Source organism: Sphingomonas fucosidasi (assembly GCF_036663855.1).
Classification (GTDB): Bacteria; Pseudomonadota; Alphaproteobacteria; order Sphingomonadales; family Sphingomonadaceae; genus Sphingomonas; species Sphingomonas faeni_B.
On record NZ_JAXOJR010000014.1, the window covers coordinates 1 to 99,156 of the forward strand.

The following is a 99,156-nucleotide window of genomic DNA, read 5'->3' on the forward strand; positions in this document are numbered from 1 at the left end:
GCCTCCTTCAGGATGCCGATGATCTGCTCTTCCGAAAACTGCTTCCGCTTCATCTGTCCGTCCCTTTCCGGGGTCGGACTCTAGCTCCAACTGGAGGAAAAAACGGGGGTCACGTCAAGATCAACCGGTCTCGGCCGTGTCAATTCGCCCCAGTTGCAGATGATCAGCAGCCCGTTCTTGCTTACCGAAATCGGACGTTCGTTCATCGTCTCAATCGGCGGCTTCTGAGTAGGCCCGGTCCAACCGTCAGTTCCCGAACTCGGTGTCAGCGATCAGCCGAAGCCAATGTCAGTGACTTCGATCTTGGCATTGGTCGCCACCCGTTGAGTGCGAGAACAAGATCACCGGTTAGACGCTGCATTCGGTCTGCGAGTAGCGGGACCAGAACAGGGTGCTGACGAACCTTCGCCATGAAAGCCGGATCGAACGAAGGTTGGACCAGAGCAGGCTGTAGTTCCAGTAACGCATCCCCTCCGAACGGCTCCCCTGCCAGAGCGTCAGCATAGGCCTGCGCGGCATCCGCGACATTTCCGGTACAGCGCGCCAATGTGGTGCGCAGCGTGATAGTAGGGTCGATCACGAAACGATTTTCTTGCGGTTCGACCGCGGCGTGCAGCGGCATCGCAGCGGCTGCAGCCTCTGCGGTGCGTCCAAGCTTGCTTAATGCGCAAGATTTGATCCAGGCGAACTGACGGTCGCTTCCTCGAACGCGGGCGTTCGTCGTGAATGGCCCATCCCCGCCTGGCGCGGCGAAGCTATCTTGTGCCGCTTCGATCGCAGACAGGGCTTCAGCCGCTCTACCGACCTCAAGAAGCATCGCTGCGCGATTTACTTCCAGATTTACCTTCGTCCGATCATTTCCCATTGGCGGAATGCTGGCCTCGATGATGCCGATAGCGGCATCGACGTGGCCTTGTACGTGCTGGGCTTTCGCCAGCCAGGTCGATGTCGCTGCCCATTCGATTGGTCCCCTCATGCCTTTTTTGGGGGCGGTCCCACGGGCGTTTTCCATCAGGCGCGTCGCTTCATCGATCCTGCCCGCGTTCAGAAGTGCGTCCGCCAACAGGAAGGTGCCACGAAGCTTGGGGCCGACAACGGAGCCAAGACTAGTATCGGCATCTTTCGTGCGCCCTTTTGCAAATAAGACCTGAGCTGCACCGATCGCGCTGTCGCGCAACTTCTCGAGTCCCATCCCGGCCCATTCCGTAACCTGCGGCCATATCGCTGCGAGGCGCTTGTCCGCCAACAGCGCCAAGGTGTCGTCAAGGCGCTTGATTTCGATGGCCTGTGGCGAACCTGCCGATCGGATAGTGAGCGTTGCCGTCGTTGCAGAAACCGGGCGAAACATGATGTCCGTAGATATATTGCCGGTAAGCGCGGGTGCTGAGGGTGGATTACCGGCTGATGCGTGGGCTGTGGCCAAAGCGAGTGCGACGAGCATCGAATATATCCCCCTGCTATCTTGGTTTGTCCTGTCATACGGTAAATTCAATGAAGACATTGCAGGAGCGTCGGGTGCTGCATCTCGGATATCATTGACGGCACTGCACGGCACCATGGCAACAGCTGGTTGCCGAAGGCGACGCAGGTCCGCTTCATTAACTGGGCGTCAAGAGGCGGACCAGTGTCATTCACCAATCCCGGCGGCTGGCCGAGTTTGTGCCCGGGATGTGAACATTCAAGATCGCGTCGCTACGCTCATGGACACCCTTGGCGGATGGGATTTTCTTCCTACCGCCTTCCATCATGGTGATCAGGACGGATTGCGTTCAGAACTTGGCCCGCACGCCGAAATTGACGCTGCGACCGAAGGTGTGGATTTCGGTCACGTCGTCGCGGGTTCCGGCATAGGAAACCTGCCGGGCGTTCAGGACATTGGTCGCCTGCACGAAGCCCTCCACGTTCGGCCGGATCTGGTAGCTGGCCCCCATGTCGACGATGCCGAACCCGTCCTGATAATTGCCCACCACGTCCTCGAGCGTAGGCAGCGACGTCACCACCGCCCCCGAATCGGTCAGGTACTTGCTGCGATAGGTGTAGCTGGCGTTGATCTCGAACGGTCCGCTTTCGAAGAACGGCGTGATCGAGTAACTGAGATCGGACACGCCCTGCATCCCGGCGTTCGCCGCGCCGACCCCGGCCAGGTTCAGTTCCAGCTTCGACGTGGCGAAGGTTGCCGTTGCCGTCACACCCAGGCCGACCGGCAGCTTGTTGGTGTAGCCGAATTCGAGACCGGAGATCTTCGCATCGCCGACATTGGTGGGGGTGGCGACTAACACGTCGACCGGCAATGTCGTCCCGTCGCGGACCGCAAAGGCGAGCGACCGGGTTTCGAAGTCCGATGCGATATAGTCGCTGATATCCTTGTAGAAGGCCGCCGCCGTGAACGCGCCGAACCTGGGGAAATACCATTCGAACGACGCATCGAGGTTCCACGACGTATAGGGCCGCAGATTGGGGTTGCCCGCCGCGGCGGTGAGGATGATCGACGGATCGCGCAGCGCAGCGGCCCCTTCGTTGAAGATGCTGGTCACGGTCGCGCTGTTGGTGTTGATCGAGTTGCGCAGTTCGGACAGCGACGGGCGCGTCATCGTGCGCGCGGCGGCAAGCCGGAACTGCACGCCGTCGGTGATCTTGAAGTTGGCGTTCGCGCTCGGCAACCACTCGGCATAGTTGCCCTTGGTGGTCAGCGGCGTGACCGCGGTGGTCACCTTGCCGTTCGCCCCCTGCACCGGCGACACCGTGGTGCCGTCGACGGACGTCGAGGTCCGCACATAGCGTAGGCCGAGATTGCCGGTCACCGGGATCGTGGCGACCGAGGAGGCAAAATCGACCCGGCCATAGCCCGCGACGATTTCCTCGCCGATGCGATAGGAATTCTGCAGATCAGCCGCGGTCGGGGTGAGGTCGCCGGCGCTCGGGTTCACCCCGTCAAACTCGCCGTTGAGCACATAGGCCCCATTGAACAGATTCCAGTCGACATTGGTCCAGCGCTGAAACTGCGCGATCGACTGGTCGAAGCCATTGGACGGTACCGGAAAGCCGAGGAATGCGCCCGTCTGCGTCATGCCGGGACGGAGCTGGGTCGTGCTGCGATCGCGGCGCTGATAATCGCGCGAGCGGTCCGAATACTGGCCACCATAAGCGATGCGGGTGAAGCGGAAGCCCTCCCCGCCCAGATCGACGTCGCGCGAGACGTTGAGCACCCCGGTCTTGTCCTGATCCTCCGAATTGATCGGCCGCACCGCGAAGCTTTCATAGCGCATCTTCGACGGATCGGTCAGGTCGAGTGTGGTCTGCAGCATCTTGATGCGCGCATCGTCGCGGACACCGCGGAAATCGAAGCTCAGGTCACCGCCGGCGCCGTCGGCGGTGCGATATTGCACGCGCTGGATCGGCGTATCGAGGTCGCTGCGCGCCCGCGCGTAGCTGATGCGCGGCTCGATTCGCCAGCCGTCGAGATCGAGCCGGATCGTGCCGTTCAGCTGCATGTTCTCGTGCGACTGGTCGAGATAATCGCTGTAGTTGCGGATCCGCGCCCCGCGGATCGTGCCCGCCACCAGCCGACCGTCCTCGACCACCGCCGTCGCAAGATCGAGGCGCGCGATCTGACCCGGGATGTAATAGGTCAGCCGCCGCTCATAGGTTTCGTTGTTGAATTTCGAATATAGCCCGTCGATGTCGAATTCGAGATTGGGGACGGGGCGCCACTGGACACCGATCACACCGCTGATCCGCTCGCGCTTTTCCTGCTCGAGATACGGCTGGAAATCGCCCGGCGCCTTGACCGTGCCCAGCCCCGGAATCGCGAGATCCTGCCAATAACCGCGGACGCGATCGAACTGCACTTCGCGCTTCGAATAGGAAACGCCGGCGAGAATGCCGAACGTCTTGTCGGCGTTGCGCCAGCTGGCCGACAGGCTGCCGTTCGGATTGACCGTGTCGGTCCGCTCCTCATACCCGCCAAAGGCGGTGGCGGCGACGAACGAGTCGCGGTTCAGCGGCTTGATCAGGCGGATGTCGACGGTCGAGCCGATGCCGTTCTCGACCAGGTCGGCGGTCGGCGACTTGGTGACGACGATGCTGTCGATCAGCGTTGCCGGCAGAACCTGCAGCCGGAACTGTCGCCCCGACTGGCCCGAATTGCGGATATTCTCGTTATAGGCCAGCGGCATGCCGTCGAACGTCACGGCCTGGAAATTGGGGCCCAGGCCGCGCACGCTGATGAACTGGCCCTCGCCGGCTTCGCGCACGATCGTGACGCCGGGCACACGCTGCAAGGCTTCGGCCACGTTGAAGGCGGGCAGCTTGCCGATATCCGCGGCGACGATCGAGTCGGAGATCGAATCGGCATTGCGCTTCAGGTCCAACGCGCGTTCGACCCCATTCGAAAACTTTGCGGTGACGACGATCTCTTCACCCGCGGGCGCGGTGTCGGCGAATGCCGTTGGCGTCTGACCGGCCGCCGCCGACCGAGGGCGAACGATCAGTGCACCCGCCGCATCGCGGGTGACGATCAGCGACGTGCCTTCGATCAGGCGACGCACGGCCGTTTCGGTGTCGAATTCGCCTGACAATGCGGGCGCGGTCAGTCCCGCCACGGCGGCCGACGTGAACAGGATGTCGGTGCCGCTCAGCCGGGCAATCTGCTCCAGCGCGCGGCCCATGGGCTGTGCGACGATATCGATCCGGGCGTGCCTCGCGCCGTTCTGCGCCGCGGCAACGGTCGATACCGACCACGCGGCCAGCACGAGCGCAAGCGCCGCCGACCGGTAAAGCTGCCGTTTCAGGTTCGTCATGAAAGGTCCCCGTTTCGCGCTCCCCGCGAGCGCCCCCCACCCCGACGACGGGCGAGCGGGTTTCCTCACCTGCGTGCTGAAAATAAATCAGGCGGTCGGGAAAATCCGTACGGCGTTGGCATCCGCCTGAACACGAACGGGCAGCAGGATGGCGATGGACCGGGCAAAGGCTTCCGGGTCGCCGACGCGGTACATGCCGCTCAACCGCAACCCGCCGACCCGCGGATCGGCAACGATCAGCGGGCGGTTCGTGTAGCGGTTCATCTCGGCGACGGCCTGCGACAGCCTCTCGTCGCGAAACGCCAGGCGGCCGTCCTGCCAGGCGATCACATCCCGCAGATCGGGCCGGTCCACCCGCTCGGCATGTCCGGCGGTCATCATCATCCGGTGACCGGGCTCCAGCGCAAGCGCCGTCCCGTCGCCCAAAATCCGAGGCGTGCCCTCGATCGCGGTGAAGGCGACGGATTCGCCATCGCGCCGTATGTCGACACGCCCCGCCGGCAACGATGCACGCTGCGCGCCCGCCTCGATCACGAAGGGGCGGGCATCCTTCGCGACGTTCAGATTGATGCGCCCGGCGCTGAGCGACAGGATGCGGGCGTCGGTCTCGGGGTGGAAGCGAAAGCGGGTCGCGGTGTCGAGCATCACCCGCGTGCCGTCTTCCAGTAAAAGACGACGCTGCTCGCCCACATCGGTCCGATAGACGCCGGCGATGGCCTCCTGCCAGCCAAACACCATGCCACCCGCCGCTACGACGGCGGCGGCACCAGCCAGCACAGCGCGACGCGACATCTGCGGGGGGCTGGTCGCCGGCAACGGGCCCAGCCCCCCCACCGATTCCCAGATTGTGGATGCCCGCTCGAATGCGTCGGCATGATGCGGATTCGCGTTCCGCCAGGCACGAAAGGCCGCCTCGTCATCCGGCGTGCGGTCATCGGCATGTAATCGCGCCAGCCATTCTGCCGCCTGCCGGTTTGTATTTTCCGGCATGCGGTCGAAGCTCACGTCACCAATCCTCCACCCAGTCGGTCAGATGCGCCATGGCCCGCGCGATATGCTTCTCGACGGCGCTCGGGCTGATGCCGAGTTCGGACGCGATCTCTCGATACTTACGACCGTCGAGCCTGTGCATCAAGAAAATCTCTCGGGTCCGAGGGCTTAGCTGTGCGACGCCGCCCCGCACCCGTTCTAGCCGATGCCGCGCTATCAGCGCTTCGTCCTGCAGCGGCGTGGCATCGGCGATCACGGCTTCGACGAGCGTCAGCGAAACCGACACCCCCCGCCGCCGCTCGCGACGATAGGCGTCGATGCCGCGATTGGCCGCTGCCCTGGCGAGCATCGCCGGGGCATTCTCCGCGACCGTCTTGCGCTCTGCCAGGCCGATCCAGGCATCGTGCAGCAGATCCTCGGCATCGTCGCGCCTGGTCATGCGGGCAATCTGCTCGCGCAGCCGCGACCAGCCCCCGCCCAGCCCTCCCACGCAACCTGCAACTTCCCGTGCGTTCATAGCGTGGCGGTTAGGGGCTCTAGGGTACGGTTTCGTGACAATCCCGTGCAATCCCGATGACGCTGCCCGTAAGTCGCGACTATAAATCGGGTTCGGACAGAACCACAGGTCCTGCCACGAGTCCTCCCCCGGCATAGCAATGACGGGTTCGCCGTCACTGATGCTGGCGCCGCGGCCGCGCAGATAGCCGGCCGCCTGCGAGGCGATCATGCCATGGGTGACGACATAATCATCTGCCTCGCGGCGGCATGTTGCGGAGCGGCTCGATCATCCGCGGCTTTGTATCGCGCGCCGGGTCGACCGGAAACGCCTCGCGCGTGCCAAAGCCGGCTTCGATGCCCGGCAATGAGTACGAGATCACCCAGCCGATCCAGATGCGCTTTAGCCGGCGTGCGCGGCGACGTTGCCGTCAAAGTGCTCGGCGACGACTTCGGGGGCATGAACGCCGCCGCCGACCACATTGCCAAGATCCTGCGCAAGACAAGCGGCGCCGTCGACGTTCGCGTCGAGCAGACGGAGGGCCTGCCGATGCTCGACATCCACCCGAACCGCATGGCGATGTCGCGGATCGGCGTCACAGCCGGCGACGTGCAGGACACGGTGGCCGCCGCGATCGGCGGGCGCGAAGCCGGTCTGATCTTCGAGGGCGACCGCCGCTTCCCCGTCGTGATCCGCCTGTCCGAAGCGTCGCGCTCCGACCTGACCCAAGTGGCGCAGGTACCCGTGCCGACGTCCGCCGGCGGCTTCGCGCCGCTATCGACGGTCGCCGATATCGCGGTAGTCGACGGCCCCAACCAGATCAGCCGCGAGAACGGCAAGCGGCGCGTTGTCGTCCAAGCCAACGTGCGCGACCAGGACGTCGCCAGTGTCGTCGCCGACGCGCGCGCCGCGATCGACGCGCAGGTGAAGATGCCGCCCGGCATTTATGTCGAATGGGGCGGGCAGTTCGAGACCCTGGCGTCCGCGCACGATCGGCTGTTCCTCGTCGTACCGGTCTGCTTCGCGGTCATCATGCTGCTGCTGTACGGCGCGCTCGGCTCGTTGCGCGACGCGATGATCGTCTTCACCGGCGTACCGCTCGCGCTGGTCGGCGGCGTACTCGCACTCGTGCTGCACGGCATGCCGTTCTCGGTCTCGGCCGCGGTCGGCTTCATCGCGCTATCGGGGGTCGCCGTGCTCAAATACTCCTCAGTCGTTCTTCCTCAGCGAGCGGCGGCATGCCTCCCTGCGGCGGTCAACGTCGCTCATAATCGTCGGCATGGGCGCTGAAGGGACATGGAGCACGCCCAAATCACTTGGGTATGAGCTGCACTATGGAGCGTAAGCCCAACCCTCGACCGTCAGACCAGCAGGCTGTAACGCCCCTGCATGATGCGCCAGCACCGATTTCGGGACAAACCGAACCTGGCCCCTTGGCCAAGGACGATCGCGAATTGTGCCGGATTGAACCTCAGTTCCATACCCAGGTTGATGATCACGACCCAAGTGTTCAATCCGTTGCCAAAGCAGGCTTCGATGAGGGCGCTGGCGCGATCGTTCTCGTTGGAAACGCATGTGCCGAGCAAGGCGAGCAGGCGAGCGTGAAGGACGGCCTGATGAAGCCGGTTCGCAATGATCGCGATGGTGAACTAGCGTCGTTATCCCTTGAAATTGGCCGGTAACTACTGGCGGGAAAATCAACAAAGTGAATAACTCCCATTTACCCACTGACCGAGGTCAGCAGGCAAACGGGGAAAGTTGATCGGGTCGGTTACGTCACCGTCGGTCACAGCCCGCAGGCTTATCTTCAACCGACGGCACCGGGACGATGTCGCCCCGGTGCCGGATTTCAAAGGCCTTAGCCGGTCGGCAGCAGCACCGTGTCAATCACGTGGATAACGCCGTTGGTGCAGGCGATGTCGGCAGTCACCACCTTGGCGCCGTTGACGGTCACGCCGTCAGTGCCATCGACGTGGACAGTGGCGCCGCCCGCGGTTGCCGGGTCGAGCACTTTGCCGGTCACGTCCGCCGCCATCACCGTACCTGGCAGTACGTGGAGGAGGAGGATCTTCGTAAGCTTGTCCTTGTTCTCAGGCTTGACCAGATCGTCGACAGTGCCGCCCGGAAGTGCTGCGAACGCGGCGTCGGACGGCGCGAAGACCGTGAATGGCCCCGCACCCTTCAGTGTGTCGACTAGCCCTGCCGCGCCGACCGCGGCAACGAACGTCGTGAACGAACCCGCAGCGACGGCGGTATCGACAATATCATGCTTTGTATCGGTCATCTTTTCGGTCCTAGATCAGAGCAAAAAATAGCGCGTTCGCCAAGTTCCGACCCGCGCGACGATCCGCCGCGGCTTCGGTTCGGAGCCTGGGATCGGAAGTCGCCGCGCCATGTCGTTGTCCGGCACGCCTCTCTTTCCACCCGGCAGACCGATGCGCGATATGACCTTTTGGTCGTATGGAAATCGACGTCCCCGACACCAGGTGCGAGCCGCGAACTGAAAGAGAGTTGCAGCTTTTCGATGATGCAGATCTAGGGGAATCGAGAATACGAAGGGAGATTCTGCCTTTATCACTCTCTTCCAAACCGGGCCGTTTGCGAGAGCGGGTTGTTGCCGTGGATCATGGCGCCTTGGCCGGACCATCCGGATTACGGCGTGCTTCCGCGACAGCCTTGCGCAAGGTCGCAAGGTCGAGCGCGCCGGGCGCGAGATAGGCGCCGATAATGAACGCCGGGGTGCCTTGCAGGCCGATTGCCGGGGCCTGCTCGTTGGTCCGCGCGAGCACGGCGTCGATTTCAGCCTTGTGTTTTACAAGATCGGCTTGCAGCCGGGGCCAACTCACCCCTGCCCGATTTGCGGCGGTCCTTATCGCGGAAAAATCCAGTTTCCCCGCCCCTGCATACAGTGCTGCGTTGAAGGCTTCGTGCTTGCCCTGCCACTGGCTGGCGATGGCGGCGCGCGCGGCTTCTACCGACACGGGCCCAAAAATCGGCCAGTCCCGATAGACCAGCCGGATCTTCGGATCGGAGGCGATCAAGGCCGCGACCACGGAATGCATGCGCCGGCAATAGCCGCAATTATAGTCCGCGAACTGAACGATCGTGATGTCATAGCCTTTAGGCGCGACTTTCGGGGCGACTGGATCTTCCAGGATTGCCGACTTGGTGATCGTTGCGGCGACCGCCGGGTTCATCGCGTCCGTGGACCACATGCCGACGCCGGATATCGCTAGCACTGCGAGCAGCGCCATCAAGGAGCGATCACGGGTCATTGATTGGTCTCCAGAATATCGTCGATACCGTCGTCGAGCGCAGCCCGCGAAATCTCTCTGGCATGGCTCTCGCGTATCATGCCGTCCGCAGCGACGAACAGGGTGGTCGGCAGGGCGCCCGAACCGACTGCCCGGCTGAAATCCTGACTACGGTCGACCAACAGATGCGGCGATGTCAGTCGCTTCGTGGCCAGGAAAGCCTTTACGACGTCCGGCGTCTCGCCTTGATCGATGAACAGGACCGGCACTGCGGTACGTGCCGCCGCGGCCCGCACCAGCATCGGCATCTCGCGCTGGCACGGTCCGCACCAGGTCGCCCACAGGTTGATGACGAACGGCTTTCCCCGAAAACTATCGATAGCAACCGGCTGTCCATCGATCGTGTAGGCGACAAGTCCCTTGGGCAGAGGGATGGCGGTATCCTCGACGAGGAGATGCGCAGCCGCTGCCCAGACCATGACGGCGATACCCAGGCTCGCCAGCGACCGATAGAGCGCGGCGGAACGGCGGAGCGTGGCGACGAGCACCAACGCCGCCCCGACGATGCCCGCAATCACGGAAAATCCGCCCTGCCAGATCGCGAGCGCCGACAGCGGATCATCGCTGTAGCTAGCAATGTGCATGGCGACATAGCCAATGCGTCCCATGACCAAGCCCGCCACGACCGCCGCCGTGACCGCGTTCGACGTCGGCCGGGGCGATTTTCGCGTCAGAAACGACACCAAGCCGATGAAGGCCGCGATCGCGAGCAGCGCGAGCAATCGGTCGGTCGACACCACCAGCGGACCCAGAGCGACGGTATTGCCGATCGTCATAACGCGGCCGCGCTCTTCCACAGCATATAGGCTGCAACGACGAAGATGAGGATCGCGAAGACGGTCGTGAGCGTCCCGCGGCCGGAAAGGCGCTTGGCAACGACCGTCCCGACCATGCCGCCGACGACACCACCAGCGATGAAGACGCCCGCGAGCGGCCAATCGACGAGACCGGATAGCGCATAGTTGGTGGCGGTCGCCAGCCCGAACGCCGCGACCGCGACCAGCGATGTTCCGACCGCGTTGATCATCGGCATCCTGGTCGATGCGATCAGTCCGGGCACGATCAGAAATCCGCCGCCGATGCCGAAAAATCCCGAGAAAATTCCTGTAGCAAGCCCGAAGCCTAGCACTTTCGGGGCGTTTGCGCGATTGCAGGCAGCGCCCTCGACGCCGAGGTTGCGACGACCACGCAGCATCAGGATGCCGACCGCGACCATGACGATGGCGAACAGGAAGAGGAGATGCTGGCCATCGACGGCCTTGCCCGCCGTCGATCCCGCAAAGGCCCCGAGCACGCCTGACCCGGCATACATCAGCCCGCAGCGCCACTTGACGGTGCCGGCCCGCGCATGGCTGAGCAGGCCCGTCGCCGCGTTCGCCGCGACCGCGAGCGCGCTCGTCCCGATCGCCACGTGCGGATTGGTGACGCCGACCAGATAAACCATCAGCGGCACGGCAAGGATCGAGCCGCCCCCGCCAACGAGGCCAAGCGTGAAGCCGACCAGGCCGCCGGACACTGCGCCCAGCAGGTATTGGATGGTATCGAGCATGAAGATGGACCTTGGACGGCGGAGCTGGCTCAGGCGGCTTGGCGATGCTCGGGATGCGCCATCCACTCGCGGCCCTTGAGCATGCCGTTCCAGTAAATCCATGGCAGGCCTTCGGACTTCAGCAGCCAGGACAGCCGCTGCGGCTTGGTGCCTTCGATGATCCACTTCGGAAAACTCGGCAGCAGCTTTCCGCCGTAACCGAACTCGGCGAGCAGGATCTTGCCGCGCTCGACCGTCAGCGGACATGAGCCATAGCCGTCATAGAGCGCCATCGGCGCCTTGCCGGCGAGCATCGACAGCAGATTTTCGGCAACGATCGGGGCCTGCTTGCGCGCGGCCGCCATAGTCTTGGCGTTGGGCGTCGATCCGCCATCACCCAGACCGAACACGTTGGCGTAGCGAATGTGCTGCAGGGTCGTCTGATCGACATCCACATACCCCGTGTCGTTGGTGAGCGGACTGTGCGCGATAAACGCCGGTGCCTTCTGGGGCGGCGTGACGTGAATCATGTCGAACGATTTGGTAATCTCTCCGCCCTTCTCCCGGAAGGTGGCGGTTCGATCAGATCCGTCGACCGCGACCAGGGTGGACTCGAACTGGAGGTCGATGCCGTAGCGTTCGACATAGGCCATCAGCGGCGGGACGAACTCCTTTACGCCGAACAAGACGCCCCCGGCGTTGTGAAACTGCACGTCGATGTCCTTGAGCACGCCCTGCCGCTGCCAATGATCGCACGACAGGTACATCGCCTTCTGGGGAGCGCCTGCGCACTTGATCGGCATCGGCGGCTGGGTGAACAGCGCAGTGCCGCCCCTCAGGGACCGAACCAGTTCCCACGTATAGGGTGCGGTTTCGTAACTATAGTTGGACGTGACGCCGTTGCGCCCGAGCGTCTCGACGAGCCCATCCACCCCGGCCCAGTCGAGTGCGATCCCCGGTGCGACGACGAGCGCGCGGTATCCGACGGTGGAGCCGTCTTCCAGTGTCACGGTATTGCGCTCGGGCTCGAAGCTGGCGACCGCGCCTTTGATCCAGCGCACGCCGGCGGGCATGACGCTCGCCTCGGGCCGCCGCGTATCCTTGGCATCGAACACGCCGCCGCCGACCATCGTCCAGCCCGGCTGATAGTCATGCTCGGTGCGCGGCTCGATGACGACGATGTCGAGCGAGCGGTTACGCTCGCGCAGCGATGCCGCCGTCGCCAGCCCTGCCGAGCCACCGCCGACGATGACGACATCGGCCCGCGACGGTCCCGCTCCTTCCGGAATTGCCACGGTTGTTTCAAGTCGGGGACGAAGCGCCGTCAGGTCATAGCCGGCGTCGCTCGCCGTCCTGAGGATCGTATCCGCAGGCAGCGCCCCGGCTTGCGAGAGCGCCCAAAGCGACGCCGAGCGCGTGCCGGTGCGGCAATAGGCGAGGACCGGAGCGTCGAGCCGCGACAGCGCATCGGCCATGCGCGCGACATCCTCATCGCCGATCTTTCCCGGCACGACCGGCACATGCGCAAACGCCATGCCGTGCGCCGCTGCAAGCCGTTCCATGGCGTCGGCGGATACTTGCCCCGGCTCCTCGCCATCCGGCCGGTTGTCGATGATGGCGCGAATCCCGTCCCGCGCTGCCTGGGCGATATCCGCCTCGGTCAGCTGGGGCGATACCGACAATGCGAGGGTAAGCGGCTTGATGGTCATGCGGATCGTCCTCGAGGGGGCGCTCCGGAACGCAACGCGCGCGCCGGAGACGAAGTCAGGCGGCGAGCGGGCGCTTCGAGAAATACCAGTCGGTGTACGCGAAGCCTTCGCCCTCGCGGCCGGCGGCTGCGGCGATCGTCTTGGGCGGCGGCACGATGGCGTCCTCGCCCGGCTGCCATCCGGCGGGCGTCGCGACGCCGTTGGCATCGCTTGCCTGCATCGCGGTAACAAGGCGGACGATCTCGGGGATCGAGCGACCGTTGCTCATCGGATAATAGAGCATCGCGCGCAGCACGCCTTCGGGGTCGATCACGAAGGTCGCGCGCACGGCCGACGTGTCGCTCGCGCCCTCGTGGATCATGCCATAGGCCCGCGCGACTTCCATTTTCAGGTCTTCGATGATCGGAAAGGGGATTTCGACGCCGAACTTCTCTGCGATGTTCCGGGTCCAGGCGATATGCGAATATATGCTGTCGATCGAGAGCCCGAGCAGCTCGCAATTCCTCGCCTTCAGCTCGGCCGCGACCCCGGCGAAACCGATGAACTCGGTGGTGCAGACGGGCGTGAAGTCCGACGGGTGCGAGAACAGTACGAGCCACTTGCCCTTGTAATCGGCGAGCGTGCGATCGCCGTGCGTCGTCTTGGCGGAGAAGCCCGGTGCGGGCGCATTGATGCGCGGCAGGCCGACCGTAAATGTATCAGACATGAGGCGTCTCCAGGTGAGGCTGCTTTGCCGGGGGGGCAAGCAGCAGGCGGTGCAGGATCATGCCGCCGAGCATTGCGGCGACGAAGATCGCTGCCGGAACGGGGGCGATGACGAGGTCGGCGATGGCGGGCCCGGGGCAAAGCCCGGCGATGCCCCAGCCGATGCCGAACAACACCGACCCGCCGATAAGGGAGCGCGTGATCCCGGTCGTGGCTGGCAGGACGAAGGATGTGTCGGCGATCGGCGCGTCGAGCCGCCGACGGATCCTCCACGCGACCGCCATCGGCAGGATGGCGCCGACCATTACGAAAGCCAGGGTCGGGTCCCACGCGCCGCCGAACAGGTCGAGGAACGCGCGGACCCGAGCGGGGTCGGACATGCCCGAATGCGCGAGGCCCGCACCGAACAGCACCCCGGCCAGCAGAGCGATCAGGACGCGGCGCATCACGACGTCACCCCCAACGCGCGCATCGCCGCCACCGTGGCAAACCCTGCGGCCATGAAGCTGGCGGTCGCCACGATCGACCGCGGCGAGAGGCGCGACAGGCCGCAGACACCGTGACCGCTGGTGCATCCGCTACCCATACGCGTGCCGAACCCCACGATCAGGCCGCCAAGCACGAGGGCCGTGACGGACGTCGGAAACCGGGTGGCTATCGGTCCGAAGGCAAATGCCACCAGCAAGGCTCCGAGTGGCAAACCGAGGATGAACGCACTGGCGATCGGCCATGGCGTCCCGCCGGATGCGATACCCGTCGCGCGCGCGACCATGCCGCTGACCCCGGCGATCCGGCCCAGTCCCAGCAGTATGATCGCGCCGGCAAGGCCGATCAGCAGGCCGCCGGTCAACCCGGCAAGCGGCATGGCGCCCGTCCAGTTCATCACAGGACGTTCAGCGGGATCTGGAGGTACCGCGTGCCGTTCGCCTCGGGCTCGGGCAAGTGGCCGCCGCGCATGTTGACCTGGATCGACGGCAGGATCAGCTTCGGCATCCCCAAGGTCGCGTCGCGAGCCGTCCGCATCGCGACGAACGCGTCCTCTTCGACACCGTCATGAACATGGACGTTGCCGATACGCTGCGCACCGACAGTGGTCTCCCAGACATAGCGGTCACGTCCAGGCGCTTTGTAGTCGTGGCACAGGAACAGTCGTGTTTCGGCAGGAAGGGTCAGCAGCCGCCGGATCGAGCGGTAGAGCTGCCGCGCATCGCCGCCCGGAAAATCGGCGCGTGCCGACCCATAGTCGGGCATGAACAGCGTATCGCCGGTGAACACCGCCTCGCCGATGACATAGGCCATGTCGGCCGGGGTGTGCCCAGGTACGTGGAGCGCGATCGCCGGTATCGAACCGATCGCGAATGCATCGCCGTCGTCGAACAGCCGGTCGAACTCCGAGCCGTCGCGGGCGAATTCGGTACCGGCGTTGAAGATCTTGCCGAACACGTCCTGCACCCGCAGGATGTCGCGGCCGATGGCGAGCGTGCCGCCCAGCGCCTTTTGCAGATAGGGTGCCGCCGAAAGATGGTCGGCATGGGCGTGTGTCTCGAGCAGCCAGTCGATCGTCAGCCCCTCCCCTCGCACATACGCGATGATGGCGTCGGCGGAGGCGGTATCCGTCCGGCCCGCGGCCGCATCGAAATCGAGCACGCTGTCGATGATCGCCGCACGCAGCGTCGTCGGATCGTGCGCGACGTAGCTCGCGGTGTTGGTGGGCTCGTCGAAGAAGCTGCGAACGACGAGTTTGGGCCCCGCCTGAGCGATGGACACTTGCGATGCGGCAGCGGCGAGAATCGGGTCGGTCATAACGCTCATATACAGTTATACTTTCAGACTTACAGTACATCGGTAATTACGTATGTACGTTGCGTGTGAAAGCGTGTCGAGGCAATCAGATGGCGATGATACAAAACGCAGAAGCAGCGCTTGCTGGCGCTACGGGACCGCGACCGCTGCGGATCGGCGACACCGCGCCGAACTTTCACGCCCGCACGACGCGTGGCGAGTTGAGCCTCGACCAGTATCGCGGTCGCTGGGTGGTGTTCTTCTCGCATCCGGCCGACTTCACGCCGGTCTGCACGAGCGAATTCATCGCGCTGGCCAAGGCGATGCCGCAGTTCGAGGCACTGGACGCTGTCCTGCTCGGGCTTTCGGTGGACAGCCTGTATTCGCACATCGCATGGCTGCGCGCGATCCGAGAGCTGTTCGGCGTCGAAATCCGCTTCCCGGTCATCGAGGACCCATCGATGGCGGTCGGTCGCGCTTATGGCATGATCGACGACGATGCCGCCGATGCGTCCGCGGTGCGCGCAACATACTTCATCGACCCCGAAGGCGTCATCCGCGGCGTCACCTGGTATCCGATGACAATCGGCCGCTCGATCGACGAGATGGTCCGCATGCTCGCCGCGCTGAAGCGCGCCGCCGACGGCAGCGTCCTCACCCCTGCCGGCTGGCAACCTGGCGACGATGTGCTGGTCCCCCCTGCCCAGACCGCGGAGACGGCGATCGGCGACGATGCTCCCGCGGACTGGTTTCATCGGACCCAGCCCGATCGATGACGGCGATCTATCAGTCCCGCGAGCGTGCCAATGCCGCGGCCGACCGCCTCAAAACCTATGCGCAGCCGCAGCGGCTCATGATCCTGTCCCGCCTGCTCGACGGCGAGGAGATCGTCGCCGAGCTCGAACGTTCGACGGGGATCGTCCAGCCGGCCCTCAGCCAGCAGCTTGCCGAATTGCGAAAGGCCGATCTCGTCGTGATGCGCCGCGCGGCGAAACAGGTTTTCTACCGACTGGCCGATAACGACGTGACGCTTTGCGTCCGCGCGATCGAGGCGATGTTCGGCAGTGGCGAGTCCGTGGCGACCGCCTTGGAACGCGTCACCGGGGCGACCGAGCCGTCACCGACACCTGCTCCCAAGCGCATTGTCGCGGCCGTGTTCGCGCGTGTCGGCTAAGCTGGCGCAATCGCCGTTCACCAACTTCGGGCAAGACCGTGCGGCCACTCGCGTCGGACTATGCCATGCCCATTGATCCAGATGGAGACCGATCATGCCGAGAACCGTATGTGCCTTGCTGCTGGCTGCGACGGCAATGATGACCGCCGGCCTAGCTGGAGCTTCCACCGCTCCCGTTTATCCGGTCATTCCGCGCTTCGGCGGGATCGTTCCCATGCCGGACGCGGCCGAGCGCCCTGATCCCAAACTGCGCTACCGGGTGTTGTTCAACATCACCAAGGCGGCCCCATCGCCGGACAAGCTCAACCCGAGCCTCGAGAAGGTCGCGCGGTTCGTCAATCTGCTAGGCGCCGACAAGGTGCGTCCTGTGCGGGGCGATATCGTCGCGATCATCCACGGCCCTGCGACCCCACTGATCCTTCAGAACGCCCCCTATGCCGCGCGGACCAAGGTCGCCGAGAATCCGAATATCGCGCTCATCGCCGCCCTGCAGACTGCGGGCGTTTCGGTCCAGGTCTGCAGCCAGGCGATGATCGGAAACAGCATAACCCCGGAGCAGATCGTCAAGGACGTCGTCGTCGATGATTCCGCGCTGACCACCTTGGCCACTCTGCAATTGCGCGGCTACGCGCTGATCCCGGACTGACGCACGGCGCGATACGGACAAGGATTCCCAGGCCAAGCCCCGTCAGAACGAGGACATCATCGAGGCATGGCGATGCACTCGGCGCGTCGCGGAAGAAGCGCCCCTTGAACAGTCGCGCAGAGCCGATGTCCAGCGCGACGACTGCGGGAAGAGGTCGTATTCGAGCTGGGCCTGCACCTGCTGCCCCGCACGGCGCCCGGCGCGACCGGCTTCGTCCTGAACGTCGCTGTTGCTGAACCGATCGAAGGCGCTTGCCAACCGGAACAGCCAATAGTCGCTCATCAGCGACAGCCGCTTGGTGGGCGATGCCTTCACGCCGACGCCTAGAGAGACAAGGTTCGAGCGATCCACCGCGCCGAACAGCTCGGTCGGACCGAGTTCGAAACGACGGGCACCGTACAGCGTATCGATCTTCAAGGGATCACAGCCCACCCGTTCGCTGACCGAACGTACCTCGCAGCAACTGGCCGCTTACCTTCTCATCGCCCAGCCCGGACGAGCGGACGAGCGCAATCGCACCCTCGCGATCATAGTCGGCAGCTCCATCGACATGCTCGACCTGCTAAACTCGACTGGATCCGCCGCTCGAACCGGACCGTCCTCCACTTCTCGTTCCCGGAGGAATACTCGCCGCTCCCAACCGTCGCGATGGTCGTCGTCGACGAGAACGACCGCGCGCTCATCGCAGAAAGCTGCTGGCTCTGGCTCCGACATCTGAACCAATTTCCTCGGAACGAGTCGATCGATCATCGCTTTGCCGGCAACAGCCCCTTGTCGATCCGGGCGGCGACACCGACGCTGCGCCCGGCAAGGTTGGGAACGCTATAGTGCATCGCCGTGCCAAGCACCTGCGCCGTTTGCGACAGCGTCAGGCCGTAGTCCTCCTGCAACCACTGGATCATACCGGTGCTGGCAAGCTTAAGTGCCTCGTCGAGAGAGCCGGCCTGTCCCAGCACCATGATCTGCGTCGGGGATTCGACGCGCGGCATCGGCACGGCGTGGCCCTTGATGACATCGACCGTGATGGTCACGTCCATCGATGTCTCAAGCGCGTATTGCGTGGTCTCGCCGTCGCCCTGAAGCGCATGCGCATCGCCGAAATAGAGCAATGCGCCCGGTTGCTGGACGGGCAGATAGACGGTGCTGCCCTCCACGACCTCGTTGAAATCCATATTGCCGCCGAACCGTCCGGTGTCGCCGGTCGAGATCGCCGGCATCCCGAACCCGGGAGCGACCGCCAGGCCACCAAGCATCGGCTTTACCGGCACCGAATAGCCGGCAAGTGCCCCCTCGGCCTCTACCGGGCGCGCACAACCGGCCTTGCGGTCGAGCAGCCATTTGACTGGCTTGCCGAGGTTGGTCGCTTCCGAAACCAGCGAACTGCCCAAGGCACGCCCGACCACCGTATCCAAACTGTCTGCCCAGTCGCGGTTAAGCTTCAACCGGCGGATATGTACGACCAGCGTGTCCCCCTGCTGCGCGCCCGCGATGAAAAACGGTCCAGTCTGTGGATTGCCGAACAGCGCGCGGGTCTTGCCATGCTCGTCCACGCCGCCGGAGTCGATCGTGGTCGTGTGGATCGTGTCGCCCGGCCGCACGACGAGGACCGGGCGACGATCGGCGTTCCAGGTGTTGGAATAGTCGGTCGGGATGAAATCGATCGTGCGCGGTCCACCGCTGCTATCCGGTACACGCCATCCCGTTACCGCATGCGACGCTCGGGCGGCGGGATCATTGGTGTCCGGCAGGTCGGCCGTGCCAGTAAGCTCGCTCCCCCGCAGTCGCACCGCATAGGTGGATGAGCGGCCCTGCCCGTCGATGGCGGTCATTGTCATCCCGTCGCGGGTCATGCCCCCCTCGATCCTGTCGCCGTCGATATCGCCGGCCACACCCTTGTCGCCGTGTTCCAGCATGAGTGTCGAAAAGGCGGGATTGCCCCACAGGTCGGTACGGACGATCCAGGTTTCGGCTGCCGCCACAGGCACGACCAGAATCGGAGCGCACGCAGATAGGATCAGGACAAGACGGCGGAATGAGGACATGGTGAAGGATACTCGCAAGGATGGGTGAGCGGCTCAAGCTACCGTCCGCGGCCCCTGCGGCGGAACCGTCAATCGGTGAACGCCGAGCCTGATCGGTGAACGACCGCCGCTTTCATGGTAGCCCGGCGGGATGACGGCGTTTCGTATCCTTTGCCTGCTTATGGCCATGTCTGTCGCGCTGCCAGCTTGGGCGATACCTGCCGTACGATGGGAGCAGTGCAATCCCGGCCGGCCCTCGCTCTGCCATCCAGTCGTGCCGGAGCATATGACGCCGACGATGCCGGTCACGACTCTGTCTACAGTCGTGTTTATCTCGCCTGATGAGGCCGATGCGCCGCTTGCCGTCGATATCGATGCGATGGCGAGCGCCGAAGTGCGCTGGAATGGAATATTGATCGGCCGCAACGGAGTACCCGGCGCAGATCGGGCATCGGAGGCACCGGGCCTTTACACCGTCAGCATACCTGTCCCCCCACGCCTCGTCCGTGCCGGTGACAACCGCGTGACGATCATCCTATCGGCGCATCACCTCTGGTTTCCGGTCGGCCAGCCGATCCACCGGCTGATGATTGGTCAGCCGCGTGATGCAGACGCTTACACGCTACGCCATTACCTACCCACGTTGACGACGCTCGTCGTGCCTGCGTGCGCGCTCCTACTATTGGGGGCGTTGCTGTTCCTAGGGCGGATCGGCAGGATGGTACTGCCGGCCATGACGATCCTAGCGCTGATCGTCGTGCAGGGACTGATCGAAGTCAGCAATATCGCGGTCCCCTACACCTACCCGTGGCATCTCGCACGCCTGACCGCCCTGACCGGCCTGACAGCGGGCGTGGGCCTGCTTCTTGTCATCCTGACCTGTCGCGCCTTCCTGCCGGCCCGGTCCCGGGCGATGAGCAGCGGCGCAGCGGTGGCGATGGCGGTCGCTTGTCTGATCTTACCTGGTCTCGATCGTCAGGCACTGGCTGTGTTCGTTGTCGCGCTGCTTGCCGCCGCGGCAGGAGCAGCACCGGCAACTATGCGACGCGATCGCAGGGCGGCGGCGCTATTCATTGCGGCCGTGTCGCTTGCCGTATGGGCCTATCGCGCCGGCCCTGACTTTCTCGATACCGTCTACTACGTTACGGCTGCCGGAGCCGCGATTGCGCTCAGTCTAGCAGCGGTACTGCGGCCGGCCGAGGCGAGCGACTCTCCTGTTCCTGCCAGTGAGCCAACCGTCACCCTGCGCGATGGCGCGCGCCACCACATCATACTTCCTTCGAAGATTACCTTCCTGAAGGCGGATGACGATTACTGCACCATCTATCTGACTGATGGACGGGAGATCATGGTGACCATGACGCTCAAGACCGCCTTGGCGCTTCTGCCCTCGGATTTCATCCGTATTCATCGCAGCCACGCCATCAATGTCCGGCATTTGTCCGGCACTCGGCCCGGACCGGGCGGTCGCGTGGCCAAACTCTCCGGAGGAACAACCCTGCCGGTCGGGCGCACCTACGCCGCCGATTTGCGCGCATTTACCATTGGGTAGCTCCCTCGGCTCAACTCCCAACCCTGGATTCATTTCAAGTAAGCCGCTGGTGTCAGACCGGTCGATCTTAATGCTGCTGGCCGTGCCACGGTCTTGCGCGGCACCCCAGGTGTCAGCGACCTGCGTCACGATGTGCGTTTACGGTATCGGCAACCATAGGTGCGAATGACCGCTATTGGCGCAGAACCGAAAGGCGATCCGTTTGCCTGGCGACGGCTGGTCTTGGAAAACGCGGTCGTTCCACGTCATTTGGGAATGCCTGATTTTGGTCGACTTCGCCGTAGCCGCAGCGGCGGCCAGACCCACAAGTGAACGCTCAACGTCGCTTGGACGCTTCCCGGAATCAGCCGATCGATCATCTGGATGTAGACTGCCCGAGCAGCCCAGCCAGCCGCTCGGAACGACTGGGGTTCGGACATTGCCGCCGTTGGCGTACGACATGTCTTCCCTCTCCCGATGGGAGAGGGAAAGGACGCTGAAAGCCGAGAAGCGTGAAGTTGACGGGTATGGCGCATCGCCGCTCAGTCAACGTCCCCGAAGCCATGGCCGACAGTGATCTTCACGCCGGTGTCCGTGCCGGCACCCGCGCCTTCCCACCAATAGGGTAACCGCTTGCGCGCGCCGGTGACGACCTCATTCAGCGTTGCCGCATCGTACAGCCGCCCGCCAAGCATCACTTGCGACACCTTGTCGCTGTTGCGGATATCGACGCTTGGATCGGCATCGAGAACGACTAGATCGGCGAGCTTGCCTACTTCAAGGGAGCCGACATCCTTGTTGTACCCCAGCGAGCGCGCCGATTCGATCGTGCCGGCACGGAGCGCCTCGAGCGGCGTGAAGCCGCCGCGCACGAAGCTCCATAGTTCCCAATGGGCGCCAAGCCCCGGCTGCTGCCCGTGCGCGCCGATCGCCACTGGCACGCCCTTGTCGGCAAGCTTCTTCGCTTCGCGTGCGGTCGCGCCGTCAACATAATCCTCCTCCGGCGCAATTTCGCGCCGTGCGTTCTGCGCGGCGAGCAAAGCTGGCGGCGCGTGGCGGCTGAGCAAGGGATGCCGCCAGACGTCACTATGCGCCCGCCAGTAGGGATCGCCCGCCGGCCCGCCATAGGCGACGACCAAGGTGGGCGTGTAGCCGACGGTCGACTGCGACCATAAACTCACTACATCCGCGTAGAAATGCTCCAGCGGCACGTTGTGCTCAACGGTGGAATTGCCGTCCTGCACCAGGCTCATGTCCAACGTGAACAGCGATCCGCCCTCGGGAACGACCTCCATATTCTCGGCCTGAGCGGCGGCGACGACCATCTGACGCTGTTCGCGGCGCGGCTGGTTGTAGTTCTTCACACTGTGCGCGCCTTGCGCCTTGAGGCGACGGACGACGGCGAGCGCATCCTCGTACGTTTCGATCTGCGCGTACACGTCGGGTGCCTTGGCACCGTAGATGATCTCCCCGGTCGAGAAGGTACGCGGCGCGAGCAGCATACCGGACTGCTGCATTTCCGCCGCCGGGAACACTTCGGCCGAGCGGGACGAGGGATCATGAATTGTCGTCGTGCCGAGTGCGAGATTGGCCATCGCCGACCAGTTCTGCTGCGGCACCAGTTCGTCTTCACCCTGCGGTCCATGCGCGTGCGCATCGACGAGCCCCGGGATGATCGTCTTGCCGGCGAGTTCAACGGTCTTGGCGCCTGCGGGCACCGCGACCGAGCCGCGAGGGCCGATCGCGGCGACGCGGTCGCCCCGGATCAGGATCGTAGCGTCGTCGATTATCCCGCCATCCTTTGAGGCCATCGTGATGACGCGCGCACCGGTAAGGGCGACCGTGCCCGTGGCCTTGGCAGCAGTCACCGGCATCGACAGCGATACGCCGGTGCGGGGTGCGGCGAACTTCGGCGCATCCTCGCCCGCCGGCGCATCGCGGAACAGGGCGCTGGTCTGCGCGGTGTATAGCGTCGGACCGGCGCTCCAGTGCATCGCCTTGCCGTCGTTCGACCAATTGATGAAGTCGGCGCCGTCGCCGCTGACGCGGGTGATCGGCAACGCCCCGGACTTGGCTGATCCGTCGGCCGTCACTGCCTGCTTGCCTGGCATCAGCGGCATCACGAACGCCTCGTAATTCTGTCGGAAGGCAATGTAGTCGCCCGCGGGCGACACTTGATAGTCGTTAATCAGTTCGCCCTCGGCATGGACGCGGCGATCCTGCCCGTCGAGCCCGGTACTGATCAGCTGTCGCTTGTCCTTTTCGTTGACGATCAGGAATACGCGGTCGCCGCTCGCGCCGAATTGCGGCGACGCGGCGTCCTTGGCGATGCGCACCGGCGCGCCGCCGGTCGTCGCGACGCGGTACGCCCCGATGCCGGGATTGCCGCGCGCGGACGTCAGTCGCCCGCCTTCGCCTTGTTCGAACACGATCGTCCGGCCGTCGGGCGAGAAACGCGGGATGCGGTAATGCCCGGCGGCCGTTGTGACGGTACGCGGCGCTCCGCCGCTGGCCGCGACGGTGCGGACCTGGCCGAGCCCCGCATCGGTCCAGCCGACGAACACGATCTGGCGCCCATCGCGCGACCAGCTCGGGAACACCTCCATTTCCTCCTGCCCGCGCGTCAGCCGGGTCGGCGTGCCGCCCGCTATCGGCCTGGTCCACAATTTACCGAGCGTTTCGAACACCACGGTGCGGCCGTCAGGCGAGACGCTGGCCCAACGTGGCATTTTGGTCGCGAAAGTATCGGGTGCGACCTCGATCTGCGGGTGCACCGCATCGACGATGACGCGCGTATCGTCGATGCGGAACGGGATCACCGCGCCGCTGCCGTCGTCGGGGTTCACGTGGCGCAATTTGCCGCCGGCCCAGAACACGATCTCCTTATCGCCGGACGTCCAGGCCATCTCGGGATATACGCCGGTCACCGCCCAGGTTTCCTGCACGTCGCGATCGAGCGGGCCGTACACGATACGCTCGACGCCGCTGGCCAGATCCTTGACCCACAATTTGGTGACGTTGTTATCGCGCCGTACGAATGCGATCCGTTTGCCGTCGCGGCTTGGCGTGGGGCGTACCGATCCGCCGACGCCGGAGACAACGCTGGTCACCTCGCCCGAATCCAGGTCGTAGCGCTCGATATCGAACAGATCGGTGCGCGAATTCTGCGCATATTCGAAGATCGGGCCGGGCGACACGTTGCGCGTGTAATAGATGCTCTTGCCGTCGCGGGCGTAGATCGGCTCCCCCAGCTCCTTTTGCAGCACCTCGCTGGCGCGCTTGACAAGCTGAACACCGCCGCCGCCCGACACGTGATACAACCAGATTTCGCCGGTGCCGAGCGACCGCCCGGTAGTGAAATGCTTCTTGGCGGCAATGAAGCGCCCGTCCGCACTCCAGCTTGGCTGATTAAGGAGACGGAAATCTTCCTTGGTCACCTGACGCTTGTCGCTGCCATCGGCGTTCATCACCCAGATATTGTCGCCGCCGCCGCGATCCGAGGTGAAGGCGATCCGCCGCCCGTCGGGCGAGAAGCGCGGCTGATGCTCGAACGCCAGGCCGTCGGCGATACGCTTCGGCGTGCCACCCGCGATCGGCATCGTATAGATGTCGCCAAGCAGATCGAAGGCGAGCATGCCGCCGTCGGGCGAGACGTCGACGTTCATCCAGCTGCCTTCGTCGACCCGGATCGGAACTTCGCGCGTCTTCAGGCCACGTGGATTGCTGACGTCCCAGACAGGCGGCTTCTTCGGCGTGGCGACCACGACGGGCGCGAGGGGCGCGACGGGCGGCGTCGTTGGCGGGGGCAACGTGCCGGTCTGCTCCGGGACCGGCGCGGTCGCCTTGTCCTCCGGCCCCTGCGTCTGCTCGACCGGCCTGTTCACTGGCGGCGGCACGCTCTGGGCCGAAAGCTGCGCGGCCAACAGGCATAAGGCAAGAGTGATATATGTGTGCTTCACGGTACGCGGATCTCCTGTTGCAAGCTAGCTTAGCCGATCCGCCGCCGCGGTCACCCGCAAAGATCGAGGCGGACGCGGCGGTCGCTAATGGCGGTGCTCGCCACGCGTTCTATGATGAGCCCTTCCTGTCGCCAGGCTGCTTCGGCTAGGAAAGTCGTAGCAGCGAGATGTCAGCGTGCCCAATATGCACGTCGGTGCGTTCTCCTATCGACGACGAATAGTAAGGATACACGATGACGACATACCCGTTAAGCGAACCGGCCACGATCTACTCGGTCGACGCCTCTGGTGAAGTGACCTCAGACGTTTTGGGACGAGGAACGCTCGAAGACTGCGCTGATATTGTCGCCGGTCTGTCCGCAGATAGCAGAAAAGCGATTTCGATTCGAATGGATAGCCTCGACTTGCAGTTTGGTTCGGAGGAAGTCGTCGAACTCTTGCGGTTCCTGCACGAGGAAGGCCCGGGACTTTCAAACGGCGAGATCACAGAAATCAAAAGCGCCTAACGGTGATTGCCCTGGTTTGGCACTATCGCTGAGCTGATCCATGCCGGTGAGCGGATCCTATGATTACCGATCGCACGACGCCCGCGTAGACCCATTTCCAGACATTCACAGGCCGTTTGGCGGTCCCCAGCTTCAGACCTTTATTCATGCCGCGTCGTCCGTGCGCCGACGCAGCCGGAACAGTTTCAGCTAAGCAGCAGGAGAAGTGGCAACGCTACTCCCGCTACAAGAACGATCATGGACCGTCGTCGCATCGTTCGGTTGGTGAGCGCGATGACAATCCCGAGGATTGCCGACGCCAGCAGCCCGAGCGACATCAAAGCAACGAAGATCTTCAGAGGCAGCGGCGAGATCAGCGTGAACGGTCGATCTTGCCCACTGCGGGGCACTTGAGCGACCAATGCAGATGGCTTGATCGCTTGCAGCGTGGTGTGGTTCTCGCGAGGAAGCGACTGGTCCTTATGGACGCTGGCCATCCAGACGATCCAGCCGGGCGGCGTACCGCCATAGCCCTTGGTCTCCTGCAACCGGAACGTCTGGAGCGCACCGCTCAGCGCGAACAGCAGGATCGCCGGCGCGAAGAACATGCCGAGGTAGAAGTGAGACTGGCGCACACGGCGCATCGTCTGGGCTTTCATCGCGGTCTCCGGTGGCTGGCCTCGGCATAGGGCATGACGCTCATACCGCGGTCCCGACGAGATGCCCGATCCCGGCGGTCGCCGCCATCGCCGCCGCGCCCCAGAGCAGCACGCGGATCGCTGGGCGCAGCGGCCGGGCGCCCCCTGCCCTCGCGCCCACCACGCCGAGGATCGCGAGACAGACCAGCGTCGCGCCGATCACTACGACCAGCCGGTGCGAGGTCGGTGCGAGTGCCACGACCGCGAGCGGCACGACCGCGCCGGTGACGAAGCTGACCGCCGACGCGAACGCCGCCTGGACCGGGCGGGCCATGACGATTTCGGAAATGCCCAGCTCGTCACGCGCGTGCGCCCCGATCGCGTCATGCGCCATCAACTGCTCGGCCACCTGATGCGCGAGCGTAGGATCTAGCCCGCGCGCGACGTAGATCTGTGCGAGTTCGTCATGCTCGTGCGCCCAGTCGCTGGCGAGTTCGGCGTGTTCGCGCGCCAAGTCGGCGGCTTCGCTGTCCGCCTGCGAGCTGACCGAGACATACTCGCCCGCCGCCATCGACATCGCGCCCGCGACCATCGCCGCCGACCCCGCGACCAGCACCGCGCCGGTCGTCGCGCCCGACGCCGCGACGCCCGCGATCAGGCTGGCGGTCGAGACGATGCCGTCGTTCGCGCCGAGCACCGCCGCGCGCAACCAGCCGGTCCGCGAGACGAGATGGCGTTCGCTATGGCTGCTCATGGCAGCTTCCTGATGGTTTCCTCGAGCGTCGCGACGATGACGCCCAGCTTGCGGACGATCAAATGGTTTTGCGCGACCTGCCCGTCGGCCGACAGCGTCAGCCACTGGTCGACGCGCTTGCCGCCCTTCATCGGAAAACCGAGGTGCAGCCGATTGCCCTCGACCTCCCCCGTCACCGGACCCGAGGCATCGGTCAGCGTACCCGCATAGCGCCCGTCGCGGAGCGAACGGATCTGCCACTGCCGGTCGCGTGCGGGCTTGCCCTGCTGTTCGATATGCTGGTCGAGCCGCAGTATCCCATCGGCGCCGACACGACCGACACTGGTCACGTGCGTCGTAGTCGCCGCGTGCAGCACGATCTTGAGTGTGCCGTCCCCGTCTAGGCGACCTGCGAAGAAGCGCTCGGCGACGAAGCGCGGCGCGACACCGGTAGTGTTGGCCACGGGTGGAGAGCCCGCACAGGCCGAGACGAGCAAGGCGAGTGCTACCGCTACGACTGGCCTCGAGGTCAAGAACGGTATCATCGGAAGGGCTTTCGGCAGGAACGCGAGGTCGTCGGATGGTCCAGCACGAACAGGCGCGATTGCAGCGCCCGATACTGTGCCCACTGCCCATATCTAAGCTATCGGCAATCCTTGCGCCATCGTCCGTTCCCTAAACTCAAGTTCATGGTACCGATCTACGCACGCAAAATTGATAATGAGTATCAATTGTTCGTCCAGCCTCTGTGAAAGGGACGACGAAATCGTCGATCGCCGGCGCTGTCCTCCATCAAGTCTGCAATAAATGATATTTTTTCGGCAGGCTGGACTGAGGACGTGACACGCGGGCGGCGTCCCACCTGCATCTGGGAGGATGCATATGCATGACGCCGCGCTGATCGCGCTGATCCATGACCGTTACGCTGCCGTGCACGGGGCCATCCCTGCAAGCGATTATCCGACCTATCTGACCGTCGGTGCGCCCGATTTGCCGCAGGCGGTCCTGGGCTACCGCCTGGCCGATGTCGGCGCGCTGTTCCTCGAGGGGTATCTCGACCTGCCGATCGAGGTGTTGTTGAGCGAACGGTTCGGGCGCCCTGTCCCCCGCGCGCGGATCGTCGAACTCGGCGACCATGCCTCGGAACGCCCCGGCGCGACGATGACCCTGTGGCACGAGGCGGCAGCGGCGCTCGCCGGTCAGGCGGATGTGGCGGTCGCGGTGCTGACCCGGCCGTTGCGATCGATGTTCGCCCGCCTGGGTCTGGAGTTGATCGAACTCGCCCCCGCGCGGATCGAGGCGCTCAGCGCGGCAGGCGCGACCTGGGGGCGCTATTACCAGACCGACCCGGTGGTGTGTGCGGGCGACATCGCCGCGTGCCGAGCGCGGCTGGACCGGGGTGCACGCGCATGACCCGGCTGCTCGACGCGATCCGCGGCCATGCCGAACGCCGGCCCGGTGCGATCGCCATCGACGGCGCGACGCCGATGACCTGGGCGACGCTCGCACGCGTCCTCCCGCTGCTGGCGGAGGACTTGGCGACGCGGTTCGGCGATGGCCGCCCGGTCGCGATCCAGCTCGATCAGGGCGTCGGCGAATCCGTCCTCGATCTCGCGCTGCTCGAAGCGGGCATAGCCACGATCCCGCTACCGCCGTTCTTCACGCCCGCGCAGACCAATCACGCACTCGATGCAGCGGGTGCGGAGATGCTGTTCTCGGGGCCGGCGATACTGTCGCTCGATGCCGAACCGAGCCTTGAAATGCGCGAGAACCACTCCGGCCGGCCCGATCGCAGCCTGCCCGAGGGCACTGCCCGCATTACCTTCACCTCGGGATCGACCGGTGATCCTAAGGGCATCTGCCTGTCGCGCGACCATCTCTTCGGGGTCGCGCAGGCGGTGGTCGGGACGCTCGGCGTGCATCATGCCGGGCGGCATTTGCCGATATTGCCGCCGGGCATCCTGCTCGAAACCGTTGCCGGCTTGCACGCGACGATGCTGGCGGGCGGCACCTATGTCGCGCTGCCGCAGTCCGCGGTCGGCATGGCCGATCCGTTCCGCCCGGACGTCATGGCGATCCTCGGCACGATCGATCGTGAGGCGATCACGTCGCTGATTCTCGTGCCCGAATATCTCGCCGGCCTCGTCGCGGCGATGCGCGCGACCGGCATCAGGTTGCCGCGCCTGACGTTAGTCGCCGTCGGCGGTGCGCGGATCGATCCGCTGCTGCTCAACGCCGCGGCGGACCTGGGACTGCCGGTACGCCAGGGCTACGGCCTCACTGAATGCGCCTCGGTCGTCGCCCTCGACGACGGCGATCCGGCATCGCGCGGCAGCGTCGGCCGGAGCATAGGCGCCAATACCCTCCAGCTGGCCGACGACGGCGAGATCCTGATCGACGGGCCGCTGTTCCTCGGCACGGTCGGCGCACCGCGCGCTCCCGGCCCGCTCGCGACCGGCGATCTTGGACGGATCGACGACGCCGGACGGCTCTGGATCGAGGGGCGCAAGTCGGCGCTGATCGTGATCAGCCACGGTCGCAACATCTCGCCCGAATGGGTCGAGGGGAGACTGACGCGCCAGCCCGCGATCCTTCAGGCGATGGTGCGCGGCGATGGGCGCGCGACGCTCGACGCCTTGCTCGTCCCGTCGGCGCCGGGCGCGGATGTCGCAGCCGCAGTCGCTGCCGCCAACCACGCGCTCCCTGCCTATGCGCGTATCGCGGACTGGCAGGTCGTCCCCCCGTTCACCCCCGCGACGGGACTTCTCACCGGCAACGGCCGCCTGCGCCGCGCCGCGATCGACACAGCCTATCCCGCCCAGGAGATTTCGATGGATCACGCTTCGTCCGAACAGCCCTTCTTCAACCGCCTCGTCGCCGAAACTCGCGAGGCCCAGGCGCGCTTTGCGATGACGCCGCAGCTCGTCGCCGGGATGACCGGCCGGATCACGCGCGCCGACTATATCGCCTACCTCACTGAGGCGTTCCACCACGTCCGCCACACCGTTCCGTTGATGGAAGAGGCACGCGCCCGACTGGCGCACCGCCCTATCCTCGTTGCCGCGCTCGACGAGTATATCGAGGAGGAGACCGGCCACGAATTCTGGATCCTCGAGGATATCGAGGCGGCTGGCGGCGACAGCCTCGCCGCCAGCCGCGCGCCCTCGCCGGCGACGCGCGCGATGGTCGAATACGCCTACGACACGGTCCGCAACGGCAAGCCGGCCGCGTTCTTCGGCATGGTCTATGTCCTTGAGGGCACCAGCATCGCGATGGCGAGCCATGGCGCAGGCGCGGTCCAGGCGGCGCTCGGCCTGCCCGACGACGCGTTCCATTACCTGACCTCGCACGGTGCGCTCGACCAAGAGCACATGGTCTTCTTCGAAAAGCTGATGAACCGGATCGACGATGCCGACGACCAGCGTGCGATCGTCGCGATGGCCAACGCGATGTTCGGCCTGTTCGGTGCGCTGTTCGCCGGAATCGAACTGGAGGCCACGTGTGTCACCGCTTGAGGGTCGCCGCATCGTTCTGACCGGCGCGGCGGGAGGGATTGGCGGCCTGCTCGCGGCACGGCTGCGCCTGTGCGGCGCACATGTCACGGGAGTAGACCGCGTCCCGTCCGATGCGTGCGACGATCATATCGTTGCGAACCTCGCCGATCCGGAAGCCCTTGCCGATCTCGCCACGCACCTCGGCGACCGTCACATCGACATCCTCGCCAACGTCGCAGGTCTGCAACATTTCGGCCCGTTCGAGCGGCAGGGTGCGACCGGTATCGCGCTCGGCTACGCCGTCAACCTTGTCGCGCCGGCGGTCCTCGCCAGCGCCGTCGTGCCGCAGATGGTCGCACGCGGCGACGGCCAGATCGTCAATATCGGCTCGGTAATGGGCGCGGTCCCCTACCCCTATTTCACCGCCTATTCGAGCGCGAAGGCCGGGCTGAAGGGGCTCAGCCAGGCGCTGCGCCGCGAACTCGGCGGACGCGGCATCGCGGTCACGCACGTTGCGCCGCGCGCGGTCAGGACCGGCTTCAACACCGCGACGATCGAGCGTTTCATGACGCTAACCAAGATGACCGCGGACGATCCCGCAACCGTCGTCGACCGCATCCTCCGCGCGATCGAGCGGCGCGAGCGCGACGTATCGATCGGCCTGCCCGAACGCGTCTTTACCCAGCTCAACGCGATGGTGCCGCGCCTCGTCGACCGCGGCCTAGCAGGCCAAGTGCTGACGGCGCGCGGCCTATTCCAGGACAATCCTTCAGGAGCCCTTTCATGACCGTCCGCTATTTTCTCGCTTTCGCCGCGCTGGCTCTCGCGGGCTCGGCCAGTGCCAGCAACAACCCGGCGATGGATGCCGCGGTGCGCCGGATCAACGATCAATGGGCACATATCCGCTACCAGGTCGCCGACCGGAACGAGCAATATCGCCAGCTGGACGTGCTCGCCGGCCAGGCCGCACAGGTCTCCGCACGCTATCCCGGCCATGCCGAACCGCTGCTGTGGCAGGGCATCGTGGTCAGCGAGGAGGCGGCCCGGGCGAGCGTTCTGCGACAGCTCGGCTTCGCCCGATCCGCCCGCGACATCCTCGAAAAGGCGCAGAGCATCGATCCGAACGTGGCCGATGGCAGCGTCAAGATGAGCCTCGGCGTCCTCTATTACCGTGTGCCCGGCTTCCCGATCGGGTTCGGCAATACCGCAAAGGCACGCGCACTGCTCGAGGCGGCGCTGAAGCAGGATCCGAACGGGCTCGACAACAACTTCTTCTACGCCGACTTCCTCAACGACGAGGGACATCCGGCGCAGGCGAAGCAATATGTCCTGCGCGGTCTCCAGGCACCCTTGAACAGCGCGCGGCCGGTCTGGGATGCGGGACGTCGCGCGGAAATGCGCGCGTTGCTGGGCAAGATCAACGCGAAGCTCAAGACGGCGTGACCGCGTTCGCCGCGGCGCTCGGGCGACAGCTCGCGAGTCCGAGCGGTTTGGGTGGCCGGATCGTCGGGCAGGCGATGCGCGTCGCGAACCGTCGCCCGACCCGGCTCGCGATCGACGCGCTCGGCGTCCGGAAGGGCGACGTCGCGCTCGATCTCGGCTGCGGCACCGGCGACGCGATCCGTGCGCTGTCGGCGGCTGCGGGCTGCGGCCACGTGTACGGCCTCGACCATTCGCCGGACATGCTCGACGCAGCCGGCCGGCGTCACCCGGCTGCGACCGTCTTCCGCGCATCGTTCACCGAAATCCCGCTTCCCGAGGCGAGCGTCGACCGGATCCTGGCCGCAAACGTCGCCTATTTCTGGCACGACGACCGCGCGGTGCTCGCCGAACTCATGCGGGTGTTGCGGCCCAGCGGACGGCTCGCGCTCTACGTCACGACCGCAGGCTCACTCCGTCGCATTGGGCTCGGCGACAGTGGCACCCACCGGCTGTTCGACGAGGCCGATCTCCGCGCGATGCTCGGACCCACCGCGATGATCGCGACCGTCGATGCGGGGTTCGGCGTTGCCGGCCTGGTCGCAACGCTGGAGAAACCACCGCTCATGAAGGACCGAACGGAATGAAGATCACGATTGCCCTAATGGCTGTCCTCGCCCCGGTAGCATGGGCATCCCCCGCGACGGCGGATCCGAAAGGCTGGGCCACTGCCAGCGATGTCGGTCGCGACCTTCTCGTCGGCGCGGCGCTGGGCGTGCCGGCGATCCAGGCCGACTGGCGCGGCGATCTCGAAGCGGGGGCCAGCATGCTCGTCGCGGGCGGTACGACGTTCGCGCTGAAGGAACTGATCCACGAGCGCCGCCCGGATCGCAGCGACGACAAGAGCTTTCCGTCGGGCCACACCTCGATCTCGTTCGCCGCGGCCGCCTCGCTCGAGAAGCGCTATGGCTGGGAGGCGGGACTGCCCGCTTTGCTGGTCGCGTCGTTCGTCGGCGTCGCGCGCATCCGCGCCGACAAGCATTATGTCCACGACGTCCTCGCCGGCGCGGTGATCGGCGGCGCGAGCGGGTTTCTGCTGACTTCGCGGCGCGACGACCGCGTCCGCCTCACGCCCTGGGCAGGATCGGGCGGTGGCGGCATCGACGTGGCGATGCAGTTCTGACGCTCAAAAGCCGATTGCCAGCCGCAGCGTCGCAGCTCTCGGCCGGATCGGCACGGTCTGGGTGGCGGCGGCTAGCGTGAACGGATTGCCGAACCCGAAGCTGTTGCCACGACTCTCTAGGATATTCGTAACGTCGATCGACCATCGTGCTGCACCGCGATCGATCGATGCGCCGGCATCTATCGTCGCGTAATTGCCCGCGGGACGGTCGAGGAAAGGATCGAAACTCAACCGCGTTCGGCCCGAATAGCGCGCGGTGGCGTAGAGGGTCGAGGGCAGCCGGAACGCGTTGAAATTTTTCGATGCCGTCAGACGCGCGGATATGTCGGGTACCACGGGCAGGCGGCGATCGTCTCGGTCCAGCCCTGTCGTCGAGGAGGACGACGTCAACCGCGCGCGCTGCAGCGTGGTCCCGAAGTCGAGCGATACCGAGGCCAGTGTCATACGGCCGCCGAGTTCGATGCCAAAATTGATCGCGTTGCCTGCATCGACGGTGCCGAGCAGCCCATCCTCGCCCACCGTGTCGCTGCGCAGATGCTCCCAGGTCGATCCAAACAGCGCGCCTTGCAGCTTAAGGCGGGTCCCAAGAAGACTGACGCGCCACCCGAGTTCCACGCTTTGCAGTTCGTCGCCGGGTATACGCCGATCGGTCCGTACCGCGGTCCTGCTGATCCCGGCGGGGCGGACCGCGCTGGCATAGCGCAACCAGATCAGGCCGAGATCGTCGCGATGCCAGCTCAGCGTGGCGCTCGGCGTGACGCCGATGCGATTGGCGTTTTCACGGTCGCTGTTCGAACCACGCTGTTCGAGATGGCTGACGGTCGAGAAGCCGCGCAGGCCGAGTTTGAAATCGAGCGCGTCGCTCAGTCGCTGCGTGCCCTCGGCGAATACCGCGATATCCGTCACGTCCTCCTCGTCGCGGCGCGCGGCGATCGTCGCGGTACCGCCGATGGGGATGAAACGGCCATCGAGGCGGCTTGTCGAATGCAGGATCGTCGCACCCAAGATCCAAGGGTGTCGCGCGGTCGGATCGCTGACCCGCACTTCCTGCGACACCAGGCTCGCCGACCGATCCTCGATATAGGCGAGCGGGGCGGACACGGCTAGCGATGGCGCCAGGATGCTGGCATCATAGCTGCTGCCGAATTCCTGGTCGACATAGGCGGTCGTCGCCTGCACCTCGAACTTCCCGACCGGACCCTTGATCGTCAGCGACCCTGACGTGAAGTCATTGTCCTGGGGTTCGGCGATCCGGGTCGCGCGCGACAGGCCGCTGGTTGCATATTGGCTGTCGCGCGCGTCGATCCGTTGCGCGACCCCGCTCAGCGTCGCCGACCAGCCGTCGCCGATCGCCCAGCGCATCGCGGCACGACCACCGATCCGACGCGTCCGGTTGACGTCGCGCCGATCGCGGCCGGTATCGTCGATCCAGCCCGGCATCGTCTCGACCCAAGCGGACGCGCGCAAGCCCAGCGTATCGGCGACGATCGGCACGTTGAGCGTGGCGTCGACGGCACCGCCCTGTGCGCCATTGGCGATCCCGGTCCCCTCGACCGCAGCGCTCGCGGCGAATGTCTCCAGATCGGGCGCGGTCGTGACGATCCGCACCACGCCCCCCAGCGCGCCGGTCCCGTAGAGCGTGCCCTGCGGCCCTCGCAGCACCTCGACCCGATCGACGTCGACGAGGCGCAGGTCGGGATCCGGCGAGGCGTAGCCGATCCGTGCGTCGTCGAGGTACAGGCTGACGAGCGACTGGCTTGTGCCGTTGAACGCACTGTCGGCGATCCCTCGCAGGAAAATGCGGTCCCGCCCGGGGCCGAGATTGGTCGAGAAGGCGCTGTCAGTGGTTGCCATGACGTCGACCAGCCCCCGGCTCCCCGCGAGCCGACCGAGTGCGGCATTGCCGGCGATGCTGATCGATGCCGGCAGATCGGACAGGCGTTCGTCGCGCTTGCTCGCGATGACGACGATATCGCCAGCGACAAGTTCGGGGACCGGCGAACCGGCGTGTTCGGGTGCGCGTGCGCGGACAGGAACCGGCGCCTGTTCGATGCGCCATGTTCTTGCATCAACGCGGACGGCGCGGAGGCGACTGCCCGCCAACATCCGGCGCAACGCTTCCGTGACGTCTCTCGCACGATCGACCCGCCGGACGCGGAGATCGGGCAGCGCGCCCGCCATGCCGATCGAGATCCCGGTCTGGCGCGCCAGTGCATCGAGCGAACTCCGCAAGCTGCCGGTCGGTATCGTTATCGTCTGGCCGGCGGATGCCGATCGATCAGCGTGCGCCGGTGCCGCCCAGATGCACGACGCCATCGACGCGGCGAACGCGTATCGGCAGTACCGCCCGAAGCTGATCGACGAGCCGCGATCCATCACCAATCGTCAATACCCCGGAAAAGCGCAGGTTCGCCGCGGACGGATCGACCACCAGCGGGTCATCGGCATACCGCGAGATATCGGCGGCAACCAGCGCCAACGGCGCACCATCATAATCCAGACGACCATCGGTCCAGTCGGCGACGCGGCCGGGATCGATATCACGGCGCTGGGCGATCTGCTTGTCGGGAACGATGTCCAGGCCCTGCCCCGCCTTCAGTACGGTCGCGTCGGCCACCGCGCCACCCGTCGGAACCACGCTGACCATGCCCTGCGCGACGGTGACCGCAATGCGTCCATGCGCGCTGACGACGTCGAAACGGGTACCGAGATCGCGTATTTCATATCCGCCCGCGCGCACCATCAGCACGCGTGCCGGATCGTGGCGCACGGCAAAGCTCGCGGCGCCCTGCGCGATCTCGATCACCGGTGCGCGCCCGCCCGACACCGACACGCGGGACCCGCGATCGATCTGCATCCGGCTGCCATCGGCAAGGGCGACCGCGCGGGTCTCGCCGCGGCCTGTGACATAGACCTGTGCAGCCCCTTCGCTGGACGGTGCGACGACCATCACCGCCAGCCCTGCCGCCAGCGCCCCGCCGATCCCCAGGCCGACCCAGCGCCACCGCGTATTCGAAGGCGGTCCAATAACGGTCAGGTCTTCGGCATGGTCGCCGTGCTGGTCATCATCATTGGCCGGAAGCAATTTCGCGATCGCCGGTCCGGTTTCGCCGATCTCGGCATCCAGCACCGCGATCGCGTCATACGCGTCACGGTGCGAAGGATCCGCGTCGAGCCAATCGCCGAACGCGTCCCACGCCATGTCGGGCGATTCGAGCTGTGCATGCCAGGCGGCAGCGGCATCGATCGTCGTGCGTGCGTACGTCATGATGCCCTCCCATCCGGCGGATGCCCCCCACCCGTTTGAAAGGCGCCCGTTTGAAAGGCGCCTGATTGATAGACGCCGCCGCCGATGGCGAACCGCAGTCCCGCTATGCGATCAATCATCGAGCGCCCTCCGAAGATGCTTCAGCGCCACCGCGATGTGTTTTTCGACCGCGCTGCGCGTGATCCCGAGCTCCGCGGCGATTTCCGCGTGCGACGCCCCGTCGATCCGGTGTCGTCGAAAGACACGCATGGCGCCTTCGGGTGGCCCCGCTAGAACGGCGGCGAAACGCGCCACCCGTTCCCGCCCGACGGCCGCATCGAACGCCGAGGGGGAATCGTCGATCGCCTCGGCACCCAGGACCGCGGTCGTGGTCTCGACATACCCGGCATCACGACGCTCGCGACGGCCGCGGGCGCGCACCCGGTCGAGCACGATGTTCATGCCGACTCGGTGCAGATAGGCGAGCGGGTTGGCGATCGGTCCAATGGTCAGCCCGGTGGCAGGCACCGTAGAAGAGTTCCCGTCGGGCTGGGCAATATGCAGCCAGATTTCCTGGACGACGTCTTCGGCTTCCGCAGCGCTACCTGTCCGCCCGGTGAAGAACCGGACGAGCTGCGCGCGGTTTGCCGCGAGGACCGCCGACAGGCCGGCGGGAGGGGTCGTGTCGGTGTCGGCTACGACAACTGCTCCGTGGTCGGGCGCCGCACGTCACGTGCGGCGGTCCCGTTCTAGTGCCTTACCGAGATCAGGTCGCGGGGGAAATGTCGCGCATCGATTCGCCTGATGGGTAAAGCGGCCAGACGAGCACGAGCACGACGATCGCGGCGACCAGCACGCCTGAGGCATGCGGGCGGCTAAAGGCGAAGCCGCCGCGATCGATCGGCTTGTCGAGCAGGTCGCCGACAGCCGCGCCGAGCGGTCGCGTCAGGATGAACGCGCTCCAGAACAGCAGCACGCGGTCGACGGACGTCCAGATATGCAGCGCCGCAATGACGGCCAGCACCGCGCCGAATATGATTGCCGCGCCGCCATAGCCCAGGCCGCCGGTATCGACGGTCCAGTCCCCCAACGCGGTGCCCAGCGTCTGCGAGAAAGTGATCGTGACCCAGTAGAACAGTTCCGCGCTAGGCTCATGGACGGTCGCGACCGACACTGATCCGAGCATCCGGTGCCAGAGCCACAATGACGCGGCGACGCACGCAAACAGGATCAGCGTACCGCCTGGATAACCGATCCCGAGCGAGCGGGTGGCGAAGTCCGCCAGCGTGGTCCCCGCCGTCGTCGAGGCGATGATCGTCGCCCAGTACAGGAAGGGACGGTATCGCTCGGCGGCGACCTGCAGCCAGACCAGCACGACTAGGATCGCCACGAATATCGCGGTACCGACGAGATAGCCGAGGTTCATCGACATGCTGACGGTATCGCCCGCCGTCTCGCCCAGTGTCGTCGCGAGGATCTTGATGATCCAGAACAGGAGTGTGACGGCCGGGACCTTCGCGAGCGCCTTGCGGTCGCCGACGGTCACGATATGCGCCCCGATCGTCTCGAAACCATGCGGAAACACTCGATGACGGCGACCGCGACGACCAGCACCGCGCAAGCCAGAATGGCGACATAAAAGCTAGGACAGGCCAGCGCAGATCGGTCCGCCGCGATACCATCGACGATACGCCCGTCGCCGCTGAAGTCGCAGCCACCACGGTCCACGGTTGGTTGCAACATCGGCGCGGCGGCGGCGCTCTGATCCGCAAAGTCGAGGCTGATCGCGGTCATCGACATGATCCTTCTCTGCTCGAGGGGGCACCCTGTTCGTAAAACGCCAGCAGATCGTCGAAATGATGATCCATCGTCCGGACCGGGCGCACCGCGCGCGGCGCGGAACGGGTCCGGGCAACGTTCAGGATCGCGTCGGCGGCAGCCTGCGCGTTGCCCGATCGGTACAATATCCCGTCGCCGGCTCGCGCGAGGTCTGCCGCGCCGCCGCGATCGGGCGCGATCAGGGGCAATCCGGACGCCAGCGCTTCGGCGGCGACGAAGCAGAAGGTCTCAGCTTCGCAGCCGTGGATCAGCGCGTCGGCGCTGGCCATCATCCGCGCCAGCGCGGGGCGATCGGTGGTCGGTTCGAGCAGGCGGACATGCGGATTGCCAGCGATCGCGTCGATCATCGGCCGCTGCCGCGATCCACCGCCGACGATCACCAGCCCGACCGGCGTGCGCGTACCCGCGATCGTTGCCGCCTGCGCGATCATCGGCCAGCGCTTCTCGGGCGCATGGCGTCCGACGCCGATAAGCAGCAGCGCATCTTCCGGCAATCCGCACAGAGCGAGCATCTCGCGGCGCACCGTCGCATCGCGCAGTGCGGGCGAAAACTGGCCCGGCTCGACCCCCATCGGATCGGTCAACACTTTCTGCAGTCCGCCGTCGCGCAACCGCCCGGTCAGGCTGTGGCTCGCGCTGACCACCATGTCGAAGCGTTGGTCCAGCCGGCGCAAATGCCGCCAATACCAGTCGAACGCGAGATCGATCGTCTGCGTAGTGGCGACCCCTTCGAACCAGCGATAGGCATAGGCCGAAAGCGGATCTGCATGCGCGATCAGCGACAGCCGCGCGCGGGCGCGTCGTCCGCTGCGCCAGTCGGCGACGATCGATGCGCTGCGCCACGGGGACGATACCTCGACGAGATCCGGATCCTCTTCGTCGAGCACCTGGTGCAGCGCGGCACGATCGGAGAAATACCGATAGGCGCGGTCGAGCGGGAATCGCGGCGACCGCACCCAGCGGATCGTCGCATTCAGCCCCCGCCGTTCGATGCCGTCGCGCTCGCCGGGTGCGACCACCACCATTTCGTGGCCACGTTCGGCGAAGGCGACGAGCTTGCGGTCGACATAGGTTCGCACGCCGCCACCGCTGGGCGTATAAAAGGCGCAGACATCGACGATCTTCATGACGACGCCCCCTGCTCCGGCCGCAAGTCGGAATAGCGCGCCACCGTGCGACGCGCCGACAGCGACCGAATCGTCCGATCGATACTGGTCATCAACGACTCCTTCGTGACGTCGCCGGGATGCACTGCGACCCTGAGGGTCGGCAGCCAATCCGGCAGCGCGCGCGCGGCTGCGGCGACCGCGAGCGAACTCGCGGTGCGTGCCGCCGACCGGCTCGCCCAGGTCACGACCGGTCCGCGCGCAACGATCTCACCCGTCGCCGGTCGCCAGACGCGGAAATGATCCTCTGCCAGCGCGAAGTCGCAGGATTTCAGCGCGGCCATCGCGCCCGGTCCGTAGAGCCATGCCGGGGCGATGAAGCCCGCAACTGGGCGGCCGATCGCGTCCTCGACCATGTCGCGACCGCGTCGCATGCGGTGCTCGGCCTCGTCCGCGCTCAACCCGAGGAACTCGCCTTCGCCTGCGGTCATGTAACGCGCCTTCAAACCGGCGGCGGCGGTCCGGTGATCGCTCGTGTCGCGGTGGACCCAGCCGTGCAGGAACATCTCGACGCCCGCATCCGCCCATGCGCGCAGCCGCCGGGCGAAGGCGGGCGCGCGGTCGAGCGGTGCAGCGCCCCAATGATCCGGGACGACCAGCATAGCAAAGCGCGGGCCGCCGAGAATGCCGCCGATCCTGTCGGCAAGACGCTCGACCGGGTCCGCGAACATTGGCGACACGTCGTGGATCGACACCACCAGGCGACGATCGGCGGGGCTGCGATCGCCTGCCAGAGGCCCGGATGCGGTCGTCGTCATAGTATTTCGGGAGCGTAGCTGCATGCCCCGGAGACGGCACCGACCCCGCCGAACCTCAGCCCCGTCCGATTTTTTCCGCGTGTTCCCGACCATTCTTTTGCGCGGTCCGTCGATCGAGGCTGCGGATGCTGTGATCTGGTGGCGTCCCAGAGGCATGAAAGACCTCGGCTCCCTCGCCGTCACGGCCTTGCCGTGCCCCGTCACCAGGATTTCGACCCCGAACGGGGCCGCGTGAGCGACGCTTTTCAGCGCGCGGCCCAGCACACGGTCTCGCCCGTCTCGACGCTGCAGCTCAAGCCGATCACAATGAGCAGGGGGTTCGCGTCGCGCGCCCTGACCCCATTGTTATCCGCGGCGATCCTTATCGCGGCCTTGTGGCAATTGCGTCATCTCGACGTGCGCGCGGTGATCGCCATGGTGCCGCGGGCGCCGCTGTTCTGGCTGTTGTTCGCGGCTGGCTATCTCGCGCTGCCGGCAAGCGAATGGGTGATCTATCGCCGCCTCTGGGCGCTGCCGCCGCGCGGTTTCCTCGCGTTGCTGCGCAAGCGGATCAGCAACGAGATCGTCGCGGGCTATTCGGGCGAGCTATATTTCTATGCCTGGGCGCGCAAGCATGCGTCGCTGGTGGGCAGCCCCTTCGGGACGATCAAGGATGTGTCGATCCTGTCCGCAGTCGTCGCCAACGCCTGTACGCTGGCGCTCGCGTTGGTCAGCTGGCCGTCGCTCGCGGCGCTGCATCTCGGCACGGATGCCAAGATGATCATCGTTTCGGCGGCCAGCATCGCGATCCCGTCGATCATCGCGCTGGTAATGCGCAAGCGGCTGTTCACGCTGCCGCGTCCGGAACTGAGCCGGATCGCGGTGATCCACCTGTTGCGCATCGTCACGACGACGGTCCTGTCGGCGGCGTTGTGGGCGGTCGCATTGCCGGCCGCGCCGCTCGCGTGGTGGCTGGTGCTCGCGACGTTGCGGCTGCTCGTGTCGCGGCTGCCGCTGTTGCCCAACAAGGACATCGTGTTCGCAGGGCTGGTCGCGTTCACGGTCGGCAGCGCGTTCCACATGGCCGCGCTGCTGACGATGATCGCCGCGCTCTGGCTGGTCACGCATCTCATGCTCGGCGCGGTGCTGACCGCCGTCGAACTGCTGAACCCGGAGCCCGTCCAGTGATCCTTCCGCTAGTGCTGTTCGCCGCCACGCTGCCCTCCACACCGGCGCTCGGGATCGAGGCGGCGCGATGCCGCCCGCACGAGCCGGGCCCCGCGATCCTCGTGACTGTCGTGGGCCTGAAGGATCGCACGGGAAACCTGCGCGCGGAAGTCTATCCGGCGGTCGAAGGGGACTTCCTTGCCGACGACAATGTGCTCGTGGCGCAGGGCAAGACGTTCCGCCGTACCGTAATCCCGGTCCCCCCGACCGGTCCGGCGCAGCTGTGTTTGCGGGTCCCTTCCGTTGGGGCCTACGCACTCAGCGTCGTCCACGCGCGCAGCGGCGGACATGGCTTCAGCCTGCTCCACGACGGCATCGGCTTTGGCAGCAATCCGCGGCTCGGTCATGCCAAGCCCGCCGCTGATCAGGCGCGGGTCGTCGCGCACGCCGGGATCACGCCGACGACGGTGGTGATGAACTATCGCAGCGGGCTGTTCTCGTTCGCGCCGCTCAAGCGCTGACGTCGGCACGCCACCAAAATATCCGCGATCCGCGAACGTGACATGCGGTTCCCCCGGCGCGGCAACGTCCTGTTTGGGACAACCCCGAAAGCAGGATGATCTCGATGTCGCAATCCATCGCCCACGCCTTGGCCTGCGTGGCGGCGCTGGTCGGATCCGCAGCATCGGTTCCCGGCGCGGCGGCCGTCGCGGGCCCGGCGGCCACCGTCTCGGTGCTGACCTACAACGTCCACGGGCTGCCCTGGCCGGTCGCCGAGGATCGTTCCGCTTCGCTGTCGGCGATCGCCGCGCAATTGCGCGCGATGCGGAGCGCTGGGCGTCAACCGGGCATCGTCGCGGTGCAGGAGGCCTTCGTACCCGATGCCAAGGCGATCGGCGCGGCGGCCGGCTATCGCTATGTCGCGTTCGGGGCGCCGGCCGACGCGGCGGCGTCGCCCGAAACGTCCGGCGATCGTAGATTCGTAGCGGCGGGCAGCATGCGGTACGGCGAAGGCGTCGGCAAACACGTCGGCAGCGGCCTCGCCATCTTCTCGGATTACCCGATCCTCGCCGTCCGCCGGATCAGCTACCCGGTCTGCGCGGGCTATGATTGCCTTGCCAACAAGGGCGCGATGGCGGCGCTGATCGCGATCCCCGGCGTTGCCGGCCCGGTCACGGTTGTCGACACACACCTGAACTCGAATGGGGCAACCGGCGTATCGGAGCCACGCGCCCTCTATGCCTATATGCGGCAGATCGACGTGCTGAGCGATTTCGTCGGGTCGTTGTCGCGCACCGGCGGGACAATGTTCGTCGCGGGCGATTTCAACGTCGGCAATGATATCCAGCGGCGCGCATATTTTGCGCAGCACATGTTTGGCGGAACACCGACATTGACGGCCGGCTCGCTGCAGTGCCGAACGTCGCCCACCTGTCGCGTGACGCAGCCAGCCGACATCGCGCTGTCGGCCCACCGGGCCAAGGATTGGCTGATGTACCGCCCCGCAAACGCGGTCATAGTCCGCCCCACCAGCCTGAGCGCGCCGTTCGGCCATTCCGGGCGAAATGCCATGCTGTCGGACCATGTCGGTATCATGATCGACTATCAATTGATCGGATCAGCGCACCGGCAAGCCCCGTCGGCGCTCTTGGCGAGCCGCTAGGAGCGCGAGGATACCACCAGCGAGACCGCGCTGCCGACATCGGCGAACCGCAGCGTGAAGCCGTGCAGGTCGGCGATCGCCTTGACCAGGCTGAGCCCGAGTCCGGCGCCGTCGCAATCCTGCCGGCCGCGGTAGAATCGCTGCGTGACCAGCGACCGCTCGGCGATCGGTACGCCTGGCCCGTCGTCGGCCACGGTCATGACCACGCGCTTGCCGTCCTGCCGCAACGACAGCAGGACACGACCGCCCGCGGGGCCGAACTTCATCGCGTTGTCGATCAAATTCGAGACCGCTTCCATCAACAGGCTCGCATCGCCCTCGACAGAGGCGGCCCCGGCGATGTCGCAGGTGAGGTCGATCCCGCGATCCTCCGCGGTCGGGCGGTGAAGCTCGCACGCATCCTCCGCCAACCGCGCGAGATCGACCGCGGCGAAGCGGCTGCGACGGGCTTGATCCTCCAGCTCGCGGATCCGCAGCAGCGCAGCGACGATCCCGAGCAGGGTGTCGACCTCCGCCAGCGCGGCATCCGCGACCGCCTCGAACTGCGTACGGGTATGCGCCTCGCGCAGGCCACGCTCGACGCGTGCGCGTAAACGGGTCAGTGGTGTGCGCAATTGGTGAGCGATGTCGTCGCCGACGCCGCGAACCTCGGTCACGAGCAGCTGGAGCCGGTCGAGCATTGCATTGATGTGCGCGCAGAGCAGCCCGAAGCTGTCGGGATCGGGCCCGACCGGCAGGCGCTCCGCCAGATCGCCCGCGACGATCCGTGCGGTGAGTTTGCGCACCGCATCGACCTGACGCGCCGCGCGCCGCCCGGCCGCGAGTCCGAAGCCAATCGCCAGCAGGATCGCGGGGATCAACGCGATCGCCAGCGACCGCTCGACCACTCGCAACGCCTCCACCGCATCGTCGAGATCGACACCGGTGACCAGCCGCGATCCGTCGGGCATCGCGCACACGACCAGCCGCGCGGTATCGCGGGTCTTGCCCGGCAGTTCGGTCGTCTCGACGGCGGCGATCACCGATCCTCGCGTGAACGCCGGCACGGGCAGGCGCGCGATATTGCCGTCGATCAACGTGCCATCGGCGGCAAACAGCGCGAGGAAGCGATCGCGGTGGATATCGCGGCCGAGCATCGCGCGCACTTCGGACCGTCGCGCGGGCGCGGCCATCGCGGCGAGACCGCGGCAATCGCGGACGAAGCCGCGTTCGGCCATGCGCCGGTGACTGCCGTTGGCGAGCGCCCAGAACAGCCCAGCGACGACCAGCGACTGGACGATCAGCAACGCCGCGATCGCCCCGCCCCACCGCCATGTCGCGCGCGCGCGCGGGTTAGAGCGGGACATCGAACACATACCCCTGCCCGCGGACGTTGCGGATCAGTTGCGGCTCGCCCTCGCCGTCGATCTTGCGCCGCAGCCGGCCCATATGGACGTCGACGACGTTGCTGTTGGGCTCGAAAGTATAGCCCCATACGTCGCGCAACAGCATCGACCGCGTGACGATCCGGTCGGGGCGGCGCACCAGATATTCGAGCAGCTTCAGTTCGCGCGGCAACAGGTCGAGTGCGCGCGCCGACCGCGTCGCGGTCCCCGCCAGCAGGTCGAGATCGAGCGGGCCAACGATCAACCGTGTGTCGCGCGTTTCGTTGGGCCGCCGCAGCAACGCCTCGACGCGCGCGATCAGTTCGACCAGCGCGAACGGCTTGGGGAGATAGTCGTCGCCGCCCGCGCGCAACCCCCGCACGCGGTCGTCGAGACTGCCGAGCGCGCTGAGCACGAGTGCGGGCGTCCGCCTGCCCTCGGCGCGCAGCCGCGCGATCAGGTCGAGCCCCTCGCCATCGGGAAGCTGGCGATCGACGATCAACAGGTCGACGCCGTCATCCTGCGCCGCGATGAAACCGTCCGCGAGCAGCGCGTGATGCGTCACCGCATAGCCGTTCGCCGCCAGCTCGAGCGTGATCTCGTGCGCGGTGCCGGCATCGTCCTCGATCAGCAAGATATGCGTCATGCGACCAGTTCGCAGTCCGGGGGACGCGCCGTCAATTGAATTGCAGTTCAGACTCTGAACGCGGATTTAATCGACGCGCCGCCGACAGCTCCGCTACCGATTTTCCAGGGATATGTCCTTGGAGAAGCACGTAATGCGGATTGTTGCCTTGGCCCTCATGGCTGGCGCCGTCATGCCGACCGCCGCGTCTGCGCAGACCCCGGCCGGCACCGCGATCTCGCTCGACCGGCTCGCGCAGGACGTCGTCGCCAACAATCCGGAACGGCAATTCTATCAGCGTCAGATCGAGACCGCGGGCGTCGAGCGCTCCGCCGCAGGACGCTGGGCCGACCCCGAGACAGTCGTCGAGTTCGGCCAGCGCCGCGCCGACGACCGCACCACCGGCATGCCCCTCGGCGACGGGCTGACCTATGCCGTCTCGGTGGTCCAGCCGATCGAGTTCGGCGGCCGCATCGCGCTGCGCCGGGCGATTGCGGAACGGCAGGTGGAGCTCGCCAAGATGGGTCTCCAGCAGTTCGACGCGACGCTGGCGGCGCGGGCGCGGACGTTGGGCTATGCGCTGTTTGCTGCCGACGAGAAGGCGGGTGTCGCGCGCGAAGTCGCGACGCGGATGCGGGCACTGGCGCGCGTGATCGTCTCGCGCGATCCCGCCGGCCCCGCGCCGCGCCTCGAAGCCGCCTCGCTCCAGGCCGGCGCGATCAGTGCGGAGCGGACCGCGGCGATAGCGGATGCCGAGGCGAACTCGGCGCTGTACGAACTCAACCAGTTGCGCGGCGCGCCGTTCGCCGCGCGGCTGCGGATCGTCCGCCCCGACATGTCGCTCCCCGATCTCCCCTCGGGCACGACCTTGGCCGCCAACGCCACCGCGAACAATTTCGAGCTGAAGGCCCTCCGCGCGCAATTCGAGCAGCAAGGCCTGCGCGTCGATCTCGCGCGGAAGGCGCGCATCCCGACCGTCGGCATCGGCCCCTATTACGACCGTGCGCGATCGGACATCCGCGAGACCAACTACGGCGTGCGCCTGTCGACGACGATACCGCTGTGGAACCGGCAGGCCGGCGAGGTCGCGGTCGAACAAGGTCGGCAGGCGCAGGCGAACGCGACGCTGGTCAACGCCGAACGCCGGATCGCGCGCGACGTGTTCGACCAGGCCGCGCAATATGAGGCGAAGCGATCCGCGCTCGGCAAATGGGATGGCACCACGCCGCGCAGCTTTGCCGATGCCGCCGACGAGGCCAACCGCAACTTTCAGCTCGGGGCGATCCCGCTCGCAATCTACATGCAGATGCAGCAATCCTATATCGAGGCGACCAACGCGGTGCTCGACACGCGGCGCGAGGTGCTCGAGGCGCTGCTCCAGTTGCGTGCGCTCAACGGCGGCAACGCGCTCGCCCGATGATCGCCGGTCTGCTCGATTTCGTCACGCGACGTCGGCTGGCGATCGCGGTGGTGACCGCGCTGATCGCGGCGGTCGGCCTGTGGTCGTTCGCCAATCTCCAGATCGACGCGATTCCCGACATCACCGGGGTGCAGGTGCAGGCCAATACGATGGTCCCCGCGCTGGCGCCCGAGGAGATCGAACGGCTCGCGACGCTGCCGATCGAACGCGCGATGGCGGGCCAGCCGGGGCTCGAGGAAACCCGGTCGCTGACCAAGACCGGGCTCAGCCAGGTGACGTTGCTCTACAAGGACGGCACCGACCAGATGCGCGCGCGCCAGCTCGTCACCGAGCGGCTGAACGCGGTCCGCGACCAGTTGCCGCCAGGCGCCTCGCCACAGCTCGCGCCGATCACGACGGGCTTAGGCGAGATCTATTACTATACGCTCGAATGGCAGCGGCCGCCTGTGGGCATGGATGCGCAGCGCCAGCTGATGGAGCTGTACGAGGCGCAGGAATATACCGTGCGCCCGATGCTGCGAGCGGTCACCGGCGTCGCCGACGTCAACACCAATGGCGGTCTCGAACAGCAGTTCGTCGTGGAACCTGATCCGCGCCGCCTCACGATGCACGGCGTGACCGCAGCCGAACTCGCGCAGGCGGTCGGCAAGAACGTCGAGAATGCGGGCGGCGGCATTATCGCGCGCGGCGCCGAGCGCTTCACCGTCCTCACCAACGGCCGTGTGACGAGCGCGACCGATATCGGCGCGATCCCGGTCAAGTTCGCGGGCGGAGTCCTGCCGCTCCAGGTCCGCGATCTCGCCAACGTCGTGATCGGCGCCGCCCCGCGCCAGGGCGCCGCGACGCAGAACGGCCGCGAGACCGTGCTCGGCACCGTCATGATGCTGGTCGGGCAGAACAGCCGCGAGGTCGCGCTGCGGGTGCAGGACGCGCTGCCCGATATCCAGTCGACGCTGCCCAAGGGCATGATCGTCCACCAGCAATATAGCCGCGCCGACCTGGTCGACCGGACGATCTCGACGGTCGAGCATAATCTCGGCGAAGGCGCGCTGCTGGTCGCGCTCGTGCTGCTGCTGGTGATGGGAAACTGGCGCGCGGCGCTGATCGTTACGATCGTCAGCCCGCTCGCCTTCCTCGTCACGGTGTCGGGGATGCATGCGATCGGCGTGTCGGGAAACCTGATGAGTCTCGGCGCGCTCGATTTCGGGCTGATCGTCGACGGCGCGATCGTGGTGGTCGAGAACAGTCTGAGGCTGCTCGGCGAACGCCGCCGCGCCAAGGGTGAAGACCTCACGCCCGACGAACGCCGCGAAACGGTGGCGGATGCCGCGCGGATGGTGGCGCGCCCGACGATGTTCGGGATCGCGATCATCGCGCTCGTCTATGTCCCCGTGCTCAGCCTCGGCGGAGTCGAGGGCAAGCTGTTCCAACCGATGGCACAGGCGGTGATGCTCGCGATCTTCGCCGGCCTCGTCTGGACGTTCACGGTCGTCCCCGCGCTGTCCGCCTGGCTGCTGCGCGCACCGGCGAGCGAGAAGGACGACAGCCGCCACAAGGGGCTGATCGGACTTGCCGAGCGCGGCTATGCACCGACGCTGGAGCGCGCGCTCGCCCATCCCAAACTGCTGGTGATCGGCGCGCTGGTCATGCTCGCGGTCACATTCGGCGTATTCAAGACGCTGGGTTCGCAGTTCACGCCGCAGCTCGACGAGGGATCGATCACCGCAATGGTCTATCGCCCGGTCGGCATGTCGCTCGAACGAAGCCTCAGCATCGAGCAGGAGACCGAACGCCGGATCCGCCGCCAATTCCCCCAGGTCACCCACACTTTCTCGCGGATCGGCACCAGCGAGGTCGCCACCGATCCGATGCCGCCCAACGAGAACGATCTCTACATCTTCTACGCGCCCGAGAAGGACTGGCCGACCGGCGACGGCAAGCCGAAGACCAAGGACGAACTGGTCGCGGGGATCGAGAAGATCGGGCGGCAGGTCTACAAGGGCCAGAGCTTCGAGTTCGCGCAGCCGATCGAGATGCGCTTCAACGAGATGCTCGAGGGGGTCCGCGCCGACGTGTCGGTCAAGATCTTCGGCGAGGATTACGACGTCCTCGAACGCGCCGCCAAGCAGGCGAAAGCGATCCTCGACAAGCAACCCGGCACCGAGCATGTCGAGTTCGAAACCGCCGGTCGCCCTAAAAGCATCGTCGTCGAACTCGATCACGCGGCACTGCTTCGGCTCGGCTTGGGCACCGCCGAGGTCAATAGGGCGATCACCGATGCGATCGCCGGCGCGGAAGTCGGCTTCATCCCCGAGGGCGAGGCGCGCCACATGATCGTCGTCCGCATGCCCGAAAACCTGCGCGCCGATCCTGCCGCGATCCTCGCGCTGCCGTTGCGCGTCGGCGAATACGGCATGGTGCCGCTGTCGCGCGTCGCCCGGCTGCGCGTGATGCCGAAGGTCGAGCCGATCCTGCACGACGGCGGCAAGCGCCGCGCCGCGCTAATGGTGACGCTCAACACCAGCGATCTCGCCGGCTACGTCGCGAAAGCGCGCGCCGCGGTCGACGGCCAGGTCAAGCTGCCGCCGGGCTACCGGATCGAGTTCGGCGGCCAGTTCCACCAATTGGAAGCCGCGCAGAAGCGCCTGTCGATCGTCGTACCCGCCGCGCTCGTGCTAATCTTCCTGCTGGTCTACGCCGCGCTCGGCAGCGTGAAGGAGGCGGCGATCGTCTATACCGGCATCCCGTTCGCGGTGACCGGCGGCGTGCTGGCGCTGTGGCTCCGCGGGATGCCGTTCTCGATCACCGCGGCGATCGGCTTCATCGCGCTGTCGGGGATCGCGATGCTTAACGGGCTGGTGCTGGTCGACCACATCAACTCCCTGCGTGACGGCCGCGACGGCGACCCGCGCACCGTCGACGATGCAGTCCGCGAAGGTGCACGCGACCGCCTCCGCCCGGTGCTGTCGACTGCATTGGTGGCTTCGATCGGCTTCGTCCCGATGGCGATCGCGAGCGGAGCCGGCGCCGAGGTACAGCGCCCGTTGGCGACCGTGGTGATCGGCGGGATCGTCACGTCGACGCTGCTGACGCTGTTGTTGCTCCCGAGCCTGTATCGTTGGTTGGTCCGGGAGCGCGCGCCCGACATGCAGGCCGAACGCGTAGACCCGGCCCTCTGATCATCGATGCAGACGGACGTGATCCCAGGCACCACCGCAACGCTTCCGGTGACATGGCCGCGAACGTCTTCGCTCGCGGGCTTCGGCGAGAAAGCGCGCCCGGCGCCAGCACTCGCCGCATGGGTCCGCGTGCACCTGACCTATTGGTGGCGGCACCGGCGGCGATTGTCGATCGACCGACCGCGACGGTTCACCGAGTTCGTCCAACGACGCAAATTGATCGACCGCGATCCTCGCATCCCGCAGATGATCGACAAAATAGCCGTAAAGCCGTTCGTCGCCGCCATGCTTGGTGCGGATTGGGTGACCCCCACCCTCTGGTCGGGCGAGGTGCTGCCTGACCGGATCCCCTTTCCCGCCCCGTTCGTCGTGAAATCGCGTCACGGCTGCAACCAGTGCCGCATCGTCCGCGATGCGTCGGATGACTGGAACGCCGTCCGCTCAGCGGCAGCGGCATGGATGCGACGGCCCTACGGCCTCTGGCTCGACGAATGGGGCTATCGTGATGTGCCGCGCGGCATATTGATCGAACCCTTTGTCGGCGAGGGACCAGCGCTGCCGATCGATTACAAGCTTTACGTGTTTCACGGCCGGGTCGAGGCGATCCAGGTTCACGTCGCTCGTGAGACATGCCACCGATGGGTGATCTTCGATCGGGATTGGCGCGGCATGTCGACCGATGCCGATCGTCTCGATGTCCGGCCGCCGATCAGCTTGCCACTCATGGTCGAGGGGGCAGAAGCCTTGGGACGCGGGTTCGAATTCGTCCGTGTCGACTTCTACGACGCAGGCATCATACCCCGATTTGGCGAAATGACATTTTACCCCGGCTCAGGCCTTGATCCGTTCGATCCGCCTCGATTGGACGAATTGCTCGGTGATCATTGGAATCAAATCGGCGTCGACTAGGTAACTGCCAACCGGCGTCTCGGCTGAGGCCCGGTTCAATCCTGAACGTGAAGGAGCCACGTCGGTCGATATGGTCGAAATTCCGCTAACAAGATTCTTGCTCTTAACGGCGACGGGATCAGGTCCGTAAAACAGTTATCTCCATACGCTGACCGGATAGCCGGAACGGCTGAACCATAGTCGGCCATTCGCACGCCCTCACGCGCTTCGCGACTTCAGACGCTCGTTCATCTTCGCGCCATGATGCTTTTGGCTGCTTCTCTCTCCGTCATTACTATCGTGACTGCGAGGATAGCGGCCAGTGCGGTCGTTTGAGGACGTGTCGCGGTAGCCCTCCCGCTTGGGCGGTAGATCCCAAGTGGCATTCGTTGACAGTGAAGTCATCATCGTTCGGAAATGATCAGAAACCATTGGACTATGGTAGCGCTATCGATATCTATGGAAAAAACGATAATAGTGGGAGAGCGGCTATGGGATTCGGCACCCGCATGAAAGCCGTCGGTCGATGGATTGGGCTCCCTTTTTCGTACCTCTCTACCTTGACGATTTGCACGATCTCGCCCGCGCCGGCGCAGGCGCATGTCATGGTTTCTATCGCCGCCCTGGCGCAGCCCGACCCGCTCGTCATTGGTACGGGTAGACTTCCCGGAGCAAGCGCGACCCAGGCTTCTACCCTGACCGCGCGTGCCGCAGTGGCCGCAACGGGTGAAGCCAAGTGAAACGGGCCGTGCTCATCGCACTTGCGCTGCTGGTAAGCGCGCCCCTGGGAGCGCAGGATCCCGCTCCCGAGCAACCGCCGCACTACTCTGTGATCAAGCTCTGGCCCAACGGCGCGCCGGGATCATCTGCGCACCGTGGCGAGGCCGAGATCGCGCGCGACTATTGGGTTCGCAACATCCACGATCCGTCGCTGATCGCCTTCCCCGCCGCACCTGCGCATCGCAACGGCGCGGCGGTGGTGATCATGCCGGGCGGCGGCCACAAATTGCTCGTGTGGACCAATGAAGGCACCAAGGTCGCGACCGCGCTAAATCGCATGGGAGTTACCGCGTTCGTGCTGAAATACCGGCTCGCGAACGAGCCTGGCTCGACATACTCGGTCGAGGGCGACGCTGCGGACGATGCGCGGCGTGCGCTGCGCTGGGTTCGCGCACATGCCTCTGACTATGGCATCGACCCGGCGCGCGTCGGTGCGATGGGCTTTTCAGCCGGCGGAGAACTCGTGTCGCTGATCGCGGACAATCCGGCGCCTTCGGAACGTACCGCCGTCGATGCCGTCGACAAACAATCCGCCCGCCCCGATTTCCAGGTGCTCGTCTTCCCCGGACCGCGTGGGATACCAGCCGCCGCGGTCAAGAACGCGCCGCCGGCCTTCCTGGTCGCCGGCAGTCGCGATCCCTGCTGTGCGGCACCCACGGTCGCGCTCTACGAACAGCTTCGGAAGAGCGGCGTGTCGGCAGAATTGCACATGTATGCAGATAGCGGCCATGCGTTCAACCTCGACGAGTCGGATCGAATCTCGATCCTGCATTGGCCGGATCGCCTGCAAGACTGGCTGGCCGACGGCGGCTGGCTTGCTCCCCGAACGGCGAAGTGAGGTGCAGATGGTACCGCTCGATCGGACCGAGCATCCCGGGCCGCGCCCTGCCGTCTCCACCACTGCACCGGCATTGCCGGACTTCGGCAACTCGCGTGAAATCCGCTGTCCATTCCAGTATCCAGTTCGGGTCATGATGTCCGCCGTCGACATGTTCGCGTGGTCGAAGACGACATCGTCCGCATCGTGTTTGCTTCCGCAGGAACAGGTGATGGCATCATGATGCGGATGATGATGTTCGGTGCTGCGGCGATCGCCGTTTTCGCGCCCGCAAGAGCCGATCCGACCCATGCAGCCGACGCGTTTTCCGTGGTCGTAGAGGTAGATGCCGGTCGCCCAGAACGGCCCGTCGAACCGGTGTGGCGGTTCTTCGGCGCAGACGAGCCGAACTATGCGACGATGAAGGACGGGCGAACGACGCTGGCGACGCTAGGCAAACTCGCGCCCGAACACGTATATTTCCGCGCCCATAACCTTTTCACCTCCGGCGATGGCACCCCTGCGTTGAAATGGGGGTCCACTGGTATCTATTCGGAAGATTCGCGCGGCCGCCCAGTCTACAACTGGACCGTGGTAGATCGGATTTTCGACACGTACCGCGCGCGTGGCGTCAAACCCTATGTCGAGCTCGGTTTCATGCCCGAGGCGATGTCGACCAAGCCGATCCCCTATCAGCATGATTGGCGGCCGGGCAGCGGCGCGTTGCGCACCGGCTGGGCCTATCCGCCGCGCGACTACGGACGGTGGGAGGAATTGATCTATCAGTGGGTGCGTCACTGCATCGACCGCTATGGCCGCGAAGACGTCGCGAGCTGGTATTTCCAGACCTGGAACGAAGCCAATCTGCCGCAATATTACTGGGGCGGTACGCGTGGGGAATTCTTCCGGCTTCACGATGCCGCGGTCCGCGGCGTCCGGCGGGCGATGCCGGAGGCGCGCGTCGGAGGACCGGACAATGCCGGCGCCGGCGACGATTTTCTTACGGCATTCATGGCACACGTACAGGCGTCGGGCACGCCCACCGACTTTCTGTCCTTCCATGCAAAGGGTCAGCCCCTACTCGTCGAGGATGGGACTGGCGGTCATGTCCGCATGGGCTTGAACACCCACCTCAAAGCCGCCGAGCACGAGTTCACGGCGATCAGCGCCAACCCGGCATTCAGAGACAAACCGATCGTCATCGGCGAATCCGATCCTGAAGGCTGCGCGGCGTGCCAGGGGCCGGCCAACGCTTACCGCAACGGAACCATGTATTCGAGCTACACCGCCGCATCGTTCCCGCGGCTGCTTGCGCTTGCCGAGCGCCGTCACCTCAAACTCGAAGGCATCCTGTCATGGGCCTTCGAGTTCGAGGATCAGGCACCGTTCGCAGGCTTTCGCCAATTGACTTCGAACGGCATCGACCTGCCGATCATGAACATGTTCAAGATGTTCGCGCGAATAAAAGGTCGGTACGTGCCGGCCGTGTCCGACCATCAGGTCGCGTTGGACACCGTGATGCGCGACGGCGTGCGCGGCATCGCGGATGTCGGCAGCATCGCCAGCCTCGACGGCGACGCGCTGTCGGTCCTCGTCTGGCACTATCACGACGATGATCTACCGGGGCCGAAAGCGGCGGTACAACTGCGGCTTCACCGATTGCCGGGCGTCTTTGCCAGGGGCGCGGTGATGACCCACTACCGGATCGACGCCAGCCATTCGAACAGTTTCGCCGTTTGGCAGGCCATGGGATCGCCGCTCGCCCCGACGAACGAACAGCGTGCCGCGCTGTTGAAGGCCGCCGAACTCGCGACCATGAACCCCAAACCCAAGCAGCTTATGGCTCGCAGTGGTGACGCCAAGCTGACGTTCGACCTGCCGCGCCAAGGCGTCTCGTTACTGGTCATTACCCCAGCCTCGCGTGAAACCGGACATCGGCGGATCGTGAGCAGCCGTCGATGAGACGCCGGGCGGTCGCGATCTGCGGGCCTCGATTGGACGGGCATCGAATTAAACCGCCACAATACGCCTTCGACGAATAATTGCGGGTCGCGGAAGTGCATGTGGCACAGACCCGCCCACCGAGAGAGGATCGCCTGTGCCTGACTATCGTAGAATATCCATGGCTCCGCTGGTGCTGCTGATCGGGTGTGGGCCGACGGCCCCCGCCTCGGCGCCAGCCGGCCCCGACACATCCGCGTTGCCGGTCAACTACGGGACGGCGACCCCCACCGCATCCAAGCCCTTTAAGATCAATCCCGTCGCCTCGTTTGATTCGCCTTGGGCGCTGGCCTTTCTGCCGGATCAGAGAATGCTGGTTACCGAAAAACCCGGCAGGTTGTGGCTGGTCACCGCGGCGGGCGTAAAAACGCCGATCACTGGCGTGCCGCGCGTACACTTTGAAGGACAGGGCGGATTGCTGTTCGTCGCCACTGCGCCGAACTTCGCGCAGAGCCGGCAAATCTATCTTACATATTCCGAACCTGGCGAAGGCGGCGATGGCTTGGCGCTTGCCCGGGCAACGCTCGATCTCGGCGCGGCTCGACCGACGCTCAAAGGCCTTCAATTCCTATGGCGGCAACTGCCCCGCGGCAATGGCGGGCAGTTCGGCGGCTACATCGCGTTCTCACCGGACGGGCGCTATCTTTTCCTTACCTCCGGCGAGAGGCAGCGGTTTACCCCGGCGCAGGACCCCGACCAGGCGCTTGGCAAGATTCTGCGACTGACGCTGGACGGCAAGCCTGCGCCCGGCAACCCCGGCGCGGGTAAGGTTGGCGCCACGACGATTGGCATCATCGATCCGCCGGCAAATACCGGTTCCGCCGCGACCGCGCCGGTACGCAAGGCCACGATACCAGGCCCGAACCTGACCCAGGCGGAGACATGGACGACCGGTCATCGAAACCCCTACGGGCTGGCGTTCGATGCGAAAGGTCGCCTTTGGTCGACCGAAATGGGTCCGCAGGGCGGTGACGAGTTGAACCTGATCGAACCGGGCAAGAACTATGGGTGGCCGGTCGTGTCGTACGGCAAAAACTACGACGATACGCCGATCGCCTCTCCTGTCGGCAAGGCGAAATTCCAGCAGCCGGCGCTGTATTGGACCCCGATCATCGCGCCGGCCGGGCTCACCTTCTATGACGGCACGATGTTTCCGCAGTGGCGCGGCTCCGCGTTCGTCGGTGGACTGGCATCGGAAGCGCTGATCCGCATCGCATTCGACGGCGCGGTCCCCAGCGAAGCGGAGCGGTGGACGATGGGCGCGCGGATCCGCGCGGTCATGGCCGGCCCGGACGGGGCGCTATGGCTGCTGGAAGACGGACCTGGCGGGCGACTGCTCCGCCTGTCATCCAATCGCGCAGGGTGAGCGTTCGACAGGGGTAGCAGCATCAAATCTGCCGAGGGGCGCTAGGTCCGACGCGTGGTTTATAGCTCGACTAACGACTTAAAGGCCACATGGACCCAGTTGCGGGAATTTGGGCGCCCTTACCCGCTTGCAAACTTGTAGTAAAAATTCGTGATCGCTTGTTGTCAACGATTCTACCAGTGTTAAGTGCCGTGCGTCGCTTGGATGGGATGCTCGCTTCTCTATCCGCTAGGCTGCCCGGCTGATTCTATTCTCGAGCAGCCCGGCTATACGGCAACTCTCAACTGGCCGGCTAAATAGGTAGCCCTGGATGTTACCGCAGCCCTCGCCGCGCAACAGGTCGAGCTGGTGGGTATCTTCGACCCCCTCTGCGGTCGTTTCCATGTGCAGCGCGGTCGCCAGGTCGACGATCGCGCGGACGATCGCCGCGGCGCTCGGATCGCTGGCGATGCTGGTGATGAACGAGCGGTCGATCTTGATCTTGTCGAACGGGAAGCTGCGCAAGTAGCTGAGCGACGAATAGCCGGTGCCGAAATCGTCGAGCGCGACGCGGATCCCCATCGCCCGCAGCTTGTGCAGCAACGCAATCACCGGCCCCTCGCCGTCGAGGAACACCGATTCCGTGATCTCGATCTCGAGCCGGTCGGGCGCCAGGCCACTATGGGCGAGCGCCTGAAGTATGATCGCCTGGAATCCGGTGTTGCGGAACTGCAGCGGCGACACGTTGACCGCGACACGCACATGCTCGGGCCAGTGCATCGCCTGACGACAGGCCTCTTGCATGACCCATTCGCCGATTGCGATGATCAGCCCGGTATCCTCGGCGATCGGGATGAATTCGACGGGAGGAACGATGCCGCGCTGCGGGTGATGCCAACGCACCAGTGCTTCGAACCCGCCGATCCGGTCCGCTTTCAGGTCGAACACTGGCTGGTAGTTGAGGACGAACTGGCCTTCCTTGATCGCCTCGCGAAGGTCGAGTTCGACTTGCCGACGCCAGCGCGCCGCGGCGTCGAGCGCGGGTTCGAAGAAGCGGAACACACCGCGACCGTCTTCCTTCGCAAAATACAGCGCGAGATCGGCATTCTTGAGCAGTTCATCTGCGTCCTTGCCGTCAACCGGACCGATCGCGATGCCGATGCTGACCGCCGTCGCGATCTGGTGGCCATCGGCTTCGACGGGCTGGCGCATCATGTCAAGAATGCTCTGCGCGAGCACGCGCGGCCGATCGGCATCAAATTGGCCCGACAGGATCACCGCATATTCGTCCCCGCCAAGCCGCGAGACCAGCCCGTCGGGCGCAACCTCGCTCAACATCGTGCCGATCGCTTTCAGCAACGCATCGCCGACTGGATGGCCGAGCGTGTCGTTCACGCCTTTGAAGCGATCGAGATCGAGACACAGCACCGCTATCCCTCCGCCGGTACGCCCGGCCTGAAGGATTGCCCGGTCGAGCGACTGGCGAAAATAGGTCCGGTTTGGCAGGCCGGTGAGGACATCGTGGAATGCGAGATGCGTGATCCGGTTCTCACGGTCGAGGATACCGACCGACATCCGATTAAAGCTGGCGGCGAGCCTGCCGATCTCGTCGCGACCCTTCACGACGATATTGGCTCGACTCCCCTCCTCCAGCGCGCGCGCTGCGGCGTCCAGCGCGGCGATCGGTCCGGCGATCCCCCTTGCCAGACGCCGGCTGCCGAGCACGACGAGGATCAGGCCGGCTAGCCCTGCAAGCGCGATGCCCGCCTGCAACGGCAGATACGGGGTCAGTGCGGCGTTGAGCGGATAGCGGATCAGGATCGCCGCCTGCGGTCGACGCGTCAGACCGGCCAGCGGCTTGGCGATAGCGAACGCGCGGCCGGTTGACAGGTTGAGCGTGGCAAGCGTTCGCGTCGATTGCGATGCATCAACCAAATTGTCGATCGCTGACGCCGATCCGATCGACCTGTCTGCCGCGTGCCAGCGCCCTGCACCATCGCTGCGCAAAATGGTCGCGATCAGCGGGATCGCGGACAGCCGTTCGAGCGCGTGCATCTCGGTGGCGTCGAGTCGCACCGCGAACACCACCCAGCCCACCTGCGTCGGTGCCATCACCGGTGACAGGATCAGTCGGTATACCTGCCCCGCCACGACCACCACCGCGTCGCGCCGTCCGTCCGGAACCGCGAAGGGAAACCGGGCGACCGTCGCCGCAAGTGCGCCTGAGGGGCCGGTAACCTGACCGTCCTGATCGACCACGAACGCGGCGGTAACCTCGGCCCGGTGGGAGATATTAACGAGCGCGGACGCGATCGTCGGCTGATCCCCGCTGGCAACCGCAGCGCGAAATCCGAAATCTCGTGATAACAGGTCGGCCGACGCGATCAGCGACTGCGACCTGAGTGTCCAGATCCGGTCGTAGACGCTGCCGCTGGCAATAAGTTCTTGACGCACGGAATCACGCGCGTGCGTCCAGATCATCGCCTGAGCGACGCCAGCGAGCAGCACCAGGGTCACCGCGAACAGACTCGCATACAGCACCGACAGCTTGGTCCGGAGATGGCGGAACCGCGGCGGGCGCAGACTCATCACCGGTGCAGCACGAAGGTCGTGGCAAAGCCGGTGGCGACGACGTCGATCGGCTGGGACGCGGTGCTGCCAGGCGCGCGGATCGAAGGGTGCCAGACGCGGACCGTGCCAATCCCCGCGGGTATACCGGTAATGCTGACATGCCCCGCCTGGTCGGTCACTGCGGCAAACGGCGTGGCTGTGACGAACACGAACCCGCTCATCGAATCATGAATGTTGCAGCCGAGCGGGACCACGCCCGGACGATCGAAGAGGACAGTCCGCGCATCCTCTCGCCCGTAGAGTTTCAGGTCGAATTTCTTGGTCTTGGAAAACGAATAGACGTGATGACGGACCCGGTCGCGGTTGGGGAAGCCGACCGTCGCGCCGACGGGGACGATCAGCACATGCGGCTGAAACGCGATGTCGCGCTGTTCGATCAGATAAGGCCCGCGCACCGTCACCCCCGGCGCTTTAGGCGTCTCGATCGTGACTACCGCGCCGATCAGAGGCTTCCCGTCGAAGCCACGGACATCGATCGCCACCGTGGCGGCATGCGCAGCCATGGGCAACGCAAGCGCGGCGATCATCGAAATCAGACGGAAGACGGAAGCGTGCATAGACCGTCCTCTAACGGTCGGAAGATTGCGAACCCGTAAACGTCATCGATGCTCGCACACGTCACTTTTGACCAAGCTACGCGATGATGGCCGGGCATGGGAGACCGAGAATTAACCAATGGTCTCCATGGGATGCCAGATGATTCGCATTTCGCCTTCGACCGTCGCCGGGTACATCGCCAAGGCCGTAGTGGCGACCGCCGTCGTGACAGCGACCCCAACCGAGGCGCACGAGGGTCGCGCGGGCGGCAAGCTGATGCTGACCAACGGCGTCAGCTCGATTGAGGGCAGTTCGGGCGGCGGCATCTCCACCTGGGCGGTGATCGCCGGTAACGAAACCGTCGATGGGATCGGCGGGTCCGCGCACGTCTCGGCCATCCTGCTGCCGGACTATCGGTGGGAAAGCCATGGCGCGGCTATCGGCATTCGCGACCGGCTAGAACTGAGCTATGCCCGACAGAATCTTGACACTCGGGACGTCGGTGAGAAGCTTGGTATCGGCCGTGGCTATACGCTCAATCAGGACGTGTTCGGTGCCAAGCTGCGTGTCGCCGGAGATGCAATCTATGGCAGCGCCTACCTGCCGCAGATCGCGATCGGCGTGCAGTACAAGCACAATCTTGATCCGCGGATTGTCGCCGCGGTCGGCGGGCGCCACGCCAGCGGCACCGATATCTATGTGGCTGCCACCAAGCTCCTCCTGCGGCAGAGCATCCTGCTGGGCACCACCATCCGCTACACCAAGGCCAACCAGAACGGCCTGCTCGGGTTCGGTGGTGATCGCGGCGCAAACCGCACCGTCCAGGTCGAGGGCACGCTCGGCTATCAGATCTCGCGCCAACTAATCGTCGGTGGCGAATACAGGTCGAAACCCGACAATCTAGGGTTTGCCAAAGAGAATGAGTGGAAGACCGCCTATGCCGCTTATGCGATCAACAAAAACGTGACCGCGACTGCGGCCTATGTCGATCTCGGATCGATCGCGACGGCGGAGCGCCAACGCGGCGGCTTCCTATCGCTCCAGACCGCCTTCTAAGGGACGTTTCCCATGCTTCTGCTTGCCCTGTTCCTCCTCATCCAGACGGCACCCGCGCCGACGGGCGAGGATCCGGTCGCGCCCTATGCAGTTAGCGATACCAATGCCGGCGGCAGTCGGTTCAAGGGAGTTGCCATGCTCGAGGCGTTTCACGGCGTGGCCGGTATCGACCGGATCGTCGACGATCTGGTAACGACGAGCCAAGGCGATCCGCGGATCGGCGACATCTTCAAGGGGCAGGACATGATCCGCCTCCGCCGCACGCTGAAGGAGCAGTTTTGCGTCCTATTGAACGGCAGCTGCCACTACACCGGTCGCGATATGGCGACTGCGCACAAGAACCTCGGGATCCAGGCCAAAGACATGAATGCGCTGGTTGAAAACCTTCAGGCCGCCATGCGTCACGAGGGTGTGACATTTCCAGCCCAAAACGCCTTCCTCGCCAAGCTTGCGGTAATGAAGCCGAACGTGGTCACCCGTTAGAAAACTGACCTAATCCCAAACATTCAGAAGCTCTTTTTGGCTCCCAACTTCGGCCGCTCGTTTACATTGCGGCAGCGATCGTCGGAGCGGCAGGGTTTGAGACTTTCCTGCCGATCGTCACCTTTACCGGGGAATGGCCGGTTTAGCGGAAACCGGGCTTTCCTGAAGCGGCCAAGTTAGCCTTCGTGGAGACTAAATTTTTGCCGATTGAGGACCGCCTGTTCTTTGCCGTCATATACCAAAAGACGGCAGTCCCACACCGCCGTAATCGCGGGTCAATCGGCTGTTTGGCCAACAATTTTGATGCGTTCAATCGTGCTGCGGGTGTCCGCTCAGCATCAGTTGCCCGTCAGCGAGAAAGTCTTTGCCACTACAATCGTGAGGCTGTCTTCATGCGGGACCTCGTCGAAGGTTCCGTCGGGATTTGCCGTGTCACGGAGCCCACGCCATTTATGCGCGTATTCCAACCCAACTCCGAGCCCCGCTTCCTCGTCTACGGAGGTGTAGCAACTATAAGGCTTCCCTTCCACACCCGGTGGTTGTGGACCGGTTACGCAGCAAGGTTGCGGCACTTCGCACGTCGCTCGGCGCCGAAGCATACGCAGAGAAGATCCGCATCAGTTTCTTTTCAAGCTGCCGTACTTGTGGTGCATGTCGCGTCTATCACGATCTCCTGGCCAAGGCCTTTGATGCGGCCTGTATCGTGTGGAGCGGTAAGGACGCTGCCGCATCACGCCGACCACCGCAGTCAAATATCAGCGGGTAAGAAACGACAACGCCGCCCGCGGGGGCGGCGTTGTCGTTGTAAGGGTGGTTGCGGGGACGTGCAACCGCTTTAATTTCTCGACCCACTGTCGTTGCTGACGCCATTATTTGGTTCAACGAATACCCGCCTTAAGCTTCTGATATCGAACCGAAAAAAGCAACCAGATGTCACGACCTCTCTGGATCACGGTGCGCTAAAATACGCGGCTCTGCTTTTATGTGATCAGGGCGAGATGTTCTGAGATGGAGCAAAATAGGTGATGACGGTAACGGACGCAAACCGTCTAACGATGTTCACGATAATGATCTGCGCGACGGCGGCGCCTGCGACCCTGAATCTTAACAAGTCGATCCGAGAAATTCGCAGCCAAAGGCACTTTATATCGCCTTATGCCGCCTGCCTTCGAAACCGCCGGACCGCAAGCCAGCGCACCAATGGCTTGGAACCCTCGAGCAAGATTAGGAGAACGATACCCATGCCGGTCGCAAGCGCCAGATCTGTCCAGTCGAGCGATCCGAACTTCAACAGCGCGTGCGCGCGCGGGACGAACAGGATCACGGCGGTCACGCTGGCGATGGCGACGAAAACATAGCGCAGCGTTGCATTGTGCCGAACTAGCGCCTCACCCAGCGCTGCGCGGAACGACCGGTTGACCATGATCAGCGCGACGATTTCTGCGACCATTGCGAAAAACACCAGCGCACGAAGCTGCATCTCGGGCATTCCGCTTCCCGTCTTCAGGAAGACGACGGTTGCAAGCATTACGAAGGCGATGCCTCCCTGGAACACGCTCCACGCCATCATGCTCAGCGAAAAAAGCGGTTCGGCGGGGTTCCGCGGCGCGCGCGTCATGACGTCGCCCTCGTCGCGCTCCGCCTCGAAGACGAGCGCGCAGACAGGGTCGATCACCATCTGCAGAAGAGCGATGTGGATCGGGCCGAGGATAAGCGGCAGCCCGAAACACAAGGGTAGCAGGGCAAGTCCTGCGATAGGGACATGAACCGCAAAAATGAAGGCCATTGCCTTACGGATATTATCGTAGATCCGGCGACCAAGCCGGACGGACTCGACGATCGATCCGAAGTCGTCGTCAAGCAGGACGATCGCGGCCGCCTCGCGCGCAACGTCGGTGCCGCGCTTGCCCATCGCGATGCCGATATGCGCAGCCTTGAGCGAGGGCGCGTCGTTGACGCCATCCCCAGTCATCACAACGACCTCGCCATCGGCCTTAAAGGCCTGCACGATCCGCAACTTCTGTTCAGGAAGAATCCGAGCGAAGACCGTCACGGTCTTCAATCGGTCGGCAAGTTCGGCGTCGTCGAGCGTCGACAGCTCGGTGCCGGTCAACACCTCGCCCTGGGCGATCCCGGCCTGTGTCGCGATCGTTCGAGCGGTGGCGGCATAGTCGCCGGTGATCATCACGACGCGGATACCGGCGCGTCGGCATTCGGCCACCGCAGCGGGGACGCTGCGCCGGATCGGATCGGCTAACCCGACCAGCCCGGTCAGCGTGTAGGTATAGCCACGCTGGGAAGCCGGCCAGTCGCGCGCGCCGGGCACCGCGGTAGCGACTGCAAGTACGCGTATGCCGCGTATGGCCATGGAATCCACGGCAGCTGTCATTGCCAAACGGCCTTCGTCCGATAGATCGCACAGATCTGCCACTGCCTCGGGCGCGCCTTTGGCGGACAGGTTCAGCGCATCGCCGTCTGCCCAGATGTTCGACATCGCCAGAAGATCCGGACGCAAGCCGTAGGCGTGCACCAGCGTGCCGCCAGGTGCCGCAATCGATGGAACTGCCCGGCGCGCGTCGTGCAGAGCTATGTCCATCGGATCAGTAGGGTCAGGCGCACTCGCCGCGGCCGCCGTTTTCAACAAGAGATGGTATAGGTCCGGTATGACGACACCAGGCCCCGTTTCGATCGTCTCGCCGTTTGGTAGCCACAGCGCCGCCAGCGACATCCGGTTCTCGGTCAACGTCCCGGTCTTGTCGCTGCATAGCACGGTTGCAGATCCCAGCGTCTCAATCGCCGCGGCGCGGCGGGTCAGCACCCCAGCCTTGCCGAGCCGCCAGGCCCCCATGGCGAGAAACACCGTCAGTACGACGGGAAACTCTTCGGGCAGCAACGACATGCCGATCGCGATGCCAGCAAGCAGCGCCTCGATCCACCCGCCGCGCATAAACCCGTAGAGCAGCACGACCAGCAACGCTACGATTCCGCCCCCGACCGCGCACCATGTGACGATCCGCGTCGTCTCCAAGCGAAGGCGCGGGGCTTCGGTCTCCAGGGTCGCGAGCGACTGCCCGATCCGGCCGATCTCGCTACGAGGTCCGGTCGCCATCACCCGCGCAATTCCTGCACCGCGCGCGACCAGTGACCCGGAATAGACATAAGGTTGGCCATCGCCGCCGGGACGACGCGTACCAGCGATGCTCCTGGTATCGCCGGCGACCTTACCGACGGGGAGCGATTCACCCGTAAGCAGCGACTCGTCAGTCTGCAGATCCGCAGCCTCCATCAACATGCCGTCGGCGGCGATGCGATCACCCTGCTCCAGCACGATTAGGTCATCGCATACCACGTCCCGCCCAGCGACATGTAGGCGCGTGCCATCCCGGATCACGACGGCCCGCGGAGCCGACAGGTCGCACAAAGCCTCCAGCACATGTTCGGTTCGAGCCTGCTGGATGACGGTCAGGCCGACCGACAATGTCGCGAAGCCAAGTAGGATCAATGCTTCGGTCCGGTCGCCGAGCAGGAGATAGGCGCCGCCGCCAGCAATCAACAGCGCCAGCATCGGCTCGCGCATCACCTCCATCACTATCCGCAATACAGATCTGCCGCGCGCGCGCGGAAGCTCGTTGGGGCCGTCGGTCGCGAGCCGTGCTGCCGCCGCCTGAACGCTCAAGCCGATAGGGATGCCGTCCGTCACCGCGACAGCAGGATCGGTAGACGCGACTTGTTGAGTAAACTGCGGGTAACGCCGCCGAAGACGATATCCCTGACCCTGGAATGTCCGAACGCCCCGACAGCAAGCAGGTCGGTATCTTTCTTCAGTGCAAAATCTTCGAGCGTTTCCGCGTCGGGACGCACATTGCCGCGGAGCTGTATCCACTCTGCACGCAGACCGTGCCGAACAAGATGACGGACCACGTCTGCGCCGCTCTGCGCGGTTAGCTTCTCCTCATCGCCATATCCCCCAATCGTCACGACGGTGACATTGGCAGCCGGCTCGGCCAGCATGACCAAGTCGCTCAAAGCGCGACGCGCCTCCGGACCGTCCTTCCAGCCCAGGACCGCGTTTTGCACGGGGGTGAACTCCTTGCCCTTAGGCAGGATCAGGACCGGGGCGCCTGTGCCCATGACGATCGTCTCAGTTACATGGAGCCGCAGCCACTGCGTTTCCCAAAGCGCCTCGCCACCGACAATGACCATATCCGCAATAGGACCAGCGCGGCCGGCGCGTCGTACCAGGGCACGGATATCATCATGTAGACCAAGCACACGGATCGACGCCGTCGATCCCGCGACCATGGTGGACACCTTTTTGATCCGCGCAGCCTGCTCCTCGTCCATGGTCCATTCCGGTATGTACATTGCCGTCATCGACGCGAGCGCCGGAATCAAGACGGGATTGGGGGTGAGGATCTCGATCGTCAGATCAGCAGCCATTCGCTCGGCAATCTTCACTGCAAATCGGATGAGCGGATTAGCGTGAGCCGAGTTTTCGACGACGAGCAGGATGTCCTTGACCATAATCGGTGTACCCTTGGTTTTCGCTTGGAGAGAGCGCACCGCGTCGCAAGCAACGGCCTGCTTGAATGCGCTGCCGTTTGCGCGGATCAGAGGCTCGGTGCCGGCTCACACGGCCGTTCCGACCAGCCGACCGACCCCCGCCGTCAGCGCCATCGCTAGCGCGCCCCAGAAGGTGACCCTGATTGTTGCAGTCCAGACAGGAGCGCCACCTGCGCGCGCGCCTACCGCACCCAGCAACGCCAGGAACAACAGCGAAGCAACGGCCTCGACGACGACCAGCCAGGTCCCTGGCGCAAAAATTACGATGCCGAGGGGCAAGGCGGCCCCCGCAGTGAACGTTGCCGCCGACGTCAGCGCTGCTTGGACGGGGCGCGCAGTCGTCATCTCGGAGATGCCGAGTTCGTCATGGGCATGCGCCGCCAGTGCGTCCTTGGCCATCAGTTGTCGCGCCACGATGTCCGCGGTGGCGGCATCGACGCCGCGATTGACGTAGATGCAGGCAAGTTCCTCGATCTCACCGGCGACGTCGGTCGCCAATTCTGCTTGTTCACGGGCTAGGTCGGCGCGCTCGGTATCGGCCTGACTGCTGACAGAGACATACTCGCCGGCGGCCATCGACATGGCACCCGCGACCAACCCGGCCACGCCGGCGATCAGAATGTCACCAGGTTTCGCGGCCGCAGCCGCGACGCCAATAATGAGGCTTGAGGTCGAGACGATGCCATCGTTGGCCCCCAGCACGGCAGCACGGAGCCAGCCGATACGGGACACCAGATGGCGTTCAGCGTTAAAGTGCAACCTAGTCATCGCGGCGTTCGCCTTTTTTCGGGACTGCCGTCGCGTTCCCCCGCATCGGCATGAGCACCGGGGGTGAACGCTAATGGGTCGACCACCATGGCTCCATACGTAGTTCCCGCGATCACGATCGCCACGACGGGTAGCGCCAGGGAAGCCGGAGGACGCGCATCCTCCACGCCGGGGTGTAGATCAGCGCGCTTCGTCCCGGTGATAAACGCGTCGATCAGATTGTCCTTCGTCAGCAGCGACATGGCGATGACGGCGATGATATGCAGTGCGATCAGCCCGAGCAGGACGTTGGCCAGCGCCTGATGGAGGCCGCCTTCGGTTTCGCGCTGCATCGCGGCGCCAGTGTAGATGATGCCGGCCACCGTCCCGAGCAGCGCGATGATCGCAAGGCCGCCAAGAGCATTGTGGCCAATCGACCGCCCAGCCTTACCGGAGAAAAGACCATTGATGTGATGCGCGATCTGACGGGGCTTCAGGAAATCGCTGAAGCGTGCGTGCTCTCCGCCGACGAAACCCCAAACGATCCGGAATGCAATGAGGATCGCGGCGATCCATCCGGCCGGCACATGCCACGCCGCAAGCGCGCTATCCTCTTCCGACGATAGGAACGCGATCAGGATCGTCGCGACCAGCAGCCAGTGGAACAGGCGCACCGGCAAATCCCACACGCGAATACGCGCGGGCGACGGTAGGGCCGCAGACGAGAGGGGGGGCGTCGAAAGGTTGGGCATTGTCACCTCCGTGGAGGTAACGAAATCCGCTGAACTCCTGACGAAAACCTGACCCGGCCGGCAATCTCGTCAGACACCGTCGATCAGCAGTTTGGCGCTGCCGTTCCTTCAGAGCGGTTACCACCAAGCCGTTTCTGCCAGTCCACCCGCGTTAATACGACCAGCGCTGCGATCATGAACACCTGGATAGCAATGCTCGCCGGGCTGGTGAACGTCTTCAGGAACTGATCGCCCATTGACGTCCTCTGCATACCCTTGGCCGTTACCGCGTAGATCGAATAAGACACCATCCGCCCCGCGAAGAAGGCGCCGGTAAAGCCAGCGAGACGGACGCGAGCGAGGCCCGCCGCTTCAAATAGCTGCGCCGACGGCAACGGTGAAAGCGCAAACAATCCCAGCGCCAGGAGTCCGCCGGGTTTGTTCCGTTCGAGCGCGTAGCGTGCTGCCGCCAGATTGCCGCGGATACGTACCGGGACACGCCGACCAAGCATGCGGGAGGCGTGGGCCAGGGCAAAGCGACCGGACGCGGCGGCAAGCGTTCCGATCAGAATGATTGCCACCGCGGGCATCCGCGTGCCTAGACCATAAAGCACAAGATAGACCCAGTCAGCGGGCCGAACGCCGGCATGAGGTTCACGCCCAGCACGATCACGAACAAGATCAAATAGCTGTTCAGTCCGTCCTCGTCTTTCTGATGCTAAACATCACGTTGGTAGAATGCCGCGAAGGTAACGCGGAACAGTGCGCCCCCGCCGGGAGCGTCTTCGACCGTGATCGCTCCGCCATGTGCCTGCGCAAGCCGCTGGACGATGCCAAGCCCAAGGCCCGCTCCGTCGGTCTTGCGTCTGTCCTTGCGCCAGAAACGGTCGAAAATGTGGGGGACGTCTTCGTCCAAAATACCGGGGCCGTGATCGCGCACACTGATCTGTGGCCCGGGTCCGGCTGTCACCTCTATCGGAGTGTTGCCGGCCGCATGAGCCAGCGCGTTGTCGATCAGATTACGATAGATGCGATAGATCGCCTCGGCATGGCCAAGGGCCGTCGTATCACCGAAGCACGCGAAGCGCAGGTCGCGCTGCGATTCGAACACCTTGGGTGCCATCGCGGCGACAATGTCCCGACCGATATCGGCAAGATCCACCGGCGTATCGGGCTCCACCGCCATGGCGTCCGCCTGCGCGAGATCAAGCATTTGCCCGACGAGCCGTGTCATATGCTGGGTGTCTGCTTGAAGGTCATCGCGCAATCGGCTTGGCGGCAGTTTATCGAGCGAAAGCTGCATGATCGACAAGGGTGTCCGCAGCTCGTGAGCGGCATTGGCCGTGAAGCCGCGCAGGATCGCCATCGTCTCGTCCAGCCGAGTGAGCGCGCGGTTGACGGCGCGGACAAGCGTGTTGACCTCGCGCGGTTCGGGCGCTTCGGAGCGGCGGACAAGCACGTTGTCGGGATCGAGCGCATCCACTTCGGCCTCTGCACGCTTCAGCGGCCGCAGGACGCGGCGGACCGCAAAGATATTGAACAGCAGCAGGAGCAGCGACAGCGGGATCAGCGGCAGGACGACATGCTGGACGATTTCGTTGACGATCACCGGCACATAGGGGCGGATGCCGTCGCCTTCGAACTGCATGAACAGCCAGCGTTGCTGTCCCTCCTGCACGACGGAACGGACGCCCGAAATGCGGTAACCGTCGGCAACGCGATCACGGCGGGTCCAGTCCATCAGCACGCCAGCGCGATCACCAGAGCGCAGCGCTGCAGGCTCATTCGCTTCCGGCTCGACATAGCGGGCCGCCCAATGCTCCGCCCCCGGCGGCCCGGCCAGCAGATCAGGTGCGAGCGTGGTCGACCCTGCCGCCTTGCTCGCTTCCAGAGTCAGAAGTTCCTGCGCGAGCGACTCCGGCTGGCTGCTATAGGTGAAAACGACGATGCCGACGTCCAGCGCTGCGAACAGCAGGGTGAAGGCGGCCAGCCGTGTTGCGATCTGCCGGAACAGCGTTGGCCCAACCGGCCCCTTCTTGCTGTTGCCCGCTCTATCCATGGTCAGCCGGCTCATACACCGCAACCGGCGCGAACAGCGCATAACCGACGCCGTGGACGGTGCGGATCTGCACATCGGCTCCGGCTGCGTTCAGTCGCTTGCGCAACCTGGAGATACACGCCTCCAGCGCATTGGGCGTGACTTCGGCATCCATCGAATAGAGCGCGCCCTCCAGCGCGGGCTTCGCAACGACACGCCCGGCACGCCTTAACAGGCATTCGAGCAGGTCGACCTCGCGCGGCGTCGCATCAACGGCCAGGCCGGCGACAGCGACACTGCGTTCGGCCGAATGGAGCATGACGTTACCGGCGGTCAGTTCGGTGCCGAGCGACGCGCCGGGGCGACGGAGCAGAGCACGGCAGCGGGCGGCAAGTTCTGCAATCTGGAACGGCTTGACCAGATAGTCGTCAGCGCCAGCATCGAGCCCCAGCACACGGTCATCAAGGCCGCCACGCGCGGTCAAGATCAGGATCGGCATCATATCCTGCCGTCGCCGCAGCCCGCGAACCAGATCCAGGCCTTCGCCATCGGGCAGGCCGAGATCGAGCAGCATCAGGTCATAGTCGTTGATCTTCAGCGCATGCTCGGCGCCATCGACCGTCTCGCACCAATCGACCGCAAAGCCCTGCCGGTCGAGACCCTCGCGGATCAGGCTCGCAAGGCGCGCATTATCTTCAACCAGCAATAGGCGCATTGTCGATGTCCGTCCCTTCTGCCGCCCGCTTGTACCCAGTAATCATCGCCAGCGGCAGGTTCTCGCGGTGGCGGACGCTTTCGACGATCGCGCCGAGGACGTGGAGCGCGACGGCGCCGACCAGGACGTTGGCCGTGACTTCATGCAGCGTCTCTACCCACGACACGCCCCAAAAGGTGTCGAGGCCCATCATCCATCCGGTCGTGCCAACCGTCGCGAGCAACACCAGCAGCAGCACGATCATTGCCGCTCCCGCTGGATTATGACCGACATAGCGCGGCTCGCGCTTTGCCAGCATCGCAGCGAAATAGGTGACCAGCTGACGCGGGCCAGGCACGAAGCTGGCGAAGCGGGCATGATTCCGCGCGAGGAGACCCCAAACGAGCCTGACGATCAGCGCCGTGATGACGGCGTAACCGACGTAGATATGCGGGCTTTCCGCATGCCGGAGAAAAGTCAGGTTGGCGATGACGCCACCCGCGACCGTCCAGTGGAAGATACGGACGACTGGATCCCACACCCTTGCCCGACGGGGGACCAGGCCAGGGGTGGGCAGAGCGGCGACGGGGGCGGTCGTGGCCATGATCAGTCGACGTTGTTCTGGACGACCGCGCCGGTCACCGGGTTGAAGTAGACTTCAGCGCGCTTGCCGTCCTTGGTGTGAGCATAGATTTCATAGCAGCTGCCCGAAACCTGGAAGACCTTGATGTCGCGATAGCCCATCTTGGCGATCTTCGCCTTCATCTGAGCCTGGGTGAGCCACTTGGCCGGCGGGAGCTTGGTGCAAACCGGGGCGGCGCTTGCGATCGATGCCAGCGACAAGGTTGAGGCTGTAAGGGCGAGCTTTAGCATCGTTACAGGTTTCATCTGGGACAATCCTTTGTGATCGGGGAACTGCCCCGGCCAGATCGAACTGCGCCCACGGCCTGACGAAAAGCTGACGGAGGTTTTTGCCTTCACGATCGGTGTGTCAGGCCGGCGTCAGGATAGCCTCCCACAAGTCAGTCGTCGCCGCTGTCGGCGCATACCGGAGATTGATATGAACCGTTCCCTGTTCGCAGCGGCCGCGACGTTTGCCGCTCTGTTATCGTCCACCGCGATGGCCGCTCCACCGGAAGGCAAGCCGCTCTCGGCGCAGACTCGCACCAACCTCGAAGCCGCAATGCATGGCGAAGCCTATGCCAACCTCAAATATCTTCGCTATGCCGATCAGGCACAGGCCGCCGGCAAACCGGCGCTCGCCAAGCTGTTCCGCGCGTCGGCAAACATCGAGGCAAACGAGCATTTCGATCGCGAGGCACAAGCACTTCAGCTCGGAGGTGCGAATAGCGCCAATCTCGAAGACGCGATAGCCGGGGAGCATTATGAGAACGTCACGATGTACGTGAACTTCGCCAAGCAGGCGCAGGCCGACGGAGATGTGAAAGTTGCGGCGATGTTCCGACAGATCGCGGTCGACGAAGGCACGCATTACGATGCGTACAAGGCGGCGCTTACAAAGCTGGCTCTGAAGTAAGTGAGCGCCGATGTCGACCGGCCATCCCGCCGGTCGACCTCCCGCTTTTGGACCCGGTCACAGTCGCCTACCCAAGCGGTGCGGCTGTATCGAGCGCTCCCTTGGAGACGGACAGCCTCGGAAAATATGCACACTTCTAAGCTTGAAAAGCGATCTTGTTTCGAGAAAGGCTGTCTTAAGATTGCTCTTTCACCCGCAGGCTTTGCTAGATGGTTTTCGTGGATCAACGAAATCAGTCAATGTTCGATTATTGTATTTGGCAAGCCGTCAATATACAATCTAAATTACACACCTAGATACTGCTTCACTTAGTGAAGTCTATTATACTTTGTTATAAATTCGTGGGCCCAAATTTAAATGTCAACACACCTTACGTTTCAGGTATATTGCCTTGACGTCCACCGTGAAATGACTGACATTCTTAGCGCGGGCCGGGCCCCTCTGACGATTGTCTTGCGACAAACGTGATGTCGGACCGCATCGGGTTATCTCGATGTCTAGGCCTGGCCTGTTTGCCTGCTTTCATCGGGACTGATCCGATCGTTCAATCGATGGTTGGAGAGCGGCTTTGCATATATTTTCCTACAAACTGACCCAGGTGCACGCGCGGCTGGACGAGCAGATTCGCGCCGAGATAAAGCAGCGCATCCCCAATAGCTTGCGGCTGTTTCGCCTGAAACGCCTGCGCCTCGAGGTGAAGGATCGGCTGCGCACCCGCGCGTTACGGCTGCAATTGAACTGAACCGACGCACCGCAGCGTCGTTGTAGAATCATCGCCCGCAAGGATCAGCTTTACCGATCAGAATGGATCGGAATGGCAACAGGAGAACGAATATGGCCTATTTTCTAACCGCCGGCTTGGCGCTTGCCGCCACCGGCGCCGCACTCGGCATGACCGTAGATCACCAGAACGAGGTGGATCATCGCAGCGGTCCGGTCACCGTCAAATATCGCGGCGACGTCGTCATCACACACAAGCAGGTGGGCGCGGTCGCACCAGGTGGAAGAGCGTCGTCGCTACGCTGCAACTGGGCGGCAAGCATGTCGGTCGCACGTCACGCGGTCGCGGCGTCGGGTACCAGGCTGTTGCGCAGCATTGACAGCAGACCCGTAGTTTCGGGCACGCGGCCCGGCTGGTGCGTCGCGAGCCATGGCGCCATCAAGAAGGAGGTCGCGGCAAAGGCGGCGGACATGCAGCAACATCTGATGACGTTGGCGCAGGAAGACGAGCAGATGCTGCGCATCGAGCTCGACCGGATCCACGGTCCGCAGCGCGCTGGATGATCCGGCGCGTTCGATTGGCGGGCGTGCTTGGCGCCGCGAGTTGCGGCCTGATCATGCCTGCATTTGCACAGGATGCCCGGCCGGCGACCTTCGAGGTAATGAGCGAGGAGGAACGGCGCGGGCTGAGCTGGAGTGAGAGACGTGCCGCGCTGGCGGGCGATCTTCGCGTCTCGCGCGGTCGGCTTGATGCATCGGCGCGAACGGTAACGCTTCGAAACAGCGTGCGACACGGCGGTGCCGATGCGGTCGTCGACCTGTCGGTGGGAACCGGTTGGGATCTCGGTGCCGTGCGGATACGCACCGACGCCACAGGCCACGCATTCGCAGGCGCACGAGGGCGAATGGACTATGTCGAGGCAAGTGCATCGGCCAGCTATGCCTATGGTCCGCTCTACGCCACGTTCGGCGTGATCGGCGCGCCCTCGCAGCGTGCAATCGGCGGCAGCAACCTGTATGTCTATGCGACCGCCAACGCCGGTATTCCCGGTACGCCGCTCACGATGCTTGCCGAAATCGGCCACTCATCCGGCAGCGTCAGTGACGTCGTCCGGGCAGAGCGTCTTCGTCCGGGCGGCAGCTACACCAACTGGCGGCTCGGCCTCGAACATCGTCGCAACCGTCTGGCAATCGGCGTCGATTATGTCGGTACCGACATTTCCCGCACCAACCGCGAAAGTCAATCGTCAGACCGGTACAGCCATGAAGACAGGGTTATAGGCCGGGTTCAGCTTTCGTTCTGAGGTTAATGTGGTGCGCGCGTGTTTTACAAAATCGCCTCACCGTACGTATCACACTAGCTATTCGTCACTAGTTCGGACTCAGCCCTTTTCTGATCGACCGCTGTCTTGCCATCTCACGCGACACCTACAGCGCGAGCCGACGGTTGGCGCTGCGCCGGGCGGTTTGGGGCTCGGGCTTCGCCGCTCCTGGTACGATCGCCTATTACGCGGCCTACGCCTACATCGCGTGGCGCGCGGTAACCGGGTCGATCTCCAGCGGCGACCTCACCGTCCTCGCGGCGTCGTTCCTGCGACCCCGCGGACTGCTGGAAGGTTTGCTCACCGGCTTTTCCTCGACCCCTGGCCAAGCACTGTACATCGACGACCTCTTCTACTTCTTTCGGACCGAGCCCGGTATCCGCTCATCGGAGGAGCGCTGCCATTCCCCGATCCCGTTCGCCAAGGCTTTCTCTTCGAGGAGGTAGGCTTTCGATATCCGGGCGCCGAACGGTGGGCGGTGCGGCACCTGTCCTTTGCGCTAGGACCGGGCGAGGTGATCGCACTGGTCGGCGAGAACGGCGCAGGCAAGACGATGCTCGTAAAACTGCTGGCCCGACTGTACGATCCGGTGGAAGCCGTATCCTGCTCGATGGACGCGATCTGCGCGAATACGATCTTGCCGGTCTGCGCGCCGCGATCGGAATAATCTTCCAAGACTTCGTGCGTTACAACCTACCTATCGCAGACAACATCGCGGTAGGTCGTATTGAGGCGCGCGGTGATCGCGAGCGGATCGAGGCGGCAGCCTCCGCTACGCTCGCCGACCGCGTCGTTGCAAAACTGCCCTACGGTTACGACCGGATGATCGGCAAGCAGTTCCGGAACGGTGTCGACCTTTCCGCTAGCAAATGGCAGAAGATGGCGATCGCTCGCGCCTATCCAGATGTTGATCCTCGACGAACCCACAGCGGCTTATGCCGAACTGTTCGAGCTTCAGGCTGCGGGCTATCGATGATCCACGGTGACCCTAAAAATGCCGCACAAACCGGTATTGATGATTTTGGTTAGCGGGCGGTCATTCATGTGGTCCCGCGTCCCTGCTAATCCATCTGACTAACCGCGACGCATGAGCTGCCTGAGGAGGGCACCGAATGCCAATAGCAGCTTGACCAGCTGGAGTGCGGGGTAGACGCAGTCTGGATGACGGATCCGAAGGCAGCCGCACTTTCCCTGCTCGAGCGCCGCGCACCGGGGGCGACGATATGCCCAAGCGAAGTGGCCCGTTCAATTGCACAGGATTGGCGCAGCGCAATGCCTGCAGTCCACGAAGCGATAGACGAGCTAGTCAGCGACGGGCTGGTACAGCTTAGCTGGAAGGGACAGCCGCTTGCAAAACGATCAGGACCGTACAGGATCCGTAATCTTGGGGGCGATTGAAGCTAGGGCTTAGCTTGCGTGCTTTGCCCATTCCAGTATCGAACGTCCGCTCAACAACGTGATATCCAGCAGCTGCGGCTGCGGCGACCCACCAGCGGACGTCCCCGCCCCTTCCCTCGCTTCCCAATTCCCGACAATCAACTCATCGTCGGATATCGGATTGAGAGGGCGGTTGTGATTGTCTTGAAAAAGAGTTCGTGACGATCGTCCCGCCCATCATAACCATCCGAACGCGACGAAGCGCGGCGATATCCGTGGTCGGATCGCCCGATACCGCGACCAGATCGGCTAGAAGACCAGGTTTCACCGTACCCAGCTTGTCAGCGAGATGGAGCGACAGCGCGTTGCCCGAGGTCGCTGCGATCAAGACGTCCGCACGGCGCATCCCCGCATCGACCAGCAATTCCATCTCGCGCACGTTCTGCCCGTGCGCGAACACGCCAGCATCGCCGCCGACGCAGATCGGGACTCCTGCTTTAAGGGCCAGCTTCAGGCTCGAACGACTGAGCGCGACAGCGGGCGGCGCCGGTTCGCTGCCGTTCCAGCCGCGATAATGCGACGTCGCGTCCGATGCGGCGAGCGTCGGGCACAGCGCGATGCGCTTTGCTGCCATGGCTGCAAAGACCGCAGGCGTACCGCCATAGCCATGTTCGATGGTGTCGACCCCGGCGGCCACCGCACGTCGCATACCCTCGGCGGTGGCGGCGTGGACGGCGACCGGTCGCCCCGCATCATGCGCCGCCGCGACCGCTGCCGTGATCTCGGCGAGGCTCAGCGTCGCGCGGCTCTCCTCGCCCGGCCGCCAGCGATAATCGGCGTATAGCTTCACCCAGTCCGCGCCTGCCGCGATCTGACGGCGCACCGCGGCCACCATCTGATCGACCCCCGACACCTCCTCGGCCCCTTGGGGGATGCCGACGCCGGGCTCGAAACCTTTCGGACCATAGGCTCCCAGTGCCACGATCGCCCGCGTCGCGACCGACAGCCGCGGCCCCGGTACGATACCCTGATCGATAGCGGCCTTCAGTCCGAGATCCGCATAGCCCGCGCCCTCCGTGCCGAGATCGCGTTCGCTGGTGAAGCCGGCGAGCAACGTTGCCTTGGCATTTGCGACCGCGCGCGCGGTGCGGAGTGCGAGCGGCTCATGCAGGACCTGATCGTCCCAGCTGGCTTCGTTGTAAGGGTGCAGGAACAGATGCCCATGACCCTCGATCATGCCGGGCATCAGTGTATCCCCGGCAAGCTCGAAGATGCGCGTATCGGCGGGCAGCGAAAGGTCGGGCCCCCCGGCGACGATCCGGTCGCCCGTGACCAGCACCTGCCAGCCGGCATGGACCACCCCATCCGCGCCGTCGAAGACGCCGGCTGGTTTCAGGAGGATCGATGCCGGACCGGACGCCGGCAGCGCCCCCGCGGGTCCAAGTAAAACCGCCGCGGTCGTCAGCATTATCGTCCTCAGCCACCGCATGGTCTTTCCCCCGTTCTCGCCTTACGCTTTGGGTATCCCGAAGACCGAAAAGGACATGTCGAGTGCAGCTACCGTCCGGGCAGCTGACGTCAGCTCGTGCGGATCCACCGCGTCACCGCGTCTGGCTTTCCGCCGCTGCTCCTTCGAGCTTGTCCTGCGTCCGGGTGTCGAAGTCGCAAGCATCATGGCGTTCGTGGAGCTGGCTGGCGGGATCGCCCATGATCCGGTTGACCATCCGCCCACGCCGGACCGCCGGTCGCGCGCCGACCAGGTCGGTCCAGCGCAGGACGTTCTCATATGCGTCCACTTGGAGGAACTCGGCGGCATCATACACTTGCCCCGTTACGAGCGCGCCGTACCAAGGCCACACCGCCATGTCGGCGATCGAATAGGCATCGCCTCCGACATATTCGCTCTCGCCCAGGCGCCGGTCCAACACGTCGAGCTGGCGCTTCACTTCCATCGCGAAGCGATCGATCGCATATTCGATCTTCACGGGTGCGTAGGCGTAGAAATGCCCGAAGCCGCCACCCAGCATCGGCCCGGCACCCATTTGCCAGAACAGCCAAGACAGAACCTCGGCGCGCTTTGCGACATCGGTCGAGAGGAACGCGCCGAACTTCTCGGCAAGATAGACGAGGATCGATCCCGACTCGAATACCCGGATAGGTTCCGCGCCGCTGCGATCGACCAGCGCGGGGATCTTCGAGTTGGGATTGGCGTCGACAAAGCCGCTGCCGAACTGGTCTCCGTCCATGATCTTGATCAGCCAGGCATCATACTCGGCACCCGTATGGCCGGCGGCGAGCAGCTCCTCGAGCATCACAGTCACCTTCACGCCGTTGGGCGTTGCAAGCGAATAGAGCTGGAGCGGGTGCTTGCCGGCGGGGAGTTCCTTGTCGTGCGTGGCACCAGCGATCGGGCGGTTTATGGTGGAAAACCGGCCGCCGCTGCTTTTGTCCCAGGTCCAGACCCTGGGCGGCGTGTATTCGGCAGTCTCGTTCATTCGGCTTCTCCGCAATCTTCGCTCTGCTCGCCAAATTGAGCCGTTGCAGACTTATACGCAAGGGCGGTCGCCGGGTCGAAGGTGATCTGTCGTCAGTCGTCAGAAGGATCCGGTCCCTGAAAATCTTAAACTAGTTTCGGCGCTCCAACTCCAACCATCCATTCTGGGGGGGGCTGAACGGGCTGCAAAGACCCACGGTCCCTATGCTGCACTTGCGTTTCGCGACGAGCCAAAAAAAGCGCGTTGGAAACACACGTGAAGCGCGACGTTACAGTAGGATGGATTTGCAACACATCATTGAAAAGATCGCAGCCGAGATCTCGGACCAGGCCGCTGAGATCGAGCAGGAAGCGGATGCCAAGGACAAGGGCGTTCGGCCGGGGCCATTTGGCATAGCGATATCCACCGAACACGCCGTATTCCATGCAGGGGCGTCGGCCACCGCCTTTCCGATCCAGAGCATCTCCAAGGTGCTAGCGCTCGAAGTAGCAATGCGCGCCGTCGGCGACGCGGTATTCGAGCGGGTCGGTCGCGAGCCGTCCGGCGATCCGTTCAATTCGATTATAGATCTTGAGCGGACGCGCGGTATTCCCCGAAACCCCTTCATCAATGCCGGCGCTCTCGTAGTCGTCGATCTGGTGACAGCCGGTGAGGAACACGAAAATGCCGTCGTTGATTTCGTGCAAACGCAGTTGAGTGGCGGCACAGTCGAACTCGACGACGAGGTGCTTGCCCAAGGCGGTGACCTGAACCGGGCGATGCTGAGTTTCATGAAACACCATGGCAATGTCGTGTCACCCATTGACCGCATCATGGACGCGTATGGCAAACAGTGCGCGATCAGCATCGACTGCGTCGGCCTTGCGCGCGCTGGTCTGTTTCTGACTAGAACAAGAATCGACTTGGGAAGAAACCAGCACGCGGAACGTGCACAGCGTATGCGCACCATATTGGCATTGATGATGACGTGCGGACATTATGACGCATCTGGCGACTTCGCAGTCCGAGTGGGCCTGCCTGCAAAAAGCGGCGTTGGAGGCGGGATTCTGGCAATCGTACCGGAGCGAGCATCCGTCGCCGTCTGGTCGCCAAACCTGGACCAACACGGCAACTCGATGCTCGGCGTTCGCGCACTAGAGATGCTGGCGGCACGGACCGGCTGGTCCGTGTTTGGACCTGCGACAAGCTAAACGAAAGGAAACGACCGACCCACTTGTCGACGTTGACCCGGCCTCTAGCACTGCTCAAAACCTGCCATTTATTCAGCGTCCGTTTCGGCTGGAATCGTTTGAATGGCATGGCAGGCATTCCCCTGAACTGAGCGGTTTCAGGTGTCGAGCAGTACCGCCATTCTCGTATCTGTTCCGAGCGATCGGTCGCGTCGGAAATTATCAAGGCCTTACAAACCGGTATTCGCATTCTTTCGGCGCACGCCGAAAAAGTCCGGGCTGCAGCACCACGTTTGCCGGTGTTGGCGTCTTAAGTCGATTGATCGACCCAGTCCCGACGTAGGGGTGTCGACGCCATCCACATAAGCAACGCAGCCACCAGATACAGCACGAGCCCCATGAGCATCGCATAGCGCAACGCTTCATCGCCATAATGCGCGGCGAGACCGTCCGACAGTGCGCCAAGCGCAAAACTGCCACCACCCAGTCCGATGAGGTTGTTCACGAGCAGGAATGTCGCCGATGCGGTGGCGCGCATATGACTTGGCACCAGATGCTGGACCGCCGTGATGACCGGCGCGAGCCAGACATAGGCGAGCGCCTGGGGCACGAGGAAGAAGAGAAACGCGGCCATCACCGAGGACGACAAAATTCCCGCGGCGAACAACGGCACTGCGATAACGAAAGCGATTGCTGGAATGCGCGCGTACATCCTTCGATCGCGTGCACCCAACCGGTCGCCGAGCACGCCGCCGAGCAGAACGCCGGCAACACCTCCCAGCAACAAGATGCCGCCGTAAAATTGCGCCGTCTCGATCAGATCGAGGCCGAAGCTCCGCTGCATCAGCGACGGGAGCCAGAAGGCCAGACCATAGCCCAGCATCGAGCTCGCCGAGGCGCCGAGCGCGAGCAGCCAGAAGCTGGGCTTGCGCGCCAGGATACCGAACACGCGGCGGACGGGTTCGCGATCATGGGCATCGGTGCTGCGGATCGGTTCGCGCACGCACAGGCGAAAGACCGGTGCGAGCACGAGGCCGGCGACCCCGACAACGACAAATGCCGTCCGCCAGTCGATCGACGTCGCGATATAGCCGCCGAGCATCACCCCCGCGGCCGACCCGAGCGGGATGCCGAGCGAGTACACCGCCAGCGCGCGCGCACGACGGTTGGGCGCGAACGTGTCTGCGATCACCGCATAGGACGGCGCGACGCCCCCCGCCTCGCCTACCCCCACGCCGACCCGGAACGCGAAAAGCTGCGCGAAACTGCCGGCTACCCCGCACAGCGCAGTGAACGCGCTCCACACCGCGAGCGAGAGCGTGATGACCCAGGTGCGGCTCGTCCGGTCGGCCAGCCACGCCAGCGGAATCGCCAACGTCGAATACAGCAACGCAAACGCCAGCCCACCCAGCAGACCCAATTGCGTGTCGGTCAGCGCCAAGTCTGCCTTGATCGTCGGCGCTAGGATCCCGAGGATCTGCCGATCGACGAAATTGAACGTGTAGACCAGCAACAGCATGACGAGCGCCGTCACGCGGTAGCGCCGGCCCTCGTCCGGGACCGCCGGGATATCACTCGTCATTTCATGCTCCAGCAACGAGGGGCGGTCGCCCGCCCGCCTCGTTGCGCTCGATCAGAATTTCGCGGTGAGGGTCGCAAAGACCTGGCGCGGGTTGCCGTAATAGGCGGTCAGCACGCCATCGCTGCCGAGCGATGGCCGCAACGCGCCTGCTGCCGTGCGCAGATAGTCGCCGGTATCGGGGTTCTGAAGCAGGAAGTTGTAGCCGGACACGACATAGCGCTTGTTCGTCAGGTTCTTGCCGTGCACCCCGATCGAGAACCGCGCATCGATCGTATAGACCAGGTTCGCGTCGAGCAGCGCATAGGCCGGCTGGTCGAGCAACGGCGTCCGCAACTCGAACTGCTGCGAATCGCTGCGGTAGGACAGCGTCGTGCTCGCGTCGATCGCACCCGCGGATCCGACCGGGACGTGATAGGCCAGCGTGCCGCTTGCGGTCAGGTCTGGCGTGTTCTGGAATTTGCGATTGGCAGCGACATTGATCCCGCGGGCGTCGATGAAGCGCGTATATTTGGCATCGAGATAGCCGATCGTTCCCGACAGGTTGACCCGGTCGCCGGCACCCGCGATCCCCTCCGCGACCGTCAGGTTGGCTTCGCCTTCGATGCCGTTGATCCGCGCGCGACCGGCGTTGGTCGTAATGCCGATGAAGGTCTGGATCCCGCCGACGGTGGCACCGACCGATCCGGGAACCTGCACGTCGGTGTATTTCGAATGGAACCCCGCGATAGCAAGCGTCAGCCGACGGTCGAACAGCGACGCCTTGTATCCTGCTTCGAAGCTTTCGACGCTCTCGGGCCCGAACGACAGGAACTTGTAGATATCCTGCTGGTCGCCGCCTGCGCCGGTGATGCCGTTGCCGTTCAGGTCGGGGGCTGCGGTACCGACCCCGCGCGGGTCGAACCCACCGCCCTTGAACCCCTTGGACCAGCTCGCATACAGCGTGTTGTTGGCATCGGGCTTGAAGCTTACCGACGCGCGCGGCGTGAACTTGGCGAAGGTCGCCGTCCCGCGGAAGTCGGTCTGGCGCGCGATCGGGGCGGTTGTGCCGCCGAAAAACGGCGAGGCGCCCAGATACACATTGCGCTGCACCTGCGACGTGCGATCATCCCAGGTGTAGCGTCCGCCGACCGAAAGGCTGAGCTTCCGCGTTACGTCGAGCGTGGCATCGCCGAAGATCGCCACCGTGTTGGTCCGCACGTTCCCGAACGTCAGCGCGGTCACGGTCGCGGGCAGCCGCACGTCGAATACGGTGCGCGCCTTGGCGTCGAGATAATACAGCCCCGCCAGCATGTTGACCGGTCCGGCATCGACCAGCAGCTGCACTTCCTGGCTGAACTGCTCGTTATTGTAAAAGGCGGGGACGTCGACATCGACCGCGGGCAGCGCGTCGAAATCGATCGGCGTCGCGCTGTCGTCCTTGCGATAGCCGGTGATGCTGCGCAGCGTCAGGAACGCGGCAGGCTTAAGTTCGGCAAAGAACGAACCGCCATAGGCCTCGACCGACTGCTTCGGTGCGACCAGTCCCCCGCGACTGTCGAACACGTCGGACAGCACGGGCGTCTGGGAAACCAGGCCCGGAATCAGCCGGTGCCCGCCCCGCGGGTTGCTGTTATCCTTGGTATAATCTCCCGAAAGGCGGAAGAACGCGCTGTCGCCCGCCTCATATTGCAGCGTGCCGCGCGCGCCCCAGAAATCCTTGTTGTAGTTGTCCTGCCCCGTCGTGAGATTGGTCCCGAACCCACCCCGGCTCAGCCGCGCGACCGCTCCACCAATTCTGAACCCGGTGTCGCCGATCGGCGTGCTCGCGCTGATCACGCCGTCTGCCTGGTCATAGCTGCCATAGGTCCCGCGAATGCTCAGCGTCGGATCCGCACCGATACGGCGGGTCACGTATTTCACCGCGCCGCCGATCGTGTTGCGACCGTAAAGCGTGCCCTGCGGCCCGCGCAGCACCTCGATCCGTTCGACATCGTAAATGTCGAGCACCGCGGCCTGCGGACGGTTGAGATAGACATCGTCGAGATAGATGCCGACGCCTGCCTCGAACCCAGCAACCGGATCTTGCTGGCCTACACCGCGAATGAAGGCCGTCAACGTCGAATTGGTGCCGCGCGACGTCTCGAGCGTGACGTTCGGCGTCACGTTGGCCAAATCGGTAACGTCGAGCGCACCCGACGCTTCGAGCTGCGCGCCCGTAAACGCGGTGATCGCGATCGGCACGTCGAGCAGCCGTTCCTCACGGCGACGTGCCGTAACGACGATATCGCCATCGATCCCGGCTTCGTCGGTGGCAAGCCCGACCTGCGCGGCGTCCGCGGCGCTGGCGGTGGGCTGCGTCTGCGCCGACGCGGATCCTGTGAGCAGCGCACCGAGTGCGCCCCCGGCGTTCAACATGATCATCATGGATTTCGGCTGTGCCACGGTGTCATCCCCTCCTGCGGCGCCCGCTTGATGCGCCCGGTATGATCCGGGTTGTGCGCCTTGATATCAGCCTATAATGAAACCTGAACCAGTATTCAACTTGTGTATCGAGGCAGGCAAAAAATGGCGAAGGCGCAGGAAACGACGCTGTCAGAGTCCGCGGTCACCGGCGAGGGCAAGGCGCCTCGTACCGAGCGTGGCCGCCGAACGATGCGCGCGATCCTGGACGCCGCTGCGGTCGAATTCGGCGACAATGGGTTTCACCAGGCGTCGATCAGCGACATCACGCGCCGCGCCGGGGTCGCGCTCGGCAGTTTCTACACCTATTTCGATTCCAAGGATGCGGTGTTCCGCGCGCTCGTCCGTGACATGTCGGACCAGGTCCGCGATCATGTCGCCCCTGCAATCCTTTCCGCTCCCGACCAGATTGCGGCCGAGCAGGCGGGGCTTCGCGAGTTCATCACCTTCGTCCGCCAGCACAAGGAGATCTACCGGATCATCGACGAATCCGAATTCGTCGATTCGGAGAGTTTTCGCCTTCACTACGCGACCACGGCAGACCGTATCACCGGCCGCCTGCGCAAGGCCGCCGAACGCGGCGAAGTCACAGACGACGTCAGCGAGGTCCATGGCTGGGCGATAATGGGAATGAACGTCTTCCTCGGTCTTCGCTACGGCGTCTGGAGCGAAGACGAGACACCAGATGATATCGCGAAGGTCGTCGCAAAAATGCTGAAAGATGGCATTCTGCGCAGCCCTGATGACCAAGCTATCTCCGAGGTCAATAATTGATGGGCGGGTGGGTACACGACCCGCAACCGAACGCTGACGCACAGTCACCGATCGCTCAACTTCGAACGCTGGTTCATCTTGGCGAGTAACCGATTTTCAATCCCGGCTGTCCGCTCGCCAATGTCGTGACGGGGAAAGGAAGCGGAACGGCGGCTTTTGAGATACCGCAAACAGTAAGCGGCTGTTCGTTCAGGGTTGGGCGGTCCGCGGTCAGAATGTGACAAGGGCAGATGCAATCCGATCATCCGCTGCATTGCGATCAACGCTAGGACGCCGAGCGTCGTGAAAAATATTCCCAAGATCAGTGGCCAGCCGAGCATCTTACCCGACGTGCTCCCCATCGCGAGGCCTAAGCCGACTAGGATGGCGAACCATATTATGGACGCCTGAAGTATCTCTGCGGACCCCGCACGCGGGAACAGGACCGCAACGGCCGGGGGAGCATTGAAATACGTGCGGAAGAGGAAAACCCAGCCCACAGCCATTATTGTGATCTGTCGAAGCTCAGAATGTATGGCTCGCACGTTTCAAAATATCCCTGTCTCTAACATCCGGCCGCCGCCATATGCTAAATCTGGGAATACGACGCGGAGATCATGATGCCCGCAGTTTCACCGTAAACTGCCTCCCAAGCCTGACGAGTTGCCGGAGTAAAACGTTCCCCTAAAATAGCTGCGAATGTATTGATCAAAACGTTCCCGACCGCTTCATATTGGTAGGTCTTGACGCCGTATTTACCATGCTTCCTGCCCAAATCAGAAAGAAAAGGGCCGAGCTTTGCGATATCTGCAATGTTGAAAACGAGAGCATCTATTGTATTGGAGAAAACGGCGACTTGATTAGCCATATCATCGGGGAATAGCGCCCGTGCAAATGGGTAATCCAAGAGCAATCGATAGTAAAATATCTCCGAATAGGGGCGGGGTGAGAGTCTGATCAGCTCGTAGCTCTCCGTCACAAGCCGGATCTGATCTACCGTTAAAGACATTTCGCCCTCACCCGACGGATAGGTTTTTTTGGTATCGCCGGTTATTCCGGCTGACGCGATATATGCTGACGGTTCGGCATCATGAAGCCAAGCGCAATCGGTTTCGACCAGCGCGTTTTGCTTCGTAGAGGGCAATATCCGCCCGCTTGAGGATAACGTCGGACGTGTCGCCGTCCCGGGTGGATGCGATGCCCAAGCTGACGGTTACCCTTGGCTGTCGGTCATCCCCGGATGCTTCGATCCTAGCCCGCACGCGTTCGGCAATCTGCAACGTCACCTCCCGGTCGGCCCTAGGCAAGATGATAACAAATTCTTCGCCACCATAGCGCCCGATCAGGTCTGTGCTTCGCAAACACTCATTTGCCGACAATGCGACACGCTTGATAACATTGTCGCCGATATCGTGGCCGTACCGATCATTCACGGCTTTGAAATGGTCGATGTCGAAGAGTATGACCGAGAGCGCGGTTTTTGCGGTCTCGCCGTCAGTCAAAGTGACATCAAGATATTCGATGATCCGTCGACGGTTTGCGAGGCCGGTCAGGACATCTGTCGAGGCCAGCAACATTGCCGCCGCTGCACTACGGTTGGAGGCGTCACGGGACTCTTGCAGAACCTGTTGCGCCTCGATTTGCTCGGTAACGTCACGGATCAGACCGAAAAGCCCGATAGCATCATCTGTCGATGAATAATCACGCTCGCCCTGGGTCGCGACATAACGAACGGAACCGTCCGGGCGAACGATCCGAGCTTCGAACGCAAAGGGCCGGCCGTCCGCAAGTGCATGGGCAATGACCTCTGATACGCGACGCCGGTCACCTTCATGATACAGATCGATAGCCTGCTCCAAGGCCGGTGGTTGCCCCTCCGGGATGCCGTGCATGCGGAAAACCTCCGGCGACCAGAAGATCGTCTGGTCGATAGAATTGACACGCCAATGCCCAATATGCGCTGCAGCCTCCGCTTGATCGAGAAGACGGATGCGCTCGGAAAGATTAACTCTTAAGCGATCACGAGCCGCAAGTAGTGTCGCCATCGGTAGCGAAGAAACGAACAACGACAATAGATAGAATTGAAAGAATAAAATGCGTGAATCATACGATGCACGGATGAGGAATATTGGGCCTGAACCCCACCAAAGCGCGAGCGATCCGAGGATGACGACGACCATCATGCTGATGATGCCGCCGAGCATACCACCGCGCAGGACCGCGATCACGATTACCATCATCGGAACGAACAGCATTGGGTATTGGGTCTGGTAGAACGTAGAACTGGTGGCGAGGCCCGTCAGCAGGAGTATGCCGGTCAAATTAATCGCATCGCGCCCGGACACCCGCCGCCGCGTGGAGAGCGAAATCTCAAATACTGCGAGCAGCAACGGCGTCACGAGCAACATGCCCAACCACACCGTGCTAAACCATGAGAGAATGAATTCGCCACCCATCCTGGGCGAAATACAGGTCGCCACTAAAGCACTCAACAGGGCGGCGATCAACGATGCGACGAAGAACGCGGATAGGCCCGATGGATTAATGAAAGAGACCCGCGCCCCCGATCGTCGCCGAAGCAGGAGGGTGGCGACCATTGCCTCAAGCCCGTTGGCCGCGGTAAATCCGATGGAGATGCGGAAACCCGATCCGGCGAGCAGGTTGGCTGCAAAACTTGCGATGATCGCCGCCATTGCGAACCGCCAGACCGCGTGCCGGGGTACGACGAGTAGGGTCGCGAGAAGAATGCCACTTGGTGGCCAGATCGCGGCGATACCATGGGCCCCGCGCGTCATGACTAACGACAGCAATGCGAAGGCGAAATACGCAATGCCGAGAACCGCCGGACCGAGCGGCGAATCTCCCAACCGTGCAAACGTTCGGCGCATTCAGATCGACTAACCGAGAATCATTAACGGTGGGATCATCATCGTTCGAAAATTATCTTTATTTGAATTCAACAGCCTGGCCGGTCGCTTTCCTGAGCTGCCTCCCCCGGGGGGATTGAGAGATGAAAATATACGACTTAACGAATGGCCATTTTTCGAGAGCGCGGTTTACCAACCCGAGCGTATAAATATGGGCGGAACTGCCTAGCAGCGCGGGTGTGCCACCCCCCTCTCAAACGTCGGTGCGGCCGACACGGCGATGCGATCTCGGCCATTGTAGCCGCAGTCCAGACAATTCCGATGGCAGCATTGACAGGCAAACAGTGAGTACGGAGCATCAACGCCACATCCTGACTTATCCGCTTGGCAATATGCTTAAGCGCGTGGTGCACGGCGCCGATGTTCAGGACCGCGACGGGCGTCTGATCCGGTCGAGAGAGATCCTTCAACGCATTGCCCCCGTGATCGATCAGAACGGCAACCACCAGACTATACAAGCACATTGCTTGTAGTGATTAAGATTCGCCAGGACATATCCTAGTACAACTTTAAGCAGCAATTATTTTATTAAATAGAACCCGCATGGACCTTTGCATTTATGTTATCGATAAAACAGATGTCGTTTATAATTTAAACTGATTCGGTTTCGATAATTTACATTCAAGATTCAGCCACAATGACTTATAGATATATCGTTAACTTATGAATGAGAAAAGTGGCATCAGGTTGGTTGCGCACTACCAAACGGGCGCCGTCAAGCAGAGCTGCGAGTTTCTGAGGTGCAGCATACCCATTTCGTTTCATTAGGAAATGACGATGTTCCATAAGTTGAACAGAACCAATCTGAATGTGTTTTCTGCCAAGGTGGCGTCCGCTGCGCTGTTGATGGCTGCGGTGACGCTGACGTCTGCACCTTCCTACGCCTCCACACAGGGCACGCTCGGCGCGACGTCGCAAGGCAGCGTGCAGATCACGGTGTCGATCCCGAGCCGCGTGCAGATCAGCGGCCTGACGGATATCGCATTCACCGATGTCGAACTGGGCAGCCAGGTGTCGCGCGCGCAGAACAACTGCGTCTGGAGCAACACCGCGACCAAAGGCTACACGATTACCGCGACAGGGAGCGGTACCGGTGGGGCATTCACGCTGTCCTCGGGTCAACTCGCGCCGATTACGTACGGCGTACAATGGGCGCAGACGTCGGGCCAGACGTCGGGCACCGCACTGATCCCCTCCGCGGCATCGGCAGGCTTCGTCTCGACGGCCCTGCTGCCGACCTGCATCGCGGCACCGTCATCGAGTTCCAGCCTGATCGTGACGGTCGCAGCATCGCAGCTCGAGACGATGGTGTCGTCGACGAACTATACGGGAACGCTGACGCTGCTCGTCAATCCTAGCTGATCGCCGTTTCCCAGCTCGCAGAGCCATGATGACCCTGCGCCCACCCCGCGCCACCCGCCCACTTCACACTGCCCGTACCGCCATGATAGCGCTGATCCTTGGCTTGCTCGGTGGCGAGCGAGCGGAGGCGCAGCAGGTCCGGATCGACCAGCTCGGCGACTATAGTTTCGGGTTGCTGAGCAGCACCGCCATCGATGTAAAGCAAAGCCGCAACGTCTGCATCTCAAGCACCGGAAGCGGCCGCTACACCATCCGGGCGACCGGCAGCGGCAGCGGCGGCCTCTTCACTCTGGCGGGCGCCGGCGCGCCGATGGTGTACGACGTCCAGTGGAGCGCGTCGGCCGGGCAGCAGAACGGAACCGCGTTGGTCCCCGGCCGGACGCTGACCGGACTGACGACCACGGCGTTAGGCCTCAATCTTGGCTGTCTATTGAGCAATTCGGCGAGCCTCATCATCGTGCTGCGCGCGGCCGAACTCAGTACGGCGACGGCGGGGGCCTATTCGGGCACGCTAACACTCCTCATCGCGCCCGAATAGTGATCGATCGACGATGCACGCCCGTGACACATCCGTCCGTGTTGGCAACGCCTGCCGTGGCGTCTGGGGCGGCACGCTCGGCACGCTCGCCCTGTGCTCCGCTGCCACGGCATCTGCCGGGACGCCTGCCGACACGGCACAGATCAGCGCCGGCTCTCCGGCCGGGTTCGACATGCTGATGGTTCCGCAGGAAGCGGTCGTCGATGTGTATATCGGCGACATTTCGATCGGGCAGACGCGCGTACGCTATCTATCCCGGAAAATCACGTTCCTCGATATCGATGACGTCGTTGCGCGTATTCCCGACCTGGTTGGCGTCGCAGCCGTCCGGGCGGCGCTAGCGGCGCCCGATCTCGACACGCATGCCGCGTCTATCTGCCGGCCCGACGCCGACGCGCCCAGTTGCGGGATGCTGAAGCCTGCTGTTGCGGGGGTGATCTTCGACGAGGCGCGGTTTCGAGTCGATTTGTTCATCGACGCGCAGTACCGCGTCGTCCGTGTTGCCACGCCCCGCGCGTATCTGCCGGTACCGGACGCCGGACTGTCGCTGGTCGACCAACTGGGCGGGACGATCGCGGGCAGCGGGGGCGATGTCGACTACGGCATCCAGAACCGCGCGATTTTGGGTTATCGCAACGCACGACTGCGCAGCGAACTGTCCTATGCGTCGCGCTACGGGCTCGTCGCCGACACGCTGGTCGCTGAAGTCGACACGCCGGGCGTGCGCTATGCGGCGGGGGCGATGTGGGCGCCGGGCATTGACCTGACGGGTCGTCGCAAAATGGTCGGAGTCGGTGTGCAGAGCCAGATCGATACACGGCTCGACCGCACGTCGATCGCGGGCAGCCCGCTGGTGGTTGCCTTGCCGCTGCGCTCGCGCGTCGACATCGTGCGTGACGGGCTGCTGCTGACCTCGCGCATTTACGACGCCGGCAACCAGGCACTCGACACGTCGGGGCTGCCCGACGGGGCCTATGAAATCGTGCTGCACGTGCAGGAGGCGGGGGGCGGAACGCGCGACGAGCGGCGGTTCTTCACCAAGAACGCGGCGATCGCCGCGGCCGGCGAACCGATCGTCTTCGGCTATGCCGGACTCCTTGCGAACGACCGACGCGGCGCCCTGATCGCGGTGTCGCGCACGTCGTTCTACGAAGCCGGCATCGCGTGGCGGCGGTCTCCGCATCTTGCGCTTGACGCCACGCTGATGGGAACCGGCCGCACCGCGTTGCTCGAATTGGGGGGCTATTGGTTGAGCACCGCAGCACAGGTGCGCGCGGCGGCACTCGCGTCGGTCCGGGGGCAGTTGGGCGTGCTCTTCCAGACCTATTCGGCCGGGACGGCGCGCCTGAACTACGCGCTCGACCTGCGTCGGGTGTGGAGCCCGGGCGATCGCCCGCTCATCCCGATCAGCGAACGACGCACTTACGACGTCTTCACCCTCGACCGGGCGGCGCAACTGTCGGCTGGCGCCTTCACCCAGGCGAACGCCACGTTCGGCTGCACATTGCGTCAAGGCCAGATCGGCGTCAGCGGTTTCTACCGCGAGGACGCACGGTCCTCCCCCAGCTACGGGGTTGGGCCTACCGTTAGCGTTCGGTTGGTCGAACGCGCGGGAATGCAGGTCACGCTGCGCGCCGACGCGACGCTGTCCAACCGTGGCACGTCGGCCCTTGTCGCACTGACATTCCAGCGGTTGCGAGGCACGTCTTCGATCACCGCCAGCTTGGGCGGACGGTCGACGTCGGCCACCCGCGACGGCAGCACCGGAACGGCGGTCGTGGGCGGCATCGGCGGGTCGTGGCAGAAGGCGGGCGTGCTGGGCGGTGATCTGGCGTTGTCGGGCGGACTGGAGCGCGAGGTCACCGGTACGCTGGCGCGCAGTCACGCCGATCTGCGCACCAGAGCCGCCACTCTCTATGCCGATGTTGCGCAGCCGATCGCTGGCAGCAACGGCGCGACGCAATATGGCCTGAGTTTCCAGACCACCGCGGCCGTGACCGACGGTAGCCTGGTATTCCAGGGGATCGACCGCAGCGACAGCGCCATCCTGGTTTCGGTGGATGCGGACTCAGAAGACCAACGCCAGAGCACGTCTTTCGAGGTTCTGGTTGACGATACACCGCGCGGTGTCGTGCGTGCGGGTACGACACTGTCGGTGCCGGTCGCCGCCTATCGGCACTATGCGGTGCGCGTCCGCCCGCTCGGCGAGGCCCTGATGCGCGTCACCGGCCTCGCACGTCAGGTAAGCGTCTATCCCGGCACGGTCGCGCGCGTGCGCTGGTCGGCGCAGCGCGTAGTGGCGATGTTCGGACGGATCGTCTGGGCGGATGGCACGCCGGTCTCCAATGCCGCGGTTTCCACTGACGATGCGATCGGCAACACCGACGATAACGGTTATTTCCAGATCGAAGCCAAGCGCAACGCGGTACTGAAGATCCAGAGCATCGATGGGCGTCGATGCCGGCTGCCGGTGACGGTTACGCCAACGGGAACGAAAACGGGAACGGTTATGAGCACCACCGAAGGCTATGCCGCGCTTGGGACGCTGCGGTGCCGCGGTTCACTGCCAGGCACACAGATGGCGGATGAGACGCCATGACCAGACGAAAGGACTATCTCATGACGGGTATGTGTAAGCGAACGGTCGCGGCGATGGTAACTGCAGTCGCATTCATGACGATGGGGACGATGGAGGCCCATGCCGATCTGGTGCTGAGCCAAGTCGTCGTTGACATGCTGCCGAACGCCGTGCCGCGCCTTGACGTCGAGGCGTCGAACGCTGGCAAGGATCGCATCTACGTCGTCGCCGAACCATCGGAAATCGTCGATCCCGGCCAGCCCGGCGAACGGCGCCAGACCAGCCCCGATCCGACCGTGATCGGCCTGCTGGTTACCCCGCAAAAGATGATCCTGGAGCCAGGCGAGCGCAAGTTGCTGCGGATCGCCGCCGTCGCACCGCGGGGCGCACGCGACCGGATCTACCGCGTGACGGTGAAGCCGGTCATCGGCGAGCTTTCGGCGCCGGGATCCGCGCTCAAGGTGCTCGTCGGGTACGACATGCTCGTCATCGTCCGCCCGTCCGCGCCGTCCGGCGTGGTGGTTGCCCAGCGCAACGGTACGACCGTTGCATTCACGAACACCGGCAGCACCAATGTCGAAATGTACGAAGGCCGGCAATGCGATGCGGCAGGCAAGGACTGCCGTACGCTGTTGCCCAAGCGGCTATATGCCGGCGCTGCCTGGACGCAACCGATCGATCCGGAGCGCGGGATCGAATACAAGATCAAGACCACCACCACGGTGGAGACCAAACACTTCTAAGCCAGGGTACGTCCGGAACTCAATTCTTCGCACCCTCGTCGCTTCCTGCGCTTCAACCGCCTGAGGCCTACGGCTACCGCAAGGTCAACAGGATCGGTGAACGAGGCCAAACCGGTAAGGGGTTCGCTGGAGATCGGTCCGGATGAGGCGGAAGTCGTCCGCCGCATATTTACCGAGTTCGCCTCAGATCGGTCAACCAGGAACACCGTCAAGCGACTGGACGAGGACGGCGTACCGTCTCCGCGCGGTGGGCTTTGGAACCAATCCGCCGTACGCGGCGATCCCGTCAAGGATGTGGTCGTCCTCAACAACCCGCTTTATGCGGGAAGCCTAGTACGGGAGCGTCGGGAGTGGCGCAGGAACCCCGACAGCGAGAAGCGGGAACGCCGCTATCGGCTCCATGACCAGTCCGAATGGGTAGAGGTTGCGGTCCCTGACCTGCGGATCATCGACGATGCTTTGTTCGAGGCCGCGCGCAGTGAGATCGAACGCCGTAAGCACCCGGTAACGGCATCATCGTCGGTCGGCAGCAAGCGGGTAAAGCATCTGCTGTCCGGACTTATCTGCTGCAGTTGTTGCGGAGCAAACTATGCGATCAGCGGGAAGAACCATTACCGCTGTGCCGGCCAGAAGGAGCGCGGAACTTGCGGTAATCGCGTGTCCGTACCCGACTCTGATTACGAGCCGGTGTATTTGGCTTGACGGCGCCCGTTATACCGTTCTGACCCAGAAGCGGCCGTTCAGGGCGTTCCGATCAGCTCGCAACTTCCGACGTTCGTTCATGTCAGTTCCACATGATCGAATCGCTCAATCATCGAACCAACCGGTATCGCCACCAATCGGCATGCCCGGCGGAATCGTTGGCACCATCTGGCGCTTGTCGAGTTCGCGCGTCAGCTTGTCCTCGTCGGTCAGCAGCATGGCGGCATGCCGGCTCCATGCCCCGTCCTCGCCGCTGCCCGCCTTGCTCAGCTTCGCGGCGATCCCGCGCAACCGGTCGCCGAGCAGCGCCGCGACGTCCGGCGAGGTCGCGGCGTCGCGCGCGGTGTTCGCCATGGTCATGATCGTACGATAGGCGACGCGCCGCCCCACTGCATCGCGGCGCGTATCGACGGTCGCGGCGATCAACCGGTCGAGCAGCGTATCGACCCCCGGCAGCCCCGGCTCGCGGCGATGCTGTTCGTACACGCGGGCAAGCCGCGCCGGCGCCAGCAGTGAATCCAGCGTCACCTGTGCCGCCACGTCCGCCGCGACCAGCGGGTCGAACGCGGCGGCCCCGGCATTACGAAACACCTCCTGATCGAACTGCGCGTCGCCGCGCCCGTTCATCGGCGACGACAAGGGCATCACCAACGCGGCGGGAACGGTCAGCGCGTCCGTCGACAGGGTCGCCAGCATCGCGGCGATCCCCGCATCCTGGGTAGCGGCAGCGACGGGAACGGCGACCGGATGATTGTCGCCGGCCACTGCATACGCATAGTCAATCCCCCCGACCAGTTTGCCCACCGCATCGATGTCGTAGCGATGCAGCAGCCACACCGGCACGAACTTGCGCCGCAGATCCGACAGAGCCTCGCCGTTGCGCAGCACACCAGGTCCGAATTGCCCGATCGCGATACGGCGTACCGCCATCATGTGGTTCAGCCCCGCGACCGGATCGGGGCCGTCGTCCCACATGCTGCCCCACGGGCTAGGCGTATCGGATGCGCGGCCGTCGATGTCGGTGATGAAGCGAACGCCCTTTGCCTGGATCGCGAGCGCCTTGGCCCGTGCCGCCGCATCGGGATCGGTGCCGGGGGCCGGATCGGCATAGAGCCAGTCGACGGTGTAATCGTCCCACACCCCGCCACCCGGAGCATAGGCCTCCGACAGGTCGATCCGGCCTTCGGTCAACTTGATACGCGGTCCGGGGTAATCCATCACCGTGGTGCGCCCCTGCGTGCTGCCCGCGAAATTGTGCATGAAGCCGATCGCATGGCCAACCTCGTGCGCGCCGAGTTGGCGAATCCGGTCGAGCGACGCCCTGACCGGGTCGTTGCCGCTGCCGCTGTTGTTCTGGGCCGTCCCGACGAGCCCCTCGAAGATCGCCATGTCCTGGCGCACGCGGAGCGCGCCGATCACGACAGTGCCCTTGATGATCTCGCCGGTCCGCGGGTCGACGATGCCGCCGCCATAGGACCAGCCCCGCGTCAGCCGGTTCGACCAGTTGACCATGCTGTAGCGCACGTCGAGCGGGTCGGCGCCCACCGGCAGCATCTCCGCGCGGAAGGCGTCGATCAGACCGGCCTTGTCGAACGCCGTCGCCCAATAGTTGACGCCTTCCAGCAGCGCAGTGCGGATCGGTTCGGGGGCGGCGCGGTCGATGTAGAAGATGATCGGTTTCTTTACGCGCGAGCGGGCGGCGGTCGGATCGACCTTTTCGAGCCGGAAACGGTTCGCGAACTGCTGGACCACATCCTCGCCGAGCGGCGTGCCATAGTCGTAATATTGGTTGCCGCCCGCGGCCGAGCGGATGTCGAACTTGCGTGAGACAAAGCCGGGTGCGGGCAAGCGGACGAAGCTGTGATGGACTGTGAAGCCGATCTGGCGTGGTTCGGGGGCGATCCGCTCCACCTCGCGGCCCGGCGTGTCGGTCTGATAGGTCTGGAGCGCGTCGACTTCGATATTGTCGGGGAAGACCTTGACCGACGCGGCGTCGGCGACGCTGAGCGCATCGATCAGGCGGAACCCCTTGCCCGCCGCCGACCCGCCGCCCGCGCCAGCCATCGTCCAGCTGGCGTTGAGCGAATCCGCGATTCCCAGCGTGTCGCGCGTCAGGAACGGCGCGATGTCCACCGTCACGCCGCCGCCGGGGTCGGTCGAGACGATGTCGAGCATCGCCATCACACTGGTCGGGAAGCTGGTGCGCCCGCCCGCCGCGACGCCCGCATCGCCGGTCGCGCGGAACTGGTGATTCTCGAACGTCACCGCGACCTTCTTGCCGATCCGCCGGAACGTGAGAATGTGCTCGGGCCCGAGCATCCCGCGATCAAGCCGCAGATTGGCCGATCCGATGCCGGTCCGCAGCGAGGTGACATAGATGAAGCGTCCCGATGCACCATCCGCGTCGGCGGCGGGCAGCGTGACGAGGATACGCCCGTCTGCTGGAATCGCCTTCACCGGCAGCAGCGCAGTACCCGACGCGATCGCCGTTGCGACCGGTGCGATTTGTTGCGCGGCAACGGGCACGCCCGCGATCGCCAACGCCGCCAACCCGATCGTCGCACATCGTTTGATCCCGCGCATCGTTTTCCCCCATTTTGCTGCCGTGCAGCAAAACTAGCATGATCGATGTTGCGGTATCCGGCGATATTGCGCACGTTTCTACCTATGGGTGATGCAATCGGGCAATTAACGGGGTGAACGATGCGCGAAAACGAAAACAATCTTGTCGATACCACGGATTATCGCATCCTGCGCGAACTCATCCGCGATGGCCGGGCATCGGACGTGACGCTGGGTGAACGTATCCACCTCTCGAGTACCGCGACCGCCCGACGCCGGAAGATCCTGGAAGAGAACGGCGTCGTCGGCGGCTATACCGCCAAGCTGAACATGGCGAAGCTGGGGTTCAGCATCACGGCCATGGTCTCGATCGAGCTCAGTTCACAGGCCGAGCAGGTGCTTAACGAGTTCGAGTCCGCGGTGATCCGCTGTCCTTCGATGTCGTTCTGCAGCTTCGTGTCGGGCGAAGTGGATTTCATCATGATCGTTCATGTGCGGTCTTTCGAAGACTATGACCGCGTCTATCGCCGGGAATTGTCGATGCTGCCCCACGTGGCCCGCATCCGCAGCAGCTTCCTGATGCGCGAGGTCGTCCAGCGGTCGGTCGCCCCGGCGGTCGTAGACGATCAACGATGACGCAAGGCGTATGGAAAACGCAACTTAATAATATAACACACGCATTAAACCATCAAAGATTTTCGTTATCCTCATGCATTCCGCACAAGTAACATAGATTTCATCTTCAGATTGCGAGGAAGCGGCAGGGCGCATCTGATAGTCTCCGGATCGGAACAGGACCGGGACACCCGGCCATCGATACCAACAGGCAGGAACCAACGAAACCATAATCCGGGGGGATATCTGGACGGCACCCGATTATCTGAAGGGGGCTATCCATGACTGTTCTATACGGCGCCAGCCGCGGCGCTTCCGTCACGCTCGCGCAGCCGACTACCCGGACGACGCATCGCTCGAAGAGCCGTAGCCTGGTCGGCGTGGGAGCGTTGGCGCTTTGCTTCGCCAATCATGCCGCGTCGGCCCAGAGCGTTTCTGGATCGCAGGACATCGCATTCCAGACCGAACGCGGCTCCGCCAAATCCGCGCCCGCGGATCAGGAGACCACGAACGTCCCCGGCGGCAAGCCCGAGCTGACCGTCGATCCCGTCACCGGCGACAATATGGGCGAAGGCGACACGATCGTCGTCACCGGGTCGCGGATCGAGCGCAACGGTTACAGCGCGCCTACCCCCGTCAGCGTCGTCACCGCCAAGGAATTGAAGGCGGAGGCGCCCGCCAACATCTCCGATTTCGTCAATACGCTGCCCGCGGTCCGTGGCAGCGGCACGTCGGCCAGCAGCAACGGTTCGCTCAGCAACGGCGCGGCCGGCATCAACTCGGTCAACCTGCGCAACCTCGGCGCGGCGCGTACTCTGGTGCTGTTCGACGGCCAGCGCTCGGTCGCCTCGACCACCACCGGCCAGGTCGACGTAAACACCTTTCCGCAGGCACTGATCGAGCGTGTCGAGGTCGTCACCGGTGGCGCTTCGTCCGCCTACGGCTCGGATGCGGTTTCGGGCGTGATCAACTTCATCCTCGACCGCGACTATACCGGCTTCAAGATGGAGTATGAGCACGGCGTCACCACCTATGGCGACGCGCCGAACCACAAGGTGACGGCGACCGGCGGCAAGGAATTCGCGGACGGGCGCGGCCACCTGATCGTGTCGGGCGAGCATTTCTCTCAGAAGGGCATCCAGTCGGTCGATCGCGACTGGAACGACAGCGGGTATTTCCTCGCCAACAATCCCGCCTATTCCGCAGCACGCTGCACCGATGCGGCGGCGCTGGGCACCCCCTGCGTCAACGAATTCCTGATCGCGTCGGGCATCGGCACGGGCCAGTTCACGCCGGGCGGCCTCGTCAGCACCGGCCCCTTGCGCGGCACCTATTTCGGCTCGGTCGATCCGGCGACCGGCAAGGCAAGCGTGAACCAACTGACGTTCGGCCCTACCAGCGGCCAGTGGATGGTCGGCGGCGACACCGACATCACCACCGCCGGCCATCGCGGCAGCGCGACCTTGCAGCCCGAGGAAAAGCGCAGCAGCGTCTTCAGCCGGCTGAGCTACGAGGTCTCGCCTCTGGTCGAGCTGTACGGGCAGTTCTCGTACAGCAATTATCGCGGCCAGAGCTATTATCAGCAGACGCCGACGACCGGCGTGACGATCCAGCGCGACAACGCCTATCTGCCCGACGCGACGCGCGCGGCGATGGTGGCCAACAACCTGACCTCGATCCAGATCGGCACCAGCAACATCTTCCTGCCACCGCAGGGCAGCGACAACGAGCGCCAGGTGTTCCGCTATGTCGCAGGCGCCGACGGAGCCTTCTCGATCGGCGCGAGCGACTGGAAATGGGGCGGCTATTATCAGCTCGGCAAGACCAAGACGAACGAACTCCTAACCAACGCCTGGAATGTCGGACGGATGGCGGCCGCGACCGATGCGGTCGTTGCTGCGGCAGGCAACAGCGGCGGCTATGCGCCGGGTACGGTCGTGTGCCGGATCAACGTCGATGCGAACACGGCCAATAACGACCCATCCTGCGCGCCGCTCAACCGTCTGGGCACCAACGGCGCCTCGCCCGAGGCGATCGCCTATGTCCTCTACAACGGTCGCCAGCCGCTCCGGAAGCAGGAGTTGAAGCAGGAGGTCGCAGCGATCAACTTCTCGACCAACAGCCTGATCGACCTCTGGGCGGGACCGATCTCGGTCGCGTTCGGTGCCGAATCCCGCAAGGAATCGGTCACCGGATCGGTCGATCAGCTATACCAGCCGATCGTCGCCAACGGCGTCACCACCGGCACCTGGATCTATGGCAATTATCTGCCGACCAAAGGCCGGTACACCGTCAAGGAAGCCTATATCGAGTCGGTCGTGCCGATCTTCAAAGGCATGGATTTCAACGGCGCGTTCCGCTTCACCGACTATTCGACGTCCGGCACCGTGGAGACGTGGAAGGCTGGCCTGACATGGCAGGTCATTCCGGACATCAAGCTGCGCGGCACGATCTCGCGTGACATCCGCGCGCCCAACCTGAGCGAGCTGTTCGCGCCCGGTACCGGTCGCACCAACACCGTCAACGTCCCGCAGGTGAACGGCAGCGTCGCCGCCAACCAGTTCAACGAATCGACCGTCGGCAATCCCGACCTGCGCCCCGAAATCGCCAAGACCTATGGCGCCGGCGTGGTCCTGACGCCGACTTTCCTGCCCGGCTTTGCTGCCTCGGTGGATTATTACGACATCAAACTGGACGGCGCGATCGACTCGCTGCTCGCGCAGACGATCGTCGACCAATGCTATCAGCAGGCGATCGCCGACGCGTGCTCGTTCATCTCGACCACTGGCGGGCGCGGGGTCACGACCCTCGGCCTGCCGGTGACCAGCATCGAGGTGAAGCCGACCAACTTCGTCAGCGTTAAGACGCGCGGCATCGATATCGAGTCCAGCTATCGCCGGCAGGTTGGCCCCGGCACCATGACGCTGCGTGCGCTCGCCAGCTATGCCTTCGAGCTGACCAGCGACAACGGCGTCACCGCAACCACCGACTTGGCCGGGCAGAACACCGGTGGCCTGCCCGACTGGACCTATAGGTTCAGCGCCGGATACGATCTCGATCCCGGGTTCAGCATCCAGGGCATCGCCCGCGGTGTCAGCGGCGGCGTGTACAACAACAATTACGTCGTCTGCACCACCGACTGCCCGCTCTCGACCGCCGATTACCGCACGGTCAACATGAACAGCATCAAAGGGCAGTTCTTCTACGACGTGAACGCCAGCTACGCGTTCGAGACCGGCGGAGCGAAGGCGCAGGTGTTCCTGTCGATCCGCAACCTGCTCAACAGCGATCCGGTGCTCGTCGCCAACGGGCCGACCGGCAACAACACGCCCGCCTATCCGCAGACAAATCGCGCGCTCTACGACGTGCTCGGCCGCGTTTTCCGGATGGGCGTGCGCATCGGCATCTGAGGGGAGCGACCGCCCCTCACCCCTCACGACAGCATTGTTCAGGAGATAAAGACATGGCCCATACCCGCCCAATGATCGCCGCGTTGATCGCTGCCGGCTTGTGCAGCACCGCTGCTACCGCTGCCGAACCCTTGCCGGCCCAAGTCACCACCAATGCTGCAAGCATCGATCGCGATGCGCTGAAGAAACAGGCGGTCACCGACGTCGAGGCGCACGCCAAGCTGATCCAGCAGATGGTCGATTCCCTGTTCAGTTTCGCCGAACCGGGGTTCCAGGAATTCCAGACGATGGAGTATCTAACCGGCATCCTGAAGAAGGAGGGCTTCACCGTCACCAAGGGCGTCGCCGACATTCCCACCGCGTGGACCGCGACCTGGGGCACCGGCGGACCGCTGGTGGCGCTGGGCAGCGACGTCGACGGCCTGCTCGGCCTGTCGCAATATCCCGGTTCGCCGACGCTGAAACCGATGGTAGCTGGCGCGCCGGGGCACGGCGAAGGCCATAATTCGGGCATGCCGATGATGATCGCCGCCGCCATCGCCGCCAAGGACGTGATGGTGAAGAACAAGATACCCGGCCGCATGATGCTATGGCCCGGCATCGCCGAGGAACTGCTCGCGACCAAGGCGTGGTATGTCCGCGATGGCCTGTTCAAGGGCGTGGACATGTCGATCTTCGCGCATGTCAGCAGCGATTTCAGCACCGGCTGGGGCAACAGCGGGAACAACGCGCTCGTGTCCGCCGAATACACCTTCCACGGCAAGACCGCACACGCGGCCGGCATGCCGTGGGAGGGGCGCAGCGCACTCGACGGTGTCGAGGTGATGGACGTCGCCTGGAACATGCGCCGCGAGCACCTGCCCGTCACGCAGCGATCGCACTACGTCATCACCAATGGCGGCGGGCAGCCCAACATCGTCCCCGACGTCGCCAGCGTCTGGTATTATTTCCGCGACCTGGATTTCGCCAGCGTCCGCGACCTTTACACCACCGGCAACGAGATCGCCGACGCTGCGGCCAAGGCTACGGGCACCACCGTCGAACACAAGCTGCTAGGCTATGCCGCGCCCAATTACGGCAACAAGCCGCTCGCCGAGGCCGCTTATGCCAATATCAAGGCAGTCGGCATGCCGAACTGGAGCACCGACGACCAGGCCTTCGCCAAGGCGGTCCAGCAAACCAACAAGCGAGCGGTCAAGGCGCTGCCCACCACGATCTCCGACCTTTCGACCCCTGCCAACCGGGAACGCTCGCTGGGTGGCGGATCGGACGATATCGGCGATATCATGTGGACCGTGCCGACGATCACCGTGCGCTACCCGTCCAACATCCCCAGCATGATCGGCCACAACGTGCTGTCGGCGATCGCGATGGCCACGCCGATCGCGCACAAGGGCGCGGTAGCGGGCGCCAAGGCGGTCTCGATGACCGTGCTCGACATTATGACGACCCCGCAATTGGTGACCGAGGCCAAGGCGTTCCAGCAGACCGTGCAGTTCAAGGACCAGAAATACGACCCCGTCGTCACCGCCAACGACCCGCCTGCCATTCACCTTAACAAGGAGATCATGGAACGGATGCGGCCGGCGATGAAGAAGTTCTATTACGACCCGGCGAAGTATCCGACGTATCTCGACCAGCTCGGGATCAAGTATCCGGCGGTAGAGGCTCCGACCCCTACGTCCGACTGACGATCGTCGCTAGGCTCGAGGCAATGGTGACGGCGCACGCTGCTCCGTCACCATCGTCTATCCCAACGAGCATGGATTCCTGCGCGCGATGTTGGTCGCCACGCATCATCCCATATGCTCGCCAAGACGAACTCGCGTTTCGCTACGCCGATGACGCGCGCAGCAGGCTGGCCGACGATACCGCCAGACGCGAGCTGACGTGACCCCCGTTTTTTCCTCCAGTTGGAGCTAGAGTCCGACCCCGGAAAGGGACGGACAGATGAAGCGGAAGCAGTTTTCGGAAGAGCAGATCATCGGCATCCTGAAGGAG

At 64.2% G+C, this 99,156-nt stretch carries 89 protein-coding genes and 1 pseudogene; 43 read left to right on the top strand and 47 right to left on the bottom strand.

The genetic code is table 11. From position 1 onward, the window contains the following. Positions 1-265 precede the first annotated feature (265 nt). From U1737_RS19045 to U1737_RS19065, 5 genes are all read right to left on the bottom strand, one after another. Positions 266-1,441, bottom strand: a complete 1,176-nt coding sequence (locus U1737_RS19045) for a hypothetical protein (protein WP_332797877.1) — start codon at positions 1,439-1,441, stop codon at positions 266-268. A gap of 328 nt (positions 1,442-1,769) precedes the next feature. Then, entirely contained in the window at positions 1,770-4,799 is a 3,030-nt protein-coding gene (locus U1737_RS19050) for a TonB-dependent receptor (protein ID WP_332797878.1), read from the bottom strand. 87 nt (positions 4,800-4,886) lie between these two features. Next, positions 4,887-5,804 carry a FecR family protein gene (locus U1737_RS19055; RefSeq protein ID WP_332797879.1) on the bottom strand — a complete coding sequence of 306 codons (918 nt, stop codon included), beginning with the start codon at positions 5,802-5,804 and terminating at the stop codon, positions 4,887-4,889. A 1-nt stretch (position 5,805) separates the two neighbouring features. Then, positions 5,806-6,228, bottom strand: a complete 423-nt coding sequence (locus U1737_RS19060) for an RNA polymerase sigma factor (RefSeq protein ID WP_332797880.1) — start codon at positions 6,226-6,228, stop codon at positions 5,806-5,808. Positions 6,229-6,535: 307 nt separating this feature from the next. Continuing rightward, positions 6,536-6,667 (bottom strand): hypothetical protein, encoded by a 132-nt coding sequence (locus tag U1737_RS19065; RefSeq protein ID WP_332797953.1) that lies wholly within the window; start codon positions 6,665-6,667, stop codon positions 6,536-6,538. Here U1737_RS19065 and U1737_RS19070 point away from each other — a divergent pair. Together U1737_RS19070 and U1737_RS19075 are read left to right on the top strand one after the other, a co-directional pair. Continuing rightward, positions 6,636-7,485 (top strand): annotated as a pseudogene (locus tag U1737_RS19070) (efflux RND transporter permease subunit); the annotation flags it as partial. The gene U1737_RS19065 and the pseudogene U1737_RS19070 sit on opposite strands and share 32 nt — an antisense overlap. A 233-nt stretch (positions 7,486-7,718) precedes the next feature. Further along, a complete protein-coding gene (locus U1737_RS19075; RefSeq protein WP_332797881.1) occupies positions 7,719-7,967 on the top strand; it encodes a hypothetical protein in 249 nt (82 codons plus the stop codon). A 176-nt stretch (positions 7,968-8,143) separates the two neighbouring features. On the opposite strand, the gene U1737_RS19080 is transcribed toward U1737_RS19075, so the two are convergent. The 9 genes from U1737_RS19080 to U1737_RS19120 form a co-directional block, all read right to left on the bottom strand. Next, positions 8,144-8,569: a fasciclin domain-containing protein gene (locus U1737_RS19080; protein ID WP_332797882.1), complete on the bottom strand. Its 426-nt coding sequence runs from the start codon at positions 8,567-8,569 to the stop codon at positions 8,144-8,146. A gap of 340 nt (positions 8,570-8,909) precedes the next feature. Continuing rightward, complete coding sequence (locus U1737_RS19085; protein WP_332797883.1) at positions 8,910-9,539, bottom strand: DsbA family protein; 630 nt, start codon at positions 9,537-9,539, stop codon at positions 8,910-8,912. A 17-nt stretch (positions 9,540-9,556) separates the two neighbouring features. Then, entirely contained in the window at positions 9,557-10,375 is an 819-nt protein-coding gene (locus tag U1737_RS19090) for a prolipoprotein diacylglyceryl transferase family protein (RefSeq protein ID WP_332797884.1), read from the bottom strand. Next, positions 10,372-11,148 (bottom strand): sulfite exporter TauE/SafE family protein, encoded by a 777-nt coding sequence (locus tag U1737_RS19095; protein WP_332797885.1) that lies wholly within the window; start codon positions 11,146-11,148, stop codon positions 10,372-10,374. Before U1737_RS19095 ends, U1737_RS19090 begins: the two co-directional genes overlap by 4 nt. A gap of 29 nt (positions 11,149-11,177) precedes the next feature. Then, on the bottom strand, positions 11,178-12,836 hold the full coding sequence (locus U1737_RS19100) for a bifunctional protein tyrosine phosphatase family protein/NAD(P)/FAD-dependent oxidoreductase (RefSeq protein ID WP_332797886.1): 1,659 nt from the start codon (positions 12,834-12,836) through the stop codon (positions 11,178-11,180). 55 nt (positions 12,837-12,891) lie between these two features. Then, the gene (locus U1737_RS19105; protein ID WP_248520470.1) at positions 12,892-13,542 is read right to left on the bottom strand and encodes a peroxiredoxin; all 651 of its coding nucleotides are present in this window, start codon (positions 13,540-13,542) and stop codon (positions 12,892-12,894) included. Continuing rightward, positions 13,535-13,987 carry a DUF6691 family protein gene (locus U1737_RS19110; protein ID WP_248521420.1) on the bottom strand — a complete coding sequence of 151 codons (453 nt, stop codon included), beginning with the start codon at positions 13,985-13,987 and terminating at the stop codon, positions 13,535-13,537. Before U1737_RS19110 ends, U1737_RS19105 begins: the two co-directional genes overlap by 8 nt. After that, positions 13,987-14,424 (bottom strand): YeeE/YedE family protein, encoded by a 438-nt coding sequence (locus U1737_RS19115; RefSeq protein ID WP_248520469.1) that lies wholly within the window; start codon positions 14,422-14,424, stop codon positions 13,987-13,989. Before U1737_RS19115 ends, U1737_RS19110 begins: the two co-directional genes overlap by 1 nt. Further along, on the bottom strand, positions 14,424-15,344 hold the full coding sequence (locus tag U1737_RS19120) for an MBL fold metallo-hydrolase (protein WP_248520468.1): 921 nt from the start codon (positions 15,342-15,344) through the stop codon (positions 14,424-14,426). Before U1737_RS19120 ends, U1737_RS19115 begins: the two co-directional genes overlap by 1 nt. 89 nt (positions 15,345-15,433) lie before the next feature. On the opposite strand from U1737_RS19120, the gene U1737_RS19125 reads away from it, so the two are divergent. The 3 genes from U1737_RS19125 (at position 15,434) to U1737_RS19135 (ending at position 17,143) form a co-directional block, all read left to right on the top strand. After that, positions 15,434-16,099: a peroxiredoxin gene (locus U1737_RS19125; protein WP_332797887.1), complete on the top strand. Its 666-nt coding sequence runs from the start codon at positions 15,434-15,436 to the stop codon at positions 16,097-16,099. Continuing rightward, on the top strand, positions 16,096-16,497 hold the full coding sequence (locus U1737_RS19130) for an ArsR/SmtB family transcription factor (protein ID WP_332797888.1): 402 nt from the start codon (positions 16,096-16,098) through the stop codon (positions 16,495-16,497). Before U1737_RS19125 ends, U1737_RS19130 begins: the two co-directional genes overlap by 4 nt. A gap of 94 nt (positions 16,498-16,591) precedes the next feature. Beyond that, entirely contained in the window at positions 16,592-17,143 is a 552-nt protein-coding gene (locus U1737_RS19135; protein WP_443027160.1) for a DsrE family protein, read from the top strand. A 42-nt stretch (positions 17,144-17,185) separates the two neighbouring features. Here the strand turns inward: U1737_RS19135 and U1737_RS19140 are convergent, their stop codons facing one another. Both U1737_RS19140 and U1737_RS19145 read right to left on the bottom strand, forming a co-directional pair. Continuing rightward, positions 17,186-17,560: an alginate export family protein gene (locus U1737_RS19140; RefSeq protein WP_248520465.1), complete on the bottom strand. Its 375-nt coding sequence runs from the start codon at positions 17,558-17,560 to the stop codon at positions 17,186-17,188. Between the two features lie 329 nt (positions 17,561-17,889). Then, positions 17,890-19,122, bottom strand: coding sequence for an acetamidase/formamidase family protein (locus tag U1737_RS19145; RefSeq protein WP_332797889.1), 1,233 nt, complete (start codon positions 19,120-19,122; stop codon positions 17,890-17,892). A 328-nt stretch (positions 19,123-19,450) separates the two neighbouring features. Here U1737_RS19145 and U1737_RS19150 point away from each other — a divergent pair, with 328 nt between their 5' ends. Next, the gene (locus U1737_RS19150; protein WP_332797890.1) at positions 19,451-20,716 is read left to right on the top strand and encodes a LytR/AlgR family response regulator transcription factor; all 1,266 of its coding nucleotides are present in this window, start codon (positions 19,451-19,453) and stop codon (positions 20,714-20,716) included. A gap of 521 nt (positions 20,717-21,237) precedes the next feature. Here U1737_RS19150 and U1737_RS19155 read toward each other — a convergent pair. After that, the gene (locus tag U1737_RS19155) at positions 21,238-24,654 is read right to left on the bottom strand and encodes an amidohydrolase family protein (protein WP_332797891.1); all 3,417 of its coding nucleotides are present in this window, start codon (positions 24,652-24,654) and stop codon (positions 21,238-21,240) included. A 233-nt stretch (positions 24,655-24,887) separates the two neighbouring features. Here U1737_RS19155 and U1737_RS19160 point away from each other — a divergent pair, with 233 nt between their 5' ends. Beyond that, positions 24,888-25,160, top strand: coding sequence for a hypothetical protein (locus U1737_RS19160; RefSeq protein WP_332797892.1), 273 nt, complete (start codon positions 24,888-24,890; stop codon positions 25,158-25,160). A gap of 185 nt (positions 25,161-25,345) precedes the next feature. Here U1737_RS19160 and U1737_RS19165 read toward each other — a convergent pair whose 3' ends face one another. From U1737_RS19165 to U1737_RS19175, 3 genes are read right to left on the bottom strand one after another with little or no spacing between them, the layout of a single operon-like run. Then, the gene (locus U1737_RS19165; RefSeq protein ID WP_332797893.1) at positions 25,346-25,798 is read right to left on the bottom strand and encodes a hypothetical protein; all 453 of its coding nucleotides are present in this window, start codon (positions 25,796-25,798) and stop codon (positions 25,346-25,348) included. Positions 25,799-25,838: 40 nt separating this feature from the next. Next, positions 25,839-26,531, bottom strand: coding sequence for a VIT1/CCC1 transporter family protein (locus U1737_RS19170; protein ID WP_332797894.1), 693 nt, complete (start codon positions 26,529-26,531; stop codon positions 25,839-25,841). Then, positions 26,528-26,974 (bottom strand): DUF3833 family protein, encoded by a 447-nt coding sequence (locus U1737_RS19175; protein WP_332797895.1) that lies wholly within the window; start codon positions 26,972-26,974, stop codon positions 26,528-26,530. Before U1737_RS19175 ends, U1737_RS19170 begins: the two co-directional genes overlap by 4 nt. A 418-nt stretch (positions 26,975-27,392) precedes the next feature. On the opposite strand from U1737_RS19175, the gene U1737_RS19180 reads away from it, so the two are divergent. The 6 genes from U1737_RS19180 to U1737_RS19205 are packed head-to-tail and all read left to right on the top strand — an operon-like array spanning position 27,393 to position 32,606. Further along, the gene (locus U1737_RS19180) at positions 27,393-27,923 is read left to right on the top strand and encodes a thermostable hemolysin (RefSeq protein WP_332797896.1); all 531 of its coding nucleotides are present in this window, start codon (positions 27,393-27,395) and stop codon (positions 27,921-27,923) included. Continuing rightward, the gene (locus U1737_RS19185; protein WP_332797897.1) at positions 27,920-30,025 is read left to right on the top strand and encodes an AMP-binding protein; all 2,106 of its coding nucleotides are present in this window, start codon (positions 27,920-27,922) and stop codon (positions 30,023-30,025) included. The genes U1737_RS19180 and U1737_RS19185 overlap by 4 nt, the downstream gene beginning before the upstream one ends. Beyond that, complete coding sequence (locus tag U1737_RS19190; RefSeq protein WP_248520450.1) at positions 30,012-30,791, top strand: SDR family NAD(P)-dependent oxidoreductase; 780 nt, start codon at positions 30,012-30,014, stop codon at positions 30,789-30,791. Before U1737_RS19185 ends, U1737_RS19190 begins: the two co-directional genes overlap by 14 nt. Further along, positions 30,788-31,447: a tetratricopeptide repeat protein gene (locus U1737_RS19195; RefSeq protein ID WP_332797898.1), complete on the top strand. Its 660-nt coding sequence runs from the start codon at positions 30,788-30,790 to the stop codon at positions 31,445-31,447. Before U1737_RS19190 ends, U1737_RS19195 begins: the two co-directional genes overlap by 4 nt. Beyond that, a complete protein-coding gene (locus tag U1737_RS19200; RefSeq protein ID WP_332797899.1) occupies positions 31,444-32,070 on the top strand; it encodes a class I SAM-dependent methyltransferase in 627 nt (208 codons plus the stop codon). Before U1737_RS19195 ends, U1737_RS19200 begins: the two co-directional genes overlap by 4 nt. Continuing rightward, a complete protein-coding gene (locus U1737_RS19205) occupies positions 32,067-32,606 on the top strand; it encodes a phosphatase PAP2 family protein (RefSeq protein WP_248520445.1) in 540 nt (179 codons plus the stop codon). Before U1737_RS19200 ends, U1737_RS19205 begins: the two co-directional genes overlap by 4 nt. A 3-nt stretch (positions 32,607-32,609) precedes the next feature. Here U1737_RS19205 and U1737_RS19210 read toward each other — a convergent pair whose 3' ends face one another. The 7 genes from U1737_RS19210 to U1737_RS19240 all read right to left on the bottom strand — a co-directional run bounded on the left by U1737_RS19210 (position 32,610) and on the right by U1737_RS19240 (position 39,616). Then, entirely contained in the window at positions 32,610-34,982 is a 2,373-nt protein-coding gene (locus U1737_RS19210; protein WP_332797900.1) for a TonB-dependent receptor, read from the bottom strand. Beyond that, positions 34,885-35,874 (bottom strand): FecR family protein, encoded by a 990-nt coding sequence (locus U1737_RS19215; RefSeq protein WP_332797901.1) that lies wholly within the window; start codon positions 35,872-35,874, stop codon positions 34,885-34,887. The genes U1737_RS19210 and U1737_RS19215 overlap by 98 nt, the downstream gene beginning before the upstream one ends. Positions 35,875-35,985: 111 nt before the next feature. After that, a complete protein-coding gene (locus tag U1737_RS19220) occupies positions 35,986-36,519 on the bottom strand; it encodes an RNA polymerase sigma factor (RefSeq protein ID WP_332797949.1) in 534 nt (177 codons plus the stop codon). A 100-nt stretch (positions 36,520-36,619) separates the two neighbouring features. Beyond that, positions 36,620-37,399: a COG4705 family protein gene (locus U1737_RS19225; RefSeq protein WP_332797902.1), complete on the bottom strand. Its 780-nt coding sequence runs from the start codon at positions 37,397-37,399 to the stop codon at positions 36,620-36,622. Then, positions 37,396-37,647 carry a hypothetical protein gene (locus U1737_RS19230; RefSeq protein ID WP_248520440.1) on the bottom strand — a complete coding sequence of 84 codons (252 nt, stop codon included), beginning with the start codon at positions 37,645-37,647 and terminating at the stop codon, positions 37,396-37,398. Before U1737_RS19230 ends, U1737_RS19225 begins: the two co-directional genes overlap by 4 nt. Next, positions 37,644-38,819, bottom strand: coding sequence for a glycosyltransferase (locus U1737_RS19235; RefSeq protein ID WP_248520439.1), 1,176 nt, complete (start codon positions 38,817-38,819; stop codon positions 37,644-37,646). Before U1737_RS19235 ends, U1737_RS19230 begins: the two co-directional genes overlap by 4 nt. Next, on the bottom strand, positions 38,816-39,616 hold the full coding sequence (locus U1737_RS19240; protein WP_332797903.1) for a DUF2334 domain-containing protein: 801 nt from the start codon (positions 39,614-39,616) through the stop codon (positions 38,816-38,818). The genes U1737_RS19235 and U1737_RS19240 overlap by 4 nt, the downstream gene beginning before the upstream one ends. A 231-nt stretch (positions 39,617-39,847) precedes the next feature. Here U1737_RS19240 and U1737_RS19245 point away from each other — a divergent pair, with 231 nt between their 5' ends. The 3 genes from U1737_RS19245 to U1737_RS19255 all read left to right on the top strand — a co-directional run bounded on the left by U1737_RS19245 (position 39,848) and on the right by U1737_RS19255 (position 42,425). After that, positions 39,848-40,783: a hypothetical protein gene (locus tag U1737_RS19245; RefSeq protein ID WP_248520436.1), complete on the top strand. Its 936-nt coding sequence runs from the start codon at positions 39,848-39,850 to the stop codon at positions 40,781-40,783. After that, the gene (locus U1737_RS19250) at positions 40,780-41,283 is read left to right on the top strand and encodes a DUF2141 domain-containing protein (protein ID WP_332797904.1); all 504 of its coding nucleotides are present in this window, start codon (positions 40,780-40,782) and stop codon (positions 41,281-41,283) included. The genes U1737_RS19245 and U1737_RS19250 overlap by 4 nt, the downstream gene beginning before the upstream one ends. A gap of 104 nt (positions 41,284-41,387) precedes the next feature. After that, entirely contained in the window at positions 41,388-42,425 is a 1,038-nt protein-coding gene (locus tag U1737_RS19255) for an endonuclease/exonuclease/phosphatase family protein (protein ID WP_332797905.1), read from the top strand. Here the strand turns inward: U1737_RS19255 and U1737_RS19260 are convergent. Continuing rightward, positions 42,422-43,771, bottom strand: coding sequence for a sensor histidine kinase (locus U1737_RS19260; protein ID WP_332797906.1), 1,350 nt, complete (start codon positions 43,769-43,771; stop codon positions 42,422-42,424). The genes U1737_RS19255 and U1737_RS19260 overlap by 4 nt on opposite strands. Continuing rightward, positions 43,758-44,435 (bottom strand): response regulator transcription factor, encoded by a 678-nt coding sequence (locus U1737_RS19265; protein ID WP_248520430.1) that lies wholly within the window; start codon positions 44,433-44,435, stop codon positions 43,758-43,760. The genes U1737_RS19260 and U1737_RS19265 overlap by 14 nt, the downstream gene beginning before the upstream one ends. A gap of 118 nt (positions 44,436-44,553) precedes the next feature. Between U1737_RS19265 and U1737_RS19270 the strand changes: the two genes are divergently transcribed. The 7 genes from U1737_RS19270 (at position 44,554) to U1737_RS19300 (ending at position 54,865) form a co-directional block, all read left to right on the top strand. Then, entirely contained in the window at positions 44,554-45,834 is a 1,281-nt protein-coding gene (locus U1737_RS19270) for a TolC family protein (RefSeq protein ID WP_443027161.1), read from the top strand. Next, the gene (locus U1737_RS19275) at positions 45,831-49,013 is read left to right on the top strand and encodes an efflux RND transporter permease subunit (RefSeq protein WP_332797907.1); all 3,183 of its coding nucleotides are present in this window, start codon (positions 45,831-45,833) and stop codon (positions 49,011-49,013) included. Before U1737_RS19270 ends, U1737_RS19275 begins: the two co-directional genes overlap by 4 nt. A gap of 18 nt (positions 49,014-49,031) precedes the next feature. After that, positions 49,032-49,922 (top strand): ATP-grasp fold amidoligase family protein, encoded by an 891-nt coding sequence (locus U1737_RS19280; protein ID WP_332797908.1) that lies wholly within the window; start codon positions 49,032-49,034, stop codon positions 49,920-49,922. Between the two features lie 470 nt (positions 49,923-50,392). Then, positions 50,393-50,641, top strand: coding sequence for a hypothetical protein (locus tag U1737_RS19285; RefSeq protein ID WP_332797909.1), 249 nt, complete (start codon positions 50,393-50,395; stop codon positions 50,639-50,641). 8 nt (positions 50,642-50,649) lie between these two features. Further along, complete coding sequence (locus U1737_RS19290) at positions 50,650-51,519, top strand: alpha/beta hydrolase (RefSeq protein WP_332797910.1); 870 nt, start codon at positions 50,650-50,652, stop codon at positions 51,517-51,519. A 159-nt stretch (positions 51,520-51,678) separates the two neighbouring features. Beyond that, complete coding sequence (locus U1737_RS19295; protein ID WP_332797911.1) at positions 51,679-53,460, top strand: GH39 family glycosyl hydrolase; 1,782 nt, start codon at positions 51,679-51,681, stop codon at positions 53,458-53,460. 160 nt (positions 53,461-53,620) lie between these two features. Then, positions 53,621-54,865 (top strand): PQQ-dependent sugar dehydrogenase, encoded by a 1,245-nt coding sequence (locus U1737_RS19300; RefSeq protein WP_332797912.1) that lies wholly within the window; start codon positions 53,621-53,623, stop codon positions 54,863-54,865. A 228-nt stretch (positions 54,866-55,093) separates the two neighbouring features. On the opposite strand, the gene U1737_RS19305 is transcribed toward U1737_RS19300, so the two are convergent. Next, on the bottom strand, positions 55,094-57,433 hold the full coding sequence (locus U1737_RS19305) for a putative bifunctional diguanylate cyclase/phosphodiesterase (RefSeq protein WP_332797913.1): 2,340 nt from the start codon (positions 57,431-57,433) through the stop codon (positions 55,094-55,096). Beyond that, positions 57,433-58,032, bottom strand: a complete 600-nt coding sequence (locus tag U1737_RS19310) for a methylamine utilization protein (protein ID WP_332797914.1) — start codon at positions 58,030-58,032, stop codon at positions 57,433-57,435. Before U1737_RS19310 ends, U1737_RS19305 begins: the two co-directional genes overlap by 1 nt. Positions 58,033-58,171: 139 nt before the next feature. Between U1737_RS19310 and U1737_RS19315 the strand changes: the two genes are divergently transcribed. Both U1737_RS19315 and U1737_RS19320 read left to right on the top strand, forming a co-directional pair. Continuing rightward, complete coding sequence (locus U1737_RS19315; protein WP_332797915.1) at positions 58,172-59,068, top strand: DUF3034 family protein; 897 nt, start codon at positions 58,172-58,174, stop codon at positions 59,066-59,068. A 12-nt stretch (positions 59,069-59,080) separates the two neighbouring features. Continuing rightward, complete coding sequence (locus U1737_RS19320) at positions 59,081-59,551, top strand: group I truncated hemoglobin (protein WP_248520416.1); 471 nt, start codon at positions 59,081-59,083, stop codon at positions 59,549-59,551. A gap of 1,153 nt (positions 59,552-60,704) precedes the next feature. Here the strand turns inward: U1737_RS19320 and U1737_RS19325 are convergent. The 9 genes from U1737_RS19325 to U1737_RS19365 all read right to left on the bottom strand — a co-directional run bounded on the left by U1737_RS19325 (position 60,705) and on the right by U1737_RS19365 (position 69,212). Beyond that, positions 60,705-63,251: a cation-translocating P-type ATPase gene (locus U1737_RS19325; RefSeq protein ID WP_332797916.1), complete on the bottom strand. Its 2,547-nt coding sequence runs from the start codon at positions 63,249-63,251 to the stop codon at positions 60,705-60,707. Continuing rightward, positions 63,248-64,075 carry a universal stress protein gene (locus U1737_RS19330; protein ID WP_332797917.1) on the bottom strand — a complete coding sequence of 276 codons (828 nt, stop codon included), beginning with the start codon at positions 64,073-64,075 and terminating at the stop codon, positions 63,248-63,250. Before U1737_RS19330 ends, U1737_RS19325 begins: the two co-directional genes overlap by 4 nt. Before the next feature lie 105 nt (positions 64,076-64,180). Continuing rightward, positions 64,181-64,882 (bottom strand): VIT1/CCC1 transporter family protein, encoded by a 702-nt coding sequence (locus U1737_RS19335; RefSeq protein WP_332797918.1) that lies wholly within the window; start codon positions 64,880-64,882, stop codon positions 64,181-64,183. Next, a complete protein-coding gene (locus U1737_RS19340; protein WP_332797919.1) occupies positions 64,879-65,613 on the bottom strand; it encodes a cytochrome b/b6 domain-containing protein in 735 nt (244 codons plus the stop codon). Before U1737_RS19340 ends, U1737_RS19335 begins: the two co-directional genes overlap by 4 nt. A gap of 83 nt (positions 65,614-65,696) precedes the next feature. Beyond that, entirely contained in the window at positions 65,697-66,173 is a 477-nt protein-coding gene (locus U1737_RS19345; protein WP_332797920.1) for a hypothetical protein, read from the bottom strand. Between the two features lie 137 nt (positions 66,174-66,310). Next, positions 66,311-67,666, bottom strand: a complete 1,356-nt coding sequence (locus tag U1737_RS19350) for a sensor histidine kinase (RefSeq protein ID WP_332797921.1) — start codon at positions 67,664-67,666, stop codon at positions 66,311-66,313. After that, the gene (locus tag U1737_RS19355; RefSeq protein ID WP_332797922.1) at positions 67,644-68,345 is read right to left on the bottom strand and encodes a response regulator; all 702 of its coding nucleotides are present in this window, start codon (positions 68,343-68,345) and stop codon (positions 67,644-67,646) included. The genes U1737_RS19350 and U1737_RS19355 overlap by 23 nt, the downstream gene beginning before the upstream one ends. Next, on the bottom strand, positions 68,326-68,928 hold the full coding sequence (locus tag U1737_RS19360; protein ID WP_332797923.1) for a cytochrome b/b6 domain-containing protein: 603 nt from the start codon (positions 68,926-68,928) through the stop codon (positions 68,326-68,328). Before U1737_RS19360 ends, U1737_RS19355 begins: the two co-directional genes overlap by 20 nt. A 2-nt stretch (positions 68,929-68,930) precedes the next feature. Next, positions 68,931-69,212: a PepSY domain-containing protein gene (locus U1737_RS19365; protein WP_332797924.1), complete on the bottom strand. Its 282-nt coding sequence runs from the start codon at positions 69,210-69,212 to the stop codon at positions 68,931-68,933. Positions 69,213-69,384: 172 nt separating this feature from the next. Here U1737_RS19365 and U1737_RS19370 point away from each other — a divergent pair, with 172 nt between their 5' ends. From U1737_RS19370 to U1737_RS19405, 8 genes are all read left to right on the top strand, one after another. After that, positions 69,385-69,861 (top strand): ferritin family protein, encoded by a 477-nt coding sequence (locus tag U1737_RS19370; RefSeq protein ID WP_332797925.1) that lies wholly within the window; start codon positions 69,385-69,387, stop codon positions 69,859-69,861. Positions 69,862-70,429: 568 nt separating this feature from the next. Further along, positions 70,430-70,603, top strand: coding sequence for a DUF465 domain-containing protein (locus U1737_RS19375; protein WP_332797926.1), 174 nt, complete (start codon positions 70,430-70,432; stop codon positions 70,601-70,603). 92 nt (positions 70,604-70,695) lie between these two features. Then, a complete protein-coding gene (locus U1737_RS19380; RefSeq protein WP_332797927.1) occupies positions 70,696-71,145 on the top strand; it encodes a hypothetical protein in 450 nt (149 codons plus the stop codon). Next, a complete protein-coding gene (locus tag U1737_RS19385) occupies positions 71,142-71,885 on the top strand; it encodes a TorF family putative porin (RefSeq protein WP_332797928.1) in 744 nt (247 codons plus the stop codon). The genes U1737_RS19380 and U1737_RS19385 overlap by 4 nt, the downstream gene beginning before the upstream one ends. 143 nt (positions 71,886-72,028) lie before the next feature. After that, on the top strand, positions 72,029-72,349 hold the full coding sequence (locus tag U1737_RS19390) for a hypothetical protein (protein ID WP_332797929.1): 321 nt from the start codon (positions 72,029-72,031) through the stop codon (positions 72,347-72,349). A 32-nt stretch (positions 72,350-72,381) separates the two neighbouring features. Then, positions 72,382-72,570 carry an ATP-binding cassette domain-containing protein gene (locus U1737_RS19395; RefSeq protein WP_332797930.1) on the top strand — a complete coding sequence of 63 codons (189 nt, stop codon included), beginning with the start codon at positions 72,382-72,384 and terminating at the stop codon, positions 72,568-72,570. Positions 72,571-72,584: 14 nt separating this feature from the next. Continuing rightward, the gene (locus tag U1737_RS19400; protein WP_332797931.1) at positions 72,585-72,932 is read left to right on the top strand and encodes a hypothetical protein; all 348 of its coding nucleotides are present in this window, start codon (positions 72,585-72,587) and stop codon (positions 72,930-72,932) included. A 132-nt stretch (positions 72,933-73,064) separates the two neighbouring features. Next, the gene (locus tag U1737_RS19405) at positions 73,065-73,301 is read left to right on the top strand and encodes a DUF3253 domain-containing protein (protein ID WP_332797932.1); all 237 of its coding nucleotides are present in this window, start codon (positions 73,065-73,067) and stop codon (positions 73,299-73,301) included. Positions 73,302-73,443: 142 nt separating this feature from the next. On the opposite strand, the gene U1737_RS19410 is transcribed toward U1737_RS19405, so the two are convergent. After that, positions 73,444-74,748 carry a metal-dependent hydrolase family protein gene (locus U1737_RS19410; protein ID WP_332797933.1) on the bottom strand — a complete coding sequence of 435 codons (1,305 nt, stop codon included), beginning with the start codon at positions 74,746-74,748 and terminating at the stop codon, positions 73,444-73,446. Between the two features lie 133 nt (positions 74,749-74,881). Further along, entirely contained in the window at positions 74,882-75,775 is an 894-nt protein-coding gene (gene yghU / locus U1737_RS19415; protein WP_332797934.1) for a glutathione-dependent disulfide-bond oxidoreductase, read from the bottom strand. A 278-nt stretch (positions 75,776-76,053) separates the two neighbouring features. Here yghU and glsA point away from each other — a divergent pair, with 278 nt between their 5' ends. Continuing rightward, positions 76,054-76,965: a glutaminase A gene (glsA, locus tag U1737_RS19420; RefSeq protein ID WP_332797951.1), complete on the top strand. Its 912-nt coding sequence runs from the start codon at positions 76,054-76,056 to the stop codon at positions 76,963-76,965. 289 nt (positions 76,966-77,254) lie between these two features. On the opposite strand, the gene U1737_RS19425 is transcribed toward glsA, so the two are convergent. Both U1737_RS19425 and U1737_RS19430 read right to left on the bottom strand, forming a co-directional pair. Then, entirely contained in the window at positions 77,255-78,526 is a 1,272-nt protein-coding gene (locus U1737_RS19425; protein WP_443027162.1) for a spinster family MFS transporter, read from the bottom strand. A 51-nt stretch (positions 78,527-78,577) separates the two neighbouring features. Further along, positions 78,578-80,929, bottom strand: a complete 2,352-nt coding sequence (locus U1737_RS19430) for a TonB-dependent receptor (RefSeq protein ID WP_332797935.1) — start codon at positions 80,927-80,929, stop codon at positions 78,578-78,580. A gap of 141 nt (positions 80,930-81,070) precedes the next feature. Here U1737_RS19430 and U1737_RS19435 point away from each other — a divergent pair, with 141 nt between their 5' ends. Then, positions 81,071-81,739, top strand: a complete 669-nt coding sequence (locus tag U1737_RS19435) for a TetR/AcrR family transcriptional regulator (protein WP_332797936.1) — start codon at positions 81,071-81,073, stop codon at positions 81,737-81,739. A gap of 568 nt (positions 81,740-82,307) precedes the next feature. On the opposite strand, the gene U1737_RS19440 is transcribed toward U1737_RS19435, so the two are convergent. Both U1737_RS19440 and U1737_RS19445 read right to left on the bottom strand, forming a co-directional pair. Beyond that, positions 82,308-82,862, bottom strand: coding sequence for a globin domain-containing protein (locus U1737_RS19440; protein ID WP_332797937.1), 555 nt, complete (start codon positions 82,860-82,862; stop codon positions 82,308-82,310). Further along, complete coding sequence (locus U1737_RS19445) at positions 82,807-84,606, bottom strand: sensor domain-containing diguanylate cyclase (protein WP_332797938.1); 1,800 nt, start codon at positions 84,604-84,606, stop codon at positions 82,807-82,809. The genes U1737_RS19440 and U1737_RS19445 overlap by 56 nt, the downstream gene beginning before the upstream one ends. Before the next feature lie 816 nt (positions 84,607-85,422). Here U1737_RS19445 and U1737_RS19450 point away from each other — a divergent pair. From U1737_RS19450 to U1737_RS19470, 5 genes are all read left to right on the top strand, one after another. After that, complete coding sequence (locus tag U1737_RS19450) at positions 85,423-86,007, top strand: hypothetical protein (RefSeq protein ID WP_332797939.1); 585 nt, start codon at positions 85,423-85,425, stop codon at positions 86,005-86,007. Between the two features lie 82 nt (positions 86,008-86,089). After that, positions 86,090-86,545 carry a hypothetical protein gene (locus U1737_RS19455; protein ID WP_332797940.1) on the top strand — a complete coding sequence of 152 codons (456 nt, stop codon included), beginning with the start codon at positions 86,090-86,092 and terminating at the stop codon, positions 86,543-86,545. 13 nt (positions 86,546-86,558) lie between these two features. Next, positions 86,559-89,144: a TcfC E-set like domain-containing protein gene (locus U1737_RS19460; protein WP_332797941.1), complete on the top strand. Its 2,586-nt coding sequence runs from the start codon at positions 86,559-86,561 to the stop codon at positions 89,142-89,144. 20 nt (positions 89,145-89,164) lie between these two features. Then, positions 89,165-89,866 (top strand): fimbrial biogenesis chaperone, encoded by a 702-nt coding sequence (locus U1737_RS19465; protein WP_332797942.1) that lies wholly within the window; start codon positions 89,165-89,167, stop codon positions 89,864-89,866. A gap of 96 nt (positions 89,867-89,962) precedes the next feature. Continuing rightward, entirely contained in the window at positions 89,963-90,568 is a 606-nt protein-coding gene (locus U1737_RS19470; RefSeq protein WP_332797943.1) for a recombinase family protein, read from the top strand. Between the two features lie 105 nt (positions 90,569-90,673). On the opposite strand, the gene U1737_RS19475 is transcribed toward U1737_RS19470, so the two are convergent. Further along, positions 90,674-93,151, bottom strand: a complete 2,478-nt coding sequence (locus tag U1737_RS19475; protein WP_332797944.1) for a zinc-dependent metalloprotease — start codon at positions 93,149-93,151, stop codon at positions 90,674-90,676. A gap of 120 nt (positions 93,152-93,271) precedes the next feature. Here U1737_RS19475 and U1737_RS19480 point away from each other — a divergent pair, with 120 nt between their 5' ends. The 3 genes from U1737_RS19480 to U1737_RS19490 all read left to right on the top strand — a co-directional run bounded on the left by U1737_RS19480 (position 93,272) and on the right by U1737_RS19490 (position 98,846). Further along, the gene (locus tag U1737_RS19480) at positions 93,272-93,766 is read left to right on the top strand and encodes an Lrp/AsnC family transcriptional regulator (RefSeq protein ID WP_332797945.1); all 495 of its coding nucleotides are present in this window, start codon (positions 93,272-93,274) and stop codon (positions 93,764-93,766) included. Positions 93,767-94,026: 260 nt separating this feature from the next. Then, positions 94,027-97,155: a TonB-dependent receptor plug domain-containing protein gene (locus U1737_RS19485; RefSeq protein WP_332797946.1), complete on the top strand. Its 3,129-nt coding sequence runs from the start codon at positions 94,027-94,029 to the stop codon at positions 97,153-97,155. A gap of 53 nt (positions 97,156-97,208) precedes the next feature. Next, the gene (locus U1737_RS19490) at positions 97,209-98,846 is read left to right on the top strand and encodes an amidohydrolase (RefSeq protein ID WP_332797947.1); all 1,638 of its coding nucleotides are present in this window, start codon (positions 97,209-97,211) and stop codon (positions 98,844-98,846) included. The last annotated feature ends 310 nt before the right edge of the window (positions 98,847-99,156 follow it).

Coding starts and splice junctions, on each gene's coding strand:
- U1737_RS19360 (WP_332797923.1), bottom strand. CDS start 68,928: ATGGCCACGACCGCCCCCGTCGCCGCTCTGCCCACCCCTGGCCTGGTC.
- U1737_RS19435 (WP_332797936.1), top strand. CDS start 81,071: ATGGCGAAGGCGCAGGAAACGACGCTGTCAGAGTCCGCGGTCACCGGC.
- U1737_RS19235 (WP_248520439.1), bottom strand. CDS start 38,819: ATGAAGATCGTCGATGTCTGCGCCTTTTATACGCCCAGCGGTGGCGGC.
- U1737_RS19165 (WP_332797893.1), bottom strand. CDS start 25,798: ATGAAAGCCCAGACGATGCGCCGTGTGCGCCAGTCTCACTTCTACCTC.
- U1737_RS19275 (WP_332797907.1), top strand. CDS start 45,831: ATGATCGCCGGTCTGCTCGATTTCGTCACGCGACGTCGGCTGGCGATC.
- U1737_RS19285 (WP_332797909.1), top strand. CDS start 50,393: ATGGGATTCGGCACCCGCATGAAAGCCGTCGGTCGATGGATTGGGCTC.
- U1737_RS19120 (WP_248520468.1), bottom strand. CDS start 15,344: ATGACCGACCCGATTCTCGCCGCTGCCGCATCGCAAGTGTCCATCGCT.
- U1737_RS19160 (WP_332797892.1), top strand. CDS start 24,888: ATGACGACATACCCGTTAAGCGAACCGGCCACGATCTACTCGGTCGAC.
- U1737_RS19125 (WP_332797887.1), top strand. CDS start 15,434: ATGGCGATGATACAAAACGCAGAAGCAGCGCTTGCTGGCGCTACGGGA.
- U1737_RS19405 (WP_332797932.1), top strand. CDS start 73,065: ATGACGGATCCGAAGGCAGCCGCACTTTCCCTGCTCGAGCGCCGCGCA.
- U1737_RS19380 (WP_332797927.1), top strand. CDS start 70,696: ATGGCCTATTTTCTAACCGCCGGCTTGGCGCTTGCCGCCACCGGCGCC.
- U1737_RS19330 (WP_332797917.1), bottom strand. CDS start 64,075: ATGGTCAAGGACATCCTGCTCGTCGTCGAAAACTCGGCTCACGCTAAT.
- U1737_RS19310 (WP_332797914.1), bottom strand. CDS start 58,032: ATGCACGCTTCCGTCTTCCGTCTGATTTCGATGATCGCCGCGCTTGCG.
- U1737_RS19060 (WP_332797880.1), bottom strand. CDS start 6,228: ATGACCAGGCGCGACGATGCCGAGGATCTGCTGCACGATGCCTGGATC.
- U1737_RS19090 (WP_332797884.1), bottom strand. CDS start 10,375: ATGACGATCGGCAATACCGTCGCTCTGGGTCCGCTGGTGGTGTCGACC.
- U1737_RS19085 (WP_332797883.1), bottom strand. CDS start 9,539: ATGGCGCTGCTCGCAGTGCTAGCGATATCCGGCGTCGGCATGTGGTCC.
- U1737_RS19240 (WP_332797903.1), bottom strand. CDS start 39,616: ATGACGACGACCGCATCCGGGCCTCTGGCAGGCGATCGCAGCCCCGCC.
- U1737_RS19130 (WP_332797888.1), top strand. CDS start 16,096: ATGACGGCGATCTATCAGTCCCGCGAGCGTGCCAATGCCGCGGCCGAC.
- U1737_RS19080 (WP_332797882.1), bottom strand. CDS start 8,569: ATGACCGATACAAAGCATGATATTGTCGATACCGCCGTCGCTGCGGGT.
- U1737_RS19485 (WP_332797946.1), top strand. CDS start 94,027: ATGACTGTTCTATACGGCGCCAGCCGCGGCGCTTCCGTCACGCTCGCG.
- U1737_RS19180 (WP_332797896.1), top strand. CDS start 27,393: ATGCATGACGCCGCGCTGATCGCGCTGATCCATGACCGTTACGCTGCC.
- U1737_RS19335 (WP_332797918.1), bottom strand. CDS start 64,882: ATGACTAGGTTGCACTTTAACGCTGAACGCCATCTGGTGTCCCGTATC.
- U1737_RS19455 (WP_332797940.1), top strand. CDS start 86,090: ATGATAGCGCTGATCCTTGGCTTGCTCGGTGGCGAGCGAGCGGAGGCG.
- U1737_RS19230 (WP_248520440.1), bottom strand. CDS start 37,647: ATGACCGCGATCAGCCTCGACTTTGCGGATCAGAGCGCCGCCGCCGCG.
- U1737_RS19255 (WP_332797905.1), top strand. CDS start 41,388: ATGTCGCAATCCATCGCCCACGCCTTGGCCTGCGTGGCGGCGCTGGTC.
- U1737_RS19260 (WP_332797906.1), bottom strand. CDS start 43,771: ATGTCCCGCTCTAACCCGCGCGCGCGCGCGACATGGCGGTGGGGCGGG.
- U1737_RS19480 (WP_332797945.1), top strand. CDS start 93,272: ATGCGCGAAAACGAAAACAATCTTGTCGATACCACGGATTATCGCATC.
- U1737_RS19365 (WP_332797924.1), bottom strand. CDS start 69,212: ATGAAACCTGTAACGATGCTAAAGCTCGCCCTTACAGCCTCAACCTTG.
- U1737_RS19170 (WP_332797894.1), bottom strand. CDS start 26,531: ATGAGCAGCCATAGCGAACGCCATCTCGTCTCGCGGACCGGCTGGTTG.
- U1737_RS19350 (WP_332797921.1), bottom strand. CDS start 67,666: ATGAGCCGGCTGACCATGGATAGAGCGGGCAACAGCAAGAAGGGGCCG.
- U1737_RS19105 (WP_248520470.1), bottom strand. CDS start 13,542: ATGTCTGATACATTTACGGTCGGCCTGCCGCGCATCAATGCGCCCGCA.
- U1737_RS19210 (WP_332797900.1), bottom strand. CDS start 34,982: ATGGATCGCGGCTCGTCGATCAGCTTCGGGCGGTACTGCCGATACGCG.
- U1737_RS19385 (WP_332797928.1), top strand. CDS start 71,142: ATGATCCGGCGCGTTCGATTGGCGGGCGTGCTTGGCGCCGCGAGTTGC.
- U1737_RS19450 (WP_332797939.1), top strand. CDS start 85,423: ATGTTCCATAAGTTGAACAGAACCAATCTGAATGTGTTTTCTGCCAAG.
- U1737_RS19095 (WP_332797885.1), bottom strand. CDS start 11,148: ATGCTCGATACCATCCAATACCTGCTGGGCGCAGTGTCCGGCGGCCTG.
- U1737_RS19045 (WP_332797877.1), bottom strand. CDS start 1,441: ATGCTCGTCGCACTCGCTTTGGCCACAGCCCACGCATCAGCCGGTAAT.
- U1737_RS19305 (WP_332797913.1), bottom strand. CDS start 57,433: ATGAGTCTGCGCCCGCCGCGGTTCCGCCATCTCCGGACCAAGCTGTCG.
- U1737_RS19460 (WP_332797941.1), top strand. CDS start 86,559: ATGCACGCCCGTGACACATCCGTCCGTGTTGGCAACGCCTGCCGTGGC.
- U1737_RS19475 (WP_332797944.1), bottom strand. CDS start 93,151: ATGCGCGGGATCAAACGATGTGCGACGATCGGGTTGGCGGCGTTGGCG.
- U1737_RS19100 (WP_332797886.1), bottom strand. CDS start 12,836: ATGACCATCAAGCCGCTTACCCTCGCATTGTCGGTATCGCCCCAGCTG.
- U1737_RS19315 (WP_332797915.1), top strand. CDS start 58,172: ATGATTCGCATTTCGCCTTCGACCGTCGCCGGGTACATCGCCAAGGCC.
- U1737_RS19135 (WP_443027160.1), top strand. CDS start 16,592: ATGCCGAGAACCGTATGTGCCTTGCTGCTGGCTGCGACGGCAATGATG.
- U1737_RS19265 (WP_248520430.1), bottom strand. CDS start 44,435: ATGACGCATATCTTGCTGATCGAGGACGATGCCGGCACCGCGCACGAG.
- U1737_RS19185 (WP_332797897.1), top strand. CDS start 27,920: ATGACCCGGCTGCTCGACGCGATCCGCGGCCATGCCGAACGCCGGCCC.
- yghU (WP_332797934.1), bottom strand. CDS start 75,775: ATGAACGAGACTGCCGAATACACGCCGCCCAGGGTCTGGACCTGGGAC.
- U1737_RS19195 (WP_332797898.1), top strand. CDS start 30,788: ATGACCGTCCGCTATTTTCTCGCTTTCGCCGCGCTGGCTCTCGCGGGC.
- U1737_RS19340 (WP_332797919.1), bottom strand. CDS start 65,613: ATGCCCAACCTTTCGACGCCCCCCCTCTCGTCTGCGGCCCTACCGTCG.
- U1737_RS19150 (WP_332797890.1), top strand. CDS start 19,451: ATGACGCCGACGATGCCGGTCACGACTCTGTCTACAGTCGTGTTTATC.
- U1737_RS19115 (WP_248520469.1), bottom strand. CDS start 14,424: ATGAACTGGACGGGCGCCATGCCGCTTGCCGGGTTGACCGGCGGCCTG.
- U1737_RS19050 (WP_332797878.1), bottom strand. CDS start 4,799: ATGACGAACCTGAAACGGCAGCTTTACCGGTCGGCGGCGCTTGCGCTC.
- glsA (WP_332797951.1), top strand. CDS start 76,054: ATGGATTTGCAACACATCATTGAAAAGATCGCAGCCGAGATCTCGGAC.
- U1737_RS19425 (WP_443027162.1), bottom strand. CDS start 78,526: ATGACGAGTGATATCCCGGCGGTCCCGGACGAGGGCCGGCGCTACCGC.
- U1737_RS19370 (WP_332797925.1), top strand. CDS start 69,385: ATGAACCGTTCCCTGTTCGCAGCGGCCGCGACGTTTGCCGCTCTGTTA.
- U1737_RS19445 (WP_332797938.1), bottom strand. CDS start 84,606: ATGCGCCGAACGTTTGCACGGTTGGGAGATTCGCCGCTCGGTCCGGCG.
- U1737_RS19430 (WP_332797935.1), bottom strand. CDS start 80,929: ATGATGATCATGTTGAACGCCGGGGGCGCACTCGGTGCGCTGCTCACA.
- U1737_RS19110 (WP_248521420.1), bottom strand. CDS start 13,987: ATGCGCCGCGTCCTGATCGCTCTGCTGGCCGGGGTGCTGTTCGGTGCG.
- U1737_RS19490 (WP_332797947.1), top strand. CDS start 97,209: ATGGCCCATACCCGCCCAATGATCGCCGCGTTGATCGCTGCCGGCTTG.
- U1737_RS19205 (WP_248520445.1), top strand. CDS start 32,067: ATGAAGATCACGATTGCCCTAATGGCTGTCCTCGCCCCGGTAGCATGG.
- U1737_RS19320 (WP_248520416.1), top strand. CDS start 59,081: ATGCTTCTGCTTGCCCTGTTCCTCCTCATCCAGACGGCACCCGCGCCG.
- U1737_RS19300 (WP_332797912.1), top strand. CDS start 53,621: ATGGCTCCGCTGGTGCTGCTGATCGGGTGTGGGCCGACGGCCCCCGCC.
- U1737_RS19215 (WP_332797901.1), bottom strand. CDS start 35,874: ATGACGTACGCACGCACGACGATCGATGCCGCTGCCGCCTGGCATGCA.
- U1737_RS19355 (WP_332797922.1), bottom strand. CDS start 68,345: ATGCGCCTATTGCTGGTTGAAGATAATGCGCGCCTTGCGAGCCTGATC.
- U1737_RS19410 (WP_332797933.1), bottom strand. CDS start 74,748: ATGCTGACGACCGCGGCGGTTTTACTTGGACCCGCGGGGGCGCTGCCG.
- U1737_RS19465 (WP_332797942.1), top strand. CDS start 89,165: ATGACGGGTATGTGTAAGCGAACGGTCGCGGCGATGGTAACTGCAGTC.